Origin of the sequence: Haloplanus salinarum (genome assembly GCF_009762275.1) — an archaeon.
Taxonomy (GTDB): domain Archaea; phylum Halobacteriota; class Halobacteria; order Halobacteriales; family Haloferacaceae; genus Haloplanus; species Haloplanus salinarum.
The window spans coordinates 2116341-2229034 of sequence record NZ_CP034345.1; the positions used below are offsets into that span (position 1 = coordinate 2116341).

General features: G+C 69.1%; 110 protein-coding genes and 2 pseudogenes (2 of these 112 cut by a window edge). 49 read left to right on the top strand and 63 right to left on the bottom strand.

Annotated features, from left to right (window positions below; translation table 11 throughout):
* Together EI982_RS12240 and EI982_RS12245 are read left to right on the top strand one after the other, a co-directional pair.
* Window positions 1-1244 carry the 3' portion of a formate--tetrahydrofolate ligase gene (locus EI982_RS12240; protein WP_157689967.1) on the top strand. It extends 472 nt beyond the left edge of the window, so the window shows 1244 of its 1716 coding nt (coding positions 473-1716); its start codon lies off the left edge, out of view; the stop codon is at window positions 1242-1244.
* 159 nt (window positions 1245-1403) lie between these two features.
* Window positions 1404-1727, top strand: coding sequence for a DUF8062 family protein (locus EI982_RS12245; protein ID WP_157689968.1), 324 nt, complete (start codon window positions 1404-1406; stop codon window positions 1725-1727).
* 307 nt (window positions 1728-2034) lie between these two features.
* On the opposite strand, the gene EI982_RS12250 is transcribed toward EI982_RS12245, so the two are convergent.
* Window positions 2035-2397, bottom strand: a complete 363-nt coding sequence (locus EI982_RS12250) for a hypothetical protein (protein ID WP_157689969.1) — start codon at window positions 2395-2397, stop codon at window positions 2035-2037.
* Between the two features lie 79 nt (window positions 2398-2476).
* Here EI982_RS12250 and EI982_RS12255 point away from each other — a divergent pair, with 79 nt between their 5' ends.
* Complete coding sequence (locus EI982_RS12255; RefSeq protein ID WP_157689970.1) at window positions 2477-3118, top strand: precorrin-2 dehydrogenase/sirohydrochlorin ferrochelatase family protein; 642 nt, start codon at window positions 2477-2479, stop codon at window positions 3116-3118.
* Between the two features lies 1 nt (window position 3119).
* On the opposite strand, the gene EI982_RS12260 is transcribed toward EI982_RS12255, so the two are convergent.
* The 6 genes from EI982_RS12260 to EI982_RS12285 form a co-directional block, all read right to left on the bottom strand.
* Window positions 3120-3464 (bottom strand): ferredoxin, encoded by a 345-nt coding sequence (locus EI982_RS12260; RefSeq protein WP_157689971.1) that lies wholly within the window; start codon window positions 3462-3464, stop codon window positions 3120-3122.
* Between the two features lie 34 nt (window positions 3465-3498).
* Window positions 3499-4515: an anthranilate phosphoribosyltransferase gene (locus EI982_RS12265; RefSeq protein WP_157691182.1), complete on the bottom strand. Its 1017-nt coding sequence runs from the start codon at window positions 4513-4515 to the stop codon at window positions 3499-3501.
* A 31-nt stretch (window positions 4516-4546) separates the two neighbouring features.
* Window positions 4547-5386, bottom strand: coding sequence for a uroporphyrinogen-III C-methyltransferase (gene cobA / locus EI982_RS12270; protein ID WP_157689972.1), 840 nt, complete (start codon window positions 5384-5386; stop codon window positions 4547-4549).
* Window positions 5387-5450: 64 nt separating this feature from the next.
* The gene (locus EI982_RS12275; RefSeq protein WP_157689973.1) at window positions 5451-5735 is read right to left on the bottom strand and encodes a DUF6360 family protein; all 285 of its coding nucleotides are present in this window, start codon (window positions 5733-5735) and stop codon (window positions 5451-5453) included.
* Between the two features lies 1 nt (window position 5736).
* Entirely contained in the window at window positions 5737-7515 is a 1779-nt protein-coding gene (locus EI982_RS12280) for a nitrite/sulfite reductase (RefSeq protein WP_157689974.1), read from the bottom strand.
* A 115-nt stretch (window positions 7516-7630) separates the two neighbouring features.
* Window positions 7631-7966 (bottom strand): DUF8134 family protein, encoded by a 336-nt coding sequence (locus EI982_RS12285; protein WP_157689975.1) that lies wholly within the window; start codon window positions 7964-7966, stop codon window positions 7631-7633.
* A 217-nt stretch (window positions 7967-8183) separates the two neighbouring features.
* Here EI982_RS12285 and EI982_RS18430 point away from each other — a divergent pair, with 217 nt between their 5' ends.
* Complete coding sequence (locus EI982_RS18430) at window positions 8184-8348, top strand: DUF8595 family protein (protein WP_199243612.1); 165 nt, start codon at window positions 8184-8186, stop codon at window positions 8346-8348.
* A 97-nt stretch (window positions 8349-8445) separates the two neighbouring features.
* Here the strand turns inward: EI982_RS18430 and EI982_RS12290 are convergent, their stop codons facing one another.
* Window positions 8446-9552 carry a glycosyltransferase gene (locus tag EI982_RS12290; RefSeq protein WP_157689976.1) on the bottom strand — a complete coding sequence of 369 codons (1107 nt, stop codon included), beginning with the start codon at window positions 9550-9552 and terminating at the stop codon, window positions 8446-8448.
* Between the two features lie 71 nt (window positions 9553-9623).
* Here EI982_RS12290 and EI982_RS12295 point away from each other — a divergent pair, with 71 nt between their 5' ends.
* Genes EI982_RS12295 through EI982_RS12315 form a run of 5 tightly spaced genes read left to right on the top strand, consistent with a single transcriptional unit; the run spans window position 9624 to window position 14743 of the window.
* A complete protein-coding gene (locus EI982_RS12295) occupies window positions 9624-11615 on the top strand; it encodes an aldo/keto reductase (RefSeq protein WP_157689977.1) in 1992 nt (663 codons plus the stop codon).
* Window positions 11612-12397 (top strand): CDP-alcohol phosphatidyltransferase family protein, encoded by a 786-nt coding sequence (locus EI982_RS12300; protein ID WP_157689978.1) that lies wholly within the window; start codon window positions 11612-11614, stop codon window positions 12395-12397. The genes EI982_RS12295 and EI982_RS12300 overlap by 4 nt, the downstream gene beginning before the upstream one ends.
* Before the next feature lie 60 nt (window positions 12398-12457).
* Window positions 12458-13513 (top strand): zinc-dependent alcohol dehydrogenase, encoded by a 1056-nt coding sequence (locus EI982_RS12305; RefSeq protein ID WP_157689979.1) that lies wholly within the window; start codon window positions 12458-12460, stop codon window positions 13511-13513.
* A 37-nt stretch (window positions 13514-13550) separates the two neighbouring features.
* Window positions 13551-13928: a 6-pyruvoyl trahydropterin synthase family protein gene (locus tag EI982_RS12310; RefSeq protein ID WP_157689980.1), complete on the top strand. Its 378-nt coding sequence runs from the start codon at window positions 13551-13553 to the stop codon at window positions 13926-13928.
* Window positions 13928-14743: a class I SAM-dependent methyltransferase gene (locus tag EI982_RS12315; protein ID WP_157689981.1), complete on the top strand. Its 816-nt coding sequence runs from the start codon at window positions 13928-13930 to the stop codon at window positions 14741-14743. The genes EI982_RS12310 and EI982_RS12315 overlap by 1 nt, the downstream gene beginning before the upstream one ends.
* Here EI982_RS12315 and EI982_RS12320 read toward each other — a convergent pair.
* Both EI982_RS12320 and EI982_RS12325 read right to left on the bottom strand, forming a co-directional pair.
* Window positions 14740-14991, bottom strand: coding sequence for a hypothetical protein (locus EI982_RS12320; RefSeq protein WP_157689982.1), 252 nt, complete (start codon window positions 14989-14991; stop codon window positions 14740-14742). The genes EI982_RS12315 and EI982_RS12320 overlap by 4 nt on opposite strands.
* 128 nt (window positions 14992-15119) lie before the next feature.
* On the bottom strand, window positions 15120-15329 hold the full coding sequence (locus tag EI982_RS12325; RefSeq protein WP_157689983.1) for a hypothetical protein: 210 nt from the start codon (window positions 15327-15329) through the stop codon (window positions 15120-15122).
* Window positions 15330-15448: 119 nt separating this feature from the next.
* Here EI982_RS12325 and EI982_RS12330 point away from each other — a divergent pair, with 119 nt between their 5' ends.
* Together EI982_RS12330 and EI982_RS12335 are read left to right on the top strand one after the other, a co-directional pair.
* Window positions 15449-16441: a type II glyceraldehyde-3-phosphate dehydrogenase gene (locus EI982_RS12330; protein ID WP_157689984.1), complete on the top strand. Its 993-nt coding sequence runs from the start codon at window positions 15449-15451 to the stop codon at window positions 16439-16441.
* Window positions 16442-16486: 45 nt separating this feature from the next.
* Window positions 16487-17812 (top strand): annotated as a pseudogene (locus EI982_RS12335) (putative PEP-binding protein); the annotation flags it as partial.
* A 5-nt stretch (window positions 17813-17817) separates the two neighbouring features.
* Here the strand turns inward: EI982_RS12335 and EI982_RS12340 are convergent.
* Together EI982_RS12340 and EI982_RS12345 are read right to left on the bottom strand one after the other, a co-directional pair.
* Window positions 17818-18864 (bottom strand): DUF2891 domain-containing protein, encoded by a 1047-nt coding sequence (locus tag EI982_RS12340; protein WP_157689986.1) that lies wholly within the window; start codon window positions 18862-18864, stop codon window positions 17818-17820.
* A 40-nt stretch (window positions 18865-18904) separates the two neighbouring features.
* Complete coding sequence (locus tag EI982_RS12345; protein WP_157689987.1) at window positions 18905-20296, bottom strand: Nramp family divalent metal transporter; 1392 nt, start codon at window positions 20294-20296, stop codon at window positions 18905-18907.
* A 383-nt stretch (window positions 20297-20679) separates the two neighbouring features.
* On the opposite strand from EI982_RS12345, the gene EI982_RS12350 reads away from it, so the two are divergent.
* The gene (locus EI982_RS12350) at window positions 20680-21099 is read left to right on the top strand and encodes a universal stress protein (protein ID WP_157689988.1); all 420 of its coding nucleotides are present in this window, start codon (window positions 20680-20682) and stop codon (window positions 21097-21099) included.
* Here the strand turns inward: EI982_RS12350 and EI982_RS12355 are convergent, their stop codons facing one another.
* Complete coding sequence (locus tag EI982_RS12355; RefSeq protein ID WP_233255228.1) at window positions 21100-22305, bottom strand: MFS transporter; 1206 nt, start codon at window positions 22303-22305, stop codon at window positions 21100-21102. It lies immediately after the preceding gene.
* Window positions 22306-22447: 142 nt separating this feature from the next.
* Window positions 22448-22837 carry a DUF8048 family protein gene (locus tag EI982_RS12360; protein WP_157689990.1) on the bottom strand — a complete coding sequence of 130 codons (390 nt, stop codon included), beginning with the start codon at window positions 22835-22837 and terminating at the stop codon, window positions 22448-22450.
* A 105-nt stretch (window positions 22838-22942) separates the two neighbouring features.
* On the opposite strand from EI982_RS12360, the gene EI982_RS12365 reads away from it, so the two are divergent.
* Complete coding sequence (locus EI982_RS12365; RefSeq protein WP_157689991.1) at window positions 22943-23611, top strand: ABC transporter ATP-binding protein; 669 nt, start codon at window positions 22943-22945, stop codon at window positions 23609-23611.
* A complete protein-coding gene (locus tag EI982_RS12370; RefSeq protein WP_199243614.1) occupies window positions 23608-24447 on the top strand; it encodes an ABC transporter permease in 840 nt (279 codons plus the stop codon). Before EI982_RS12365 ends, EI982_RS12370 begins: the two co-directional genes overlap by 4 nt.
* Before the next feature lie 170 nt (window positions 24448-24617).
* Here the strand turns inward: EI982_RS12370 and EI982_RS12375 are convergent, their stop codons facing one another.
* Window positions 24618-25091 carry a redoxin domain-containing protein gene (locus EI982_RS12375; protein WP_157689992.1) on the bottom strand — a complete coding sequence of 158 codons (474 nt, stop codon included), beginning with the start codon at window positions 25089-25091 and terminating at the stop codon, window positions 24618-24620.
* Window positions 25092-25195: 104 nt separating this feature from the next.
* Between EI982_RS12375 and EI982_RS12380 the strand changes: the two genes are divergently transcribed.
* Window positions 25196-26800, top strand: a complete 1605-nt coding sequence (locus EI982_RS12380) for a Na+/H+ antiporter NhaC family protein (RefSeq protein WP_157689993.1) — start codon at window positions 25196-25198, stop codon at window positions 26798-26800.
* An 84-nt stretch (window positions 26801-26884) separates the two neighbouring features.
* Here EI982_RS12380 and EI982_RS12385 read toward each other — a convergent pair whose 3' ends face one another.
* Genes EI982_RS12385 through EI982_RS12395 form a run of 3 tightly spaced genes read right to left on the bottom strand, consistent with a single transcriptional unit; the run spans window position 26885 to window position 29452 of the window.
* Complete coding sequence (locus EI982_RS12385; RefSeq protein ID WP_157689994.1) at window positions 26885-27352, bottom strand: Zn-ribbon domain-containing OB-fold protein; 468 nt, start codon at window positions 27350-27352, stop codon at window positions 26885-26887.
* Entirely contained in the window at window positions 27349-28509 is a 1161-nt protein-coding gene (locus EI982_RS12390) for a thiolase C-terminal domain-containing protein (RefSeq protein WP_157689995.1), read from the bottom strand. Before EI982_RS12390 ends, EI982_RS12385 begins: the two co-directional genes overlap by 4 nt.
* A gap of 31 nt (window positions 28510-28540) precedes the next feature.
* Window positions 28541-29452, bottom strand: coding sequence for a DUF5995 family protein (locus EI982_RS12395; protein ID WP_157689996.1), 912 nt, complete (start codon window positions 29450-29452; stop codon window positions 28541-28543).
* A gap of 110 nt (window positions 29453-29562) precedes the next feature.
* Between EI982_RS12395 and EI982_RS12400 the strand changes: the two genes are divergently transcribed.
* Window positions 29563-31698 carry a PAS domain S-box protein gene (locus EI982_RS12400; RefSeq protein ID WP_157689997.1) on the top strand — a complete coding sequence of 712 codons (2136 nt, stop codon included), beginning with the start codon at window positions 29563-29565 and terminating at the stop codon, window positions 31696-31698.
* Window positions 31699-31705: 7 nt separating this feature from the next.
* Here EI982_RS12400 and EI982_RS12405 read toward each other — a convergent pair whose 3' ends face one another.
* From EI982_RS12405 to EI982_RS12430, 6 genes are all read right to left on the bottom strand, one after another.
* Entirely contained in the window at window positions 31706-32851 is a 1146-nt protein-coding gene (locus EI982_RS12405) for a pyridoxal phosphate-dependent aminotransferase (RefSeq protein WP_157689998.1), read from the bottom strand.
* Window positions 32852-32991: 140 nt separating this feature from the next.
* Window positions 32992-35217 carry a catalase/peroxidase HPI gene (gene katG, locus EI982_RS12410; RefSeq protein ID WP_157689999.1) on the bottom strand — a complete coding sequence of 742 codons (2226 nt, stop codon included), beginning with the start codon at window positions 35215-35217 and terminating at the stop codon, window positions 32992-32994.
* 129 nt (window positions 35218-35346) lie between these two features.
* Window positions 35347-36447: a DR2241 family protein gene (locus EI982_RS12415; protein ID WP_157691186.1), complete on the bottom strand. Its 1101-nt coding sequence runs from the start codon at window positions 36445-36447 to the stop codon at window positions 35347-35349.
* 1 nt (window position 36448) lies between these two features.
* Window positions 36449-37312 carry a CbiX/SirB N-terminal domain-containing protein gene (locus EI982_RS12420; protein WP_157690000.1) on the bottom strand — a complete coding sequence of 288 codons (864 nt, stop codon included), beginning with the start codon at window positions 37310-37312 and terminating at the stop codon, window positions 36449-36451.
* Window positions 37313-37480: 168 nt separating this feature from the next.
* Entirely contained in the window at window positions 37481-38734 is a 1254-nt protein-coding gene (locus tag EI982_RS12425) for a BamB-related PQQ repeat family beta-propellar protein (RefSeq protein WP_157690001.1), read from the bottom strand.
* 322 nt (window positions 38735-39056) lie between these two features.
* Window positions 39057-39533, bottom strand: coding sequence for a FlaD/FlaE family flagellar protein (locus tag EI982_RS12430; RefSeq protein ID WP_157690002.1), 477 nt, complete (start codon window positions 39531-39533; stop codon window positions 39057-39059).
* A 224-nt stretch (window positions 39534-39757) separates the two neighbouring features.
* On the opposite strand from EI982_RS12430, the gene EI982_RS12435 reads away from it, so the two are divergent.
* From EI982_RS12435 to EI982_RS12445, 3 genes are read left to right on the top strand one after another with little or no spacing between them, the layout of a single operon-like run.
* On the top strand, window positions 39758-40759 hold the full coding sequence (locus tag EI982_RS12435) for an ABC transporter substrate-binding protein (protein ID WP_157690003.1): 1002 nt from the start codon (window positions 39758-39760) through the stop codon (window positions 40757-40759).
* 22 nt (window positions 40760-40781) lie between these two features.
* Window positions 40782-41588, top strand: coding sequence for an ABC transporter permease (locus EI982_RS12440; RefSeq protein ID WP_157690004.1), 807 nt, complete (start codon window positions 40782-40784; stop codon window positions 41586-41588).
* A complete protein-coding gene (locus tag EI982_RS12445; protein WP_157690005.1) occupies window positions 41579-42340 on the top strand; it encodes an ABC transporter ATP-binding protein in 762 nt (253 codons plus the stop codon). The genes EI982_RS12440 and EI982_RS12445 overlap by 10 nt, the downstream gene beginning before the upstream one ends.
* Here EI982_RS12445 and EI982_RS12450 read toward each other — a convergent pair.
* Both EI982_RS12450 and EI982_RS12455 read right to left on the bottom strand, forming a co-directional pair.
* The gene (locus tag EI982_RS12450; protein ID WP_157690006.1) at window positions 42327-44060 is read right to left on the bottom strand and encodes a sensor histidine kinase; all 1734 of its coding nucleotides are present in this window, start codon (window positions 44058-44060) and stop codon (window positions 42327-42329) included. The two genes, EI982_RS12445 and EI982_RS12450, sit on opposite strands and share 14 nt — an antisense overlap.
* Window positions 44061-44135: 75 nt before the next feature.
* The gene (locus EI982_RS12455; protein WP_157690007.1) at window positions 44136-44585 is read right to left on the bottom strand and encodes a pyridoxamine 5'-phosphate oxidase family protein; all 450 of its coding nucleotides are present in this window, start codon (window positions 44583-44585) and stop codon (window positions 44136-44138) included.
* A gap of 145 nt (window positions 44586-44730) precedes the next feature.
* Between EI982_RS12455 and EI982_RS12460 the strand changes: the two genes are divergently transcribed.
* Together EI982_RS12460 and EI982_RS12465 are read left to right on the top strand one after the other, a co-directional pair.
* A complete protein-coding gene (locus tag EI982_RS12460; protein WP_157690008.1) occupies window positions 44731-45303 on the top strand; it encodes an IMP cyclohydrolase in 573 nt (190 codons plus the stop codon).
* 85 nt (window positions 45304-45388) lie between these two features.
* Window positions 45389-46066, top strand: coding sequence for a metallophosphoesterase family protein (locus EI982_RS12465; protein WP_157690009.1), 678 nt, complete (start codon window positions 45389-45391; stop codon window positions 46064-46066).
* Between the two features lie 16 nt (window positions 46067-46082).
* On the opposite strand, the gene EI982_RS12470 is transcribed toward EI982_RS12465, so the two are convergent.
* The gene (locus EI982_RS12470) at window positions 46083-47264 is read right to left on the bottom strand and encodes an aspartate kinase (RefSeq protein WP_157690010.1); all 1182 of its coding nucleotides are present in this window, start codon (window positions 47262-47264) and stop codon (window positions 46083-46085) included.
* A 164-nt stretch (window positions 47265-47428) separates the two neighbouring features.
* On the opposite strand from EI982_RS12470, the gene EI982_RS12475 reads away from it, so the two are divergent.
* From EI982_RS12475 to EI982_RS12485, 3 genes and pseudogenes are all read left to right on the top strand, one after another.
* Window positions 47429-47737, top strand: a complete 309-nt coding sequence (locus EI982_RS12475) for a molybdopterin-dependent oxidoreductase (protein WP_157690011.1) — start codon at window positions 47429-47431, stop codon at window positions 47735-47737.
* A pseudogene (locus EI982_RS12480) lies at window positions 47731-48080 on the top strand (molybdopterin dinucleotide binding domain-containing protein); the annotation flags it as partial. The gene EI982_RS12475 and the pseudogene EI982_RS12480, both read left to right, overlap by 7 nt.
* A gap of 74 nt (window positions 48081-48154) precedes the next feature.
* Window positions 48155-48586 (top strand): hypothetical protein, encoded by a 432-nt coding sequence (locus EI982_RS12485; protein WP_157690012.1) that lies wholly within the window; start codon window positions 48155-48157, stop codon window positions 48584-48586.
* Between the two features lie 8 nt (window positions 48587-48594).
* On the opposite strand, the gene EI982_RS12490 is transcribed toward EI982_RS12485, so the two are convergent.
* The gene (locus EI982_RS12490; protein WP_157690013.1) at window positions 48595-50211 is read right to left on the bottom strand and encodes a DNA-directed DNA polymerase II small subunit; all 1617 of its coding nucleotides are present in this window, start codon (window positions 50209-50211) and stop codon (window positions 48595-48597) included.
* A gap of 88 nt (window positions 50212-50299) precedes the next feature.
* Here EI982_RS12490 and EI982_RS12495 point away from each other — a divergent pair, with 88 nt between their 5' ends.
* Window positions 50300-51226: a S26 family signal peptidase gene (locus EI982_RS12495; RefSeq protein WP_157690014.1), complete on the top strand. Its 927-nt coding sequence runs from the start codon at window positions 50300-50302 to the stop codon at window positions 51224-51226.
* Between the two features lie 58 nt (window positions 51227-51284).
* On the opposite strand, the gene EI982_RS12500 is transcribed toward EI982_RS12495, so the two are convergent.
* Window positions 51285-52814 carry a Cdc6/Cdc18 family protein gene (locus EI982_RS12500; protein ID WP_157690015.1) on the bottom strand — a complete coding sequence of 510 codons (1530 nt, stop codon included), beginning with the start codon at window positions 52812-52814 and terminating at the stop codon, window positions 51285-51287.
* 728 nt (window positions 52815-53542) lie between these two features.
* Here EI982_RS12500 and EI982_RS12505 point away from each other — a divergent pair.
* From EI982_RS12505 to EI982_RS12520, 5 genes are all read left to right on the top strand, one after another.
* Window positions 53543-54184 carry a divisome-positioning GTPase DipA gene (locus EI982_RS12505; protein ID WP_157690016.1) on the top strand — a complete coding sequence of 214 codons (642 nt, stop codon included), beginning with the start codon at window positions 53543-53545 and terminating at the stop codon, window positions 54182-54184.
* A 6-nt stretch (window positions 54185-54190) separates the two neighbouring features.
* Window positions 54191-54577, top strand: a complete 387-nt coding sequence (locus tag EI982_RS12510; RefSeq protein WP_157690017.1) for a divisome-positioning protein B — start codon at window positions 54191-54193, stop codon at window positions 54575-54577.
* The gene (locus EI982_RS12515) at window positions 54577-55254 is read left to right on the top strand and encodes a divisome-positioning protein C (protein WP_157690018.1); all 678 of its coding nucleotides are present in this window, start codon (window positions 54577-54579) and stop codon (window positions 55252-55254) included. The genes EI982_RS12510 and EI982_RS12515 overlap by 1 nt, the downstream gene beginning before the upstream one ends.
* Window positions 55255-55541: 287 nt before the next feature.
* Window positions 55542-55631: a hypothetical protein gene (locus EI982_RS19245; RefSeq protein WP_420191796.1), complete on the top strand. Its 90-nt coding sequence runs from the start codon at window positions 55542-55544 to the stop codon at window positions 55629-55631.
* The gene (locus EI982_RS12520; protein WP_157690019.1) at window positions 55631-56425 is read left to right on the top strand and encodes a DUF7089 family protein; all 795 of its coding nucleotides are present in this window, start codon (window positions 55631-55633) and stop codon (window positions 56423-56425) included. Before EI982_RS19245 ends, EI982_RS12520 begins: the two co-directional genes overlap by 1 nt.
* A gap of 85 nt (window positions 56426-56510) precedes the next feature.
* On the opposite strand, the gene EI982_RS12525 is transcribed toward EI982_RS12520, so the two are convergent.
* Together EI982_RS12525 and EI982_RS12530 are read right to left on the bottom strand one after the other, a co-directional pair.
* On the bottom strand, window positions 56511-57095 hold the full coding sequence (locus tag EI982_RS12525) for a DUF7090 family protein (RefSeq protein WP_157690020.1): 585 nt from the start codon (window positions 57093-57095) through the stop codon (window positions 56511-56513).
* 53 nt (window positions 57096-57148) lie between these two features.
* The gene (locus EI982_RS12530) at window positions 57149-57604 is read right to left on the bottom strand and encodes a DUF2391 family protein (RefSeq protein ID WP_157690021.1); all 456 of its coding nucleotides are present in this window, start codon (window positions 57602-57604) and stop codon (window positions 57149-57151) included.
* Between the two features lie 142 nt (window positions 57605-57746).
* On the opposite strand from EI982_RS12530, the gene EI982_RS12535 reads away from it, so the two are divergent.
* Complete coding sequence (locus tag EI982_RS12535; RefSeq protein WP_157690022.1) at window positions 57747-58748, top strand: AI-2E family transporter; 1002 nt, start codon at window positions 57747-57749, stop codon at window positions 58746-58748.
* A 108-nt stretch (window positions 58749-58856) separates the two neighbouring features.
* Here EI982_RS12535 and EI982_RS12540 read toward each other — a convergent pair whose 3' ends face one another.
* Window positions 58857-59639 (bottom strand): sulfurtransferase, encoded by a 783-nt coding sequence (locus EI982_RS12540; RefSeq protein WP_157690023.1) that lies wholly within the window; start codon window positions 59637-59639, stop codon window positions 58857-58859.
* Window positions 59640-59870: 231 nt separating this feature from the next.
* Between EI982_RS12540 and EI982_RS12545 the strand changes: the two genes are divergently transcribed.
* Complete coding sequence (locus EI982_RS12545; protein ID WP_157690024.1) at window positions 59871-60740, top strand: sulfurtransferase; 870 nt, start codon at window positions 59871-59873, stop codon at window positions 60738-60740.
* 180 nt (window positions 60741-60920) lie between these two features.
* Window positions 60921-61526 carry a transcription antitermination protein gene (locus EI982_RS12550; RefSeq protein ID WP_157690025.1) on the top strand — a complete coding sequence of 202 codons (606 nt, stop codon included), beginning with the start codon at window positions 60921-60923 and terminating at the stop codon, window positions 61524-61526.
* Between the two features lie 58 nt (window positions 61527-61584).
* Here the strand turns inward: EI982_RS12550 and EI982_RS12555 are convergent, their stop codons facing one another.
* Together EI982_RS12555 and EI982_RS12560 are read right to left on the bottom strand one after the other, a co-directional pair.
* A complete protein-coding gene (locus EI982_RS12555) occupies window positions 61585-61845 on the bottom strand; it encodes a DUF7553 family protein (RefSeq protein ID WP_157690026.1) in 261 nt (86 codons plus the stop codon).
* Between the two features lie 150 nt (window positions 61846-61995).
* On the bottom strand, window positions 61996-62646 hold the full coding sequence (locus EI982_RS12560; protein ID WP_157690027.1) for a hypothetical protein: 651 nt from the start codon (window positions 62644-62646) through the stop codon (window positions 61996-61998).
* Window positions 62647-62819: 173 nt separating this feature from the next.
* Between EI982_RS12560 and uvrB the strand changes: the two genes are divergently transcribed.
* Entirely contained in the window at window positions 62820-64880 is a 2061-nt protein-coding gene (gene uvrB, locus EI982_RS12565; RefSeq protein ID WP_233255324.1) for an excinuclease ABC subunit UvrB, read from the top strand.
* A gap of 100 nt (window positions 64881-64980) precedes the next feature.
* Window positions 64981-65142 carry a hypothetical protein gene (locus EI982_RS18435; protein WP_199243616.1) on the top strand — a complete coding sequence of 54 codons (162 nt, stop codon included), beginning with the start codon at window positions 64981-64983 and terminating at the stop codon, window positions 65140-65142.
* A 42-nt stretch (window positions 65143-65184) separates the two neighbouring features.
* Here the strand turns inward: EI982_RS18435 and EI982_RS12570 are convergent, their stop codons facing one another.
* The gene (locus tag EI982_RS12570; protein ID WP_157690029.1) at window positions 65185-66261 is read right to left on the bottom strand and encodes a sulfite exporter TauE/SafE family protein; all 1077 of its coding nucleotides are present in this window, start codon (window positions 66259-66261) and stop codon (window positions 65185-65187) included.
* A gap of 328 nt (window positions 66262-66589) precedes the next feature.
* Here EI982_RS12570 and EI982_RS12575 point away from each other — a divergent pair, with 328 nt between their 5' ends.
* Together EI982_RS12575 and EI982_RS12580 are read left to right on the top strand one after the other, a co-directional pair.
* The gene (locus EI982_RS12575) at window positions 66590-66778 is read left to right on the top strand and encodes a DUF7554 family protein (RefSeq protein WP_157690030.1); all 189 of its coding nucleotides are present in this window, start codon (window positions 66590-66592) and stop codon (window positions 66776-66778) included.
* A 1-nt stretch (window position 66779) separates the two neighbouring features.
* Window positions 66780-67289, top strand: a complete 510-nt coding sequence (locus tag EI982_RS12580; RefSeq protein WP_157690031.1) for a 2'-5' RNA ligase family protein — start codon at window positions 66780-66782, stop codon at window positions 67287-67289.
* Here EI982_RS12580 and EI982_RS12585 read toward each other — a convergent pair.
* Complete coding sequence (locus EI982_RS12585) at window positions 67286-68632, bottom strand: cytochrome P450 (protein WP_157690032.1); 1347 nt, start codon at window positions 68630-68632, stop codon at window positions 67286-67288. The genes EI982_RS12580 and EI982_RS12585 overlap by 4 nt on opposite strands.
* A gap of 102 nt (window positions 68633-68734) precedes the next feature.
* On the opposite strand from EI982_RS12585, the gene EI982_RS12590 reads away from it, so the two are divergent.
* The gene (locus EI982_RS12590; protein WP_157690033.1) at window positions 68735-69370 is read left to right on the top strand and encodes an IS6 family transposase; all 636 of its coding nucleotides are present in this window, start codon (window positions 68735-68737) and stop codon (window positions 69368-69370) included.
* A 450-nt stretch (window positions 69371-69820) separates the two neighbouring features.
* Here EI982_RS12590 and EI982_RS12595 read toward each other — a convergent pair whose 3' ends face one another.
* Together EI982_RS12595 and EI982_RS12600 are read right to left on the bottom strand one after the other, a co-directional pair.
* Entirely contained in the window at window positions 69821-70456 is a 636-nt protein-coding gene (locus EI982_RS12595) for a hypothetical protein (RefSeq protein ID WP_157690034.1), read from the bottom strand.
* A gap of 43 nt (window positions 70457-70499) precedes the next feature.
* The gene (locus EI982_RS12600; protein ID WP_233255325.1) at window positions 70500-72593 is read right to left on the bottom strand and encodes an ATP-dependent DNA helicase; all 2094 of its coding nucleotides are present in this window, start codon (window positions 72591-72593) and stop codon (window positions 70500-70502) included.
* 246 nt (window positions 72594-72839) lie between these two features.
* Here EI982_RS12600 and EI982_RS12605 point away from each other — a divergent pair, with 246 nt between their 5' ends.
* Both EI982_RS12605 and EI982_RS12610 read left to right on the top strand, forming a co-directional pair.
* A complete protein-coding gene (locus EI982_RS12605) occupies window positions 72840-73847 on the top strand; it encodes an agmatinase family protein (protein ID WP_157690036.1) in 1008 nt (335 codons plus the stop codon).
* 239 nt (window positions 73848-74086) lie between these two features.
* Window positions 74087-74314: a YgaP family membrane protein gene (locus EI982_RS12610; protein WP_157690037.1), complete on the top strand. Its 228-nt coding sequence runs from the start codon at window positions 74087-74089 to the stop codon at window positions 74312-74314.
* A gap of 171 nt (window positions 74315-74485) precedes the next feature.
* Here EI982_RS12610 and EI982_RS12615 read toward each other — a convergent pair whose 3' ends face one another.
* Window positions 74486-75127 (bottom strand): type 1 glutamine amidotransferase, encoded by a 642-nt coding sequence (locus tag EI982_RS12615; RefSeq protein WP_157690038.1) that lies wholly within the window; start codon window positions 75125-75127, stop codon window positions 74486-74488.
* A 148-nt stretch (window positions 75128-75275) separates the two neighbouring features.
* Between EI982_RS12615 and EI982_RS12620 the strand changes: the two genes are divergently transcribed.
* The gene (locus tag EI982_RS12620) at window positions 75276-76589 is read left to right on the top strand and encodes a glutamine synthetase family protein (RefSeq protein ID WP_199243617.1); all 1314 of its coding nucleotides are present in this window, start codon (window positions 75276-75278) and stop codon (window positions 76587-76589) included.
* Here EI982_RS12620 and EI982_RS12625 read toward each other — a convergent pair.
* The 3 genes from EI982_RS12625 to EI982_RS12635 form a co-directional block, all read right to left on the bottom strand.
* Window positions 76586-77932: an aspartate aminotransferase family protein gene (locus EI982_RS12625; RefSeq protein ID WP_157690039.1), complete on the bottom strand. Its 1347-nt coding sequence runs from the start codon at window positions 77930-77932 to the stop codon at window positions 76586-76588. The genes EI982_RS12620 and EI982_RS12625 overlap by 4 nt on opposite strands.
* Window positions 77933-78053: 121 nt before the next feature.
* Window positions 78054-78875 carry an ABC transporter permease gene (locus tag EI982_RS12630; RefSeq protein ID WP_157690040.1) on the bottom strand — a complete coding sequence of 274 codons (822 nt, stop codon included), beginning with the start codon at window positions 78873-78875 and terminating at the stop codon, window positions 78054-78056.
* A complete protein-coding gene (locus EI982_RS12635) occupies window positions 78872-79771 on the bottom strand; it encodes an ABC transporter permease (RefSeq protein ID WP_157690041.1) in 900 nt (299 codons plus the stop codon). Before EI982_RS12635 ends, EI982_RS12630 begins: the two co-directional genes overlap by 4 nt.
* Before the next feature lie 212 nt (window positions 79772-79983).
* Here EI982_RS12635 and EI982_RS12640 point away from each other — a divergent pair, with 212 nt between their 5' ends.
* The 5 genes from EI982_RS12640 to EI982_RS12660 all read left to right on the top strand — a co-directional run bounded on the left by EI982_RS12640 (window position 79984) and on the right by EI982_RS12660 (window position 86235).
* Complete coding sequence (locus EI982_RS12640) at window positions 79984-81231, top strand: ABC transporter substrate-binding protein (protein ID WP_157690042.1); 1248 nt, start codon at window positions 79984-79986, stop codon at window positions 81229-81231.
* A gap of 54 nt (window positions 81232-81285) precedes the next feature.
* Window positions 81286-82377, top strand: coding sequence for an ABC transporter ATP-binding protein (locus EI982_RS12645; RefSeq protein WP_157690043.1), 1092 nt, complete (start codon window positions 81286-81288; stop codon window positions 82375-82377).
* A 115-nt stretch (window positions 82378-82492) separates the two neighbouring features.
* Entirely contained in the window at window positions 82493-82981 is a 489-nt protein-coding gene (locus EI982_RS12650) for an Lrp/AsnC family transcriptional regulator (RefSeq protein ID WP_157690044.1), read from the top strand.
* Window positions 82982-83133: 152 nt separating this feature from the next.
* Window positions 83134-84819, top strand: coding sequence for an aldehyde ferredoxin oxidoreductase family protein (locus EI982_RS12655; RefSeq protein WP_157690045.1), 1686 nt, complete (start codon window positions 83134-83136; stop codon window positions 84817-84819).
* Between the two features lie 99 nt (window positions 84820-84918).
* Window positions 84919-86235, top strand: a complete 1317-nt coding sequence (locus EI982_RS12660) for an aspartate aminotransferase family protein (protein ID WP_157690046.1) — start codon at window positions 84919-84921, stop codon at window positions 86233-86235.
* A gap of 4 nt (window positions 86236-86239) precedes the next feature.
* Here the strand turns inward: EI982_RS12660 and EI982_RS12665 are convergent, their stop codons facing one another.
* From EI982_RS12665 to EI982_RS12735, 15 genes are all read right to left on the bottom strand, one after another.
* A complete protein-coding gene (locus tag EI982_RS12665; RefSeq protein WP_157690047.1) occupies window positions 86240-86713 on the bottom strand; it encodes a DUF6789 family protein in 474 nt (157 codons plus the stop codon).
* Window positions 86714-86852: 139 nt separating this feature from the next.
* Window positions 86853-87752 carry an ornithine carbamoyltransferase gene (gene argF / locus EI982_RS12670; RefSeq protein ID WP_157690048.1) on the bottom strand — a complete coding sequence of 300 codons (900 nt, stop codon included), beginning with the start codon at window positions 87750-87752 and terminating at the stop codon, window positions 86853-86855.
* Window positions 87749-88813, bottom strand: a complete 1065-nt coding sequence (locus EI982_RS12675; RefSeq protein WP_157690049.1) for a [LysW]-lysine hydrolase — start codon at window positions 88811-88813, stop codon at window positions 87749-87751. Before EI982_RS12675 ends, argF begins: the two co-directional genes overlap by 4 nt.
* Window positions 88814-88815: 2 nt before the next feature.
* Window positions 88816-89937: an aspartate aminotransferase family protein gene (locus EI982_RS12680; protein ID WP_157690050.1), complete on the bottom strand. Its 1122-nt coding sequence runs from the start codon at window positions 89935-89937 to the stop codon at window positions 88816-88818.
* Window positions 89934-90758 (bottom strand): acetylglutamate/acetylaminoadipate kinase, encoded by an 825-nt coding sequence (locus tag EI982_RS12685; protein ID WP_157690051.1) that lies wholly within the window; start codon window positions 90756-90758, stop codon window positions 89934-89936. Before EI982_RS12685 ends, EI982_RS12680 begins: the two co-directional genes overlap by 4 nt.
* A 100-nt stretch (window positions 90759-90858) precedes the next feature.
* Window positions 90859-91896 (bottom strand): N-acetyl-gamma-glutamyl-phosphate reductase, encoded by a 1038-nt coding sequence (gene argC / locus EI982_RS12690; protein WP_157690052.1) that lies wholly within the window; start codon window positions 91894-91896, stop codon window positions 90859-90861.
* Window positions 91893-92753, bottom strand: coding sequence for a lysine biosynthesis protein LysX (gene lysX, locus EI982_RS12695; RefSeq protein ID WP_157690053.1), 861 nt, complete (start codon window positions 92751-92753; stop codon window positions 91893-91895). Before lysX ends, argC begins: the two co-directional genes overlap by 4 nt.
* A complete protein-coding gene (locus EI982_RS12700; protein WP_157690054.1) occupies window positions 92753-93985 on the bottom strand; it encodes an argininosuccinate synthase in 1233 nt (410 codons plus the stop codon). Before EI982_RS12700 ends, lysX begins: the two co-directional genes overlap by 1 nt.
* A 261-nt stretch (window positions 93986-94246) precedes the next feature.
* Window positions 94247-95092 carry a uroporphyrinogen-III C-methyltransferase gene (gene cobA / locus EI982_RS12705; protein ID WP_199243619.1) on the bottom strand — a complete coding sequence of 282 codons (846 nt, stop codon included), beginning with the start codon at window positions 95090-95092 and terminating at the stop codon, window positions 94247-94249.
* Window positions 95089-95391: a DUF6360 family protein gene (locus tag EI982_RS12710; protein WP_157690056.1), complete on the bottom strand. Its 303-nt coding sequence runs from the start codon at window positions 95389-95391 to the stop codon at window positions 95089-95091. Before EI982_RS12710 ends, cobA (EI982_RS12705) begins: the two co-directional genes overlap by 4 nt.
* Window positions 95392-95394: 3 nt before the next feature.
* Window positions 95395-97161 carry a nitrite/sulfite reductase gene (locus EI982_RS12715; RefSeq protein WP_157690057.1) on the bottom strand — a complete coding sequence of 589 codons (1767 nt, stop codon included), beginning with the start codon at window positions 97159-97161 and terminating at the stop codon, window positions 95395-95397.
* A gap of 303 nt (window positions 97162-97464) precedes the next feature.
* Entirely contained in the window at window positions 97465-98292 is an 828-nt protein-coding gene (locus tag EI982_RS12720) for a formate/nitrite transporter family protein (RefSeq protein ID WP_157690058.1), read from the bottom strand.
* A gap of 234 nt (window positions 98293-98526) precedes the next feature.
* On the bottom strand, window positions 98527-99117 hold the full coding sequence (locus EI982_RS12725; protein WP_157690059.1) for a diacylglycerol/polyprenol kinase family protein: 591 nt from the start codon (window positions 99115-99117) through the stop codon (window positions 98527-98529).
* 2 nt (window positions 99118-99119) lie between these two features.
* The gene (gene glyS, locus EI982_RS12730) at window positions 99120-100937 is read right to left on the bottom strand and encodes a glycine--tRNA ligase (RefSeq protein ID WP_157690060.1); all 1818 of its coding nucleotides are present in this window, start codon (window positions 100935-100937) and stop codon (window positions 99120-99122) included.
* On the bottom strand, window positions 100934-101779 hold the full coding sequence (locus tag EI982_RS12735; protein WP_157690061.1) for a CBS domain-containing protein: 846 nt from the start codon (window positions 101777-101779) through the stop codon (window positions 100934-100936). The genes glyS and EI982_RS12735 overlap by 4 nt, the downstream gene beginning before the upstream one ends.
* A 127-nt stretch (window positions 101780-101906) precedes the next feature.
* Between EI982_RS12735 and EI982_RS18440 the strand changes: the two genes are divergently transcribed.
* The 3 genes from EI982_RS18440 to EI982_RS12745 all read left to right on the top strand — a co-directional run bounded on the left by EI982_RS18440 (window position 101907) and on the right by EI982_RS12745 (window position 103952).
* Window positions 101907-102071 carry a DUF7556 family protein gene (locus EI982_RS18440; protein WP_199243620.1) on the top strand — a complete coding sequence of 55 codons (165 nt, stop codon included), beginning with the start codon at window positions 101907-101909 and terminating at the stop codon, window positions 102069-102071.
* 63 nt (window positions 102072-102134) lie between these two features.
* Window positions 102135-103688 (top strand): sulfatase, encoded by a 1554-nt coding sequence (locus EI982_RS12740; RefSeq protein ID WP_157690062.1) that lies wholly within the window; start codon window positions 102135-102137, stop codon window positions 103686-103688.
* Between the two features lie 36 nt (window positions 103689-103724).
* The gene (locus tag EI982_RS12745; protein WP_157690063.1) at window positions 103725-103952 is read left to right on the top strand and encodes a YgaP family membrane protein; all 228 of its coding nucleotides are present in this window, start codon (window positions 103725-103727) and stop codon (window positions 103950-103952) included.
* Here the strand turns inward: EI982_RS12745 and EI982_RS12750 are convergent, their stop codons facing one another.
* The 6 genes from EI982_RS12750 to EI982_RS12775 all read right to left on the bottom strand — a co-directional run.
* Window positions 103953-106085, bottom strand: coding sequence for a hypothetical protein (locus EI982_RS12750; protein ID WP_157690064.1), 2133 nt, complete (start codon window positions 106083-106085; stop codon window positions 103953-103955).
* A 79-nt stretch (window positions 106086-106164) separates the two neighbouring features.
* Window positions 106165-109725, bottom strand: coding sequence for a DNA polymerase II large subunit (locus tag EI982_RS12755; protein ID WP_157690065.1), 3561 nt, complete (start codon window positions 109723-109725; stop codon window positions 106165-106167).
* The gene (locus EI982_RS12760) at window positions 109722-110123 is read right to left on the bottom strand and encodes a PPC domain-containing DNA-binding protein (RefSeq protein ID WP_157690066.1); all 402 of its coding nucleotides are present in this window, start codon (window positions 110121-110123) and stop codon (window positions 109722-109724) included. The genes EI982_RS12755 and EI982_RS12760 overlap by 4 nt, the downstream gene beginning before the upstream one ends.
* Window positions 110124-110233: 110 nt before the next feature.
* Window positions 110234-110620, bottom strand: a complete 387-nt coding sequence (locus EI982_RS12765) for a NifU family protein (protein WP_157690067.1) — start codon at window positions 110618-110620, stop codon at window positions 110234-110236.
* Window positions 110621-110645: 25 nt separating this feature from the next.
* Entirely contained in the window at window positions 110646-110981 is a 336-nt protein-coding gene (locus EI982_RS12770; RefSeq protein WP_157690068.1) for a DUF5783 family protein, read from the bottom strand.
* Window positions 110982-111018: 37 nt separating this feature from the next.
* Window positions 111019-112694, bottom strand: partial view of a DUF7289 family protein gene (locus tag EI982_RS12775; RefSeq protein WP_157690069.1) — the 3' portion only. The gene runs 280 nt beyond the window's last position; the window shows 1676 of its 1956 coding nt (coding positions 281-1956); its start codon lies off the right edge, out of view — the gene reads right to left on this strand; it ends in the stop codon at window positions 111019-111021.

Below are 112694 nucleotides of genomic sequence, written 5' to 3' on the forward strand. Positions count from 1 at the left end.
AGATCCACTACGGCAACGACCTCGACGTGGACGTCGACGAGGTGAGTTGGAAGCGCGCGCTGGACATGAACGACCGCGCGCTCCGCGAGGTGGTGGTCGGCCTCGGTGGGTCGACCAACGGCCCGCCCCGCGAGGAGGGGTTCCAGATCACGGCCGCCTCCGAGGTGATGGCGGTGCTCTGTCTGGCCGACTCGCTGGCCGATCTGAAAGAGCGTCTCGCACGGACCATCGTCGCCTACGACTCGGAGAACGAACCCGTCACCGTCGACGACCTGGGCATCCAGGGCGCGATGGCCATGCTGTTGAAGGACGCCCTGCGCCCGAACCTCGTCCAGACCATCGAGGGCACGCCCGCCTTCGTCCACGGCGGCCCCTTCGCCAACATCGCCCACGGGACGAACTCGCTCGTGGCGGACAAACTCGGCCTCGCCTTGGGGGATTACCTCGTCACCGAGGCGGGATTCGCCGCCGACCTCGGCTTCGAGAAGTTCGGCAACATCGTCTCGCGGCGGGGCGTCGCGCCCGACGCCGCCGTCCTGACGACCGCCGTCCGGTCGATGAAGTATCACGGACTCGATATGTGGCCGGTCGACTACGATCGCCTGAAGGAACCCGACCCCGAGGCGGTGCAGGCCGGGATGACGAACCTCGATCACCACGCGGGCATCATCGAGCAGTTCGGCGTCCCCTTCGTCGTCGCCATCAACCGCTTTCCGACGGACACCGACGCGGAGATCCAGGCGATCATCGACCACTGCGAACGGGAGGGCTACCCGGTCGTCGTCTCGAACGCCTTCGCCGACGGCGGCGAGGGCGCCGCGGAGTTGGCCGAGACGGCGAAGGACCTCGCGGACAGCGACCAGGGCGAGTTCGCCCCGCTCTACGACGTCGAGGCGGACCTGGCGGAGAAGATCCGGACGGTCGCCACCGAGGTGTACGGCGCCGCCGACGTCCACTTCACGGAGGACGCGCTCGACGACCTCGAACGCCTCGACGAACAGGGGTACGGCGACATGCCCGTCTGCCTCTCGAAGACCCAGCATTCGACCACCGACGATCCGAGTCGGAAGGGCGCGCCGGCCCTCGACTGGACGCTCACGGTGCGCGAGTGTTACCCCGACGCCGGCGCCGGCTTCGTCGTCGTCCTCACCGGTGACGTGCTGACGATGCCCGGTCTGCCCGCCGAACCCGCCGCCGAGGGGATGGACGTCGACGCCGACGGGAACGTCAGCGGCCTGTTCTAGGCCCCATCGGACGGAAGTATTACCTCGGTCCCCCCACGATAATACCACGTCCGTCGTCCGGGCGAGCGGGACCGCTCCCCGTGCCGGCGGACGGCGGCGGCCCCCCCCTACCGCCGCCCCGTCCAATCGTTCAAGAGCGTCGGCGACGTACACGGGCCCGTGTCAGACCGGATCGACGACCTCCCGACGGTCACCTGTGAACGCTGTGGACGGGAGTGGGACCTCTCGTACGAACTCGACGAACTGATGGCGGGGAACCGCGCCGTCGAACAGTTCGCGCTCGACCACGAACGCCACACCGGCCATTACCCCGACGACGTGGCGACGTGGCGGGCGACCTGCCGGCACTGTCCCGACGGCGTCGAACGGCTCTCGGAGTCGGCCGCGCGTCGCTGGGCGCGGACCCACGCCCGCCACACCCGCCACGAGGTGACGCTGCGGGGTGCGGACGGCGGGACGGAGACAGTGTGCGAGGCCGAGTGACCGCAGGGAACGAGGCCTCGAACGGAGCGGCGACGGGCGGGAGCCGCGGAGGAGATGCGAGGCCGAGTGACCGCAGGGAACGAGGCCTCGAACGGAGCGGCGACGGGCGGGAGCCGCGGAGGAGATGCGAGGCCGAGTGACCGCAGGGAACGAGGCCTCGAACGGAGCGGCGACGGGCGGGAGCCGCGGAGGAGATGCGAGGCCGAGTGACCGCAGGGAACGAGGCCTCGAACGGAGCGGCGACGGGCGGGAGCCGCGGAGGAGATGCGAGGCCGAGTGACCGCAGGGAACGAGGCCCCGCAAACCGTCACCGTGGGTCGCTCTCCCAGCGGTATCCACAGGCCCCGCAGTCGGCGAACTCGGTGTCGCGGCGCGTCTCCGGGTAGAACTCGGCGTCGTCGATCCGCGACTCGCAGTCCGGGCAGACGGCGTGGTCGGGGACGAGGACACCCTTGAACACCGTCCCGCAGTCGGGGCAGGTGACCTGCCGGTCGGGACCGAACCCCTCGATGGTGGTGTCGCACTCGGCGCAGGTGTACCGCCGACGCGGTCCGTCCCCGCCGTACTCGATGTCCGGATCGGCCCAGTCGAGGTCGGCATCGGCGGCGTCGGCGTCGGCGGCGGTGTCGCCGTCACCCAGTCCGAGCCACCCCAGCACCCGTCCGAGCATGGATCGGGATAGGGGTGGGAGACCAAAACGGTTCGGGCCGCGGGGGACGACTTTTCACCGACGACCGCCAGGTGTCACCGTGATCCCGCTCGTCCACGACTTCCACGGCGAGGTAGTGCTGGTGTTCGGCGGCGGCCCGGTCGGCGCCCGGAAGGCGCGCCGCTTCGCACGCGAGGCGCGGGTCGTCGTCGTCAGCCCCACCTTCACGGACGCCGACTTCGGCGCGAGCGAGTTCGTCCGCGCGGCGCCCACGCCGGCCGACGTGCCCGCGTGGCTCGACGCCGCCGACCCCGCCTTGGTCGTCGCGGCGACGGACGACGGCGCGCTCAACGCAGCGATCGAGCGCCACGCCCGCGAGGCGGGCGTCCTCGTCAACCGCGCCGACCGGAGCGGGGAGCGCGACCCGGGGAGCGTCGTCGTCCCGGCGACGGTCGGGGACGGCCCCGTCACCGTCGCGGTCACGACCGGCGGCACCAGTCCGGCGGTGAGTCGGCACCTGCGCCGGGAACTGGAGTCGACCGTGGCGGGCGCGGGAACGGTGGCGACGGTCGTCGCCGACCTCCGGACGGAGCTCCGGTCGACCGAACCGGACGCCCGCCGGGCGACAGTCCGAGCAGTCGCCGAGTCGGCGGCCGTGTGGGAGGCCGCACGCGAGGGGGAGGAGAGCGAGGTTCGGGCCGCGGCCGAGCGGGTGGTCGAGGCGACGCTCGACGACGAGTGACCTACCAGTCGACGCTCAGCGTACCGTCGCCCGCGGGGTCGGGGGCGACCTCCTCGTCGGTGCGGCGGTCGATCACGTGGATGACGCCGCGTCCCTTCTTCGCCGGGCAGACCTCCGCGGCCCGGACGTTGTGCGCGAGGTCGGCCTCGTCGACGTAGTAGGTTTTCGGGCGCGCCAGCCCGGTGTCGAGGTCGAGATCCCAGTTGGCCGACACCTCGGCGCATTTCCCGGTGCCGATGCATTTGTTCGCCTCGAAGATGATCTTGTAGGGCTTGGCCTCGACCGGGGGGGCGTCGGTGTCGCCCACGTCGCTCGGACGGCGGACGTCGTCGGTGTCGTCGCTCATGGTCGTGGATGGTGGGGCGGGGAGTTAAACCCCCTCAGACGGCCTGCAGGTCGTCGAGGACGGCCGCGGCCGAGCCGTCGTCGATGGCGTCGCGGGCGGCGTCGAGGCCGTCCGCGAGCGAGTCGGCGTCGTCGCCGGCGTAGATCCGAAACGCGGCGTTGAGCGCGACGGCGTCGTACCAGTGGTCGGTACGCTCGCCGTCGACCACCTCCCGGGTGAGGCGGGCGCTGTCGGCGGCTACGTTCGCCACCTCCAGGTCCTCGGTCTCGAAGTCCATGCCGTACTCCGCGGTCTCGATCTCGTAGTCGTCGAACGTGCCGTCGGCCCGCCAGTCCGCGACCTTCGTGTAGCCCGGGCGGATGTCGTCGTACCCCTCCATGCCCTGGAACATGACGACGCGGTCGAGGTCGTGGAACTCGCTACCCTGGAACGTCTCGACCACCTTCTTCGCGAAGGCGAGGTGATAGAAGGAGCCGAGGTGGACGCTCGCGCCGGCGGGGTTGGCGAGCGTCTCGACGGTGTTGACGAACGTGCGGACGCCCATTCGGTCCCGGCGGTCGAACAGGTCGACGACGGCGGGGTTGAACGACGGCTGGTAGTAGAAGCCGAAGCCGACGTCGTCGACCATGGCCGCGGAGTCCGCGGGCGCGAGTTCGGTCGCGACGCCCAGTTCGTCGAGGACGTGCTTGTAGGCGTCCTGTTTCTGCGTGGGGACGCGGTCGCCGGAGTGAGCGACGACGGGCGTCCCGGCGGCGGCGGCGACGACGCCGGCGGCGACGCCGAGGACGGCCGACCGTCCCTTGCCGTCGTAGTTGGCGCCGCAGTCGACGGGGTCCGCGTCCGGCGCCGCGTAGTCGACACGGTCGCACATCTCGTCGGTGAACGCCGCGAGTTCGGTCGCGGTGTTGTGCTTCCAGCGGTTGGCGAGCCAGAAGGCACCGAGCGTCGTCGGGTCGGGGTCGCCGTCGAAGATCCGGCGCATGGCCTCGGCGGCCTGCGCGTGGGTCATGTCCTCGGCGGACTTGGTGCCGGAGCCGACCACCTCGGTCATGAGGCGCTTGAGCGGCCAGTCGCCGCCGGCGTCAGTCACTGTCGGTCACCCCCACGACCCGTTCGGGGACGGCAAGGGTGGGCCCCTCGACGGCCGCGTCGGTGCCGCCGAGGCAGTGAGCGACCGTCTCGCGGACCCCGACCACCTCGCCGACGACGGTGACCGCGGGGGGTTCGACGGCCGCCTCGTCGGCCCGGTCGACGACGGTGTCGAGCGTGCCGGCGACGACCCGTTCGTCGTCGAGGGTGGCGCGTTCGACCATGGCGACGGGCGTGTCGGGGGCGACGCCGTTGGCCCGGAGCGCCGCCACGTTGTCGGGGAGGCGGCCGACGCCCATGAGAATCACCAGCGTCCCGCCGGCGTCGACGAGCGCCGACAGGGCGCCCCAGTCGAGGGCGCTGTCGGCCTTGGTCGGGTCCTCGTGACCCGTCACGACCGCGAGCGCCGAGGCGTGCTCCCGGTGGGTCGCCGGGACGCCGGCGACGCCCGGGGCGGCGATGGCGCTCGTGACCCCCGGGACCACCTCGAAGGGGACGCCGTGGCGCGCGAGGTGTTCGGCCTCCTCGCCGCCGCGGGCGAAGATGGTCGGATCCCCGCCCTTCAGGCGGACCACGTCCCGGCCCGCCTCGGCCTCGCGGATCAGACGGTCGTTGATCTCGGCCTGGGGGGTCCGCTCGCCGCCGGCGCGCTTGCCGACGTTCTCGACCCGCGTTGGGTCGGGGATCGATTCGATCACGCCGTCGCCCACGAGCGAGTCGTGGAGGACGACGTCCGCCTCGTCGAGGAGCCGGCGGGCCTTCACCGTCATGAGTTCGGGGTCGCCCGGGCCGCCCCCGACGAGATACACCGTGCCGGTGGTCGTCGTACTCATCGTTGGAGTGTGTGGTGGTTCGATCGTGCCGCCGTCGCGAGGGTCGGCGGACGGGACCGACGGATCATGCGTCCTCGGCCCCGTCGACGCGCTCCGCTGCCTGCTGCAGTTCGGCCGCGAGGGTCCGGGCCTCCTCGGCCGAGAGGCTGACCCGGTCGGCGTGGGCGGGCACGCTGTCGAGCTGGGTGTTGTCGAGTTCGAGGTCGAGCGATACCTCCTCGGGCTCCTTCCGGGCCGTCCGGACGTTCAGCGTGGCGAAGGCCTCCTCCTCGAACCCGTGGCCCTCGACGCGGGCGTCGAGGAGGTCGAACGTCGTGAAGGCGTTGACCTTCAGCACGCGGTCGGCCATCTCAGTCGTCCGAGGGGAGCGGCTGGTCGTTGGGGTCGGTCGGTGCGGGCGAGGCGTCCATGTCGGTGTCCTCGGCGTAGGGGTACCACGTCATCTTCGTGTTGCCGAGGTACGGGTCCTCGTAGCTCGTCTCCTCGCCGTCGGCGAGGGCGGCGAGTTCGTCCTCGTCGCGTTCGGCGACGAAGTCCCGGAAGGACTGCTCGGGGCTCTCGCGCTCCGCTTCGAAGGCTTCGAGGAGGTTGGCGATGTAGCCCGGCACCTCGTCGGCGGGGACACGCATCTTCACCCAGTCGGCGAAGGTCGGATTCTCGCCGAGGCCGCCACCCAGGCCGACGTCGAACGCCTCGACGGCGTCGCCGTCCTTGCGCGTCTTCATGCCGCGGAGGCTGATGTCGGCGATCTGTGGCTGGGCACACGAGGCGGTACAGCCCGAGAGGTGGATGTGGAAGTCGTCGACGCCCTCGGGGAGGGAAACGTTGTCCCGGAGCCAGCGCCCGTACCGGACCATCCGGTTTTTCGTCTCGACGATGGAAAGCGAGCAGTACTCGGTGCCCGTACAGGCGATGGAGCCGCGCATGAACGGGTGGGGGTCCGGCGAGTGCTCGTCGAGCAGGTCCTCGTCGAGGAAGTCGTCCAGGTCCCCGTCGGCGATGTCGCCGACGATGACGTTCTGGCGCTGGGTGAGGCCGATCATCTCGGAGCCGTACTCCTCGGCGAGGTCGGCGAGTTCGATCACGTCGTCGGCACCCATCCGACCGACGGTGACGTAGAGGCCGACGAAGTTCTGGCCGTCGCTCTGGTCGTGGACGCCGACGTAGTCGCCGTGGGAGTCGGAGTGACCGGCGTTGTAGTCGTACTCGTCGCGGAGGCCCTGGCCCGCAGTCGGGAGTTCGTAGTCGACGTACTCCTCCTGCAGGACCGAGCGGACCTTCTCGGGCCCCCACTCGTCGACGAGGAACTTGATACGGGCGTTGAAGCGGTCCTCGCGGTCGCCGTAGTCACGGAAGAGCGCGGACATCCCGGCGGCCACGTCGGCGGCGTTCTCGGGGCGACAGAAGACGTCGATGTCGCGGGCGAAGCGAGGCTCCTTCCGTGAGAGACCGCCACCGACGTTGACGTTGAACCCCTCGACCGCCTCGCCATCGATCTCCTTGACTGCGGGTTCGAAGGCGAGGTCGTTGATGTCGCCCTGGCCGGAGCCACGGCGGTCGCCGGTCATGGCGACCTTCCACTTCCGGGGCAGGTTCGAGTAGAGGTCGTTGCCCTTGAACGTCTCGTGGAGTTCCTGGACGATGGGCCAGACGTCGATCAGTTCGTCGGCGTCACGTCCCGCGACGGGGGAGCCGACGATGTTGCGCCACGAGTCGCCACAGGCCTGGATCGTCGAGAGCCCGACGGATTCGAGTTCGTCCCAGATGTCGGGGATGTCCTCGATTTTGATCCAGTGGAGCTGGATCGACTGCCGAGTCGTGAAGTCGGCGTAGGCGTCGCCGAACTCGGGGTTCTCGACCGGGCCGGTGGCGTACTCCTTGGCCACCTCGCCGACGGTCCGGAGCTGTTCGGGGTTCATCCGTCCCATCGGCGTCCCGATCCGCATCATGAAGTAGCTCTCCTGGCCCTTCCGCTGGTGGTACAGTCCCCACCACTTGAACCGCTCGAACCAGGCGTCGTGTTCGTCGTCAGGAATGGCGTCCCAGCCCTCCTCGGCGAATCGGAGGAGGTGATCCCGGATCTCCATCCCGTAAGTTTCGTCTTTCCAGCGCTCGACCTTTGACGGCATTATGCCGGGCTAGAATGTACCCAAACGTATATACCGTCGGTCCGCCCGCCAACCTTCCCGCCTCTCCGGAAACGCGACAACATTTGCCTCTATGTGTGAGCCGACCGGCGATGGGTCAGGGGGACAGTGGAGGGCGACGGCGGCAACCGGGAACGTGGACGCTACCGGGGACGACGGGGCGGAACTCGCCGGTGGCCGGATCGACGCGGCCGAGCGTCAGCCAGTCGGTGACCCCCTCGGTACCACACTGGATACAGCGGCCGGCGATCCGTCCCTCGACGTTCGCACCGTCGGCGCCCACCTCGACGAACCCCTCGGCGAGGAAATCGGCGAGCCGACACGAACAGAAATCGTGGTTCGTGAGCCGCCAGAGGTCGCTCACGTTCACCTCGCGGGAGTCGTTGACACTGACCCAGGCACCGTCGTCGAGCTGGTGAACGTCCGTCGTCATGACCGCGACTTGCGCCCCGACGGCGGTAAGCCCGTCGGCATCCGTGACGATTGCCGGTCGTCACAGGCGGGAGTTCCCCCCGAATCGACCGCCTGCAGTCGATTCCCGCCACGATCCTCCGTCACGGATACCGGAAAGGAACGCCTCCATGCGGGAGAACGGGTAGTGATTACGCGGTAACACGGCCTTATGCGTACGTACTGCCTACCGTGTATCGATGACCGAGAAAAGCGAGACCGTGACGGGCTCGGCGGAGGGCGACGCCGAGCGAAACGAAGACGCCGAAGAGCGAAACCATCTCTCCGACGTCGAAGCCGGCGCGGGCTGTACGGAAATCTGGGAGCATCTGAGCGAGACGCGCGACGGCGCCGGGCAGGACTGACCTCTTCTGCGGTCCGGGCCGGGTAGCGGAGTCCGGTGACACACCACGCCGACGGCGCCAGTTCCCGGCAACGCTCGTGGAGGCCCGCCAGCGACGGCTACAGGGTCGACGCGACGTGGGCCCGGACGGCGGCGTGGAACCGATCGCTCGCGTACCGATCACGGGGGAGCGTCGGCCGGTCGTCGGCCGCGACGGCGGCGACGACGGTGTCGACGGCGTCGGCCGTCGAGTCGAACAGGCGGTCGGACCGGCCGTCCAACACCTCGCGTTGCCCGCCCGCGTCGGGCGCGAAGGCCACCATCCCGGCGGCGACGTACTCCGCGACCGCCATCCCGAAGTGTTCCTCGGGTTTGCAGTTGAGCCCGTAGCGGTGCGTCTCGAGGAGCGTATCGAGGCGCTCCCGGGACGCGTCCCGGTCGAGGTGGACGTACGGGCGGGCGGCCGCCGCGGCGGCGACGCGGTCGGCGTAGTCGGCGTAGATCGGCGACGACGACCCGACCAGGTGGAGGTGGAGGTCGTGGCCCCGGTCGCGGACGCCGTCGACGATCCGGATCGCCCGGAGCGGCCGCTTGTCGGGCGCCAGTCGCCCCAGGACCACGACCCCGTCCTCGCGCTCGTCCCAGGGACGCGGGTCGGACGGCGGGTCGACCGGCGGGTGACGGACCGTCGGCCGGCGGCCGTAGACGTCCTCGACGACGTCGGCCGTCCACGCCGAGTTGGCGAGGAGGCAGGCGTCGGCCGGGAGTCGCCGGTCGGCGAGGCCGGCCAGCCGACTCCAGAGCGGATCGAGGCGGCCCGCCCCGCCGGTCGGCGCGCACCGCCTGTTGAACTGTGGGAAGTGGACGTACTGGACCGACGGAAGGGGGAGCGCGAACTCGTTCGCGGTGCTGACGGCCGCGTCGAACCGGGGCGCGTGGCGGGCGAACGCGCGGGCGAGGAGGACGCTGCGCGGGGCCAGCGCCGGGCCGACCCGCTCGGGCAGGGCGTCGAACGCCCGGGAGACCAGGGCGGTGCCCGGCGGGCGGTGGACGGACACGGCCGCGCCGGTGTCGAACAGGCGGTTCAGGGTCGACAGCGACGACCGCGAGAGGGTAAACAGCGTCACGTCGTGGGCGTCCTGCAGCGCCTCGCAGACGTGGAGGCAGACGGCGTCGGCGCCGCCGCGTCCGTCGAGGGTGTTGTGGAGGACCGCGATCCGGGCCATCGTCGTCCCTGGGGGCGGGAGGGACATAAGCCGGGCGGGAGGCTTTTCACCGCCGCCGCCTGCCGACGGGTATGGAGTGTGCGTTCGTGGGGTGTGGGGCGGTGGCGGGGAAGTACGCCGCCGCCCTCGACTCGTCGCCGCTCTCGCCGGTCGCGGCCTGTGACCTCGACGCCGACCGGGCGGCGTCGTTCGCGGCCGACACGGGGGCGGCGGCGTACACCGACCTCGACGCCCTGCTCGACGCCACGGACGCGCCGCTCGTCGTGAACCTGACCGGACACGGCGCCCACGCGGCGGTGACCGAGCGGGCGCTTCGGGCGGGGCGACACGTCTGGAGCGAGAAGCCCCTCGCGCTGGAGGCCGAGCGGGCGCGGGACCTCGTCGCGTACGCGACCCGACACGACCTCGCGCTCGGGTGTGCGCCGATCAACCCGGACTGCGAGGGGCAGCGACTCGCCCGCCGGGCGCTCGACGACGGCCGCCTCGGCCCGGTGCGCCTGGCGTACGCCCACGCCCACGTCGGCCGCGTGACCGAGTGGCACGACGACCCCGACTCGTTCCTCCGGGTGGGCCCGCTGTACGACGGCGCGGTGTATCCGCTGACCCTCCTCGTGGCGTGGTTCGGCCCCGCGAGCCGGGTGCGGGTCGCCGACGCCACCGATCCCTGGCCCGACCGCGAGTCCCGCACCCCGGAGCGTCCGAGCCACGTCGAGGCGACGGTCGAGTTCGCGGACGGCCCGCTCGTGCGCCTCACCGCAAGCTTCTACGCCCCCCACCGGAGCCGGGAGTTCACGAGCCTCGAGTGTCACGGCGACGACGGCTCGCTGTACCTCGCCGACGCGGGGGGCCTCGGGGCCGACGACCGCACCCCCGTCTCGGTCGGCCGGGCGGGCCGGGCGTACACCCCGAACCCGCTCACGGCGCCGCCACGGCGGACGCCGTATCTCGCCGGGCCGGAACGGCTCGCGGCGAGCGTTCGCCGGGAACGCCCGGACCGCTCGACCGCCCGGCGGGGCGCCCACGTCGTCGCCATCTGTAACGCCATCGAGCGGGCGGCCGACCTCGGCGAGCCGGTCGCGGTCGACGCGAGCGTCGTCGAGCGACCCGCCCGACGGTCGGTGGTGTGGGGCGTCGAAGGCGGCAGTGACGACGGCGGGAACGTGGCCCCACCCGGTCCGCCGGACGCCGCGCTCCATCTGCCGCCCGTCGGGTTCGGCTGTTCGCGCTACCGCGACGGCACCTACGTCGACCGTCGGGAGTCCATCGAACGGGCGCTCGATGCGGGGTATCGTCTCCTCGACTCCGCGGAGCTCTACGGCAACGAGGCGCGGATCGGCGAGATCATCGCCGATCCGGGGAGTCCCGACCGCGAGGCCCTCTTCGTCGCGAGCAAGGTGTGGAACACCAACCACGGCCACGTCGCGGAGGCCTGCGAGACGACGCTCGCCGACCTCGGCCTCGATTCCCTCGATTGCTACATGGTCCACTGGCCGGAGTCGTGGGCGTACACCGGGCCGCTGCGACGACTCGCGGAACTGCCGGTCGAGACACAGGAGGCGCTCACGTTCCCCGAGACGCCGGACGGCGAGCGGGACCGGGTGGACGTGAACCTCGAAGCGACCTGGCGTCGGATGGAGGCGGTCCACGACCGGGGACTGACGGCGACGCTCGGGATCTGTAACGTCGACCTGTCGACCCTCGCCGACCTCGTCGAATTCGCGCGGATTCCCCCGTCGGTGGTCCAGATCCCCCGGCACCCGTATCGGCCTCGCGACGACCTGGTGGCGTGGTGTCACGAGCGCGGCATCCGGGTGGTCGCCCACTCGCCGCTCTCGGTGCCGGGCCTCCTCGAGGAACCGGTAGTGACCGAGGTGGCCGCCGAGATGGGCGTCTCGCCGGCGACGGCCGTCCTGTCCTGGCACGTCGGCGACGGCGTCGTCCCCATCCCGTCCAGCGTCGACCCCGACCACGTGGTCGAGAACCTCGCCGCGGCGGGGTACCGCCTCCCGCCGGACGGCACCGAGCGGTTCGCGTCGCTCGTTGACTCCGAGTTCGAGCGATGAGCGGGGGGACCGTCCGGGAGCGACGGCTGGGCGCCGCGGCGGTGACGGGGACTGCAGTCGCCGCCGCGGGCGTCGCCGTCGGCGGCTGGACGTTCGTGGCCGACGCAACCACGCGCGCCGCCGCGAACCGCTGGGCGTTGGTGACCGGAGCGACGCTGTGTTACGTGGTCGGGTTCCTCGCCTACCACGTCGACGCCGACCGACCGGCCGCGGCCGCCGCGCCGCCGAACCTCGTGACGATCACCCGAGGGTTGCTGTACGCCGCGGCGGCGGGGTTTCTGGTCGTCCCGCCGTCGTCGGTCGCCGGACCGGTCGGGACCGGCGCGTCGCCCCCGGCGGTTCGCTGGGCACCCGCGCTCTGTTACGGCGCCGGGGTCACCCTCGACTTCGCCGACGGCCGCCTCGCGCGGCGGACCGAGCGGACGACGCCGCTCGGGACGAAACTCGATCACGCCTTCGACACGCTCGGCTTTCTTGTCGCGCCGCTGGTCGGCGTCGCCTGGGGACGACTTCCCTCCGCCTACCTGTCGCTGTCGGCCGCTCGTTACGTGTACCGCGCGGGGACGGCGTGGCGCCGCCGGCGGGGGCGACCCGTCGGCGACCTGCCCGAGAGTCGGGTTCGGCGGCCGCTGGCGGCGCTCCAGATGGCGTTCATCACGGTGGCGCTGACGCCGCTGCTGCCCGCAGCGGTCGTCCACCCGGCGGCGCTCGTCGTGGTCGTCCCGTCGCTCGCGACGTTCGTTCGGGACTACCTCGCCGTCACCGGGCGGCTGGACGGGTAGTCGGGGGCGCGCCGTCCGGACGGGCGGTAGTATGAAGTGAGCAGCGTGGCTAGTGGGGGCGTGACAGAGCGTGTCGAGGACGCGGACGACCCGGAGCGGCCCGTCCCGGGGACCGGCCGATCGCTGTACTTCACCGACCCCCGGACGGTCAGCGTCGAGGACGAGTCGGTGCCGACCCCGGACCCCGACGAGGTGCTCGTCGCGGCCCGCGTCTCGGCGGTGAGTTCGGGGACCGAACTCCTGATCTACCGGGGCGAGATGCCGCGGGATCTGGCCGCCGACGCGACCATCGACGCGCTGGGCGGCGACCTCTCCTACCCGCTGAAGTACGGCTACGCCACCGTCGGCGACGTGGTGGCGCTGGGGGACGACGTCGACGAGTCGTGGCACGGCCGACGCGTCTTCGCGTTCAACCCCCACGAGAGTCACTTCGCCGCGTCGCCCGCCGACCTCGTGCCCGTTCCGGAGGACGTCGCGACGGAGACGGCGGCGCTCCTGCCGACGGCCGAGACGGCGACGACGCTAGTCATGGACGGCCGCCCGCGGGTGGGCGAACGGGTCGTCGTCTTCGGCTCCGGCATGGTCGGCCTCGTCACGACGCACGTCCTCTCGGCGTTCCCGCTGGAACGGCTGACGGTGGTCGAACCCGTCGCGGAGCGGCGGGAGATGGCCGCCAGCCTGGGCGCCGACGAGACGCTCCGGCCCGCGGTGGCGGCGCGGGTCGGCGAACGGGGCGACCCCGCAGGCGCCGACCTGGCGTACGAACTCTCGGGGTCGCCCGAGACGCTCGACGACGCCGTCGACGTCGTGGGCTACGACGGACGGATCGTCGTCGGCTCGTGGTACGGGCGCAAGCGCGCCGAGACGGACCTCGGGGGCTTTTTCCACCGCAACCGGATCGACGTGTCGTCGAGCCAGGTGAGCACGCTCGCGCCCGAAGTCCGCGGCCGGTGGACGAAAGAACGGCGGATGGACACGGCGTGGGACCGTCTCCGCGAACTCCCGACGGAGCGTCTCGTCACCCACCGGATCGGGTTCGAGAACGCCGCGGAGGCGTACCGGCTGCTCGACAGCGGCCCCGAGAACGCGCTCCAGGTGTTGCTCACCTTCGAATAGGCCGAGCGTATAAGGCGCTCGCGGCCCACCGCCGGATATGTATCGGCTCTCCGTGTCGCGGGACTTCGTGGCCCAACATTTCCTCACGGTCCCCGACCCCGGCCCCGAGGGCGAGATTCACAGTCACCACTTCGAAGTGGCGGTTCGGTTCGCCGGCCCCGACCTGAACGAGTACGGCTACCTCGTCGACATCGACGCCGTCGACGCCGCGCTCGACGAACTCGAAGCCCGCTACCGCGATACGCTGTTGAACGACCTGCCGGAGTTCGCGGACGCGAACCCGAGCGTCGAGCGCTTCGCGCGGGTCTTCGGCGACCGGTTCGTCGAGGCGGTGCCGACGAACACGCCCACGCGCCTGACGATCCGGATGTGGGAGGACGAGGACGCGTGGGCCAGCCACGAGCGGGCGCTGTGATGGAGCACGCCGAGGAGCGGTATCTGGAGGCGAAACGGACGGTCGACGAACGGGCGCTCGACCGGCGGGTCCGTGACCGTCTCCGGGCGGCGCTCCCGTCGGCACCCCGGGTGCTGGAGGCGGGGGCCGGCACCGGCGTCACCGTCCCCCGGCTCCTGGACTGGGGAGTGACCGCCGGGTCGTACCGCGGCGTCGACCGGGATCCGGCGGTCGTCGAGCGCGCGCGGGACCTGCGGGCGACGGAACTGGACGCCGAGCGCACCGACGCGGGGTTCCGCGTCGGCGACCTGACGGTACGGTTCGAGACGGGCGACGCGCTGGAGGCGTTCGACGACGAGCGGGCGGACCTGGTGGTCGCGGGATCGTTCATGGATCTGGTGCCGATCGACTCGGCGCTGGACGCCTTCGCGGCGGCGCTCGGCCCCGACGGGCTGGTGTACGCGCCGATCACGTTCGACGGCGAGACGCTCTTCCAGCCCGACCACCCCGACGACGACGCCGTCCTCGAGGCGTACCACCGGGCCATCGACGACGAACCGGGACGGGACGTCCGGGCCGGTCGGCACCTGCTCGACCGCTGTCGGGCGCGCGGCGGGGACCTGCTGGCGGCCGGGGCGTCGGACTGGGTGGTCCACCCCCGGGACGGCGACTACCCGGCCGACGAGCGGTATTTCCTCGAACGGATCCTGTCGTTCGTCGCGGACGCGGTGGCGGTGCCGGCGGTGGAGTCGTGGCTGTCGAGCCGTCGTCGACAGCTAGAAGCGGGAACGCTGACGTACGTCGCCCACGGGTACGACGTTCTCTATCGACCCTAGCGGCGTCGGGAGAGGGAGACGTACGCCGAGTGGTCGGCGAGGGAGGTGCGGAGGGACGCGGCGACGAGGAGGGGAAGCATCACCACGGCCGTCCGGGCCGCGGCGCCCGAGCCGAGGACGTATCCGGCGGCGGCGACGGCGAGAACCGTCGCGAGCATTACGGCCCCGAGGGCGACCTGTGCGTCGGGCGTCCGCTTCCCGGATGCGGGCCCGAATCGGTCGTCGTGAGTATCTGAGACGGCGGCCATCGTTCTCCTAGCAAATTATGGCTGGACCCAAATATATTTACCGAGGTAATTATCGATCGTGATTAAAACGGTCGATAATGAGATATTCTGCCGGAAACGTAAACGATCGTTCGTGATAGTACTCGGGGCTACGGCTCGAAGTCGGCCATGAAGTTCGTGTGGAGGCGGTAGAACAGGAGCATCCCGCCGACCCAGCTGAGGATGCCGTAGGCGACGTACGCGAGCGTCGGGAGGTCCAGATAGAAGTACATGTACGAGCCGACCAGCAGGTACGCGAGGACGAAGACCCCGAGCACGCGGATACCGCGACTGGAGACCTGTTGTTTCGGGTTGACCATGGTGGGGTGGCGTCGAGCGCCGACATCGGGGATGAGACGGCCCCCGAGTTAAGCACGAAAGTTAATGCAAAACCTGCGAAATACGTCGACACTATATGCGGGAGCGGTCAACGGAGCGTATGATTCGCGTAGGCGTCAACGGCTACGGTACCATCGGCAAGCGGGTTGCCGACGCAGTGGATTCGATGCCCGACATGGAGTTGGTCGGCATCGGCAAGGCGAGTCCGAACCACACGGCGGACGCGGCCGCCGACCGCGGGTACGACATCTACGTACCCGAGGGTCGACACGACCGGTGGGCCGAGGTGGGGATGGACGTCGCGGGCGACGTCCACGACCTCATCGAGGCGAGCGACATCGTCGCCGACGCGACGCCGGCGGGGATGGGCGCCGAGTACCGCCCCATCTACGAGGAGTACGACACGCCCGCGCTGTTCCAAGGCGGCGAGGGGGCGGACGTGGCCGAGGCGAGTTTCACCGCCCGCGCCAACTACTCCGAGGCGACCGACAAGGACTACGTCCGGATCGTCTCCTGTAACACGACGGGGCTGAACCGGATGTTCGCGCCGCTCCACGAGGAGTACGGCGTCGAACGCGCGAGCATCACGCTGGTCCGCTGTCGGGGCGAGCACGCGGTCATCTCGGCGGACCCCGTGACGATGCCGTCCCACCACGGCCCGGACGCGCTCGAGGTCATCCCCGATATGGGCCCGATCACGACGATGGGGATGAAGGTGCCGACGGTACGCCACCACTTCCACGGCGTCAACGTGGAACTCGGCGGGGAGCCGAGCGCGGCGGAGGTCCGCGACCTGCTGGCCTCGCAGTCCCGCATCCACGTCGTCGACGGCGACCTCGGCATCGACTCGGGGTGGGAACTACAGGAGTTCGCCCTCGACCGCGGCCGCGACCGGATGAACCTCTACGAGAACCAGATCTTCGAGGACTCCATCACGATGGAGGGGCCACAGCTCCACCTGTTCCAGTCGATCCACCGCGAGAGCGACGTGGTGCCGGAGAACGTGGACGCCATCCGCGCGATGATGGGCGAGGCCGACGCGGCGGAGAGCATCGAACTGACGAACGACGTGATGGGGATCGGCGACATCTAAATGACGGCGAACGAGACCGAAGCGATCGACGAGGTGCAGGAACCGGGCGAGGAACTGGTCAGCGGCTACGGATCGAGTCCGGGAGTCGCGACGGGACCCGTGCGGATCGTCGAGGATATCGACGAGGCCGACCGGATCGACGAGGGCGACGTGATCGTCACCGAGATGACCGCCCCCGACATGGTGCCCGCGATGAAGCGCTCGGCGGGCATCATCACCGACGAGGGCGGGATGACCTCCCACGCGGCCATCGTCTCCCGCGAACTCGGCGTGCCGGCCATCGTGGGCTGTGGCGAGGCGACGGCGGTCCTGTCCGACGACCAGCGGATCACGCTCGACGGCCAGAAGGGGACGGTCGTCGTCGCGGAGCCGGAGACGGAGTCGTCGACGGCCGCGGACGCGGAGGCCGACCCGGCCGGGGAGCGTGCCGACCCGTCGACCGGGGGCGCCCCCACGACGGCGACGGAGGTGAAGGTGAACGTCTCCATCCCCGACGCCGCCCAGCGGGCGGCCGACACGGGCGCCGACGGCGTCGGCCTGCTCCGCCTCGAACACATCCTGCTCTCGACGAGCAAGACCCCCGAGAAGTACGTGGCCGACCACGGCGAGGACGCCTTCGTCGAGGAGATATCCGAGGAGATCCGGAAGGTCGCGGACGCCTTCTACCCGCGACCGGTCCGCGCCCGGACGCTGGACGCGCCGACGGACGAACTCGCGGAACTGGAGGGCGGCGAGAACGAACCCCACGAGCACAACCCGATGCTCGGCTACCGGGGCATCCGGCGGAGCCTCAAGGAACCCGAGATGGTCAAACTCGAACTGCGGGCGTTCAAGCGCCTGCACGACATGGGCTACGACAACGTCGAGGTCATGTTCCCGCTGCCCAACGACGCCGAGGACGTGCGGCGGGCGCGGGAGCTGATGGACGAGGTGGGCATCGATCGCGAGACACACGACTGGGGGGCGATGATCGAGACGCCGGCCAGCATCCGTGCTATCGACGAGATCATCGACGAGGGCATCGACTTCGTCGCGCTCGGTACCAACGACATCGTCCAGTTCATGCTCGCGGTGGACCGCAACAACGCGATGGTCGCGGACCGCTTCGACGACTTCCATCCCACGATCCTGGAGGCGATGGCGGAGGTCATCGAGGCGTGTAACGAACACGACGTCGACACCACCATCACGGGCCAATCCGGATCACACCCGGACATGGCGAAGTTCCTCGTCGAGAAGGGAATCAGCTCGCTGTCCTCGAACATCGACGCGGTCGACGAGGTGCGCCGGGTCGTCGCCCGCGCCGAGCGGAAACTCCTGCTCGACGCCGCCCGCGAGGACCTCGACGACGTCGAACCGCGGCTCGACTGACCCTTCTATCCGATCCCGCCCTCGTTTCGCGTCAGGAGGTACAGCGCGAACGACGGGAGCCAGTGGGCGCCGGCGTAGTCGTCGGTGAACGCTCGCGCCAACCCGCGTTCCGCGTGGCGTTCGGCACACCGCGACAGCCCGGCGGCCCGGCGGCCGTCGAGGGCGTCCGCGAGGCCGGCGAGACACCACGCCCGGGAGAGGTTCAGGCCGACGAGGTGGAGCGCGACGCCGCCGTCGGCCCCGGCGTCCACGGGGTCGAGATCCGTTCCGTCGAAGTCGGGGAGGAAGCGATCGAACCAGGCGTGGAACCGCGGCGGGTCGGACACCCGACGCAGGAGGTCGGCCTCGATCAGGGCCGGCGAGAGGAAGTCCCAGCCGAGGGGTTCGTACTCGATCGGGTAGTCCCGGTCGTCGGCGAAGCAGTCGCGGGCCGTCTCGGCGGCCGCGGCGGCCAGGTCGTCGCGCCCGACGGTCCGCGCGTAGTCGAGGACACACCCCAGGGCGAACGCGGAGTTGTGGTGGGTGCCGACCCTGAACGGCCGGGACCGGGCGAGGAGGTCGTCCGCGACGCGGGTCCGGATCGTCCGTTCGAGCGGGGCGAGCGTCGACCGCCACGCGTCGGCCCGGTCGTCGTCCCAGCGGGCGAGTTCGGCGGCGAGACGCAGGAACCACCCCCAGCCGTACGGCCGCTCGAAGGACGGGTCGGCCTCGAAGCGGTCGACCTCCCGGCGGACGTTCGCGGGGGTGAGCCGCGCGTCGAGACTGCGGCCGATGGCGTCCGCGTCGGGGTGGTCGTCGACCAGGCGGAGGCCGCGGACGAGCGTCCAGTGACAGTGGACCGCGGAGTGCCAGTCGAAACAGCCGTAGAACACGGGGTGGCGCTCGCGTGGGCGCTCGGGCCCGTCGGGCGAGTCGACCGCGCCGACGTGGTGTGGGAACTCGGTGTCGACGGCCTCCAGCGGTCGGTCGGCGAGCGTCGCCGCCGCCTCCCGGTCGATCCAGTCGCTCCGGCCGGCGAGCAGCGTCTCGGTGGCGACGGCCTCGAAGGGCATGCACGCGGCGTGCGGCCGCGGAGAGGAAAAAGTACGGGGGCTACAGCCCGAGGAGCGTCTGGATGGAGCCGCGGGCCTCCCAGAGTCCGGAGACGATCATGACGACGCCCGCGAAGACGGCCAGCGCGACGGCCCACCGTCGCGTCGGCGAGAGCGAATCGATGTCGATGTCGAACGACATGTACATCACGGAGAGGTACATGAGGCCGATGACCGGGGCGAACAGGGCGCCCGAGAGGGCAAAGAGGATGAGCGGCGCCTCGAACACCAGGTTGAGCGAGAGCGGGATGGCCGCGAACAGCAGGACCGTCCCGCGGAAGACGGTGTCACGGGTGACGTCGAAGTTCTCGAAGACGCCGTGGAGCGCGAATGCGTCCTCCCAGAGCCGCGACATGCCGTAGAGCGGACCGATGAGCGTCGAGAACAGGGCGGCGACGGTCGTCAGCAGGAACAGGGTCGCCGACCACTGGCCGAACTGGGTGGTGAAGATGGCCGCCATCTCGGGGATGACGGTGAAGCCGCTGGGCTGGATGCCCTGGGTGTGCAGCGTCGCGGCGGCGGCCGTCCACATGAAAAAGGAGAAGACGGCCAGGATGGTCGAGGAGAGCAGGTTCTGCCAGAGGACGATGTCGCCCCAACCCTTGAGACGGTCGATCTCCTCGTCAGAGAGGTCGTACTTGTCGATGTCGTGGCCGTCGTCGAGTGGTTCGAACATCCCCATCACCTTGTCCTTCGCGAACCAGACGTAGGAGACGGTCGGGCCGAACCCGGCGCCGATCCAGCCGAACATCGTGAGGACGAAGGCCATGCCGCCGACGCCCAGGCCGGAGACCTGGCCGGGGACCGACGGGACGAGGCCGCCCGCGAGGCCGCCGATCCACTGGTCCGCGGTGCTGAGCGAGACGAACGCGATCAGGACGAGGAAGATCCACAGCAACGAGGTGGCGATCTTCTCGATCAGGTCGTAGGACCGCGTCATGACGATGCCGAGCCCGGCCAGCACCGTCAGCACCATCCACAGGTTCGTCGAGATGCCCGGATACAGCTCGAAGAAGGCACCCGCGGTCTCGCCGAGGTGGCCCGAGAGCCCGATGGCGTAGATCAGGCCGCCGAGGAACACGTAGTAGAAGATCCACTTCAGCGCCCAGCTCTTCTCGTAGAGGGCGTCGAGGAACGTGTCGCCGGTCATGACGCCGTAGCGGACGAGGTAGTACTGACCGAAGATCTTCGTGAACGTGATGAGGGGGATGAGCCAGATGCCCTCCATGCCGAGGTAGGCGCCGCCGAGCGGAACACTCAGCACCTCGCCGCCGCCGATCTGCGACGCGGTGAACACCCACGCCGGCCCCATGTAGCTCAGGAACTCCTTCAGCGTGGCCGGCGGTTCGGAGATCCGCGACTCCGTCGCCGCGTCCACGGACCCGGTGCTCACCGCCACACACCCCCCGTCGGGGTGTCCGCCTCGGGACGGGGACGTGGTCGGGACCGCTGACGGTCGATGCCTCCGGGTGCGTCGACGCGCGTCGACGCGATGGTGACTCGATGGGGGCTGTGCCGCATGTTCGATCCGATGAAAGACAGTGAACATGGTATAAACGCGGAATGGCGCACTTTTTGCATGATTTATCATGAAGGGTATATTCCTTAAGGGAATATAACCATCCGAACGCGGGCGGCGTCGCCGTCGAAATCGCCCGACGTGGCGCCGTCGCCGGCGGACAACCGACGGCCACACCGGACCGGCGCCGGTCGGCGGCGTAGTAACGAATGACGCGTTCGAAAGTCATTTAATTATTGTGAGGAATTGCTGTTGGTATGGTGATACTGGCAGCGATCGACAGGGATCCGGGCTGTAAGGGCGTCGTCGAGACGGCAGACGACCTGGCGACGAGCATGGACATGGAGCTGGTGATCCTCCACGTGGTCCCGGAGGAGGGGGACGAGGAGGGGGCCCGGGAGGAGGTGACCGAAATCGTGCGGTCGGCGATCGGCGATCTGGAGGGAGTCGACCTTCGGATCATGCCCGAGCAGACGCGCCGCGACCTGCCCACGGGGCGGACGGCGAACCACATCCTGCAGGTGGCCGAGGACATCGACCCGGACTACATCGTCATCGGGTCGCGCAAGCGCACGGGGTTGGGGAAGATCCTGCTCGGGAGCGTCTCGAAGCTGATCCTCTCGAACGCGGAGGTGCCGGTCGTGACCGTCGAGCAGAAGCGACGGGCCGAGGCCTGATCAGCGCCGCAGGGAGAGGTAGACCACGGCGCCGGCGAGGGCCGCGGCGACCCCGGCGACCACGAGCAGGACGCGATAGCCGTCGAGGGGCGAGGCGAAGACGAGCCCCGCGGTGCCGGTGAAGCCGACGGGGCCGAGCGTCTGTCCGAGGCGCAACACGCTGGTCCGCATCCCCATGACGCCGGCGCGGAGGTCGTCGTCGACGAGCGTGACGACGGCGGTGTCGACGGACGGCATGACGACGCCGAAGCCGACGCCGAAGACGAGCAGCGACGCGCCGACGGCGAGGGGCGAAGGGGCGAGACGGACGGCGAGCAGTCCCACGCCGTAGGCGACGAAGCCGAGGGCGACGAGTTCGGGCGCAGACCGCCACTCGGCGAGCCGCCCGTACTGCGAGGAGACGGCGGCGCTCGCGGCCGCGACGGCCGACAGCGTGGCACCGATGCGACCGGCTCCGAGGCCGAAGGCGTCGCTCAGGAGGAGCGGCAGGACGGTGAGGACGGCGCCGTAGAAGATGAAGAACGCGGCGAAGAGCGCGACGAAGATGGCCAGCGCCCGCGGCAGGACGGCGACGGTCCGCAGGCGGGCGAGGTAGGTGCGCACGTCGGTCGAACGTGTCCCCGTCGGCTCGGTCAGCGCCACGAGGGCGAAGAGGCCGACGAGGGCGCCGACGCCGAAAAAGAGGAAGGGTGCGCTCCAGCGGATCCCCGCGAGCGCCCCGCCGAGAAGCGGGTAGAACGCGGCGCCGGTGCCGACGGTGCTCCCGTTCAGGCCCATGACGGCGTCGCGCCGTCGGCCGTCGTAGACGTCGCCGATCAGCGTCACGGCGAGCGTGATCAGCGCGCTCGCGCCGACGCCCTGGAGCAGGCGGAGGGCGACCACCTCGGCGAAGGTGCGGGCGAAGGCGACGCCCGTGCCCGCAGCGGCGAAGAGAAAGAGGAGGGGAACCATCACGCGACGGCGGCCGAACCGGTCGGCGACGAGGCCGACGAAGGGCGTGACGACGACACCCGGGAGGGTGTAGGCGGTGATGACCAGTCCGATGCGGGTGTCCGAGACGCCGAAGACCGACCGCAGGTCGGGGAGGACCGGGCTGACGAGCGAGACGCCCATCACCCCCATCAGCGAACAGGCGAGGACGACGTAGAGCGTGCTCGACCGCCACGGAACGATCGCCAGCCCGCGGTCCCCGTCGAGGTTCAACACGGTGTCGGTCCCGTGGCCCCTCTGGCTTGTTATCGTTCCGTTCCCGGCAGGCGACGGGCTCATACGGATTGTTGTAACTGGTTACCGGTGGTTCGCCGGACCGTCTCGGCGAACCACCGGTGATGACTTACGATAAACAGTATCAGAACTGCTCGGCGGTGTCGACCCCGATCACGACGCCCACCTCGTCGGGGGCGAAGTGGTCGTCGACGCCGACGGCCGACGCGAAGCGGAGCCGCGCTCCCTCGGTGTGGACCGCCCGGACGGCCCGCTCGACCGGCGCCTCGAAGTCGAAGTCGGCGAGCAGATCCCGCCACCCTTCCTCGTCGATCCGGTAGGCACGTGTCCCGTCCACGGTGACGTACTCCGCCGACCGCTCGAACGCCGAGTGGCGCCCGAGCAACTCCGCGTTGAGCGCGAGGAGGGCGTCGACGATCCGCCCCGGATCGACGTCCCCGCGTTCGGCCACCCGCTCGACGACCGCACCGCCGATCGGAACTTCGCCGGTGTCGAGGTCGGTGTCGGAAGTCATGCGGTACCAATTCACACGGAAGGGACTTCGTTCTTGGGGGGCGAACGTTCATGCGAGACGGCGCCGTACGACCGGTACGCCCCCGATACGGCGGGCAATCCACCAATGACGAAACTGCGCGCCGACGAACTACGGTACGCGGTCGACGGCGAGACCATCCTCGACGGCGTCTCCCTCGCCGTCGACGCCGGGGAGACGGTAGCCGTCGTGGGGCCCTCGGGAGCCGGGAAGTCCTCGTTTCTCCGTCTGCTCGACCGCCTGGACGAACCGACCGGCGGGACGGTGTACCTCGACGGCACCGACTACCGGAGCCTCGATCCGGAGACGCTACGGAAGCGGGTTGGGCTGGTCCCCCAGCAGCCGGCGCTCCGTGAGGGCACCGTCGTCGAGAACGTCACCATCGGGCCGCGGCTCCGCGGCGAGTCCGTCGGCGACGAGCGGGTCGCCGAGCTGCTCGTCGACGTGGGGCTGGCCGGCTACGCCGACCGCGACGTGTCCGACCTCTCCGGTGGCGAGGCCCAGCGGGTCGCCATCGCGCGGACCGTCGTCAACGATCCGGACGTCCTCCTGCTCGACGAACCGACCGCGAGCCTCGACAGCGAGGCCGAGGCGGCGATCGAACGGTTGCTGACCGACCTGCTCGCGACGGGCGAGCGGACGGCCATCCTCGTGACCCACGACGAGCGACAGGCCGCACGGCTGGCCGACCGCGTGGCCCGCTTCGCCGACGGACGGATCGTCGACGTGGGCGTCCCACGGGAGGTGATCGCGTGATCGCCGTCCCCGACCGGCTGACCGACCCGGTGGTCGTCCGCGGGCTCGTGCAGGTCGCCGCCGCGACGGCGCTCGCGGCCGTCGTCGTCGGCATCTCCTCGCTCCGGAACCTGGACCTGGAGCGGGAACTCGGCGGCTCGTTCGTCCGCGGGTTCGTCCAGGTGCTCGCGATGGGCGCGCTCATCGGCGCGCTCTTCTCCGTCCCGCTGTCGTACTCCGCGCTCCTGCTCGGGGCGATGGTCTGTTACGCCGCCTGGGAGTCGCGCAAGCGCGGCGACGGCGTCCCGAACGCCTTCCGCATCTCCGTACTCTCGCTCGCGCTCGGCTCGACGGTCGTCATCGTGACGATGGTCGCCGCGGGCGCCATCGAACGGACGGTGCGCAACCTCGTGCCCGTGGGTGGGATGATCATCGCCAACGCCATGAAGACCAACTCGCTGACGCTGGATCGGTTCCAGGGCGAGGTGGCGTCGAACCGCGAGGAGATCGAGGCCGTCCTCGCGCTCGGCGTCCCCCCCGAGCGGGCCATCTCGGAGTTCGTCACCGAGTCGGTACGGGCCTCCCTCATCCCCGTCGTCGACGCGATGCGGACGCTCGGGCTGGTGTACATTCCGGGGATGATGTCGGGGATGATCCTCGGGGGCGCCAACCCGATCTACGCCGCCGAATACCAGTTCGTCATCATGGGCATGATCTTCGCCGCGGGCGGGCTGACCAGCATGACGACGAGCCTCCTGCTCGCCCGGGCGGCGTTCACCGACGCCGCCCAGCTCCGGCGGTTCGAACCCGCCGAGACGACGCTGCTCGGGACGCTCCGCGCGGCCGTGAATCGATAGGTTCCGCCGCGATCAGTTCGGTCGAAGACGGATTGCGTCGACTCGCTCCGGAGGGGTGGACCGTTCGATGCGTATCACGACCGCGATTCGGGTGGGACACGTCGACGGCGGCCTGGCGATAACATCGCAGGTGGCCGAGCGGCCGATCGGGTGCGGCCGCGGGTGCCCGGTCAGGCCGACTGGACCGCGTCGAGGACGGCGTCGTAGTCGGGTTCGTTCGTCGGGTCGTCGGCCACCCAACTGTAGGTGACGACGCCGTCGTCGTCGAGGACGAACACGGCGCGGTTGGCGATGCCGTGCAGGCCGAGGTCCGGAATGTCCATCTCCAAGTCGTACGCCCGGATCGTGTCGCCGCCCATGTCGCTCACGAGGTCGAACTCGAGGCCGTGTTCCTCGCGGAACGCCCCCTGGGAGAACGGCGAATCGGCGCTCACGCCGAGGACGGTGGCCCCGGCGTCGTGGAAGTCGTCGAGGTGCTCCTGGAGGGCAAGCATCTCGTTGCGACAGGGCGGGGTGAAGGCCCCCGGGAAAAAGGCGAGGGCCACGGGTCCGTCGCCGAGGTGGTCCGCGAGGTCGAACGATTCGTGTTCGGCGGTGCCGAGCGTGGCCGTGAACGTGGGTGCGGTGTCACCGGTAGAAACCATACGACGCGATACGGGCGCCGCGGACATAAATCCAGGCACGAACGGGAGCGGGCGGCGATCCGGATCCGGGTACTACTAATTGGGGCCCCGCCGTAGCGAGGCCCATGGCCGAGTTCGGCGCCCTCTCGCTCGTACCGCCGCTGTTCGCCATCGGGCTCGCCATCGTCACGCGGAAGGCGGTGTTGTCGCTCTTCCTCGGGGTGTGGTCCGGCGGCGTCATCTTCACCGGCGGCGTGGGCCTGGGGCAGACCTTCGACTGGATCGCAGCCGCCGTCGGCGAGAGTACCTTCCACGCCCAGATCCTCATCTTCACGCTGTTGCTCGGGTCGGCGGTGGCGATGATCTGGCGCCTCGGCGGCTCCCACGCGGTGCGCGACTGGGCCATCGCCCGCCTCGACAGCCGGCGGAAGGTCGGGCTCGTGACCTGGCTGCTCGGGATGCTCCTCTTTTTCGACGACTACGCCAACACGGCGGTCGTCGGGAGCACGATGCGTGACGTCTCGGACCACCTGCACATCTCCCGGGAGAAGCTCTCCTATCTCGTCGACTCGACGGCGGCGCCGGTGGCGACGCTCGCCATCTCCTCGTGGGTCGCCTTCCAGCTCTCGATGATCGAGTCGGGCTACGAGGCGACCGACCTCGCGGCGAGCGAGATCCCCGACGCCTTCGCCGTCTTCCTGCGGTCGATCCCCTACAACACCTACGCCATCCTCGCGGTGGCCATGGTCGGCATCGTCGTCCTGACCGGGCGGGACTACGGCGAGATGCTCACCGCGGAGCGCCGCGCGGCGACGACGGGTGAGGTGACCCGCGAGGATGCCCGGCCGATGCAGGACGTGGCGGCCGAACTCGGCGAGCCGAACGTCGAGGACCCGAAGCTGCTTGCCTTCTTTCTCCCTATCGGGGTCTTGATCGCCATCACCCTGGGATCGGCGCTCTACACCGGGTACAGCCCCGGCGCGTCGCTCTACGATACGATCGTCGACGCGGACTACGCGGTGGCGCTCATCTTCGGATCCTTCGGGATGGTCGCCTCGACGTACGCCATCGGCGTCGTCACCGGGGAGCTCTCGCTCGGCGAGAGCGTCGACACCACCATCGACGGGTTCGGCATCATGCTCACCGCAGTGACCATCCTCGTGCTCGCGTGGGCCATCGGCAACGTCGTCGAGGCGCTCGGCACCGGGGAGTACGTCGGCCGGATCGCAGGGCAGGTGCTCGACCCCGCGCTCCTGCCGGTCGTCGTCCTCTTCACCGCCGCGTTCATCGCCTTCTCGACCGGGAGTTCCTGGGGGACGATGGGTATCGTGACGCCCATCGCCGTCCCGGTCGCCTGGGACCTGACCGGCGGTCACGCCATGGTGGCGGCCGTCGTCGGCAGCGTCTTCTCCGGCGCCATCTTCGGCGATCACGCCTCGCCCATCTCGGATACGACCGTCCTCTCGGCGACCTTCACCGGTGCCGACCTCGTGGATCACGTCCGCACGCAACTGTACTACGCCGTCACCGTCGTCGCCGTCGCGGCCACCCTGCTCGTGATCTGGGGGTACACCCGCGTGAACCCGTGGCTCTTGCTCCCGGTCGGGGTCGTCGCGCTCGTCGGCCTCGTGTACGGCCTCTCGTCGGTCGCCGCGCGGCGACGGGGGATCGACCCGACGGACGTGGCGGGCGCCGAGAGGCGGGCGCCGGTGGAGGACGGCGACGACTGACTCATACGGATTATTGTAACTGGTTGCCGGTGGTTCGCCGGACCGTCTCGGCGAACCACCGGTAATGACTTACAATAAACAGTATCAGACCGGCTCGAACTCGTGGATCGGCCACTCGCGCTCGTGGTCGCGGGCCATGGCCAGCTCGTCGTCGTCGGGCGGGCGGGTCGTGAGCCGAACGCGCGTCCCGATGTCGAGCACGTCGTAGGGGGCGGTGACCCGGCCGGTCAGCCGTGCGCCGGAGTCGAGTTCGACGACGGCGACGGTGTACGGCGCCCGGTCGGCGAGCGCCGGCGGCGGGGTGCGGACCTCGGTGTAGGTCGCCACCTCGCCGGTCCGGGGCTGGGGTTCGGTCCGGAGGTTCCGGCTCCCGCAGGCGTAACACGCCGGCCGCGGCGGGAGCAGACGCGTCCCGCAGTCCGCACAGACCGCGGCGAGCAGGTCGCCCTCGGCGAGCGCGGCGAAGAACCCGGGGAGGGTGAAGGGGCTGTCGGCGGTGAACGCGTCGGCGGTGCGCGGCGGGGTCGTGGGATCGGACGGGTCGTCGGTCATGTGGCGAGGACGTGTGCGACGGTGACGGCGTCGGCGACGCCGCCTTCGTTGATCAGCAGGCCGGTCGTCGCGTCGTCGACCTGTCGCTCGGGCGTCGCGGTGCCCGTGAGTTGTTCGTACACTTCGACCGCCTGGGCGAGGCCGGTGGCGCCGATGGGGTGGCCGCGGGCCTTGAGCCCGCCGCTCGTGCTCAGACGCGTGTCGGTCCAGCCAGCCGAGCGCTCGGCGGGGGGGAGCGCGCTCTCGAAACCCCGGCCGCGTGGCGCCAGCCCCGCGGCCTCGGCGAGCAGCGCCTCCGAAACCGTGAACGCGTCGTGGACTTCGGCCACGTCGACGTCCGCGGGGTCGATTCCGGCGTCCGCGTAGGCGCGGGTCGTCACCTCGTGGGCTCCCTCGACGAAGGAGAGGTTCCGCTCCGCGACGGCGATGTTGTTCGCGCCGGCGGCGACGCCCGCAACCCGGACCGTCCCGCCGGGCAGCGTCGACGCCACGTCGTCGCTCACGACGAGGACGGCGGCCCCACCGTCGGTGAGCGGGGCGCAGTCGTACAGCTTCAGCGGCGGCGCCACGTAGTCCGAGTCGAGGACCGTCTCGACGTCGACCTCGCGGCGGAACTGCGCGCGGGGGTTGGCGACCGCGTTGGCGTGGTTCTTGACCGCGATCCGAGCCAGGTCCCGCTCGGTCGCCTCGGTCTCGTGGAGGTATCGTCGGGCGAGGAGGGCGTACTGGCTCGGCGCCGTGACGCCCGACCGCGCTTCGAGCGCGCGGTCGAACGCGGACGCCAGCGCGGTGGTGGCACCGCCGGTGCCCCCGGCGGTCATCTTCTCGACGCCACAGGCGAGCACCGCGTCCCGCCGGCCGGTTCGCACGTCCTCGACGGCGTGACGGAGCGCCATCGCGCCCGCGGCCGCACAACCCTCGACGCGTTCGGCGGGCACGTGACGCAGACCCGCCCACTCCGCGAGGAGCGTCCCGTACATGATCTGTCCCTCGTAGGATTCGGACTGGTTGCCGACGTACACGGCATCGACGACGTCGGCGGGGTCGGGCAATCCCTCGAACGCCTCGGTGAGGGCGGCCGCGAAGAGGTCCCGGCCCGTGAGGTCGGTGCGGCCGAGCGGGGAGGTCCCCGCGGCCGCGACGTGTGGTTCGGTCACACTCCACACGTCGTTCGCGGGCGAGTTAATCCTAGGCGAGGTGTTCGTCGAAGGACGCCGCGAGGACGTCGATGGCGCCGCCCCCGCGGTCGCGTTCGACCCGGCGGAGTGCCGTCACGACGGCCGGATCGACCGGCGGCGAGCGGACGAAGCGGGCGCTCCCCGTCGCGGTCGCCTCGAGGAACCGGTGGACGGCCGCGCGGGCCGGGGCGGCGGGGACGTCGGTCAGGACGGTCGCCACCAGCCACGCCCACGCCCGGCCCTCGGTCATCGAGAACAGGGAGAGCGCCTCGTCGAACCGGCCGAGGGTGTCGTCGATCCTCGACAGACCCGGCGCGTAGAGGTCGACGAGGGCGGCCTGCTGGGCGTCGACGAGGCGCGCGAGCACGCCGTCGATCCGGTCGTGGTCGGCGCGTTTCGTCGCACGGTCGGGGTCGATCCCGACGTCCCGGAGCGCCAACGCGAGGTCGTAGGTGATGTGCGCGTTGATGCCGAGGAAGGCGTCCTGTGCCACGAGCGCCGAGCCGGCCACGGCCGTCCGGAACGCGACGCGCCACGGGCCCGGGACGACGTCGTGATCGCCGCGCTCGAACGACAGGAGGGCCCGCCGGTAGTGGTCGGCGAAGGTGACGGTGTACCGGCGCAGCCACGCGGGGTCGGCGAAGCGGCCGTCCGCGATGGCCGCCCGGACGGCGGCGGTCATGCGGGTGTAGATCGTGAGAAAGACCGCGCGGCGGTCGCCGGCGGCCCGCAATCGGGATTCGAGGTCGTTCAGGCGCGTGTAGACGTCGTCGACGCCCTCGAACGGCCGCTCTAACCGGTCGACGAGCGCCGGGTCGGTCGCGTGATCGGGGGCGTCCGGCGGCGCCGCCCGGATCCCGCGGACCGCCGCCCGCAGGTGACGGGAATCGAGACGTCGAGCCATCGCGGCGTAGCCGGCCATCGCGTGTCGCAGACGGGCGAGATGCGCAAATAGCTGGCGGCGAAACGGCCGGACACGTCCTGCAGGCGCCGGAATCACTTTGGTGACCGGGTCCCGACCAACCGGTGAAGATGGAGCCATCCATCCGGGTGTTGCACGTCGACGACGATCCGGAGTTCGCCGAGTTGGCTGGCGAGTTTCTGGAACGGGAAGACGAGCGGTTCGACGTCGAGACGGCGACGAGCGCCGCCGCGGGGCTGGACCGTCTCGACGCGGGCGGGATCGACTGTGTCGTCTCCGACTACGACATGCCGGGGCGGAACGGCATCGAGTTCCTGGCCGCCGTCCGCGAGCGACACGGCGACCTCCCCTTCGTCCTCTTCACCGGCAAGGGCAGCGAGGAGATCGCCAGCGAGGCCATCTCGGCCGGCGTCACCGACTACCTGGAGAAAAGCAGCGGGACGAGCCAGTACACCGTCCTCGCGAACCGGATCGCGAACGCGGTCGAGCAGTATCGCTCGCGACGGGAACTCGAAGCCAGCCGCGAGCGCCTCTCGCTGTTCTTCGAGCAGTCGCCGCTCGGGGTGATCGAGTGGAACGACGACTTCGAGGTCGCACGCGTCAACGACGCGGCCCTCGAGATCCTCGGCTACGACGCCGAGGAGCTGCTGGGGAAGTCCTGGGAGTGGATCGTCCCCGAGTCCGAGACCGAACGGGTCGGCGAGGTCGTCGAGTCACTCCTGTCGGACCGCGGCGGCTACCGGAGCGTCAACGAGAACGTCCGCCCGGACGGCGAGCGGATCGTCTGTGAGTGGTACAACCGGGTCGTGACCGACGACGACGGCGACGCCGTCGCCGTCTTCTCGCAGTTCCAGGACGTGACCGAGCGGGAGCGGCGGGCGACACAACTGCGGCGGAGCAGGGCCCGGCTGGAGGCCCTCTTCGAGAACTCGCCCGACATGATCAACGTCCACGACACCGAGGGGAACATCGTCGATCCGAACCCCCGGCTGTGCGAGGAGACGGGGTACGACGCCGACGAACTCACGGGCATGAAGGTGTGGGAGCTGGACGAGTCGGTCGAAGCCGACGAGGTGCGGGCGGTCTGGGAGCGGATGGACGTCGGCGACCGTCGGCGGTTCGAGGGCGTCTATCGTCGTCGCGACGGCTCGACGTTCCCGGTCGCGATCCACCTCAGACGCCTCGATCTGGAGGGTGACGAGCGGTTCGTCGTCATCAGCCGCGACATCTCCGCCCGGAAGGAGTACGAACGCGACCTCCGGGAGACCAAAGAGCGGCTGGATACGGTCGTCTCGAACGTGCCGGTGGTGCTGTTCGCGCTCGACGCCGACGGCACGTTCACGCTGTCGGAGGGTCGCGGCCTGGAGACGCTCGGCCTCGAACCGGGCGAGGTGGTTGGCGAGTCGGCGCTCGATCGCTACGCGGACCAGCCCGACGTGATCGACGCGATCGAACGGGCCCTCGACGGCGAGGTGGTCACCATGGTCCAGAAGATCGGTGAACGGTTCTTCGAGACGGCCTACCAGCCGATCGTCGACGACGGCGCCGTCTCGGAGGTGATCGGCATCGCGGTGGACATCACCGAACGCCGGCGCCGGGAGGCGGAGCTCCGCCGGCAGAACGAGCGCTTGGAGGAGTTCGTCGGCGTCGTCTCCCACGACCTCCAGAACCCGCTGAACGTGGCCGAAGGGCGACTCGAACTGGCGCGCGAGGAGTCCGACAGCGACCACCTCGACGACGCGGCACGCGCGCTCGGCCGGATGGACGAGCTGATCACGGACCTGCTCAGGCTGGCTCGGGAGGGGAAACGGGTGAACGAGATCGAGTCGGTCGCGCTCGCGGACCTCGTCGCGGACTGCTGGCACCACGTCGAGACGCCGGCCGCGGACCTCGTCGTCGAGACGGAACTGACGCTGCGGGGCGATCCGGGGCGCCTCCGACACCTGCTGACGAACCTCCTCCGGAACGCGGTCGAACACGGGTCGACGGACGATGACGTGACCGTCACCGTCGGCACGCTCGACGACGGGCAGGGGTTTTTCGTCGCGGACGACGGGCCGGGGATCCCCGAGGCGAAACACGAGCGGGTCTTCGAGAGCGGCTACTCGACGGACGAGGACGGCACCGGCTTCGGCCTCGCCATCGCCAAGGAAGTCGCCGAGGCCCACGGGTGGTCGATCCGCGTGACCGAGGGGGCGGCCGGCGGGGCGCGTTTCGAGATCACCGACGTCGACGTCGTCGAGTGAGCCGGCGTCAGCGCTCGACGGTCGCCAGCAGGTCGTCGAGCCGGTCGATCGCTTCGCGGATGGCGTCGGCGTCGGTCGCGTAGGAGAATCGGAGGTAGTCGGCCGCCGCGTCGCCGAAGTCCACGCCGGGGGTGACCGCGACGCCGGCCTCCTCCAGGAACAGGTCCGCGACGTCGAGGGCGTCGCCGGGCAGGTCGCTCACGTCCGCCAGCAAGTAGTAGGCGCCCTGCGGGGTGTATCCGAGGTCGAGCCCCCAGTCGGCGACGGCGTCGACGAGCAGGTCGCGGCGCTCGCGGTAGGTCTCGCGGACGGCGTCGAGTCGTTCCGGCGGGGTCTCCAGGGCGGCGACCCCCGCGTCCTGCACGAAGTTGGGGGCACAGATGAGCAGGTTCTGCGCGAGGCGGTTCACCGCGTCGACGAGCGCCGGCGGGACGACCATCCACCCCAGCCGCCAACCGGTCATCGCGAAGCGCTTCGAGACGCCGTCGAGGACGACGGCGTCGTCGGTGTACTCGAGCATCGTGTGGGTCTCGGCGTCGTACGCGAGGCCGTGGTACACCTCGTCGACGACGGGCGTGGCGTCGTGTTCGGCCGCGAGGGTGGCGAGATCCGCGAGCGTCCCGCCGGACATGACGACCCCGGTCGGGTTGGCCGGGGAGTTGAGCAACAGGGCCCGCGTCTCCGACCCCATCGCCCGTTCGAACGCCGACACGCGCGGCCGGAAGCCCTCGGCCGGGCGCAGGGGGACCGTCTCGACGCGTCCGCCGACCGTCCGCACGAAGTTCGGATAGCAGGCGTAGTGCGGGTCGGTGAGGACCACCTCGTCCCCGGGGTCGACGAGCGCCGCCATGGCGAGCAGGAGCGCCGGCGACGATCCGGGGGTGACGACGATCCGGTCGGGGTCGACGTCGACGCCGTACGTCCGGTCGTAGTGGGCGGCGATGGCCCGGCGAAGCGCCGGCTTGCCGCGCGCCGCGGTGTAGTTCGTGTTGCCGGCCCGCAGCGACGCCACGGCCGTCTCGGTCACCCGCTCGGGCGGATCGAAGTCCGGTTCGCCCACCTCCAGATGGATCACGTCGTCGGTGTCGTTCGCTCGCTCCAGCACGTCCATCGCCAGGAACGGGGTCACGTCGCCCGCGCGCTCGGAGACCATCGAGGGACCGTAGGCGGGGGACCGACGAATACGCTCCGGTGTGGGGACGATTGCTCGGCACGCGGGACGGCGGGGAGAAGGGGTCGTCGGGTCGCCGCCCGACTACGTCGGGAGCGAGAGTCGGGACGTCGGGGCCCCGATCACTCGAGGTCGAAGCGGTCGTTGCTCATCACCTTGTGCCACGCGTCGACGAAGTCGTGGACGAACTGCTCCTCGCCGTCGTCGCCGCCGTAGACTTCAGCGATGGCGCGAAGCCGGGCGTTCGACCCGAAGACGAGGTCGAAGCGGGTGGCCTCCCACTCGAGTTCGCCGGTCTCGCGGTCGCGGACCTCGTACAGGTGTTCGCCGTCGGCTTCCTCCCACTCGTAGCCCATGTCGAGCAGGTTCACGAAGAAGTCGTTGGTCAGCGTCTCCGACCCGTCGGTGAAGGCGACGTCGCCGTCGCCGTAGGTCGCGCCCAGTTCGCGCATGCCGGCGACCAGCACCGTCATCTCGGCGGGGGTCAGCCCCAGCAGCTCCGCCTTGTCGACCAGCAGTTCCTCCGGGCTGTCTCCGTAGCCGTCGCCGAGGTAGTTGCGGAACCCGTCGGCCATCGGTTCGAGCGCCTCGAAGGACTCGACGTCGGTCCGTTCCTGCGTGGCGTCGGTGCGGCCCGGTTCGAAGGGGACGTCGACGTCGTAGCCGGCGTTCCGCGCCGCCCGCTCGACGGCCGCGCTGCCGCCCAGGACGATCAGGTCGGCGAGGGAGACACGCACGTCGTCGGACCGCGAGTCGTTGAACTCGGCCTGGATATCCTCCAGCACCTCCAGCACGGTCGCCAGCTGCTCCGGCTCGTTCGCCTCCCAGCTCCGCTGGGGTTCGAGGCGGATGCGGGCGCCGTTGGCGCCGCCGCGTTTGTCGCTGTCACGGTACGTCGACGCCGACGCCCAGGCGGTCTTGACGAGCTGTGCGGTGGACAGCTCCGAGGCGAGGAGCCGCTCCTTGAGCTCGTCGATTTCGGCCTCGCCGATGTGTTCGTAGTCGGCGTCGGGGATCGGGTCCTGCCAGATCATCGTCTCCTCGGGGACTTCCGGGCCGAGGAACCGCTCGGGCGGCCCCATGTCGCGGTGGATCAGCTTGTACCACGCCTTGGCGAACGCCATCCGGAACTCGTTGGGGTTGTCCCGGAACTCCTCCAGAACCTCGCGGTAATCGGGGTCGCGCTTCAGGGCGACGTCGGTCGTCAGCATCATCACGTCCTCCTTGTCCCCGGGGTCCTGAACGCCGGGGGCGGCCCCGTCGAGTTCGTCGTTCTTCGTGGTCCACTGCCACGCGCCGCCGGGACCCTTCTCGGGCTCCCACTCGTAGGTGAGCAGATTGGTGACGTAGCTCAGGTCCCACTGGGTCGGCGTGGCGTTCCACGGACCTTCGATGCCGCTGGTGATCGTATCGGGGCCCTTGCCCTCGCCGAAGTCGTTCTCCCAGCCGAAGCCCTGGTCCTCGATGGGGGCGTCCGTGGGGTCGGGGCCGACGTGTTCCTCGGGGTCGTCCGCGCCGTGAACCTTCCCGAACGTGTGTCCGCCGGCGATGAGCGCGACGGTCTCCTTGTCGTTCATCGCCATGCGGCCGAACGACTCGCGGATGTTCTTGGCCGAGCCCTCGAGGTCCGGCTCGCCGTTCGGCCCCTCGGGGTTCACGTAGATGAGGCCCATCACGGTGTTGCCGAGCGGCGCCTTGAGGCTCCCGTCCTCGTCGAACCGCTCGTCTGCGGACATCTCCCACTCGTCCTCGGGCCCCCAGTCGACGGCATCGTCGGGCTCGAAGTCGTCCTCGCGCCCGCCGGCGAAGCCGAACGTCTCGAAGCCCATCGACTCTAGGGCGACGTTGCCGGCGAGGACGATCAGGTCCGCCCACGAGAGCTTCTTGCCGTACTTCTGCTTGACGGGCCAGAGCAGTCTGCGCGCCTTGTCGAGGTTCACGTTGTCCGGCCAACTGTCGACGGGGGGCAGGCGCTGGTGCCCGCCGGAGGCGCCGCCGCGGCCGTCCGTGGTCCGGTAGGTGCCGGCGCTGTGCCACGCCATCCGGATGAACAGCGGCCCGTAGGTGCCGTAGTCGGCGGGCCACCAGTCCTTCGAGTCCGTTAGCACGTCCTCGATGTCCGCTTTCACCTGCTCGAAGTCGAGTTCCTCGAACGCTTCGGCGTAGTCGAAGTCCGCCCCCTGCGGGTCGACGGTCCGCGCGTTCCGGTCGAGAATCGATAGATCCAGCGCGTCCGGCCACCAGTCCCGTGGGGACCGCCGCCCGCTCCGAATCGCTTGGCCGCCGTCGGCCACGAACGCGTCGTCGTCGGCATCTCCCGTACCGTGAGAGGGTGTGTCGTCCGTCATTACTGTGTCTACCGGAACGTGGACACGGGCGTACTAATCGTTGTTGTTGGCAGATGATGAACGGCGGCGAGGAGTGGGCCGTCGTGGGCTCCGCGGCGGTGGCGACCGGCGGGGGGCGAGGGCGGCGCCTCAGCCGTCGGCGTCCGTCGGCACGCCACCGAGGTTGCCCTCGTCGTCGAACAGTTTGGCGCGGAGGTACCGCGCCCGGTACCGGTTCGCGCCGTCGCTCGTGTCGGCGTCGCGGACCTCGCCCGCCCGGCCGTCGGCGACGGCGTCGATGAGCGTCTCGATCTGTTCTTTCTCGCTCGGCGTCAACTCGAACTCGTAGGTGCGGGACCGCTCGGCCTCCAGTCGCGTCCACTTCCGCGCCGCGGCGATCACCAGCGAACACGGCTCCCGACAGGGGAAGACGCCCGACCCGCCGTCGGGGGTGAGCGCCGTCCCGTCGTCGTACTCCCACTCGCGGCGCTTGAGACACTGGGAGTCGTCACAGCAGGCCTCGGCGACCCAGTTCACGTGCTCGTGGCCCTCGCCCCGGTCCCACGTCTCCACGACGCCGTAGATGCCGGTCTGGCGCGCGACGGCCTCGTGCCAGTGAGTGACGTCGAGTTCCCCCTCGCGCTCGCGGTGCCAGTTGGCGAGCGTCGCCGGGTAGAGGCCGTCGACGGCCCGCACCGCCGCCGCGGGGTCGAGGTCGGCGAAGACCCACCCGTGGGGGAGCGTCGGCGCCGTCGACAGCGGCCGGTAGTCGCCGTCGTCGTCGGTCTTCCGGAGCCGGCGCGCCTCGTGGGGGTCGGTGTGGACGGTCAGCGCCTCGCGGTCGGCGTCGACGTCGTCGACGTGCCGGAGTTCGTAGCGGCGCCGGCCCCCCTCGGTCAGGCGGGCGGTGACGGCGACCTGTCCCCACTCGCGGGTGACGCCGTCGCCCCCGAGTCGCGCGTGACGCTCCGGGGCCGACAGGTCGTCCGCCCGCTCGACCCACCGCAGGAACGCCCAGTCGGGGTCATGCTGGGGGGCGTGCTGGTGCCAGAACAGCCAGTTCTCGACGTGCGCGCGGTGCCGGTCGACGACGTCGTCCAGCGCGGCCGCCGAGAGGCCGTCGTAGCTGGCGTCGGGCACGGCGACGCGAAAGCCGTCGGGCCCGCGTGTGACTTCGAGGCCGTCGAAGTCGACGCCGTCGGCGGCGGCCACCCGGACGGCGTCGGCCGGCGTGGGGTCGGCGTCCGCCATCTCAGTCACCGTCGGCGACGGCCGTCGTCGGAGGCGTGATCCGGACGTCGACGTCGACGTCGGCGCCCGCGTCGGCCGCCCGTTCGAGGACCACGTCGGCCATGAGCGGCTCCGTCCCGATGGCGCCGGCGTACCAGACGTCGTGTCCGTCGAGGCGGGCCGGAACCGGGTAGCCGCCGTCGTCGGCGATGCCCATGTCCTCGGGGATGTCCTCCTGGGTGTGGTAGCCGTCGGCGATGAAGAGGGGGACGACGACGATATCCTCGCTCTCGAAGTGGTCGGTCACGTCGTCGACTTCGGGCTCCTCGTCCATGAACAGCGCTCGGACCTCGGCGAACCGGCCGCCGTCGCGGATGCGGCCGGCGTGGTACTCGATGGCCTTCGCCGAGTTCTCGTTGCGCTTGGTGCCGTGACCGACGACGGCCAGGCCGACCCCGTCGCCGACGTCCGGGTCGCCGGTGACCGTCTCGGCCCGGCGGACGATCACGTCGGTCATCGCGTCGTGTGTCCCGACCGGCCCACAGTAGTGGACGGTCTTGTCCACGTCCGCGGGGCGGAGGGTGACCGAGTCGGCGCTCGTGCCGTCGGACTCCCAGTCCGTGACGTCGAAGTCGAGTCGGAGTTCCCGCGGGATCACCTCCTCGGTGAAGTAGCCCTCGCTGACGAACAGCGGGACGACGTACACCTCGTCGGCGGCCACCGTCCGGAGGGCGTTGCGGAACGAGGGCTCCTCCTTCCAGTAGGCCTCCCGGACCTCGTCGAACGCGCCCGACGCCCGGATGGCGTCGGCGTGGTCCTGTGCCGGCGTGCTCGACCGGGGATTGAGGTGGGAGCCGTGCGCGACGACCAGTAATGCCTCACTCATTACGAGGTCGTACGCTCGTGAGGCTATTAGGCCCTCTGGATGCCGTCGCGTCACGCGAAGACCGTCAGTCGTCGGACATCGTCAACGGATCGGCCGCGGGGGGTCGCCGATCCTCGAACTGCCGAACGGGCCGGCGCCGAACCGGTAGGGAGGGGCCGCTCACGGACGTCACCCGCCGCCGACCTTGTACACCCCACCGGGTCGTCCCTCGGCGTCGCCGTCGAGGTACGCCTCGGCGGCGCGGTCGGCGAAGTAGACGGCGCCGTCGACGACTACCGGCGTGCTCGTCACCTCGCCGACGCCGTCGACCGCCCACGCCCGGTCGCCGGTCCCTTTCTCCAGGGTGTAACAGGAGCCGTCGTAGGAGCCGACGAGGACGTGGTCGCCGGCGACGGTCGGACAGCCGGTGATCCGGCCGCCGGTGTCGAACGTCCACCGCACGGCGCCGGTCGCGGCGTCGAGGGCGTAACACCGCGAGTCGTGGCTCCCGACGTAGACGGTGTCGGTCGCCGCCTCGACGGCCGGCCCGGACATCACGCGGCCGTCGGTCTCGACGGCCCACTCCCGACTGCCGTCGGCGAGGTCGACCCGGTAGACGCGGCGGTCCCAGGAGCCGAAGAAGGCGCTGCCGTCGTGGGTGGCGACGGGGCCCTTGATCGCGTCGCCCGTCTCGAAGGCCCACGCGAACGACCGGTCCGGATAGGTCCAGGCGTACAGGTGACCGTCGTTGGCGCCGACCACCAGCCGTCCGGCCTCGCGGTCGACCGCGGCCGTCGAGTGGGGGTGGTCCGTCGGCCGCCGGTCCTCCCACACCACCTCGCCGGTGACGGCGTCGACGCCGAACATCGCGCCGCTCGGCTCGTAATACTCGACGGCGATGTAGACGACGCCGTCGTGATAGCCCGGACTCGACCCGATGGCGTCGCCGAGCTTCCGGCGCCAGAACCGCTCGCCCGTCTCCAGGTCGAAGGCGTAGAGCGCGCCGTCGTACGCGCCGACGTAGACCGTCCCGTTCGCGAGGGCGGGGGTGCCGTGGATCCCCCGGGCCGTCTCCTCGACGGCGGCGGTCCAGACGACGTCGCCGTCCGGGGTGAACCGCCGAACCTCGCCGGTGTCGCCGGGGACGACGACGTCGCCGTCCGGGGTGGGGACGGGACTGGCCTTCGCGGCCGTGTGATCGCCCGTGTTCACGCCACGGTGGACCCACTCGACGGTCGGATCGGTGGGCACCGTCGCGTCGGGAAAGATCCCCTGGCGCCGGGGGCCGCCCCGGAACTGGGCTGTCGCGCCCGTCGAGGGCGGGCGGCCGTCGTCGTCGATCGGCTCGGGGTCGGTCCGCGGGGCGGCGAGACACCCGGTCACGGCGCCGGTCAGGGCGAACGCCGCGGTGCCGAGGACGGCGCGTCGGGAACGAGGTGGCATACGTATCGGGTGTACGACGGAGGGACATACGCTTTGTCCGCACGAGCCGCGAGTCCCCGACGTGGAGCGAGCTGTCGGGTGGTGTCGGGAGAATAGTCCCACCAGGATTCGAACCTGGGTCGAAGCCCCCAGAAGGCTTCAGGATTGGCCGCTACCCCATGGGACTGACCGATCCGGAGTCGGCGTCCGGTGACACCCGTCAGTACCCACGAAACGCATATGAGTGTTGCGAAGTCGCTCGGCGACCGACGGGGCCGACGCCTCGGGGTCGTCGGGTCCGGCGTTCCGTGGCGTCGACGGGACGGCCGCGACGGGACGGCGCTCAGTCGTCGATCCCGAGCAACCGGATCACGTGCGCGAAGCTCAGCAGGTGGTCCGCACGGTCGAGTTCGCCGTCGCCCGGATCGAGGGCGGCGACGGCGTCGGCGACGCGGTCGGCGAGGGTCGCCGCGGCGTCCTCGCCGAGCCAGCCCAGCGCGCGGTAGCGGCCGATGGCGTCCCGGGTCGGCGCCTCGCCCGCGGTCCGGACGAGGTAGGCGATCCAGTCGCGCCCGACGCGGCGGGCCGCGGGCGCGTCCGGGAACGCAGGGAGGTAGGGTCGCTCCCCGAGGGCGGCGGGGTCGACGCCGCCGATGGCGACCAGCCGTTCGCACTGTGCGCGGGAGGGCTCGTCCGGCGCGGCCGGCCGGTAGCCCGATCCCTCGACCGGCGGGAGGCTGACCCCCGTACCCGCGTCGGCGTCGTCGACGCCGGCGAGCGAGCGGAGTTCGTTCGCGTCGTACTCCGACGGATCGAACACGGGGGTAGTTCGGTCGGGACCGTCCAAGGCTCTTTGGGCGGGGACGCCCGACGACGATAGCAGATACAATTGCCGCTATCTCGGAGAGAGGGGAACGGATAGAACCAGCGATCGTCGGATAGAAGAGACGAAGCCAGCGATTTCGACAGTTTGGATCGATACGGAGTACGGACCAGCCTTGCCAGTTCCCGGCGGGTTATACAGACGTATCCACTACCACGGACATGACGCAGATTTCACGCCGAACCTATCTCGCGGGGGCCGGTGCCGCGGTGACGGCCGGGTTCGCCGGCTGTACGGGCGGCGATGGCGGTGTCGACTCGGTGTCGGTGGCGTACATGCCGATCTTTCCCGATCTCCAGTACTTCGTGATGGAATCGGAGGGTTACTTCGAGAACGTCGACGCGAGCATCGAGAGCCGGGAGTTCACCGACGGGCCCGCCATCGTGCAGGCGTACGGCGGGGGCGAACTCGACGTGGCGATGTTCGGCATCGTCCCGTCGATGATCGTCATCGACCGCGGCATCCCGGCGAAAGTGACCGCCGCGAACATCAAGGAACCCATGGCGATCATGGCCCACGAGGACCTCGGAGGGCTGTGGGACGAACACGGGGCCGACGCCTTCGCCGCGTGGCGCGAGGAGCGGGGGCGGAAGTTTCGGTTCGGGACCTTCCCGCAGGGGTCGGTCCCGGACGTTCTCCTCCGCTACTGGCTCCAGCAGGAGGGGGTCGACGAGTCGGCGGTCGACATCATCGAGATCAACGGCGCGAACGCCGTCTGGCAGGCCATCGCCAACGGCGAGGTCGACGGCGCGTCGATCATGGAACCGGTGCCGACGCGGGCCGCTCAGGAGGACGTGCCGATCGGAACGTTCCGAACCGCCGCCGAGATCATGCCCGGACAGCCCGCGGCGGTGACGCTGATGAGCGACGGGATTCGGGGAACGCCGATCGCCCGGCAGTTCCTCGAACAGCACGTCCGCGCGACTGAGTTCATCCGGGAAGAACCCGAGGCGACGGCCGAAATCGTCGAGTCGAGCATCGGTATGGCGGCGGAGCAGGCGCGTTCGGCGCTCCAGGGACCGCTCTCGAATTTCGTCACCGATCCCCGGGAGATCGAAAACGGGACGGAGATCTTCGCCCGGTTCGCGAACGAGAACGGACAGATCGACCAGGAACTGTCGCTCGAACGGATCTTCGATTACAGCGTCTACGAGGAGCTATGAACGGCCGCGTACGGGGTGAGCGATGGCGATCGACGTGACCGAGGAGGTCGACGTCGAGGACGGGACGGCGGGCGACGGTCTCGCAGTCCTCGACTGGCGGCGGGCACTCCGGGGGCTCGGCGGCGTCGGCGTCTTCCTCGCGCTCTGGACCGCCGCCTCCCTCACCCAGCCCGCGTACGTCCTCCCGAGCCCGTTCGTCGTCGCGGGGACGTTCTACGAACAGACGGCGAGCGGGGAGGTGTTCGTCGCGCTCGGCAACAGCGTCCTCCACTGGATTCCCGGAGCGGTGACGGGGACCGGTCTCGGGATCGCGGCCGGGATCGCGCTGGCGTGGAGCCCGTACGTCGACGACGTCTCCTCGCCGATCGTGCGGATGCTCCGTCCCGTGCCCCCGCTCGCGCTGATCGGCTTCGCCATCGCCTGGTTCGGCATCAACCACGCCGGTGCGGCCTTCATCATCGCGGTCGGCGCATTCTGGATCAACTTCTACGCCACCTACGGGGGCGTCGAAGGCGTCTCCGAGGATCTGCTGGACGTTGCCCGTAGCCTCGGCGTCCAGGGGGACCTCGAACTCATCCGGACCGTCGTGGTCCCGGCGTCGCTCCCCGAGATCACGACCGGGATCCGGACGGGGATCGGCCGCTGCTGGATGCTCGTCGTCGCCTCCGAGATCTTCGGCGTCGCCGGCATCGGCCGGCGTATCCTCCGGGCGTCGAACAACCTCCAAGTCGACGTCGTCATCACCTACATCCTCGTGTTGAGCCTGATGTATCTGCTCGTGGACGTCGCCTTTCGGGCGCTCCAACGGAGGGCGCTGGCGTGGCGGTGAACGACGCCGACGCACGCGTCCGCATCGACGGCGTCGGCAAGCGGTTCGAGGGCGGGGATGGACCCGTGCAGGCGCTCGATGACGTCTCCTTTGCCGTGGCCGAAGGGGAGTTCGTCTGTCTCGTCGGCCCCTCGGGATGCGGAAAGACGACCCTGTTTCGCATCATCGCCGGCCTCGAACCGCCGACGACGGGGAGCGTCTCACTCGACGGCGAACGGGTCGACGGCCCCAGCACGGACCTCGGTCTGGTTTTTCAGGAGTATCACCTGTTCCCGTGGCGCACCGTCGCTGGCAACGTCGGGTTCGGACTGGAGCGCGGGGACGTCCCGGCCGAGACGCGCGAGCGACGCGTCCGTGACCTGCTCGACCTGGTCGGCCTGGACGGGTTCGCGGACAGCTATCCGCGCGACCTCTCCGGCGGCATGAAACAGCGGGTCGCGCTAGCCCGTGCACTCGCGGTCGATCCGAGCCTCCTCCTGATGGACGAGCCGTTCGGCGCCGTGGACGCACAGACGAAGAAGATGCTCCAGGACGAACTGCTCGACATCTGGGCGGAGACCGGAAAGACCGTCCTCTTCGTCACCCACGACGTCGAGGAGGCGGTCAAACTCGCCGACCGTGTGGTCGTCATGGCGAAGGATCCGGGGCGGATCCGGGAGATCGTCGAGGTGGACATCGAGCGCCCGCGGAGTCGGTCCGACGAGGCGTTCGGGGACGTCTACCGGCGTATCCTCGACCTCATCGAGACGTGAGTCGGCTGCCGTCGGTCGGAACCCGGAGCGTCGCGACGGTCCCCCGTGGCTCCCGGTCGGCGTACGTCGGATCGGCGCCGAGCGCCCCGGCCGCCCAGTGGACGATCCACAGGCCGAGGCCGGAGCCGTGGCTGAGGTCCGTCTCCTCGCCGGCTTCGACCGCCTCGAGTTCGGCGTCGGGGATGCCGGGGCCGTCGTCGAGGACGCGCACGAGCAGCGTCCCGTCGGCCCGCTCGACGACGACGCGGGCCCACGCACCCCCGTCCGCCCGCTCGACGCCGTCGCCGTCGTGGTGCCGGACCGCGTTCTCGAGGAGGTTCTCGACGACCGCGACGAGCGCGCGCTTCGACAGGGACGCGGTGACGGCGGCACGGGTGTCGAGGGCGACGTCGGCGTCGGGATAGCGCTCGCGGACGTCGGCGACGACGGGGTCGAGACACGCGGTGACGTCGACGTCTTGGGGACGCTCGCCGTCGATCAACCGCTCGACCGTCCGTGCCTTGTCGCCGAGGGCGGCGAGGGCGGCGGCACGGCGCTCGATGGCGTCGGCCATATCGCGGGTCGCGTCGTCGTTCACCCGATCGACCAAGATATCGGCGTAGCCGTGGACGACGCCGGCGTCGTTCCGGAGGTTGTGTCGGAGGACGCGGTTGAGGACTTCGAGTTGCTGGCGGCGGCGTTCCCGCTCGGTCACGTCCGAACAGACGACAGTCCAGCCGACGTGGGTGCCGCTCGGATCCCGGAGCGTGGACGTCGACACCGCGTACGTCCGACGCTCGCCGCCGACGGTCGACTCGATGGTCGCCGGCTCCGGATCGCCGTCGTCGCCGACGGCGACGCCGAGTAGCTCGGTAAGTGGGGCGTCGAGGGGGTCGGTGCCGACGTCGGCGACGAACGCCGCCCCGGCGGCCGCGTTGTACCTGACGACCCGGCGCTCCCGGTCGACGACGACGATCGGGTCGGCGAGGTCGTCGATGGCGGTCCGCTCGGCCGCGCGGACGGTCGTCGGATCCCGCTCGAACAGTTCGGCGCGGCCGAAGGCGTAGGCGTCGAGGGCGACGTGCGGGACGAACATGATCGGCGCGAGGTTCAGCTGGGGGATCGGGCCGACGCCGCCGGCCCAGGCGAGCAGGGCGAAGCCCGGTGGGAGCGCGCTGACGGCGACGGCGGCCGTCTCGCGGCGGTAGAGCGGCCCGTAGTTGAGGAAGGTGTCGACGAGGAGAACGACCCCGACGGTGACCGCGAGCGTCGCGCCCCCGATGGTCAGGTACGCGGCGGGTTCGAGGACGTACGTCGCCGTCGCGACGCCGAAGACCGGATCGAGGCGGAAGCCGGTCCACATCGCGCCGTGGAGCGGGTTCGTGACGACCAGTGCCGTCGCGACGACGCCGAGAGCGGCCACGGTTCCGAACGCCGGGCCGGAGACGACGTCGCCCCGACCCGTGTATTCGAGCGCGAACGCTAGGAAGGCGAGACCGGTCCAGACGGTGCCGATCCAGACGACCTGTTCGAGCGCCACCCGGACCGTTGGGTCGGAGGTCAGCAGGGCGGTGCCGTAGGCGCCACACCACACCGACTGCGCGAGGAGGACGCCGAGGAACCACGTCGCACCCGGCCGGTCGCGGTAGTCGAGGACGTACCGCGCGAGCACGAGGGTCCCGGCGACGGCCGCGAACGAGCCGACCGCGGGCCAGGCGGTGACCGTACCGGCGAGTGCCATACGCGGGGTGGTCGAAGCCGGACGGCAAAGAGGTCGTGGGTCGAGTGAGGGTGTCGCGAGCGGGGACGGCGAAACTCACTCGGAGCCGACGACCCGCCCCGACCGTTCCTCGACGTCGAGTGCCCACACGTTGGGATGCTCCTGGAGGTCGTGTGCCGAGAGGAGGTCCGACTCGAACGCGTTGTCGGCCAACGCCGCCCGCGCGGCGTCCCACTCGCCGGGAGTGATCCGGTCGATCGGTCCCGCGACGATGACGCTCCGCCAGTTCCCGTCGGCGTCGACGTCGAAGGCGACGAAACTCGCCTCCTCGGACCGCTCGGCGTAGGTCTCCTTTCTGAGCTCCGCGGACCGGCCGACGAACAGGAAATAGAGGTGCTCCCCGTCGTAGCCGAACGACAACGGGACGCCGTAGGGGACGCCGTCGGCGCTCATCGAGAGCACCCCCACGCCGGTTCGTCTGAGGAACTCGTCGATGCCCGATTCGTCCATCTCCGACCCGAGCAGGGTTTCGTACGACGAACTCATGCCAAAAACGGTCAACGAGACGAAAGGAAAAGCTGGGGTGTCGTTTTCAGTCGGTGGGAACGGCACGGTCGAGGGTACGCGGGACGCCACACTCGGCGGCCCCGGAAGAGAAAGACCCAGGTAGCCGGTGGCGAAAGGGTCGGGTATGTACGTCGGCCGCTTCGTCGTCGTCGGACCGGGAATCGGCGCCTACCGCATCTCCTCCCGGTCGTTCCCGAACCGTCGGATCGTCGAACGCGACGGCACGCTCACCGTCGCGCCGACGCCCAAGGCCCCCGAGACGGACAACCCCTACGTCTCCTACAACTGCGTGCGGGAGAGCGAGGGCCGGGCGGTGCTCGGCAACGGCTCCCACGTCGATCCGGTGACGGAGAAACTCGACCTGGGCTACCCGGCGCGGGACGCGCTGGCGACGGCTCTCCTCTCGCTCGACTACGAGAAGGACGACTACGACACCCCGCGGATCGCGGGGGTCGTCGCGGACGACGCCGCGACGGTGGGTATCGTCCGCCGGGACGCGCTGGTGGTCGAACGGGTCGACGAACCGACCCTCGTCGCCACGTACGAGGAGGACCGGCCCCGACCGTTCGAGTTCGCGGCGGCGGACGCGGCGGCCGCGGCCCGCGAGGCGTACGACCTGGACTTCGAACACGCCGTCTGTGCGGCGGGGGTCGCCGTCGATGGCGGCGTCGAGACGGCCGTCGTCAACGGGGATTGAGTTCGCTGGCGTCGGCGACGGGCCGCGAGGTCGTACCTGTCGGGGGACGGCAACGCCTAACCGACCGGGACCGCAAGCGACGCCCATGCGTCTGGGCGTCGTCTCCGACATCCACGGGAACCGGATCGCGCTCGAAGCCGTCCTCGACGACATGCCGAGCGTCGACGGCCTCGTGTGTGCGGGCGACGTGGTCGGGTACAATCCCTGGCCGGCCGACTGCGTGGCGACCGTCCGGGAGCGGGGGGTGCCGACGGTGATGGGGAACCACGACCGCGCGGTCGCCCGGGACACCGCGTTCCGGTTCAACGCGATGGCGAAGGCGGGCGTCGATCACGCCCGCGCGGCCCTCGACGACGACGCCCTGTCGTGGCTGGCCGACCTGCCGCCCGAGCGGGTCGTCGCCGACGGGCGGGTGAAACTCGTCCACGGTCACCCCGAGGACCCCGACCGGTACACCTACCCCAAGGAGTTCTCGCCGCGGATGCTCGGCGACGAGGACCTGCTGGTGACGGGCCACACCCACGTCCAGGGCCACCGCGTCTTCGCGGACGGCGTCGTGATGAACCCCGGAAGCGTCGGCCAACCGCGGGACGGCGACCGGCGGGCGGGGTACGCGGTGGTCGAACTGACCGACGGGGCGGGTGGCGGGGCGGTGGCGGTCGAGGAACGGCGCGTCGAGTACGACGTCGACGCCGTCGTCGACGCGGTGCGGGAGGCGGGGTTGCCCGAGCGGATCGGGACGCGGCTGTACGAGGGGCGGTGAGGGGGGCGCTGGCCGGTCAGATCGTCTGTTCCTGGACGATTTTGAGCGTCTCCTCGCGGTCGTCCCAGTCGACGAAGATGGCGACCGAGGTGGCCGAGGTGATGAGGTCGTGGATGTTGATACCGGCCTTGGAGACGGGTTGGACGATATCGAGGATGATCCCGGGGCGGTTCGGGAGTTCGCCGCCCGTGACCCGGATGACGGCGAAGTGGCTCTCGACGGTCACCGAGGAGAGGGTCTCGTCCTCGACGACCCGTTCGTGGAGGACGTACTCGGCGTCCTCGGAGATATCCTCGTCGACGTAGAAGGTGACCGAGTCCATGCCGCTGGCGACGGCGTCGATGTTGATGTTCTCGTCGCGAAGCGACTGCGTGAGGTCGGCGAGGATGCCCGGCCGGTTCCGCAGGGCGCGGCCGGCGACGGTGATGCAGGCGAGGGGTTCGTCCTGCATGTCGATGAGGTTCTGGAACTGGCCCTCGATCTTCGTGCCGCCGGTCAGCAGGTCGCCGTGCTGGTAGTGGACGACCCTGACCGTCAGGTCCTCGTCCTTGTAGGAGAGGGCGCTGGGGGCGACAACCTCGGCGCCCCGGAAGGAGAGGTTCCGGAGTTCGTCGACGGTGATGTTGCCGACGTTGCGTGCGCCCTCGACGACCCGGGGGTCGCCGGTCATGACGCCCTCGACGTCGGTGACGATGACCACCTCGTCGGCGTCCATGAACTTGCCGAGCATCACGGCCGTGGTGTCGCTGCCGCCGCGCCCGAGCGTGGTCACCTTACCGTCGAGGGTCTGGGCCAGAAAGCCCGTGATGACGGGGACGACGTTGTCGAGGTCGTCGGCGAGGTCCTGGGCGCGTTGCAGCGTCTCCTCGGCGTCGACCTCGCCGTACTCGTCGGTGATGATCGGCCACGCCGCCGATCCGGGTTCGACGAAGGTTGCGTCGACGCCGCGGGAGGCCAGCGCCGCCTTCAGCATCCGGACGCTCGTCCGCTCGCCCATGCTGACGATCTCCGCGCGGTCGGGATCCTCGGCCTCGAAGGTGATCTCCTCTAAGAGTTCGTCGGTCGTCGATCCCATGGCGCTCGCGACGATGGCGACCTCGTGGCCCTCCGCGACGGCCTTCGCGACGGTGTCGGCCGCGCGTTCGATTCGGTCACCGCTGCCCAGCGAGGTGCCGCCGAACTTCGCCACTACGCGCATCGTGGAGCCTCCGCGGGTGCCGACCGGTACGCAATCATGGCAGGGGGTAGCGAGGTGGACGGTAATAACTGTGTTCACTCGCTCCGGGGCGTGATCCGGGCTTGGCCGGCGAGCCCGGTGTTTTTGTGCGTATGATTAGTATTATGACACTCTGGAACTCGACCATGGACGACCGACAAGAGACGACGAAGACCATCCGTCCGTACTGTGGCGTCGGCTGTGGCATCGCCGTGACCGACGACATGCGGTTCGTGCCGTGGGGGGACGCGCCGGTCAACGACGGTCGGATCTGCATCGAGGGGGGTGCGGCGACGGAGGTGGTCGAGCACGAGGACCGGCTGACCGAGCCGATGGTCCGGGACGGCGGCGACCTCCGCGAGGCGACGTGGGAGGAGGCCTACGGGCGGATCGTCGACGGGATGGAGCGCATCCGCGACGAACACGGGGCGGACGCCATGGGCTTTTACGGCTGATCGAACATTACAACACGGGGGCGATGACCAGGCGGTCGCCGACGCTCGACCGTCAGCATCCCGAGAACTTCGTCGACGTCCATCCCACCGACGCGGAGCGATACGGGGTCGGCGACGGCGACGTCGTGACACCCCGGTCGCGGCGCGGCGAGATCGACGTCGCGGCGCAGGTGACCGACGACATCAAGGAGGGTACCGTCTGGACGACGATCCACTTCGCGGCGTCGTCGGCCAACCGCCTCACCAACGACGTCCTCGACGAGCGTGCGAAGATCCCCGAGTACGAGGCGTCGGCCGTGGAGACGTCGGCGTCGAACCGGCGGAGGCGCCCGGCGACGACTGAGCGCCGCCGCCAACGATCCGCGAAGCGGCGGAACGACGGCGAGCGTTTAAGCGCCTCCCGCCGCTAGTGAGGGTATGGAAGTGCGCGACGCGGTCGAGGCCGACGCCGACGCGCTCTCGGCCATCGCGGACGTGCCGGCCGACGTGATCCGGAACCTGATCCACGACCGGACGGTCCGGGTCGCGGTGCGCGAACCGACGGCCGCGGGGCCGAACGCCGACGCCGACGACGGCGACGCCCGCGACGTGGACGGATTCGTCAGCTTCGACGTCCGGGAGGGGACCGTCCACGTGACACAGTTGGCGGGGACCGAGACGGCCTGCGAGCGGCTGCTCGGCGAACCCGTCCGCTTCGCCACGAACGAGGGGATGACCGTCGAACTGCTGGCGATCAGCGGCGACGACGGCGTCCAGGCGGCCGCCGAGGCGACGGGCTTCGAACGCGACGGCCACGGTCCGACCTTCGACGGGAAACCGACGGTTCGCTACCGGCTCGATCCGTCCTAGGGCCGCCGTCAGGCGAACTTCCGGACCGTCAGGTTCAGCGTGTCGAGGTCGACGATGGGGGCGAAGCCGGCGTCGGGGTCGATGTTGACGCTCTTCTGGAAGGCGGTCTGGGCCTGCCAGCAGCCGCTGTTGACCGCGAGGACGTTGTGGTACTTCCCGTAGCCGAGCTTGTGGACGTGTCCGGTGTGGAAGATATCGGGGACGTCCTCGATCACGAGGTAATCCCGCTCCTCGGGAGCCAGGCGCATGTGGCCGCCGTACTTCGGGGCGACGTGCCGTTTCTTCAGCAGGTGGTACATCGCACGGTGGGGGTCGTCGTAGCTCGCCTTCCCCTCGGGGAGTTCGGCGATCACCTCGTCGAGCGAGACGCCGTGGTACATCAGAACCGAGACGCCCTCGACGGTCACGGTCGAGGGGTTGCCGACGATCCGCGCGTCGTGGGCGCTCATGATGTCCCGGAGCTCCTCGTCGAAGGCCGGCTGGGGCTCCGCGAGCCGAACGGCGTCGTGGTTCCCCGGGATCATCACGATCTCCATGTCGCCGGGGACCGCCTTGAGATGCTCCGAGAACCGCTCGTACTGGTCGTAGATGTCGACGATATCGAGTTCCTCGTCCTGGTCGGGGTAGACGCCGACCCCCTCGACCATGTCGCCGGCGAGCAACAGGTACTCGACGGCCGCGGCCTCATCGGTGTGGAGCCAGTCGGCGAACCGCTCCCAGGCGTCGGCCATGAACTCCTGGCTGCCGACGTGGACGTCCGAGACGAGCGCCGCCTGCACGTGCCGGTCGGCCGTGTTCGGTCGGTGCGTCCGGGGTACGTCGGGGAAGTGGAGCGCGTCGACGAAGACGATGCCCGCGTCGTCGGAGAGGGTGCCCTCGACGGCGACACACTCGTCGAGGAGGAGTTCGTCCACCAGGTCGGCGATGTCCCGGTCCTTCGTGATCAGACAGGGGAAGGTCCCGGTCGTGTCCTCGAGTTCGACGATCCAGTGGCCGTTCGCCGAGGAGCGGACGTCGTTCACCAGTCCGATCATGGCCACGTCGCTCCCGCCGGGCATGTCGTCGATGGCCGACGCCGGACGGTGGTTCACCCGCCCCCGTAGCTGTTCCGAGAGCTTCTCGTACCGGTCACGGAACACGGAGACGAAGTCCCCGTACTCGCCGGTGCCGGTACTCCGGCCGGTGATGTCGCCGGCGACGTCCGGTTGCTGGGGTTGGCGGGTTGCCGTCCCCGACTCCGACCCCGTATCCAGCTCCGAAGACCCCTTTGTTTCGACTGGAGAACTACTTTCTGTCGCGGAATTTTTTGGTTTTTCCGGTGGAGTCGAAACGGCGGTGTTGTCGGCGGCGGCGTCCGGACGTTCGGGGTCGATGGCGTCGGCGGACGGAGGGGCGGCGGCCGCGTCGTCGCCGCCGGTCCCGGAAGCGGCGTCGGCCGACGACAGCGCCGACCGGACGTGGTCGGTCGTGAGTCGGAGCGCGTCGTCGGGGGCCGACTCGACGGCGGCGTCGAGGGCCGTCGCAGGGTCGGCGGCGCCCGCCAGGAGCGTCACCGCTTCCCGTTCGGCGTTGTAGCCACGGCGGGCGAGTTCCCGGACGATCCGGGCGGGCGTCTCGAGGGGCACAGGGGAGGCACGGGAAGCGCCGGCAAAAGGATGCTGGAAGCCCCCGGAGTCCAGAAGCTTCAACTCCGGTGACGGTAAACGGCAACCGATGAGTGCCGACGACGGTCCGCGGCCGTCCGACCGGGAGGCGGACCACGACGCCGAGGGACCGGGTCCGGCGGGACTGGCCGATCGGGCGGCGGACCACGACGCCGAGGGACCGGATCCTGCGGGACTGGCCGATCGGGCGGCGGACCAGGACACAGAGAGGTCGGACCCGGCGGGGCCGCTCGACCGGGTGGCCGGGAACGAGGGCCTCCGACTCGTCGTCCGCGAGACCGCGCTGAGCGTCGGTGCCGTGGTCGCCATCGGACTGTTGCTCTTTGCGATCAGCGGCGTGTGGCCGCCGATGGTCGCCGTCGAGAGCGGGAGCATGGAGCCACACATGCAGAAAGGCGACCTGGTCTTCATCACCGACACCAGCCGGTTCGCACCCGACGCCGCCCACGAAGGGACGGGCGTCGTCACCCGTGAGACGGGTCGCGAGGTCGGCTACTGGAAGTTCGGGGCCCACGGGTCGGTGATCGTCTACGACGAACCCGCCGACGCCGGACCACCCGTGATCCACCGCGCACAGTTCTGGGTCGAGGAGGGGGAGAACTGGTACGACCGCGCGAACCCCGACTACGTCACCGGGAGCGACTGCGGCGAGGTGCCGAACTGTCCGGCACCGAACGCCGGGTTCGTAACCAAAGGCGACCACAACGGGGCGTACGACCAGGTGAACGGGATCAGCAAGCCCGTCAAGCCGGAGTGGATCGTCGGGGTCGCCCGCGTCCGGATCCCGTATCTCGGCTGGGTGCGTCTCGGCGTCTCCGGGACCGTCCTCGGGACGACGACCCACACGGCGACGGGACCGACCGCCGCAGCCGTGACCGTCGACACCCCGACCGTCGGAGGCCCACCGGGGGTCGACCGAACGACGCCACGCCGGGTGTCGACGCCGTCGCCGGCGGCGCAGGCACCCACGCCGTAGCGCTGCCGCTCGGATCGGGTAGCGCGTTCGACGACGCAGTGCCCGTCGGCGACGACGCTCAGTTGTCGAACCGGGCCTGCACGAACGGCTGGGCGTTCTCGATGTCGCCGAGCCGGGAGTCGGAGAGCAGGACGGCCTCGGTCTCCTCGACGGGAACCGAGAGGCTGATCTCCTTGGTCCGCCCGTAGCGTCCCTTGCTCACCACGACGGCGTTGACGATGCCGAGCATGTCGAGTTCGGAGATGAGGTCGGTGACGCGCCGCTGGGTGAGGACGTCGGCGTCGATTTCCTCGCACAACCGCTTGTAGATGTTGTACACCTCGCCCGTGTTGATGTTGTGAACGCCGTTTTTCTCCAGGAGGATGATCGCGAAGAGGACGATCTTCGACTGGGTAGGGAGGGTGCGTACTACCTCGATGACCCGGTCGAGTTCGATCTTGTCTTGGGCCTGCCGGACGTGTCGCTCCTCGACGGTGTTGGCCTGTCCGCGTTCGGCGAGTTCGCCGGCGGTCCGGAGTAGATCGAGGGCGCGGCGGGCGTCGCCGTGTTCCTGGGCCGCGAAGGCGGCACAGAGGGGGATGACGTCCTCGGTGAGGGCGCCGTTCTCGAAGGCAACGTCGGCACGGTGCTGGAGGATGTCCCGCAACTGGTTGGCGTCGTAGGGGGGGAAGACGATTTCCTCCTCCCCGAGGCTCGACTTGACACGAGGGTCGAGGAAGTCGGTGAACTTCAGATCGTTCGAGATGCCCATGATCGAGATACGGGAGTTGTCGAGTTCGGAGTTCATCCGCGAGAGGTTATAGAGCGTGTCGTCGCCGGACTTCTCGACCAGTTTGTCGATTTCGTCGAGCATGATGACGACGACGCGTTCGTGATAGTCGACCGCCTCGAAGAAGGAACTGTAGACGCGGTCGGTGGGCCAGCCCGTCATGGGGACGGACTCCATATCCTCCCGGTCGGCTTCGAGCGTGTCGATTCGTTCGTCGATGGCGTCGAGGGAGTCGAAACGCGTGTCCGCGAGCGTGCGATCACCCTCCGTGACCGACGACCGGAGGGCCGCGAGGTCGTCGAGCCGTCCGTCGATGACGTCCCGGTTCTTCTCGATGAACTTGTTGGCGAGCTGTGCCAGGACGCGATACTGGGTGTCGGTCACCTCGCAGTTGATATACTCGACCTCGCAGGGAACGTCGTACTTCTGGGACGTCGATTCGAGTTCCTTGCTGACGAACTTCGCGCTCGCGGTCTTGCCCGTCCCGGTCTTCCCGTAGATGAGGATGTTCGAGGGTGTATCCCCCCGCAGCGCCGAGACGAGGATCGTCGCCATCTGATTGATCTGCTCGTTCCGGTGTGGCAGTTCGTGTGGCGTGTAGGAGGGGCGGAGCACCTCCTTGTTCTCGAAGATCGGCTCGCCGGAGAGGAGGTCGTCGAACAGTCCCTGGTTGTCGTCCTCGTCCTCGTCCTCGAGGACGTCGTCGATGTCGACGTCGCCGGAGATGTCGCTCGTCCGGTCGCGAGCGGGCGCGTCCAGATCGTGCTCCTCGGCGTCGACCTCGGAGCGATCGTCGGAAGGTGAGTCGTTCGCGTCCATTCGGTGAAACCCCGCCGTTTCCACTGGAAGACGCGCCGAGACGGGACGGTTCGGGTCGTTTTTCCCACCGCCGAACCCCTCGGCGCGTCCAGATGATCCAGGGGAAACAGAGGAGCAGGCGGTAGAAAAACCTTCCCCCTCGTCGGTCCTCGCGACCGGGAAGTCGCGAGAGCGTGTCTGCAGCCCGATGCATGGCGATTCGGGCGAAACCGGTCGTCGCCTATCACTCGTCCGACGGACGCAACCCGGGCCCGGGCCGGACCCCCCCACCCCTTCGTTTCGGGTGGAACGGTGAAAGAGGGGGTGGGGGTGAGAAGGGATTACTAGTACAGCAAGATATAAAAACAAGGCGATTAAACCATACCCGTACTCCATCTACAACTCTATTTTCACTAGGAGTGTGTGTGGATTCTAGGGATCGACCCGGCTTCGTGTCATCGAACCGCCATCGTCACCCGGTCCGTCGACCACGGGGCTGTCCGTCTCCACCCGAAACGAAGGGGTGGGGGGCGGCCAGTATCGTCGTCTCGGTCCCGTGATGCCGGTCGTTCCCGTCACCCGGGTTTCGTCGGCGGGCGGTCCGCCGTAGCCCGCGCGTTTCGCCGTCCGACGTCGCCCGCTACTGACAGGTCGGTTATGGTTGTCTGACGCACACTTAAGTGAACGCGGAGACCTTCATCCCGCATACGCCCTCTCGCGGCGGTAGACGGGAGGTGCGGGAGGATAGGATGGGACTGCTCACAGGACTCAGAGACAGCATCACACGAGTTACGGATCGACTGTTCTCGGCCAGTGATCCCAAGCGCATCGGGATCTACGGACCGCCGAACGCCGGGAAGACAACACTCGCGAACCGGATCGCACGCGACTGGACGGGGGACGCCGTCGGCCCGGAGAGTCACGTCCCCCACGAGACCCGTCGCGCCCGCCGGAAGGAGAACGTCGAGATCGAGCGCAACGGGAGTACGGTCACCATCGACATCGTCGACACTCCCGGGGTCACGACGAAGGTCGATTACAAGGAGTTCCTCGAACACGACATCGAGGAGGAGGACGCGGTTCGTCGCTCCCGCGAGGCGACCGAGGGGGTCGCGGAGGCGATGCACTGGCTCCGCGAGGACGTCGACGGCGTCATCTACGTCCTCGACAGTACCGAGGACCCGTTCACGCAGGTGAACACGATGCTTATCGGGATCATCGAGAGCCAGGACCTCCCGGTGCTCATCCTCGCGAACAAGACGGACCTCGAGGACTCGAACATCAAGCAGATCGAGAACGCCTTCCCGCAACACGAGACGATCCCGCTCTCGGCGCTGGAAGGCGACAACATGGACGAAGTGTACGACAAGATCGCGGAGTACTTCGGGTGATGAATCATGCCTGAAGCAACTCCGCCAGACGTCGACGGCGTCCAGATCGACCTCATCAGCGGGGCGCGGATGGAGGACCTCACGGGTATGGAGAAGATCCGCCTCATCCTCGACGGCGTCCGCGAGGGGAACATCGTCATCCTCGAGGAGGGGCTCTCCCCCGACGAGGAGTCGAAACTCATCGAGGTGACGATGACCGAGATCAGCCCCGACGAGTTCAACGGGATCGAGATCGAGACCTACCCCCGCTCCGAGACCGCGGACCGGAGCTTCCTCGACCGGCTGATGGGACGGGAGTCGACGAAGAAACTCACCGTCATCGGGCCGGCGAACCAGATCCAGACGCTCCACAAGGACGAGAACCTCATCAGCGCCCTCGTCTCACGCAAGTAATGCCCCACCAGTGTACGAACTGTGAACGCGTCTTCGCCGACGGGTCCAAGGAGATGCTCTCCGGGTGTCCCGACTGCGGGGGGAACAAGTTCCAGTTCAAACCGGACTCCGCGACCGAGACGCCGACGCTCGGCGACGAACCGGGGGGTGGCGGCGCCGACGCCGGAACGTCCACGGGAACGACTGCCGACACGTCACCCGCTCCCTCGCCGTCGCCCTCGGCCGGGGAGTCGACATCCGGGGGGACGGTATCGGCCGACGCCGATCCCGGCGCGGCCTCGGACTCGACGCCGGCCTCGGCGGACGACACGGCCGCCGGCACCGACGACGACCTCATCGAGGCCGAGTCCGACCCGAGCGCCCTCGAGGAGGACACCGCGCAGGCGGACGCCCGGAGCGACGTGGTCTCGCCCGACGAGCTCGACGACGCCGCGTCCCCGCCCCAGTCGGTCGACGACGCCGCCCACGCCGTCCCGCCGACGTCGGACGAGTCGCCGGGGATCGAGGACCTCCGAGCGGAGCTCAACGACCAGTTCGAGAGCATCAAGATCCTCGAACCCGGGCAGTACGAACTCAACCTGATGGAACTGTACGACCGCCAGGAGTGCATCATCTCCCTGCAGGAGGACGGCCACTACGTCATCGAGGTGGCCGACACCTGGCGCGACGACGCGTAACCCTTCCGCCGGATTCATCACTATCCGTCCCGTCCACCCCTCAGCGACGCTCGTTCCGACCGTCCCGTCGTGCCACCATCTCTTCCCGTTCTGTGCCACCGATCCACACCCCTTTGTTTCAACTGTAGTATACCCTCAGAGCCCCTTCGAAGCGATTTAATAGCGAGAACCGTGTGGACGGGAAACGAAGGTGTTTCGCCGGTCGGGCGTCGAAATCGCTCCCCGAGGTCGCAGTGCGTGGCGACAGAGACTACAACGTTTATGCGGGACCGCACCGATCCTCCGGTATGAGTCAGGCGACCAAGGTCGTGGTAGCGACGGTCGGCGTATCGGCGGTCCTCGCGGCTATCCTCGTCGTGGGTGCCCTGCTCGGGTGATGTTCGAGCGCCGGGCGCTCCCCGACCACCTGGAGGCCGTCCGTGAGCGACACGCTCCGGACTCGATCGTCCTCGACGCCGACACCGACTTCGAGACGCTGCCGCCGGCGACGGCCGAGGACCTCGGGTTGCTGGTCGACGCCCTCGATCCAGCGACCTACCCCGAATCGTGGGTGCCCGAGGATGCCCCTCGGCCGCTTCACCGGTACGCGGGTTCGGACTTTACCGTCGGCCTCCCGGGCGACGGGACGGTGATGTGGACCCGCCAGACCGTCCCCCCGACCGTCCTCGTGAAGGCCCGTGCGGCGGGTACGCCGGACGCCTTCCTCGAGTTTCTCCTCGCGGAGGCGTTCGTCCGGATCGGTCTCGACGTGCCCGAGTCGTTTCTCCCCTTCTTCGGGGACGCGTACCCCGACCTCGACGCGGCGATCCCGCTCGGACCCGCGGCGGTCTACCAGATCGCGGCGGCGCTCTACGAGGGGTGGCTCGGCCGCCGGACCCGACCGATCTTCGCCGACTGGGACGACGACCAGCCCCGCCTCCACGACGCGTGGGCCGACGCCGGCGACAGCCTCCGGGGCCGCGTCGCGGACCTCCCCGGCGCGGTCGCCCGCGGGGAGACGGAGTTCGCCGACGCGACCGAACTGGCCTGCTCGGCGATCAAGCACGGACTGGACCTGCCCGCCCCCTTCGCGGCCCTGGATACGACCGCCTACGTGGACTACGGCCCCGAGTACGCCGTCCGGTGGGCGGCGACGACCTTCGAGAAACTGAGCGAGGGGCCCGTCGACTGATACGGATTATTGTAACTGTTCACCGGTGGTTCGCCAGGAGTCCGGCGAACCACCGGCACTGACTTACAATGAACAGTATGACCCGTCAGGTGTCGAACGTCGCGGTGACGTCGCCGTCGACCCCCAGATCGAGGACGCCGTCGAACAGTTCGCGAAAGCGGGTCAGCGTCGCCTCGTCGTGGACCTCCTTCGAGAGGTGGAACAGGCCGACTGCGTCGTACTCCGCCAGCAGATCGAGGAGCTGTTTCGTCGCCTCGTACACCCGGTCCTCGTCCGCGTAGTACGCCATCTCGGTGAGCGAGTCGACGCTCACCCGCCGTTTCCCCTCGTGGCTCCCCAGGAAGGCCTCCGTCTTGGCGACGATGCCGTCGAGGTCGTCCGGCGAGGCGACGTAGTGGACGCGGTCCGAGGGGCGTCGGGAGTAGCCCCGTTCGACGGAGAGCGTATCCAGGATGTCCGCCCGGGACTCGTCGACGTCGTAGTGTTCGAGCTTCTGTTCGACCTCGCGAGCGGTGGTCCGGGTCGAAACGACGAGGAAGTTGTCCGTGTCGGTCTTCAGAAAGTCGGTGTCGATGCGGTCGGTCTCGCCGATGCTCGGGTGCAACAGGAGGATACCCGTCCCGCCGGGAATCGTCTCCGGCGCGCCGTCGATGGCGAGCGTGTAATCCATACCCGTCTCTCCGACCGAACGGACTTAAGACTGCGGGTGGCCGCCACGGACGATCAGAACAGCGAATCGGCCGTCGCGGCGCCGATGACGCTGAACACCGCGCCGACGCTGACGGCCTTGAGCGTCACTTCGACGGTACCGACCGCGACGGTGAGGCCGCCGACTCCGACCGTCCGCCCCGCCTCCCCGTCGAGGAACGTCCCGGGCGCCCCGAACGACAGGGCGAGGACGAGCACCGAGCAGTAGGAGACGAGGATCAGGGAGACGAACCGGAGCGGCACGCCACCGACCTCGGACTCGCTGTCGGGGTCCCGGTCGTCGGCCTTGTAGAGCGTCCCGTACCCGATCGCGAGGACGATCCCGACGGTCGCCAGCGCCTGTATCCACGTCATGTCGGCGGCCAGCGTCCACACCTCCTCCGTGACGACGAACGGGCCCGCTAGGAGGAACCCCCCGACGATCTGCTGGGCGGTGTCGGCCAACCTGAACCGCCGCGTCGCGCCGACCATACCCCCACCTCGCTCTCCCGCGGTAAAGGAGCGGTGTTTCCGCGTGTCCGTCCGCTCTTCGATGGCTCGCCGACGCGGTTCCGGGACCGCCCCGGTCGGCGGCTGGGAAACGACTTTCATTGCGCCCGCCGCAGGTGACGGCGTGACCCTCCAACGTCGATACGTCCTGGGTGCGCTCCTCGCCCTCCTGGCGCTCGTCGCCGGCGCCCTCCTCGCTGACGTGCTCGCGACGGTCTTTTTCGCCATCACCGTCGCCTACCTCCTCTTTCCCCTCCGCGAGGAGCTGACCCGCCGAGGGTTCTCGCTGTGGCGGGCCAGCTTCGTCACGACGCTCGTGGCCGCCCTCGCCGTCGTCGTCCTCGCCGCGCCGCCGGTGTTGGTGGTCGTCACCCGCATCGACGCCATCGTCGCCTTCCTCGCGGCGCTCCCACCGACTCTCTCGGTGGAACTCTACGGGCTCTCGGCGAGCGTCACCCTCTCACAGGCCCGGACCGTCGCCGTCTCCTTCGGCCGTCAGCTCGCCCGGTCCTTCGCCGTCGTCGCCCCCGTCCTCGCGCTCAAGCTGACGGTGTTCGGAATGGTGCTGTTCGCCCTCCTCTCCCGCCCGGCCGACACGCACCGGGCGACCCTCGCGGTCGTTCCGGCCGGCTACCGCGACGTGGTCCAGGCGCTGAGTCGACGGACCCGCGCCACCCTCTTCGGTATCTACGTCCTGCAGGCGGCGACGGCCGTCGGCACCTTCGCCGTCGCGCTCGTGCTCTTTTTCCTGCTCGGCTACCCCTACTTCCTCACCCTCGCCGTCCTCGCCGCAATCCTGCAGTTTCTGCCGGTGATCGGGCCGTCGATCCTGATCGCCGTCCTCGCCATCGCCCACCTGGCGGCCGGCGACCCCACCCGGGCCATCCTGGTGTTCGTCGCCGGATCGCTCCTCGTGGCCTGGCTTCCCGACGTGGTGATCCGACCCCGACTGTCCCGGGAGACCGCCGACCTGCCCGGGAGCCTCTATTTCGTCGGCTTCGTCGGCGGCCTCCTGACGGTCGGTGCCGTCGGGGTCATCGCCGGCCCGCTCGTCGTCGGCCTCGTCGTCGAGACGGCGGAACTCCTCTCCGCGGAACTCAACGACGTCCACGTCGGGGAGGAGTAGCACGTGCCGGATCGATTCGAGGGCTCGTTCGCTCCCGCTCACTCGGCCTCGCCTTTCTCCGCGGTTCGCTCCCGCTCACCGCTCGAATCGAGGCCTCGTTCCCTACGGTCACTCGACCTCGCTTCCCTCCAGCGGTCCGCCCCGCTCGTTCCACTCGGTGAGACTGCCCTCGTAGAAGTCGACCCGTTCGTATCCCAGGTGTCTGAGGACGACGTACGTGTGGCTGATGCGCCGGGCCGTGTTGCAGTAGAGGACGATCCGTCGGTCGCTCGTGATCCCCCGGTCGGCCAGTAGCGACTCCAGTTCCCCGCAGGATTTCAGCCCCCGGCTCTCCTCGTCGACGAGTTCCCGCCAGTCGAGCTGTACCGCGCCCGGGAGGTGTCCCTCCTCGTACTCCCACTCCTCCCGCGTGTCGACGATGACGGCCTCGGTGTCGAGTGCCGCCCGCACCGTCTCGAAATCCACCAGCGGCGAGGACTCCGGCTCCCGCACCTCGTAACTCGACGGCGCCACCTCTGTCGCTTCCGTCGTCGTCTCGTATTCCCGGTTCCACGCACTGAAGTCGCCATCGAGCAGGTGCCAGTCGCGGTGGCCGTACAGCAACGCCGTCACCAGGAACCGGGCCGCGAAGACGCCGTGTTCGTCGTCGTAGGCGACCAGCCGGTCGTCCGCGTCGATTCCCGCCGCCTCCATCAGCTCCGTCCAGTGTGCCGCTCCGGGGAGCATCCCTTCGTCGCCCGCCTCGCTCCGGAACCGGTCGAAAGGGACGTTGACCGCGCCGGGCACGTGACCGATGCCGTCGAACTCCCAGGCGTCGCGCACGTCGACCACCCGCACCTCGTCGCGGTTGGCGGCGAGCCACTCCGGGGTGACGACGATGTCCTCGTTCATACCCGCCGCTACAGGCCCGTCGGATTTAGTGACGGCGCTTCGGCGCCCGTCCCATACCGAGACAATATTTGCCGGTTCACCGCTCGCCCGACGCCCGTCAGTCGGGGTAGTCCCCGCATTGAACCGCTCGGTCCCGGTAGATGCTGCAATATTTTCCGCTTCGGTGGAGGAATGGCCGCCTCTGCCGTCAGTGTGGGGATTATAGGGGAGGGTGTCGTAACGACTGTTGCTATGTCAGACTCAGCGTACGCGAAAGACGTTCTGGTGTCGGCGGACTGGGTGGACGACCACCTGGACGCCTTCCAGAGCGACGATCCGGACCACCGGCTCGTGGAGGTCGACGTCGACACCGAGGCCTACGACGATGGTCACGCGCCCGGCGCCATCGGCTTCAACTGGGAGACTCAGCTGCAGGACCAGACGACGCGCGACATCCTCTCGAAGGAGGACTTCGAGGACCTCCTGGGGAGCCACGGCATCTCCGAGGACTCCACCGTCGTCCTGTACGGGGACAACTCCAACTGGTTCGCGGCCTACACCTACTGGCAGTTCAAGTACTACGGCCACGACGACGTCCGCCTGATGGACGGCGGCCGCGACTACTGGCTCGAGAACGACTATCCGCTCACCGAGGAGGTCCCCGAGTTCTCCGCGGTCGACTACGAGGCGTCCGGCCCCCGCGAGAGCATCCGCGCCTACCGCGAGGACGTCGAGAACGCCATCGAGCGCGGCCTTCCGCTCGTGGACGTCCGAAGCCCCGAGGAGTTCTCCGGCGAGATCCTCGCGCCCCCGGGACTGCAGGAGACCGCCCAGCGCGGCGGCCACATCCCCGGCGCGAAGAACATCTCGTGGGCCGCCGTCACCAACGACGACGGCACGTTCAAGACCCGCGAGGAGATCCAGGACCTCTACGCCGAGGAAGGCATCGACGGCGAGGGGACGACCGTCGCCTACTGCCGGATCGGCGAACGATCCTCGGTCGCCTGGTTCGCGCTCCACGAACTCCTCGGCTACGAGGACACCATCAACTACGACGGCTCCTGGACCGAGTGGGGCAACCTCGTCGGTGCCCCGGTCGAGAAAGGCGAGGCCGACGACTAGTCGGCCTCGCAGCGGAGCGGCGAGCGGTAGCGAGCCGCGGAGAAGGGCAGCGGCGACTAGCCGCTCACGGCCACACCGTCCTCACGTTCTTTCGACCGTCCACCGGGTAGCGACGGGAGCGGTACGGGACGGCGAGCCGCTGGCGATGCATACAAACGGGCCCCCCTCGTACCGCGGTCCATGGACGGCACGACGCTCGTCGAGACGCTGACAGACGACTTGGAGACGGAGCTCTCGCGGCTCGGCTCCTCGAAGTGGCTCTACGCGCTGACGGAGGGGGAGATGACCGGTTCGACGGTCCGCGCCGCGGCGGCGGCGGACGCGTCGGCGGCCGCCGAACGGTTCGAGGCCTGGGCGGCCGACGGCGGGACCGCGGACCTCTTCGCCGACCTCGCGGACACGGCCACGGACCGGGCCGACACCGTCGACGCCGACGCCGACCCCGCCGACCGCCGGACCTACGGGACGCCCGCCGGGTTCGACGACCCCGTCGCGCGCCTCGGGGGCGCCCTCGGCCACTCGCTCGTCCTCGACCGGACGGTCGGCCAGATGGTCGGTTTCTTCGTCGGCGACGCCGACCCCTCGACGGCCGGCACCTTCCGTGACCTCCGGGACGAGGCCGACGCCGACCGGGATCGAATCGTCGCCGCGCTCGACGACCGCTGTGACTCGGACGCGGACTGGGACCGCGCCCGGAGCGCCGCGACGGCCGTCGTCGAGGCGACCTACGAGGACTACGTCGAGACGCTCGAATCCATGGGCATCAAACCGAAGAACGTCTGTTGAGCCGGCGGGTCGATCTCCACTCGAAGCGGAGGGGTTCGGGAACGACCCGCACGGTGACTCACACCCCGTCGAGGGTCTTCCGGTGTTCGGTGATGGCGTCCATCGCCGCCTGGATGTGTTCGCCGACCTCGTCGCCGGTCGCCGCTTCGACCTCCCGGAGCGCGTTCTCGTGGCGCGCCAGGCGGCCGTGGTCCGCCCCCGTCTCCACCAAGTCGGCCAGGCTGTCGGCCTGTGTTTCCAGTCGGTCCTGTTCGTCGCCGTCGGCCAAGTCGGCCGCGGCGCGCAGTTCTTCGCTCGCCAGTTCGAGTTGCTGGGCCATACGCGACGCTACGCCGTCGGGGATGAAGTTTTTTCGGAGCACTCCCGACGTCCGGCGGCGATCCGCCACGCTCCGGCGTCAGCCACCGACCGAAAGGGAACGGTCGACCGTGTCCACGATCCGCCGTCGCCCCGGTCGCCGCGTCCCCGATCACTGCAGCGAGAGTCCCGCGAACAGTCCCACGACGCCCCCGACGACCGCCGTCAGCAGCAGGAACACGGCCAGTCCCCCCGACTCGAACCCTCCCGCTCGAGGCCACGACGACAGGATCACCGCGCCGCCGATGAGGAACACGAGCAGTAGCCCGAGGGGGGTCCCGGCGGGTCGCGACTCCCCATCCACGTTTCGCTCCGTGACTGGGCTGTCCGCCGATCCAGTCCCGACGTCCGTGCCCATCCCACCGACGCCGGAGTCGCTCACGGCCGTCGCCGTCTCGCCCAGGAGGAGCCGCCAGAGTATCGACCCTGCATCGGAGCGCTCGGCGCCCCACGCCAGCGCCACGAGGACGAGGACCCCGACCGCCGCGAGGGCGGAGCCGTCGCCGTCCTCGTCGTCGGTCGCCGTCCCGAGCGCCTCGCCCACCGACCACGCGGAGACGCCGGTCAACAGCGAGAGCAGGCGTATCGCCGTGACCAGCAGCGACAGGTCCCCGCGAGACGGCACCAGGGTCAAGCCGAGGAAGACGACTCCCGCCCCGATCGCGATCCGCTTGACCCGCTTTCGGATCGCGTCGATCCGGCCCAGTCGTCGCCAGCGATCCACCGGGACGTACTCGGCGGCGTCGACCGTCGTTCCGCTCATCCTCCCTCCCGTCGTTCGTCGTGTTCGTTCCCGGCGAGTCCACGCCGGCCGCCCGGGCACGCGCCGTCCATAACGGTCCGTTAGTCCCGAATTCGAATATGCGTTCGGACCGCGTCGGCCTCGACCGGCGGAGCGAATCCGTCAAGTCCGTCCAGTACCCACGTACACCCATCGTGAGCGACGAGAACTCCGGGCCGCTCCAGCCCGACCGCCCCGACGCCGACCGCGCCTTCCGGGTCGACGCTCCCTTCGAGCCCGCGGGCGACCAGCCCGACGCCATCGAGGAACTCGTCGCCGGCTACGAGGCCGGGATGGCCGAGCAGACGCTCCTCGGGGTGACCGGTTCCGGCAAGACGAACACGGTGTCGTGGGTGATCGAGGAACTCCAGCAGCCGACGCTCGTCATCGCCCACAACAAGACCCTCGCCGCACAGCTCTACGAGGAGTTCCGGAACCTCTTCCCCGACAACGCCGTCGAGTATTTCGTCTCCTACTACGACTACTACCAGCCCGAGGCGTACGTCGAACAGACGGACACCTTCATCGACAAGGACGCCTCGATCAACGACGAGATCGACCGTCTGCGCCACTCGGCCACCCGCTCGCTGTTGACCCGCGAGGACGTGATCGTCGTCGCCTCGGTGTCGGCCATCTACGGCCTCGGCGACCCTGCGAACTACGTCGACATGGCCCTCCGCCTCGAAGCGGGCCAGGCGATCGACCGCGACGAACTGCTGGCCCGCCTGGTCGACCTCAACTACGAGCGCAACGACGTCGACTTCACCCAGGGCACCTTCCGGGTGCGGGGCGACACCGTCGAGGTGTTCCCGATGTACGGCCGCTACGCCCTCCGGGTGGAGTTCTGGGGCGACGAGATCGACCGCCTGACGAAACTCGATCCGCTGGAAGGCGAGGTGAAGAGCCGCGAACCCGCCGCCCTGATCCACCCGGCGGAACACTACTCCATCCCCGAGGAGCGCCTCGAAAACGCCATCGAAGAGATCGAGGCCCTGATGGAGGATCGGGTCGCCTACTTCGAGCGCCAGGGTGACCTCGTCGCCGCCCAGCGGATCGAGGAGCGCACCACCTTCGACATCGAGATGCTCCGCGAGACGGGCTACTGCTCGGGCATCGAGAACTACTCCGTCCACCTCTCGGACCGGGACTCCGGCGAGGCGCCCTACACCCTCCTCGATTACTTCCCCGACGACTTCCTCACCGTCATCGACGAGTCCCACCAGACCCTCCCCCAGATCAAAGGGCAGTACGAGGGCGACAAGTCCCGCAAGGACTCGCTGGTCGAGAACGGCTTTCGCCTCCCGACCGCCTACGACAACCGCCCGCTCACCTTCGACGAGTTCGTCGAGAAGACGAACCGCACCCTCTACGTCTCGGCCACCCCGGGCGACTACGAACGGGAGCACTCCGACCAGGTGGTCGAACAGATCGTTCGGCCCACGTATCTGGTCGACCCCGCGGTCGAAGTCGCCGACGCCACCGGCCAGGTGGAGGACCTCATGGACCGCATCGACGAGCGGATCGAACGCGACGAACGCGTCCTCGTCACGACGCTCACCAAGCGCATGGCCGAGGACCTCACCGAGTACCTCTCGGAGGCCGGCGTGGCGGTGGAGTACATGCACGACGAGACGGACACCTTGGAGCGTCACGAACTGATTCGGGGGCTTCGCCTCGGGGAGTTCGACGTCCTCGTCGGCATCAACCTCCTCCGCGAGGGGCTCGACATCCCCGAGGTGTCGCTGGTGGCCATCCTCGACGCCGACCAGGAGGGCTTCCTCCGCTCGGAGACGACGCTCGTCCAGACGATGGGACGGGCGGCCCGCAACGTCAACGGCGAGGTCGTGTTGTACGCCGACGAGGTCACCGACGCCATGCAGTCGGCCATCGACGAGACCCGCCGTCGCCGCCGCATCCAGCGCGAGTTCAACGAGGAACACGGTCACGACCCGACGACCATCGAGAAGGCGGTCGGCGAGACCAACCTTCCGGGGAGCGAGACGGACACCTCCGGGGTGACGGGCGACGCCCCCGAGACCGACGAGGAGGCCCGCGCCCGGATCGAGGCGCTCGAAGACCGGATGGAGACCGCCGCCGACAACCTGGAGTTCGAACTCGCGGCCGACATCCGCGACCGCATCCGCGAACTCCGCGCCGAGTTCGAGTTCGAGGACGCCGACGACGGCGTCGCCCCCGAACTCGACTCCGAGTTCTGAGCGTGGGTCGTCCCTCGCCGCCGGTGGCTAGCCCTCCGCGACGGGACCGTGGGATCCGTCACCAATTTTTATTACCCGCGACACACGACCGTCTCAATCGATGAGCCACGAAACCGACTCACCGGGCCTGCGTAGTGAGGGACGATCGACTCCCGAAGACCCCGCGCAGCAGGGTCTCTTCGGCCGTCTCACGGCGCATCTCGCCGAGTGGCCACGACGCTACGTCGAGATGCGTGTCGACGCGCTCGATCCGGATCGCTGATTCACCTTCTCCCCCGTGGCGCGGTGGCGATACCGAGTCCGGCTACCCGAGGCCGACGGCCATCAGGAACAGCGCCGTCGCGATGATGCCGAAAAGCATCGCGACGAACCGCTTGATCGTTCGGGTGCTGAGGGCGTTCGACACGTAGGGGGCGACCTGTCCGCCCGTCACCGTCGCCGGCACCGTGAACACGACCATATTCCAGGGTGTCGAGGCGAGACTGAGCGAGTGACCGCCGACGACCCCGCCGCCGAAGACGTGGACGAGGGAGGCCAGCACCGCCGTCAGGGCGACGACGATGTGGTTCGTCCCGATGGCCACGCGCACCGGAATCCGCGTCCCGAGCATCGAGATGAGCCCCAGTTCGCCGATGCCGAAGCCCGCGAGCCCCTGGAAGGTGCCGCCGACGCTGTAGTTCGCGGCCCGGCGCAGGTAGCCCGCACGGGTGTAGGTGTAGTCGTCGCCTTCGCGGTCGACGCGTGTCACCGTCCCGTCGGTGGCCGTCTCGACGCCCGCTGGCCCGAGTTTGCCGCTGTCGTCGGGGAGTTCGCCGCCGACCGCCGCGCCCCCGTCCGTGGCGGTGCTATCGGTCCCGCCGCCGTGATCGAGATTGGTTTTGAACAGGAGGTAAGCGGCCGCCAGCAGAGCGAGACCGAGCAGCGCGTGAAACAACGGCTCCGGGATGACGAAGGAGAGCAACGCGCCGCCGACGACGAAGGGGAGCGACCCGCCGACGAGCGTCAGTGCCAGCCGTCGGTCGACGAGTCCGTACTGGACGAACGCCACCGACGAACTCGAGAGTCCGAACGCCTCGCTGATGAGCCCGACTTTCACGATGGTTTCCGGTTCGAGCGGCTGGGCGAAGAGGGGGAACAGGAAGATGAGAAACGGCACGAAGAGGGCGGACCCGCTGATCCCGACGGTGTTCACGATGGTCGCACCGAGCAGGAAGACGGGGAACAGCCACCAGAATTCGAGCCAGTAGGTTACGTCCGTGGTCCCCGTCGTGGGCGCCGAGGTGAGGACTGCGACGACGAAGACGAGCGGCGCCGTGAAGACGAACACGTGTTGGTACTTCAGGAACCACTTCTGCGCACGGCTGTATGCGGACGCAGTCATCGATGGCGGGCGCAGTGAGCGGCCGTCGCCGCGGGGGTTCGTTGTCGGAGCCGAGCGGACGCGGCCTCTCCGACCGTCCCGTCCGACCGATCGGACGGACACACGGTCGTTCCCGACCCCGCCGTTCCGGCCGTCCGCCCGTCTTCGAGTGAACCGTACCGGTCACCGCGCGACGTACCGTCGACCGCGTCACGACCCATTGTCGGACTGTCGGTAGCTCGGTTCGCACAAAAAGGCTTGAGGTTCGAACACTCCGTGTGAGCGGTTCCCGTATCGGAACGGGGGGACCGCCACTACCCTTTTGCATGTCCCCTGCCCACATCCGGGCATGAACCGTGCGCTACTCGACGTGGAAGACCTGCTCAAGCTGGTGCTCCTCCTCGTCCTCGTCTGGCTCGTCCTCAGGGTGGTCGGCGAGGTGTTCGACATCTTCTTCGGCTTGCTTGGGTTCCTCCCGGACCTCCTCGGTCTCCTCGTCGTCGTGTTGATCGTCCTCTGGCTTCTCGACCGCATCTGACGTGTACAGCCTCAACGTCCCCATCCCCGGCGCAGTCGAGCGTCTGGCGAACGACCTCCACCCGAAACTGACGGGGTTCGACCGGCTCCGCGACCGCCACGCCGTCGTCTGCAAGCGGTTCGCGGCCGACGAGGACGACTACCACCGCCTGCGCGAACGCCTCCGCACGGCGCTCTCGCCGACGCCCGCGTTCGAGGCGACGGTGACCGGCGTCGACGCCTTCGAGACGCCCACCCACGGTCACGGACCCGTGGTCTACCTCGCCGTCGAGAGCCCGGGACTCCAGGACCTGCACCGGCGGCTGGTCGAGACGTTCGGCGTCGTCCACGACGACCTGGAGGGCGCGGCCTACGTGCCCCACGTCACCCTCGCCCGCGACGGCCCGCCCGAGGCGGTCGACCGACTGCTGGCGACGGATATCGAGCCCGTCAGTTGGACGGTGTCGGAACTCCACCTCTGGAGTCGCGCCCGGCGGGAGACGGCGTGGCGCGTGTCCCTGCCCCGACCCTAGCGCTCCCGAACCCGCATCGGCATCCCGTCTTCGGGATGCATCGTCAGCGACCCCCGGAGGTCGAAGGGCTCGTCGCGGGCGTATTCGAGGCGGTACTCGCGACCGACGACCGCGAGGATGATCTTCGCCTCCAGGAGCGAGAAGTGTTTGCCGATGCAGTGGCGTGGCCCGCCGCCGAACGGGAAGTGTGCGAACCGCGGGCGGTCGGCACGCCGCTCCCGGGTCCAGCGGTCGGGGTCGAACCGCTCCGGCTCCGTCCACCACCGCGGCGAGCGGTGGACCGCCCACTGGGGGAGCATGATCGCCGCCCCCTCGGGTATCCGATAGCCCCCGAGTTTCACGTCCACCACGGGTTCCCGGAACATCACGTAGACGGGCGGATAGAGCCGCATCGTCTCCTGGAGCACCCGATCCAGATAGGTCAGCTCCCGGGCGTCCGCGAACGTCGGCGGGCCGTTGAGGACGTCGTCGAGTTCCGCGTGGACCCGCTGCTCGGCGTCGGGATGCTCCGAGAGCAGGTAGAACGCGTAGGTGAGCGTCAGCGCCGTCGTGTCGTGGCCCGCGAGCAGCATCGTCACCACCTCGTCGCGGAGCTGTTCGTCCGTCTGTTCGTTCCGGTTTTGCGCCCGCAGCAGGATCGAGAGCAGGTCCATCGGCGGGTCCTCGTCGTCGGCGCTGCCCTCGGTGCCGCGGCGCTCGTCGATCACGTCCGCCACCACGTCCTCCAGTCGCTGGACTGCGGCCTCGTACGCCCGGTTCTCGGGCGTGGGGAGCCAGTCCGGCGTGACGAACCGGATCGGGTCGGGTTCGAACCGCGCCCCCAGGGGTTCGAGGTTCTCCTGAATCGTCCGCACCCGCTCTTCGCCGAGGTCGACCCCCAGCATGGCGTCGGCGATGATCCGCACCGTCAGCCGTGCCATCTCCAGTTCCAGGTCCAGGTCGTCGCCCGCCGCCCACGTTTCGACGGCCTCGGTCGCGTGTCGGGCCATCACGTCGGCGATGTCGGCGATCCGCGACATGTCGAACGCGGGGTTGGCCAGGTCGCGTTGCTTCCGCCACCGGTCGCCCTCGCTCAGGAGCAGGCCGTCGCCGAGGAGGCGGCCGAGCGCGTCGTCCTGGAACGCCGGCTTCCGGTACTTCGCGTGGTCGCCGACCAGGATCCGCTCGATGTCGGCGGGGTTCGTCGCGATGTAGGTCTCCATCGGACCGAGGTCGGCCGCCACCACGTCCCCGTAGGCCGACTCACACGCCGTCAGGAACGAGAAGGGGTCCCGGGCGTACTGTCTGCTGTTGCCGAAGACTGGCTCTCCACGGGGACCGGGAGGCCGTGACTGCTGGCGCATCGCCCGGGGTTAGGCGGGGAGCGACATAAGCGCGTGGCCTCCCCTCACCCTCGTGTTCAGATAAGGATTGAAAGGTGAGGCGTAGCGTTTTCTAAGTTGTTCATGCCCGAAAACGCTAGCCTCAACGGGTGTATCGACCGAATCGAGTTAGGTTTTGTGGAACGAGAGGCAACACCGCGGCTGTTGATGAAGCTCAGTATTCAGCTCCATCTTGCTGGACTATCACTTTCGAATACTGTTTCCATACTTGAGATATTCGGTGTTGAACGCGCACGATCCACCGTTCATAACTGGGTTCACAAGGCCGATCTACAGCCCGAAGAGGGTCGATGCCCGGATCACGTTGCGGTTGATGAAACGGTGATCCGACTCAACGACGAGCAGTATTGGCTGTACGCCGCGGTCGATCCGGAGACGAACGAATTACTCCATACAAAGCTCGAACCGGCAAGAACGAACGTTATCGCTTACTCGTTCTTTCGCGAATTACGCGAGAAACACGACGTTGACGACGCGGTGTTTCTCGTCGACGGTGCGAAACCTCTGAACGACGCCTGCCGTCGCCACGGCCTCGATTTCAGATACGAACGTCATGGAAATCGGAACAGCGTCGAACGTGTTTTTCGTGAAGTAAAACGCAGAACTACCAGTTTCTCGAACTGTTTTAGCAACGCCGAAGCAGAAACTGCAAACGAGTGGCTCAGATCGTTCGCCTTCGCATGGAATCAGCTAATCTGAACAGCACCCCCCTCACCGGTAGTGTTGAGATACGCATTCGAAACTGAGACCACCTCGAAAGCCCCCGGCGTCTCGGCTCCCGGGACTCGCTGCGCTCCTCACTGCGTTGCGGTGCTTGCGTCGTCCGGGTTCGCCGAGACGCCGGCCCCTTTCAGTCCCACCCAGCGGCGGCCGGTCGGCCAACCGATGCGGGTGGGACTGAAAGGGGCGCCTCGTAATCGGGCGGCGAAGCCGCCCGATTGCCCGAGGGAGCTTCGCTCCCTCGCTGCTGGAGGAAGGCGGCCGACGCAAGGACCGCAGGCCGAAGGCCGAGGACCGCAGCGAGGTTCGCGCACGGCTCTGCCGTGCGCGTGTCCGAGGCGGCTTTGCCGCCTCGCTACCCCCGACTCCAGCGAGGCGGGGCTTTCGAGGTGTCTCCAATCCAATCGCGCTAATCGCAACAGTACCCCCTCACCCGCTCTCGGGACCCTCCCCGACGAACCAGAAGTCGTACGGCCGGTCCTCGTCCCGGTAGGATTCGAGCGAGAGGGTCACGCGGTACGGGCCCGCGGGTTCGCCCGCCACCACGGCGGCGCGCTCGTCGACCCGGACCCCCTCCACCGCGGTGCCGTTCCCGTAGGTCGCCGTCACGTTCGTGACCACGAGGGCGTGGCCCGCGTCGAACCGGCCGGGCGCGGTGATCCGCGCGAGCGACCGGTCGCCGTCGAGTTCGGTCAGGTCGACGGTCACCGTCGCCGACCGGTGGCACTCGCCCTCCGGCGGCGCGATGGGCGTCACCGTCGGCTTGTACGGGCCGGCGAACGTCTCCCGCCAGCACGGTCCCACGTCCGCGCTCCGCTCGACGAAGACCACCTGGAGCGTCGCGGTCACCGATTCGACGTCGTCGGGGATCGTTCCGGCCCGGACGACGTACTCGACGCCGACCGGTTCCGGCGCCGCAGTCGTCGCGGTCGGTTCGGCTGTCGGTGCCGTCGTGGTCGTCGCGTCGGTCGTCTCCGTCGCCGTCGGTGACGCCTCCGGCGCCACCCCCGAACAGCCGGCGAGGAGGAGCGAGCACGCGACGAGTAGGGGGACCAGTCGTCGCATATTCGACGCGAGCGGATTCGGTCGTGAAATGCTTTCGGGACGGTCACGGCGCCGGCGGGTCGCCGTCGTAGGCGTCGAGGTCGGCGAAGAAGTTCAGGATCGCGAACTCGACTTTCTCGGTCGCCACGTCGATGAGTTCGTCGCGCTCCTCCGGCGGGAACGAGTCGCGGACGCCGTATTTCCCCATATCCCGGCCGGCGCGCGTGTAGCGCTTATCGAGGAGGACCCGCACCCCGTAGTCGTCGGGCGAGCGGATGACCCGCCCGAGCGCCTGTCTGGTCTTGCGGATCGTCGGGATCTCGACGGCGTAGCGCCACCCCGCGTCGAGGCGGTCGTCGTAGACCCGGTCGTACGCGTCCTGTACCGCCTCCAGTCGCTTCGAGAGGTTCGGATACGGCACGCCGACGACGACGACGGCTCGGGCGTCGTCGCCGTCGAAGCTCACCCCCTCGCCGAGGGTGCCCCACAGCGACGTGAACAGGGCCGCGCCGTCCTCGGCGACGAACCGTCGGCGGAGGTCCTCCGTGGGCGTCCCCGCTTCGTCGAGGTAAGCGTCCGACGCGCCGAGCAGGTCGTGATACCGCTCGGCCTCGGCGTAGGAGGGAAAAAAGCAGAGCGTGTTCCCGGGCGTCATCCGGATCACGTTGGCGAGCGTCTCCGCGACGGTCGCCTGGGTCTCGGGGTCCTCCCGATCGCTGGCGAACAGCGCCGGCCCCTCGACGGCGAACGTCCGCCGGCGCTCCTCGGGGTACGCCAGCCCGTAGGTGAGCGTTGCGGGGTCCGACAGGCCGAGGACGTCCGCGAGCACGTCGAACGGGCGGAGCGTCGCGCTCATCAGCACGCTCGCGGCCACCTCGTCGAACAGGTCCTCGGTCACTCGCCGCGGGATCGCGGTGTAGAGCTCCGCTCGGCCGTACACCTCGTCGGTGCCCGCGTCGCGCCGCACCGCGGCCATCGGGTGGCGGCCGAGGTCGGTCCCCTCGGCCATCCAGTCGGCGACGAAGCCGGCCGCCTGGAGCGTCGGCGACTCCTGTCGGGTCGTCGTCTCGCCGCGCCGGTAGGCCTCCTCGTAGGCCTCGTCGAGCGCCTCCCCGACCTGCAACGCGAGGTCGATCTCGGTGTCGATTCCGCCCCCCTCGTAGGCGTCGAGGAAGGCGAGCGTGAGATCGTCGCGGCGGTCGTCGTTGGCGACGTCCAGGTCGTGCCAGTTCTCCCCGACCTGTTCGCGCTCGCCGAACCCCAGCGCGTCGTCGACGGCCGACTCCAGCCCCGTCAGGAACGCCTCGATCACGTTGCGAGCGCGTCCCGCCCGCGAGTCGTCGGCCTCGTCGAGTTCAGCCAGCGCGCCCTCCAGGGTCCGGGCCGAGAGCGTCCGCGTCGCGTGATCGCGGGCCGCCGACTCGACGTTGTGTGCCTCGTCGAAGACGGTGACGACCTCCGAGGGATCGCGGCCCAGCCACCGGAAGAAGTGTTCGCGGATGGTCGGATCGAGGAGGTGGTGGTAGTTACAGACCGCGAGGTCGACCCCCTCCATCCCCTCCTTGAGGAGTTCGTAGCCACAGAGCCCCCGCTCGTCGGCGTAGGCGTAGATCTCCTCCGGGGTGCGGACGTCTTCGAACAGCCAGTCTTCGAAGGCCTCCGTGTCCCGGGTCAGGTTCGCGCGGTAGTGCTCACAGACGTTCGCGGACTCCAACTCCTCGATCTCCTCCTCGATCGCTTCGAGTTCGTCGACGACGGCCGCCCGGGCCTCGGCGGCCGCCTCCTCGCCCGCGCGCACGTCGTCGAGGAGCGCCTCGCTCCGCTCGGCGAGTTCCCGGCGGTCCGCCTCGGCCTCGACCAGCGAACGCGTGGTCTCCTTGAGGCTCCGGCACTCCTCGTACCCGACGTCGAGGTGACACATCGAGCCCTTGCCCTTGAAGACGACCGCCCGGATCGGCTCCTCGCTCGCGATGGCGCGGGCGTCCTCCACGAACTGGCGCATCTGCTGGTGGACGTTCGTCGTGATGACGACCGTCCGGTCCTCGTCGCGGGCGTGTGCGAGCGCGGGCACCAGGGCCGACAGCGTCTTGCCGGTGCCGGGGGCGCCCTCCAGCAACACGTCCTGGCCGCGGGCGAGCGAGTTGGCGATGCGGTCCATCGCCTCGCGCTGGTTCGGGTACGGCGACTCGTACGGAAAGAACCGCTCGTGTCCCGCCGTGTCTGCCACGGATCGGGCTTACGCGTGCCCGGATTAAAACCCTCGGGCGGGTGCGGGGACCGCTCCGGGGCACGCGGTCGGCACGCTTTACATCGCCGACACGGTAGCCTCCGCCATGCGACCGCTCACTACCACCGGCCGTCGCGTGCGACAGCGAGACGTCGACTGGCGCCGACGGAGGGCTCGATGACCGACCCTCGTCGGACGCCGGCCGCCGCGTTCCGTGACGCTCACGACGGGGCGGGCGTCGAGATGGCCTACGCCGGGCACAACACGTTCCTCAAGGGCGATCCGTGCGACGTCGACGACGTCGCCGCCGACGTGGGTGTCCTCGGTGCCCCCTACGACGGCGCCCTGAGCAACCGCCCGGGCGCCCGCTACGGTCCCGAGGCGCTCCGGCGGGCGAGCGCGTGGTGGGCCTACCTCTCGAACTACAAGGGCGGGCTCACGAACGTCAACACCGGGGCGCAGGTCGACTTCTCCGACCTCTCGGTCGCCGACTGCGGCGACGTCCCCGTCTTCCCGATGGATCGCGAGCGGACGGCGGAGAGCATCGAGGCCCACGTCGCGACGGTCGCCGAGCGGGCGTTTCCGGTGCTGCTCGGCGGCGACCACTACTGCACCTACCCCGCCGTCCGCGGGTTCGCCGAGGGTGCCGGCCACGACACCGTCGGCCTCGTTCAGATCGACGCCCACAGCGATACGGTGACCGAGAGCCCCGTCTTCGGGGGCCACTACCACGGGTCGAGTACGCGCCTCGTCGCCGAGAGCCCGTGGAGCGACTACGAACACGTCAGCCAGGTGGGCATCCGCGGCTACGAGGGCCCCGACTTCGCCGAGTTCGTCGCCGAATCGGGGATCGACTGCTACACGATGCGGGACGTCCACGAACGCGGGATCACGGACGTCGTCACGAGCGCCGTCCAGGCCGCCGCCGCCGGGACCGACGCGGTCTACGTCACCTTCGACATCGACGCCGTGGATCCGGGCGTCGCGCCGGGCACCGGGACGCCGGAGCCCGACGGGCTCAGTTCCCACCAGGCGCTCCGGGCGATGGAGGTCCTGGGCACCCACGACGCCGTCGGCGCCGCCGACCTGATGGAGGTCTCGCCGACCCACGATCCGACCGACTCGACCGACATCCTCGGGGCCTTCCTCCTCGTGACGCTGCTCGAACGGCTGTTCGCCGAGTGAGTCATACTGGGTATCGTAAGTCAGTACCGGTGGTTCGCCGGACTGTCCTGGCGACCCACCGGTACACCGTTACAATAATCCGTCTCTGTTGAAACGCTCAACGGCTGATAGGAACTGTGTGCTGAATAGGGAGCGCGTATCCGTCACGTAGGCCGACGGTGGTTACGCACCCGAACGGGTCTTGCAAGAATAGTGCACAACCGAGGCATTGTTAACATACAGTAGCGCGACTCCATAATATGGACGTCAATGTCGGAGCCACCGATAAATCAGTGCGGACAATAGTCGGTGCAGTCGCCGGAGTGCTTTCCCTTGCGATTCTCGTCGGGCAGCTCGCCGCGCCAGCTCTTGCCTCACCGGCGCTCGGTGTCGTTGCGCTCATCATGCTTGGAACGGCAGCGACTCGCTCCTGTCCAGTCTACTCCGTCCTGGGCATGAGTACGTGCCCGCGAAACGCTGGGCCGTAGGGCGTCGAATCGAGAACGCTGTTGTCCTTCCGACCACGTAGGGAAACGACGAACCCGACTAGCCTAGGTAGAGATAGCGTCAACGGGACGTGCTGCATACAGCCTCTGTATTCAGCACACCAACTGAGACCGATCACTGCCTGAGGGTTTCAACAAGGCCAATAATCCGTATCAGTCGGCCCGCCGCTCACAGACCGCGGCGAAGTTGGTGATCGTCGCCGTCGCGTTCGAGTCAGCGAAGTCGTACCCGCCCCGCGACCAGTCGCTCGGGTTGTCCTCGACGCGCTCGGTGAACTCGGGGTGGTACTGCACCGTCCAGATCGGCGCCGACTCGTGTCGGGTACAGAAGTAGTCGTTGTAGTCGGTCGTCGCGATGGTTTCCATCCCCCGACCGGGCTCGACGACGAGGTCGGCGTGCAGGACGGGCACCACGTCGCCGACGCCGTCGAGGACCGGGTCGTCCGGCGCCGTCACGTCCATCCCGACGAACGTCGCCCGGCGTCGGTCCTCCACGACCCGTCCGCCGAGGGCGTCGTTGACGAGTTGGTGACCGAAACAGATCCCCAACAGCGGCACTCCGCTGTCGAGACACGACGCCACCAGGTCGCGCTGCCGGTCGATAAACGCGTGGTCCTCCTCGTAGACGCTGGCGGTGCTCCCGCTGATGATCACGCCGTCGTAGACGTCCAGATCGGGGGTCTCCGGATCGTCCGCGTACACGTGATACTCGCCGTCCGGCGTGAGACGTTCGATCTCCGGCCCGAGATACCGGTAGTCCGGCTGTACTTCGTCGTCGAGGACGAGTATCGTCATTGTCGGATGGAGGCTCTCCGATACAATAAAGCGTTCCGTGATCGGTTCGTGTCCGAATCGAGCGTGCTACGTTGGACGCCCTCCACGACTGAGGAAAATACAAATACTCCGCGTCGCACACGGAGGACGATGCATCACCGAGGGACCCATGACCAGTGACGACGGCACGGAGATGGAGCGGCGCATCGAGTCGGCGGACGTCGACCACGTGTTCGTCGAGTTCGGGGACATCAACGGCATCTCCCGCTCGAAACAGGTGCGGGCGGACTACTTCCTCGACAACTGGCGGGACGGCTTCCCGATGAACCTGCTCCTGCTGGTCCAGACGCCGCGCAGCGAGGTGCCCACGGGAAGCGGTTTCGGCGCGGAGATCGATTACGGCGACGGCACCGTCCACCCCGACCCCTCGACGTTCCGACGCCTGCCCTGGCGGGACGACGCCGCCCGCGTCATCTGTGACCTGCACTACGACGGCGAGCCCGTCGCGGCGGCGCCGCGGACCGTCCTCCGCTCCGTGCTCTCGCGGCTGGAGGCGGCGTTCGACTACCGGTGGTATCTCGGGAGCGAACTGGAGTTCTACCTGCTGGATCCGGTCGACGGCGGCTACGAACCCGCGACCGACCACAAACACGAGTGTATCACTTGGGCCACCGAGGCGGTCGCCCCCTTCTACGACCGACTCACCGACTACGCCGACGACTACGGCGTCGACCTGACCTCCCTCCAGCACGAACACGGCCCCGGCCAGCTGGAGGTACTCTTCGACTACGGCCGTCCCCTGTCCCAGGCGGACACGACCTTCGACTTCAAGCGACTGGTGAAACGGACCGCACGCCTCGTCGACCAGCGGGCGACGTTCATGGCGAAACCCTTCGGCGACCGCGAAGGGAGCGGCTACCACCTCCACGTCTCCGCCTTCGACGGCGACGAGAACGTCTTCGCCCCCGCGGACGACGGCGCCCTTTCGACGTTCGGCCGGCACTTCGTCGGCGGCGTCCTGGCGCATGCCGACGCCCTCACCGCGGTCGGGGCGCCGACGCTCAACGCGTTCAAGCGGTTCGACCCGGACGGGTTCGCACCGTACACGGCGTCCTGGGGGGCGGACAACCGCATGACCGGGATCCGGGTGCCGAGGGGGACCCCGCGGATCGAGAACCGGATGCCGAGCGCCGGCGCGAACCCGTATCTCGTCGCCGCGGCGACGCTCGCGGCCGGCTACGACGGCCTGCGCCGCGAACTCGATCCGGGTGATCCGATCGAAGGCGACCCAACGGGCGCGGCGCCGCGACTGCCCGGGTCCCCCGAGGCGGCGCTGCGTGCGCTGGAGGCGGATTCGAAGCTCACGGACCTGCTCGGCGAGGACCTCGTCCGGGCCTACACCGCGAGCAAGCGGCGGGAACTGGAGTCGTTCCGCGAGACCGTGACCGACTGGGAGCGGACCCAGTACGTCGAGACGCTCTAGCCCTGTTCCTCGGCGAGCCGCGGCGCGATCTCCTTGAACGCCTCCAGATGTTCGTCGATGTGGCGTTTCTCGTGTTGGACCGAGATGGTCCACTGCTGTGACGCGTCGTGGGGGTGGGGGACGACCCCCTGGTTGAGCATCCCGAACCAGAAGTTCTCGTGGAACTCCACGTCGACGTGATCGAGATAGTCGCGGTAGTCCTCGATCCGGCGGTCGGTGAACGAGACGATTCCCTGGGAGTTGACGCTCTCGACGTGGCCGGTGATGCCGGCGTCGGCCATGATCTCCTCGTAGCCCGCGGCGAGTCGCTCCCCGAGGTCGTTGACGTGTCGGTAGGCGTCCTCGGTGAGGACGTCTTGGAGGACCGTCTTGACGACGCGGGCGACCAGCGGGTTCCCGTTGTAGGTGCCGTAGTGGGCGGTGTGATCCTCGATGACGGACATGACCTCCTCGCGGCCGCCGAAAGCACCCACGGGGAAGTTGCCGCCGATGCTCTTTGCCATCGTCACGAGGTCGGGTTCGACGTCGTAATACTCCGCCGCACCGCCCGGAGCGATCTTCACGCCGGTCTTGACCTCGTCGAAGATGTAGACGACGCCGTACTCGTCACAGAGTTCCCGGAGCCCCTGCAGGAACCCGTCGTACGGTTGCGTGACGCCCTTGGCGAGGACGACCGGCTCGACGATCAGCGCGCCGATCTCGTTGACGTGTTCGTCGAGGATGTCCTCGACGGCGTCGAGGTCGTTGAACGGGGCGACCTCGACGGTCTCGGCCACCTCGTCCGGAATCCCGTCGCTCTCGACGACCTTGTTCGGGCGCTTCGGGTGGCCGACCTGTCCCGCCGGGGTCGACTTGCTGATGAGGGCGTAGTCGTGGACGCCGTGGTAGGACCCCTCGATCTTCAGGAGCTTGTCCCGCCCGGAGTAGGCGCGGGCGACCCGGATGGCGTGCATGGTGCTCTCGGTGCCGCTGTTCGTGAACCGCACCTTGTCGACCATCGACCACCGCTTTTTCAGCTCCGCCGCGGCCTCCCCGAGCAGTTCGTGGGGGTGGGTGTACAGCGTTCCATCCGAGAGCTGATCGGCCGCGGCCTCGGTCACCGCGGGGTGTGCGTGGCCGACCATGCCGGCTCCGTTGTTCATGTCGAAGTCGACGTAGGCGTTGCCGTCGACGTCGTGGAGGTGGACGCCTTCGGCCCGGTCGACGACGAAGGGATACGGGTCCCAGGCGCGGTAGGTGCTCGCGACGCCGGCGGGAACGTCCTCCGTGAGACGTTCGTAGGCCCGCTCGCTCTCGGCGGTCCGCTCGCGATACCGCGCCTCGTAGTCGCTCCAGAGATCCATAGGTGCGGCTAGACCGCTCGAAATTTAAAATTTTGTATCGTATACCACATTCGAGAATATTATAGAACTCAGTACATCTTTACGAGCCATCGTCGTACGGAATTGCATCCGACTGCCGGCGTCAGTCGGTGAAGTAGTAGCTGATGAGGACCAGCGAGATGCTGAACAGGAGCACGAGGGTGCTGATGGCGTTGATGACCGGGCTCGTACCGTGTTGGATCTTCGACCAGATGTAGATGGGGAGGGTGTTTTTCACGCCGCTGGTAAAAAACGCGATGAGGAAGTCGTCGAAGGAGAGCGTGAAGGCAAAGAGCGCGCCGCTGACGATGCCGGGCATGAGGATCGGCAGGGTGACGCGGCGGTAGGCCTGCCACCGGCTCGCGCCGAGGTCACGTGCCGCCTCCTCCATGGCCGGGTCGAACCCTCGGAGCCGCGAGGTGACGGTGATGAGGACGAACGGCGTGACGAACACCAGCTGTCCGATCATGACCGTCTTCAGCGACGTCGAGATGCCGATGTAGTTGAACCAGTTGAGCAGCGCCACCCCGAGGATGAGGCCGGGAATGGTCATCGGCGCGACCACGAGCAGGCGATAGAGGCTCTTGAGTTTGAAGTCGTACCGGACGAGGGTGACGGCCCCGAGGGTACCGAGCACCGTCGCGACCGTCGTGACGACGGCGCCGACGTAGAGGCTGTTCACCGCGGCGTCGATCAGCCGGCTGTTGGCCGCGAGTTGCCGGTACCACCGGAACGTGAAGCCGTCCCAGGGGACCGTCGAGAAGGTCCCCCGCTCGAAGGAGAAGACGATGAGGACGATGATGGGCGCATAGAGGAACAGGAAGACCAGCGCCGACCAGGCGCGGATCCAGTTGCGTTCGACGAATCGGACGACCGACGCCACGGAGAACTCGGTTCCCCGCTCGTGTTGCGACTGCGTGCTCATTGGAACATCTCCTCCAGGTTGACGTAGCCGAGCAGCGACCACAGCACCCCGACGACGACGATCATCAGGACGCTCCCGAGCGCGGCGCCCATCGGCCAGTCACCGCCGATGCCGAACTCGTAGGCGATCCGGGTCCCCATGAACAGTTCGCCGCCGCCGAGCATCGCGGGGACGATGTACGCCCCCATGCTGAAGATGAACACGAAGATGAACCCCCCGACGAGCCCCGACAGCGACAGCGGGAGGACGATCCGGCGGAACACGGCGTACCGCGAGGCGCCCAGGTCGTAGGCGGCCTCGATGATCTCGCCGTCGATCTTTTCGAGACTCGAGTACAGCGGGAGGATCATGAACGGCAACCACAGATACGTCAGCCCGAGCCAGATGGAGAACTGGGTGTTGATGATCCACTCGAGGGGCTGGTTCAGGATACCGACCGCGATGAGCGCGGAGTTGAGGACGCCCTGAGAACCCAGGATGATCTTCCACCCGTAGACGCGGACGATGAAGTTCGTCCAGAAGGGGATCATCACCAGCACCGCGAGTTGGTTCTTGTACCGCCCGCCGAACCGGGCGATGTAGTACGCGAGCGGGTACGCGACGACGGCCGCCGTCACCGTCGTCAACACCGCGAGCGTCGTCGTGTTCACGAACGCGGTCCGGTTGACGAACTCCGTGAACACCGCCAAGAAGTTCCGGATCCCGTAGTCCGGGATCAGCACCAGGTCCTCCATGCGCATCGACGCGATGTAGAACATGATGAGCACCGGGCCGATGAAGAACAGCAGCTCCAGCAACACCAGCGGCCCCGCGGTCACGAGGAGGTCCCGGGAGATGGGTGGTGATTCGAACAGAGACCAACCTCCCTTCGATTCTTGAGACGCTTGTTCTGCCATGGCTCAGATTAGTAATACTATGTCCAATATATGTTGTGGTGGCCACCGATCGTCCCGATCGACGGGACCACGGCCGGGCGGCGCCGGCGAAAGTAGACACGTGGTACGGTGTGACGATTAATACATGGACTTCATTCATAAATAGAGTACATAATCAGATCTTGTCCGAAACAAGGAGTAAGTATAAGTCGTTAGATTTTGCATTGGTGTGTATGACGGATTCGAGGTCGAACGCGGGCGAGGGTGGCGTATCGAACGGATCGGGCCGTCGTGCCTTCCTGGTGGCGGCGGGCAGCGTCGGGGCCGCGGGGCTCGCGGGCTGTGCCGGCCGTCGTGAGGTCGGCGGCGGCGGCGACGGCGGCGACGGCGGCGACGGCAGCGATGGCGGCGACGGTGGTTCCGACGGGACGACCACCGGAAGCGCCTCCGGTGACGGGAACACGTTGAACATCCTGACCTGGGAGGGGTACGGCACCGACGAAATCGTCAGCGAGTTCGAGAGCGAACACGACGCGACGGTCAACATCAAACTCCTCTCGAGCGACCCGGAAGGGTTCAACACGCTCCAGAGCGGCGGGACGGAGACCTTCGATCTCCTGACGCTGAACAACACGTGGGCACAGCGTCACGCCCAGGCGGGCACGATCGAACCGCTCGACCCCGCGGACTACCCCGAGCGGGAGAACTTCTTGGAGCGGTTCCAGGAGCCGTTCAGTTCGTTCCGCCACGACGACGAGATGTACGCCCTCCCGACGCGGTGGGGCTGGGACACGCTCACCGTGAACACGGATCAGGTCCCCGAGGAGCATTACCAGTCGTACGAGACCCTCTGGACCGGCGGGCCGAACGGCGAGTACGAGGGGAAGATCGGCATCATGGACTGGCCGACGTGGAACATCCCGAAGATCGCGCTCTCGCTCGGCTACCCGCCCTTCGAGCAGACGGAGTCACAGCTCGAGGACATCCGCTCGAAGCTCGTCGACATGTTCTCGAACATGAACGCCGTCTACTCCGGGACCAGCGCGATCCGGCAGGCGTTCCTGCAGGAGGACATCGTGATGGCGCCCGTCGGCAACTTCGCGATGAGCCAGCTCCGCGCCGAGGGCAACGACTGGGTCGACGTCGTCATCCCGGAGCAGGGCGGGATGCAGTGGACCGAGGGGCTCTGCATCGTGAAGAACCCGACCAATCGGGAGCTCGCCGTCGAGTTCCAGCGGAAGATCATCTCCGCACAGGGGCAGTACAACGTCGCCTGGAAGCCCTCCGCGAAGAGCCCGCCGGTCAACACCGAGTCCTTCGACATGTTCGACGACAGCCAACAGCAGGCGCTCATGTTCAACGAGGACGGGTTCGACGCCGCGGCGGAGATCTCCCAGAACACGACGCCCTACGAGTTCTCGCCGATCACCGACACCTGGACCGACCTCTGGACCGAGGCGAAAGCCCGGGCCGGGATCTGAGCGGTCGGAACCGAACGATCCATGAGTTCACCACGACTATCCCCCGACAGTGAGATGACCGACGGGACTGTCCAAGAGACCGGGCGGATACAGCTAGAGGCGCTCCGGAAGGAGTACGGCGACCTCGTCGCGGTCGAGGGCGTCGACCTCGAGATCAGGGCCGGGGAGTTCCTGACCCTGCTGGGGCCGTCGGGGTGTGGCAAATCGACGACGCTCCGCATGATCGCGGGCCTGGAGACGCCCTCCGACGGCGACGTGTTCATCAGCGGAAACCGCGTGACTCCGCTCTCCGCGAACGAGCGCGACACCAGCATGGTGTTCCAGGAGTGGGCGCTGTTCCCCCACATGACCGTCAAGGAGAACGTCGCGTTCGGCCTCGAGATGGACGGCGTCCCGGCCGACGAGCGGGACCGCCGCATCGACGACATCCTCGAACTCGTCGAACTCCCGGACTACCACGACCGGCGGGCGACGGAGCTGTCCGGCGGACAGAAACAGCGCGTGGCCATGGCCCGGGCGCTCGTCCGCGAACCCGACGTCCTCCTGCTCGACGAGCCGTTGGCGAGTCTCGACCGGAAGCTCCGCCAGCACATGGAGGTCGAACTGAAGAAGATCCAGGAGGAACTCGGCATCACCTTCCTCTACGTGACTCACGACCAGGAGGAGGCGCTGACGATGAGCGACCGGATCGCGGTCATGAACGACGGGCGGATCGAACAGGTGGGCGAGGCCAGCGAGGTGTACGAACACCCCGAGACGACCTTCGTGGCGAACTTCCTCGGCGAGACGAACCTCTTCGAGGGGACCTACGAGGCCGGCGACGGCGTCGGCACCATCAGGACCGACGGCCTCGACGTCACGGTCGAGTCCGTCGACGACGCGGACGGCCGGAACGCGGCAGCCGCCGTCCGTCCCGAGCGGGTCCAGCTAGTCGACGGCGGCGAGACGCTGAACACGACCAACGAGTGGACGGGCACCGTCGAGGACGCCATCTACAAGGGATCGATCCAGCAGTACCACGTCGACGTGGGTCCCGTCGAACTCCACGTCGAACGGCAGATCAACGAGACGACCCGCGCGTTCGACGAGGGCGCCGAAGTCTCCGTCGGGTTCCCCGCCACCTCGGGCGAACTCATCTTCGAGTGAACGTCGTCTCACTCGATCGGCGAACGATGAACCTCGTCCAAGACTTGGAAAGTTTGATACCGGGAGGAGTCGACATCGGTTCCAGACTGGTCGCGGGGAACGCGACGAGGACACTATGGACGAGAAAGACATCCGCATTCTGAAGACGGTCGCGTCGGAGGGCATCACGAGTCCGGATCGCATTCAGGAACACACCGGCATCCCGAAATCGACGGTCCACTACCGGCTCGACCAGCTCCGCGAGCGGGGCGTCCTGGAAAACGACCTCGGCGACATGGACCTCTCGAAGCTCGGCCTCGACATCACGGTCATCAGCGAGGTGTACGCCGAGTTCGACGAGGGGTACCACACGACCGTCGGCGAGAAACTCTCCGACATCGAAGGGGTAAATCAGGTGTATTTCACGATGGGTGACACCGACTTCATCGTCGTCGCCCACGTCACGAGCCGGCAGATGGTCGAGTCGCTGATCGAGGATTACGAGGCCATCGACGAGATCAGACGCACGAGTTCGCGGTTCGTCATCACGACGGTCAAACGCGAGCCGTACCCCATCAACGACTTCGGGACGGAGGCGCTGGTCGACTCGGTCGTCGAGGACTGAGACGCGCCCGCCGCCCCGACCCACACTCCTGCGCGCGCCGAGTGGTTGTATCACGTCCCAACATCGTGGCGTAACCTGTATTGTCTCCGCATCGAATAGGTTCGGGAGGACACACAACAACATTTATTGAGAGCACAGGACAGTATTCGAATATGATACACGACACCGGACCGCTACTGGCGCTCGACGTCGGGGAGCGCGAGGCGACGACGGCCGACATCGACACGATCCAGGAACGGTACATCGGCGGCCGCGGCGTGGCGACGCGTCTGGCCCACGAGCGCATCCCCTTCGACGCCGATCCGCTCGGTCCGGAGAACCGGCTCGTGTTCACGACGGGGCCCATGCAGGCCTCGACGATGAGCTTCACCGGGCGGATGAACTGTACGGGCATCTCGCCACTGACCGACGGTCTGCTGTCGAGCAACGCCGGCGGGTTCATGTCGCGGAACTTCGTGGACACGGGGTACGGGGCGGTCGAGATTGCCGGCCAGAGCGACGAACTGCTGGCGATCCACGTCCGCGACGACGGCGTCGAGTTCGAACCCGTCCCGGACCTCGCGGGGGCGACCGTCCCGGAGACGGTCGACTACCTCGAAGCCGAACACGGCATCGGCAGCGATCGGACGGCGGTGATCGGCCCGGCCGGCGAAAACGAGGTCCGGTTCGCGTCCATCATGACCTCCGAGGAGCGCGCCTTCGGCCGCGGCGGTCTCGGGGCGGTCATGGGCGCGAAGAACGTCAAGGCGATCACCGTCGGCGGCGACGCCGACCGCGGGATCGAGATCGACGCGACCCAGAACGAGGTCCACCGCGAGGCGGCGACGGCCGACGACATCATGAAACGGCAGGGGACCGTCGCGGTGATGGAGTTGGCGAACGAGGTCGAGGGACTCCCCTCCTACTACTTCTCCGAGCGACAGTTCGAGGGCGTCGACGGGATCGACGGCGCGGCAGTGGAGGAGAAGAAGTACAAGAAAGGCACCTGTTCGGCCTGTGCCTTCGCCTGCAAACTGCCGACGAAGGACGAGGCGGCGGGCGTCGAGACGGAGGGCCCGGAGTTCGAGGTAGCGATGGCCTTCGGCTCGAACTCCGGCGTCGACGACATCGTCGAGGTGATGAAGTCGAACGAGCTCTGTGACCGCTACGGGCTGGACGCCATCTCCGCGGGCAACACGGTCGCGGCCTACCTCGCCGCGAACGACGCGTTCGGCGACACCGACCTGATCCACGAGACCGTCGAGAAGATCGCCCGCCGAGAGGGCGTCGGCGACATCCTCGCGGAGGGTATCGACCGCGTCCACGACGACCTGGGCGTCGAGAACTGGTCGGTCAAGGGGATGGACTTCGCCGCCCACGAGGGCCGCGTCCTCCACGGCCAGGGGCTCTCGTACGCCGTCGCCAACCGCGGCGCCGACCACATGTACGCGACCTTCTACTCCGTCGAGTATCCGCTCGTCGACGAGGAGCAGGCCCTGGAGCCCTCGGGGACGCTCGGCAAGGCCGACACCCTCGTCCACCGCGAGAACCTGATGGCGCTCAACGACAGCGGCGTCGTCTGTAAGTTCTCCCGGTCGTACATGAACCCGGACCGCTACGAGCGACTGTTCGACGCCGACATGGCGGACCTGCTCGCGGTCGGCGACCGCGTCGTGACCCTCGAACGCCACTTCAACAACCAGCGCGGGTTCGACCGCGCGGACGACCGCCTCCCCTACGACCTCCCCGACCTCGACCGGGCGCTCGACGAGTATTACGACCGCCGCGGCTGGGAGGACGGCGTCGTCCCCGACGAGGCGCTCCCCGACGACTACGGCGCGACGGCCGTCGAGGGCTGACCTCGTTCGTATACGAACCTATTTTCACCCCGAATATTGGAGCATTATTCGAGAATGCTTAATTTAATGGGAAAGCGTCCACATAGCCACGGGTAACGGATGTCACAGGAGCACACATCGAGGACGACCAACGCGACGGTCGAAGCGCAGTACGAGGAGTACCTGATGCCGATCTGGAAGGAGCTGAACGTCCCGGTGCGGCGGGCCGACGGGTGGACCGTCGAGGACTTCGACGGCAACGAGTATCTGGACGTCTTCTCGGGCATCTCCGTGACGAACGTCGGCCACGGCAACGAGGCGGTCGTCGAGGCCGCCAAGGAGCAACTCGACGAGTTCGTCCACGGCTGTACGTACGTCCACCCCCACCAGCCCGCGGCGGAACTGGGCGAGAAACTCGCCGAGGTGACGCCGGGGGACCTGCAGAAATCCTTCTTCTGTAACTCGGGGACCGAGGCCGTCGAGGGCGCGATCAAACTCGCCCGCAAGTACACCGGCAACAAGGAAGTGCTGGCCCTGGAGATGTCGTTCCACGGCCGGACCCTCGGCAGCCTCGCGCTGACCGGCAACAAGGCCTACAAATCCGACATGGCGCCGACGATCAACGACGTCGCCCACGTCGCGCCGCCCTACGCCTACCGGTGTCAGCTGTGCGACGGCGGTCCCTGTTCGTGTGCCTGTGCCGAGGACGTCGAACGTGTCATCGACACGCACACCGCCGACGACCTCGCGGCGGTGGTCGTCGAACCGGTGATGGGCGAGGGCGGCATCATCGTCCCGCCGGAGGGGTGGCTCTCCCGGGTGCAGGAGATCGCCCACGACCACGGCGCCCTGTTGATCGTCGACGAGGTTCAGTCCGGCTACGGCCGCACCGGCGAGCTGTGGGCGTCGGACCACTTCGACGTCGTGCCCGACATCATGCCCCAGGCGAAGGGGATCGCCAACGGCCTCCCGCTGGGGGCCTTCACCGCTCGCCCGGAGATCGCCGACGCCTTCGAGTCCGGCGATCACCTCTCGACGTTCGGCGGCAACCCCGTCGCCTGTGCGGCGGCCCTCGCGACCATCGAGGAGCTACAGGGCGGTATCGTCGACGACGCCCGCGAACGGGGGGCGTGGCTGAGCGACCGCCTCGCCGACCTGGAGGCGTACGACGTCGTCGGCGAGACCCGCGGCCTCGGGCTGATGCAGGGGGTCGAACTCGTCGACCCCTCGGACACCGGCCCGATGGACGTCGCGCCCGCGCCCGATCCGAAACTCGCGAAACACGTCGGTCACCACCTCCGCGAGGCGGGCATCGTGATCGGCGTCGGTGGCTTCCACTCGAACGTCCTCCGGTTCCAGCCGCCGCTGGCCATCCCCCGCGACGAACTCGAACGGACCGTCGCCGCTATCGAGGACGCCCTCGACGACTGGGACTGACAGTCTACACCGCGTCCTCGGTCGCCACGTAGACGGCGCCGAGGACGGCCCCGTAGACGGCGTGCCACAGGAGCGACGGCGGCGCGAAGTTGGGGAACGGTGGCGACGCGGGGGAGCCGACCGCGCTCAACCAGAGCGGCATGACTAGGGCCGCGAGACCGATCCACGTCGCGACGCCCCACGCGATGCCGAGGCCGACCCGCTTCGTCGGTGTCCGCACGCCGCTCATGTCGACCAGCGCCGCGAAGACCACACCCAGCACCGCCCCGTGGGAGACGTGGACCACCATGCCGAGTCCCGGACTCGGCGGCGGCGCCAGCGCGTACAGCGACGGTATCGCGACCGCCAGCGTCGGGGCGTTCATCGCGAGGACGAGCGCCCCCATGACCAGCGCCCCGGCGACCCCGCCGATGACGCCCGCCCGCCAGTTACCGTCCAGTTCGCCGGTTCCGGTCGCGGTTTCGGTCTGTGTTGCCATGTCACACTACAGGACGAGCGGGAACAACCCCGTTCGGGGATCGGACGCGGGAGATACACGTCGCCGCCGGAGTTATGTCGACGGGGTACACAGGACAAGGGTTGGACAGTTGACTATTCGTCGTGTCCGCGGGGAGCGGCTAGTCGAGCAGTTCGACCAACAGGCCGGCTTGTGCGTGCAGGCGGTTCTCCGCCTGCTGCCAGATCAACTCGCGGTCGCTCTCGATGACGTCGTCGGTGATCTCCTCCCCGCGGTGGGCGGGCAGGCAGTGCATCACCTTGGCGTCGTGTCCGGCGAGCAGGTCCGCGTTCACCTGGTAGCCCTCGAAGGCCGACAGTTTCTCCTCGCGGACGTCCTCCTCGCCCATCGACACCCACACGTCGGTGTAGACGACGTCGGCGTCGGCGACGGCCGTCTCGGGGTCGTCGACGACCGTCGGCGCGGTCCCGAGTTCGGCCGCGCGGTCCATCACGCCCGCGTCGACGCCGTAGGACGGCGGGGTCGTGACGGTACACTCCAAGTCGGCGAGTGCCGCCCCGAGGACGAAGGACTGGGCGACGTTGTTGCCGTCGCCGATCCAGGCGACGGTCACGTCGTCGAACCCGCCGAACGCCTCGCGGATCGTCAGCAGGTCCGCGAGCGTCTGACAGGGGTGGGCGTCGTCGGTCAACCCGTTGACGACGGGCACGTCGGCGTACGCCGCCAGTTCCGCCGCGTCCGCGTGATCGAACAGCCGCGCCATGATGGCGTCGGCGTAGCCCGCGAGCGCGCGGGCGGTGTCTTTCACCGGCTCCCCCCGCCCGAGGTGGATGTCGTCCGGGCCGAGGAAGATGGCGTGGCCGCCGAGCCGCGTCATCGCCGTCTCGAAGGAGGTGCGGGTGCGTGTGCTCGGCTTCTCGAACACCATCGCGAGCGTCCGCCGGGAGAGGTCGGTGTCGTCCTCGCCGGCCTTGATCGCCGCCGCGCGGTCGAGCACCGTCTCCAGTTCCGCGGCCGTGAGGTCGTCCACGTCCAGCAGGTCGGTCGTCTCGACACTCATGCCTCTCCCTCCGTGAGCCGCTCGCAGACGTCGAGCAACACGTCGACCGACCGGTCGTACTCGGAGAGCGGAAGGTGTTCGTCGGGCGCGTGATCGAGGTCCGAGTCGCCGGGACCGTAGGTGACCATGGGGCAGTCCCACGCCGACGCGAAGACGTTCATGTCGGCCGTCCCGGTCTTGCGCAGGAGCCGCGGATCGCCGCCGGCCTCACGGATGGCCGCCCGGAACGCCCGCGCCACGGGCGTCCGCGGGCTCTCCATCACCGGCGGGACCCGGTCGTACCAGTGGACGGTGCCCGCGTCGAGTTGGCCGTCGGCCATCTCGCGGACGTCGTCGACGGTGTACTTCGGTGGAACCCGGAGCTGGATCTCCATCGTCGCCTCGACTGAGAGGCCGTCGACGCTGGCGCCCCCCTCGAACGACGTGGGCTTGCAGGTGACCCGCTCGAAGACGGGCAGATACTCGTCGGGGTCGAACTCCGCCTCGACCCGCGACCACCAGTCCATCGCGTCCTGGATCGCGTTGTTCTCCGGGCGCGAGGTGTGGCCCGACTCGCTGGTGGCGACGTACGTCCCCGCCAGCAGGCCGCGGTAGCCGAGGGTGATGCCCGTCCAGCCGCTCGGCTCGCCGTTGACGACCGCGCCGGGTTCCGGCCGGTCGCTCTCGATCACGTGTCGGGCGCCCCGGGAGTCGACCTCCTCGCCGACGACGCCGAGGAAGCTCACGCCCGTCTCGACGGCCGCGACGGCCATCGCCGCCAGCGACCCGGTCGCGTCGACGCTCCCGCGCCCCCACAGCGCCGGCTCGCCGTCCGTCGACGTGACCTCGACCGGGATGTCACCCGGCACCGTGTCGATGTGGGAGGTCAGGAGGACGGCGTCGTCCCCCGGGGCGTGGACGTTGCCCACCTCGTCGATCCGAACCTCGCGGCCGTGGGCCTCGAAGAAGTCGACGAGGCGCCGGGCCGCGGCCTCCTCCTCGCCCGAGGGCGACGGGATCTCGACTAGGTCGACGAGGAGCCGCTGGGCCGCGGTCAGTTCGGTCCCGTCGGTCTCGCTCACGGTCACAGTACCGCCTCCAGGGCCTCGACCATCCGGTCGGCGTGGTCCTCCTCGACGATCAGCGGCGGCAACAGCCGGAGGACGGTCCGCCCGGCCGGGAGCGCGAGGATCCCCTCCTCCAGCGCCAGGTCCCGCAGGAGGCGGTTCGACCCCCGCTTCACCTCGACGCCGATCATCAGCCCCTCGCCCCTGACGTCACGGACCGGGAGGTCCGCTGCCTCGATCGACTCCATCAGGTAGCTCCCCACGTCCGCGGCGTGGGTCGGGAGGTCCTCCTCGACGACGACGTCGAGGGTGGCGTTGGCGGCCGCACAGACGACGGGGCCGCCGCTGAACGTCGACCCGTGTTCGGGGTCGGCGTCGGCGATCCAGTCCGCACAGACCGTCGCGCCGAGCGGCAGGCCGCTGGCGACCCCCTTCGCGGTCGTGAGGATGTCGGGAGCGACGTCCGCGCGGTCGCAGGCCCACAGCGTTCCGGTGCGGCCGACGCCGGTCTGGATCTCGTCGAAGACGAGGGCGGCGCCGGCCTTCCGCGTAACCGAGCGTGCCCGCTTCAGGTACGACGGGGGGGCCGGGTGGATGCCGCCCTCGCCCTGGATGGGCTCCAGGAAGACCGCCGCCGTCTCCTCGTCGACCGCCTCGGCGAGTTCCTCGCCGTCGCCGTAGGTGACGAACTCGATCCCGCCCGCGAGCGGTTCGAACGGCTTCTTGTACTTGTCCTTCCAGGTCATCGCGAGGGCGCCGAGCGTCCGGCCGTGGAAGCCACGGCGGGTGGCGACGATCTTTTCCCGCCCGGTGGCGTTGCGGGCGAACTTCATCGCCGCCTCGTTGGCCTCGGTGCCCGAGTTGCACAGCCAGACGTTGTCGAGGCCGGGCGGCGACACCGTCGCCAGCTTCTCGTACAGCGTCGTCCGGGCCTCGACCGGATACGATGCCTGGACGTACAGCAGGTCCTCGGCCTGCGATTTCACGGCGTCGACGACCCGCGGGTGACAGTGACCCACGGCCGCGACGGCGTAACTCGCGCCGAAGTCGAGGTATTCGGTCCCGTCGTCGGCGTAGAGGGTCGCCCCCTCGCCGCGTTCGATCCCGATCGGCTTCTCCGAAAAGACGAATCCGCTCATGTATTCTCCAGTGCGCTCGCGTGGATATGTGTCCCGCCGTCGCCGAGCGCGTCCGTCACGGGCGCGTCGGCGTTGGCGTCGGCGACGACCACCTCGGACGCCCCCGATTCGAGGGCCTCCGTCGCGGCCATCACCTTCTTGGTCATGAACCCCTCCGCGGCGTCGGTCAGCGCGTCGTACTCCGCGGGGGTGGTCACCGAGTCGATCAGCGTCGACGGGTCGTCGGGGTCGGCGTACACGCCCGCGACGTCCGTGAGGACGACCAGCCGGGCGCCGAGCGCGCCCGCGACGGCCGCGGCCGCCCGGTCGGCGTCCGTGTTCACCGCCACGCCGTCGTCGGCGAGCATCGGCGGGCCCGCGACGGGCGTGTATCCCTCGCCAAGCAGCGACTCCAGCAGGCCGGCGTTCACCGACTCGATCCGCCCCGAGTGGTCGCCGCGCTTGATCTTCTTCTTGCCGTCCTCCACCACCCGCACTGCGGACTTCCGGGCGCCCGTGAGCAGGCCGCCGTCGACCCCCGAGAGGCCGACGGCGTCGACGCCCGCCGCGCGGAACGCCGCGACGAGGTCGGTGTTGACTTTGCCCATCGCCATCGTGAACGCCTCCATGGTCGCCTCGTCGGTGAAGCGGCCGACCACGCCGTCCGGCGTCTCGACGTACGTCGGGTCGATGTCGAGGCGATCCAGCAGGTCGTCGACCGCCGTGGAGCCGCCGTGGACGACGGCGACGGGTTCGCCCGTCTCGACCAGGTCGGCCACGTCGGCGACGGCGCCGGCCGGATCGACCGCCTTCGCACCCCCGATCTTGACGACGACGGTCACGCGAGGCACCTCCGGTGGCTCGCGTGACGCTGGAAGGCGCAGCCCGCGGAGCGGCGAACGGCGGCGCCGTGAGCCCGCGAGCAGGAACGTCTTTCTGAAGTCATGGCGCGCCCACGGGGTGGAGTCCCTGGAACGCTAGCCCTGCGGTCTCCTCGATTCCGAGGGCGACGTTCGCGGCGTGAACCGCCTGTCCGGCCGAGCCCTTCATCATGTTGTCGATGGCGGAGAACACCACCACCCGTTCGTTCCCGGGGTCGATCTCGAACCCGACCTCGCCGTAGTTGGTACCGGCGACCGCCTTCGGTTCGGGGTAGCGGTAGACGCCGCCACCGCCGGCGACGGTGCGCATGAACGGCTCGTCGCCGTAGCTCTCGCGGTAGGCGCTCCACATGTCCTTCTTCCCCACCGGCCCGTCCGGGAAGACGTGACAGGTCGCGGCCGCGCCGCGGGTCATGTCGACCGCGTGGACGGTAAAGGACACGGAGAGTCCGAGGAACTCCTCGATTTCGGCCTCGTGACGGTGGCTCGTCGGGGCGTACGGGCGGACGATGCCGGACCGCTCGGGGTGCGAGGAGGCCGCGCCGCCGCCCGCACCGCCCTCCGAGGAGCCGACCTTCACGTCGACGACGACGTCCTCGTCGCCCGAGAGGACGCCCGCGTCGAAGAGGGGCTTCAGTCCCAGGATGGTCGCCGTCGCGTTACAGCCACCGGAGGCGATCAGGTCGGCGCCGGGGAGGTTCTCGCGGTTGAGCTCCGGCAGGGCGTACTCGGCGTCGGCCAGTAGCTCCGGCCGGTCGTGGCCGTCGTACCACTCGTCGTACTGCGTCTCGCTCCCCAGCCGGAAGTCCGCGCTCAGGTCCACCACGGTGTCGGCGGCGTCCCGGAAAGCGTCGATGCGCTCCATCGAGACGCCGTGGGGCGTCGCCGCGAAGAGCACGTCGACGGGTTCGAGTTCCGACGGGTCGGTAAACCGGAGGTCCATCCCCCGGAGGTTGGGGTGCTGGTGGCCCACCGTCTTGCGCTCGTAGCTCCGGCTGGTCGCCTGGACAACCTCGAACTCCGGGTGGCCGTCGAGCAGGCGGAGGAGTTCGCCGCCAGTGAAGCCGCTGCCGCCGACGACGCTCGCGGTGTAGCTCATGCCGTCGCCTCCTGCCGGGCCTTCCCCTCCAGCCAGTCGACGATGGCCGCGGGCACGTCGAAGTCGACACAGGAGTCGAGCGCCTTGAACTCCACCGTGTGGTTCACCTCGTGGACGGTGTAGGAGTCGCCCGTCTCCATGAGGTCGACGCCCAGCAACCCGCCGCCGACGGCGTCGGAGGCCCGCTTCACGAGGTCGGCCACCTCGTCGTCGATTTCGAACTCGTTGACCTCGCCGCCCTTCGCGGCGTTGGTCAGCCAGTGGTCGGAGCTGCGGGTCATCGCCGCGACGGGCTCGCCGTCGGTGGCGACGACGCGGATGTCCCGCCCCGGCTTCTCGACGAACTCCTGGATGTAGAACACCTTGTGTTCGTAGTGGCCGAGGGTGGCCTTGTGTTCGAGGATGGCCTCGGCGGCGCTCCGGGAGTCCACCTTGGCCATCAGGCGGCCCCACGACCCGATCACCGGCTTGAGCACGCAGGGGTAGCCGAAGTCCTCGATGGATTCGAGGGCGCTGTCGGTGGTGAAGGCGACGTCGGTGTTGGGCGTCGGCACGCCCGCGGCCTCCAGGACGAGGCTGTTTTTCACCTTGTCGGCACACAGCTCCGCGGTGTCGGCCGCGTTGACCACGGGCACGCCGTAGGCGTCCAGGAAGCGCGTCACGTAGCGGCTCCGGCTCGTCGCCAGACACCGGTCGACCGCGATGTCGATGTCGTCGAACGTCTCGGGCGCGTCGCCGATGTTGAACCGCTCCTTCCGGACGTCGATTTTCGTCACCTCGTGGTCGCGGTCCCGAAGCTCCGAGAGCAGGAGCTTCTCGTCCCGCCTGATCCGCGAGTACAGCAGGCCGACGTGCATCACTCCTCGCTCCAGTCCGCGCCGTCGGTCACCGCTTCGGTTCCCTCGCCTTTGACCTTCGCCAGTACCTTCGCCGCCATGCGCTCCTGGAAGCCGTGGTACTTCGCCACGCCCGTCGCGTCGTTCTGCGTGATGTCGCCCACGTCCTCCGTGTTGAAGGAGGCGAAGGACTCGTCGTAGACGGCGTACTCGCTGTCCCGGCCGACCGGGCGGGCCTGCCCGCCCTCGAACCGGATCGTCACCGTGCCGGTGACGCGGGTCTGGGTCTCGTCGATGAAGCCCTCGAGTGCCCCCATCAGGGGCGCGTCGACCAGCCCCTCGTAGCCCTTCTGGGACCACTCGTCGTCGACGAGTTTCTTGAAGTCGCGCTCCTCTTTCGTGAGCACCAGGCTCTCCAGGGTCTCGTGGGCGTTCAGGAGCGTCGTCGCCGCCGGATGCTCGTAGTTCTCGCGCACCTTCAGCCCGAGCATCCGATCCTCCATCATGTCGGTGCGGCCGACGCCGTACTCGCCGGCCACCTCGTTGAGGTGGTCGATGAGCGCGACGGGGTCCATCTCCTCGCCGTCGACGGCGACGGGGTAGCCGTCCTCGAAGGTGATCTCGACTTCCTCGCTGTCGCCCGCGGGCGAGCGCGTCCAGTCGTAAATCTCCTCGCCCGGGACGTGACCGGGCTGTTCGAGGTCGCCGCCCTCGATCGACCGGCTCCAGAGGTTCGTGTCGATGCTCCAGACGCCCTCGTTGCCGGCCTCGACCGGCAGGTCCTTCTCGTCGGCGTACTCGATCTCCCACTCGCGGGTCAGGCCGAGTTCGCGCACGGGCGCGATGACGTCGAGGTCGGAGGCGCGCCACACGGCCTCGAACCGCAACTGGTCGTTGCCCTTCCCCGTACAGCCGTGGGCCACGGCGTCACAGTCGTGTTCCTGGGCCACGTCGAGGATGGCCTCGGCGATGACCGGCCGCGCGAGTGCCGTCCCGAGCGGGTAGCCCTGGTAGGTGGCGTTCGCCCGGACGGAGTCGAGACACACCGACGCGAACTCCGCCTTGGCGTCCACGACGTACTGTTCCAGGCCGAGCGCCTCGGCCGTCTCCTCGGCCTCGGCGAACTCCGCTTCGGGCTGGCCGACGTCGACCGTGACGCCGACGACTTCGTCGTACCCCCACTCCTCCTCCAGGAGCGGGACGCATACTGTCGTGTCGAGTCCGCCGGAGAACGCGAGTGCCACACGTGTCATTACCGGCGACTTCGCCCTTGTCGGACTTATATTCTGCGTTTTTATTATCGAAATTAAATGAGAAACGGGGCGCTCACGGACACGATGTCTGGAAATCGGAACGCGGGACTGGAGAAATGTAGTAGGTGGGCCTAACGGCCCAGTCGTCGCGGTCGGCGGACTGCGGACGTGGGGCAGACGGGTTCGGACGTACGGGACTCCGTCCGGTCCATTGTCGGAATACAGCCCGTCTCGGTACTAATACCTTGCGAACCGCCGGCGTCACTCCGTCGGAACCGCTGGGTCGTCGACGGCGTCGGCGGAACGGACGGTTCCGGCCGCCCGCAGGGCGTCGGCCACCCGGTCGCGGACCGACACCACGTCGCCGACGACGGTGACGGCCGGGGGATCGATCCCCACCTCCCGGGCGCGGTCGGTGATGGTGTCGAGCGTTCCGGTGACGGCGAACTCGTCGGGTCTGGAGGCGCGTTCGACCATGGCGACGGGCGTGTCGGGGGCGACGCCGCCCGCGCGGAGCGCCGCCACGTTGTCGGGGAGGCGGCCGACGCCCATGAGGATCACCAGCGTCCCGCCGGCGGACACCGACCGGGCGAGGGCGTCCCAGTCGAGGGCGCCCTCCTCTTTGGTCGGGTCCTCGTGACCCGTCACGACCGTCAGGCTGGACGCGTGGTCGCGGTGGGTCGCCGGGACGCCGATCAGGCTCGGCCCGGCGACGGCGCTGGTGATCCCCGGCACCACCTCGAACGGAATCCCCGCCGCCGCGAGGTGTTCGGCCTCCTCGCCGCCCCGACCGAACACGTAGGGGTCGCCGCTTTTGAGCCGCACCAGGTCGTCGCCGGCGGCCGCCCGCCGGACCAGCAGGTCGTTGATCGCAGCCTGTGTCGTCCGCTCGCCGTCGCCCCGCTTCCCGACGTCGATCCGCTCGACCGACGCCGGCGGCAGGTCGCGGATCGCCTCGCTCACGAGCGAGTCGTAGAGCACCGCGTCGGCGTCCTCGAGGAGCCGCCTTGCCTTCACCGTCAGGAGGTCCGGATCGCCCGGCCCTGCGCCGACGAGGGACACCGTTCCGGGCTGCATCCTTCGCCCCCCGCCGACGGCGTCGGTCATCGGCCGCGCCCTCCCGGGACGTCCTCGCCGGCCTCGGCGTTCGCCGCCTTGCGTTCCAGTTCGGCCGCGAGGCCCCGGGCCTGCTCCGGCGACAACGACAGGTGGTCCGCGTGGGGGGCGACGTGTTCCAGATCCGACCCGTCGAACTCCATCCGGAGCCTGACGGTCCCCGGCGCCTCGTCGGGGCGGTCCACGTCGACGACGGCCGCGGACGCGTCGCTCCAGTCCGGGCCGACGGCCTTTCCCGACACGAAGTCGAACGTCGTGTACGCGGTCACGTCGAGCAGTCTGATGGGCATCGGTCAGTCCGAGGTGATCGGCACGTCCTCGACGGTGGTCGGTGCCGGACTCTCCCCCTCCGCGAACGGGTACCACGTCTGCTTGGCGTCGTGCATGTACGGATCCTCGTAGGTGGTCTCGGTCGGCTCACAGAGGTCGACGACCGACTCGGTGCCGAACGACTCCACCCACTCGCGGAAGGTCTGCCCCTCCTCGCGGTGGGCCGCGAACGCACCGATCAGACTCCGGATGGCGCCCGGCACCTCGTCGGCGGGCACCCGCTGGCTGACCCACTCGACGAAGCCGGGATGGGGACCGAGGCCGCCACCGACGCCGATGTCGAGCGCCTCGACGATGTCGCCGTCCTTCTGGGCGCGCATCCCCTGCAACCCGATGTCGGCGGTGTAGGCGTGCCCGCAGTCGGCGGTACAGCCGGAGTAGTGGATCTTGATCGTCTCCACGTCGTCCGGCACCTCGACGTTCGCGTTGAGCCAGCGGAGGATCCGCGTCAGGCGCAGTTTCGTCTCCGTCAGCGCGATGTCACAGAACTCCGTACCCGTACAGGCCATCCCGCCGCGGTCGAACGGCGTCGGGTTCGGCTGGTGGGTCTCGAGGAGCGGTTCGGCCAGCAGGTCCTCGAGGGCTTCCTCCTCGACGTCCATGATGAGCGGGTTCTGCCGACGGGTGAGCCGGATCTTCCCGGAGCCGTACGCCTCGGCCACGTCGGCGAGCGCGATGGTCTCCCGGGCGGTCATCCGCCCGACGGGGACGCTCAGGCCGACGTACTTCCGCCCGTCGGGCTGGTCGTGGACGCCCACGTGGTCGGATTTCCCCGCCTCGGGGGGCCGCCCCGCGTTGTAGGTGTACTCCTCGCGGACGTTCCGCCCCGCCCGCCGGAGGTCGACGTCGACGTACTCCTCCTGCAGGCGTTCCCGGATGGCCGCCGTCCCCTCGTCGTCGACGAAAAACCGGCTCCGGTTTTTCTGTCTGTTGTCACGGCGCCCGTGCTCGTAGTACAGTTCCACGAACCCGCGGATCACGTGGTAGGCGTTCTCCCGCGTGACGAACACGTCGAGGTCCCGGGCCTTGCGGGGTTCGCGCCCGCCGAGGCCGCCGCCGATCCGGACGTTGAACCCCGTCACGACCTCGCCCGCTATCTCCTTCTCGGCGGGTTCGAGGCCGATACCGTTGATCGCGTCCTGGGCACACCCCTCGCGACAGCCCGTGACGCTGATGTTGAACTTCCGGGGCATGTTCGCGAGCTCGTCGTCGCCACGGAGGTCCTCCTGGAGGCGCTCCAGCAGCGACTGCGTCTCGATCACCTGCTCCTCGTCTTTCCCCGCGACCGGACAGCCGACGATGTTGCGCATCGTGTCGCCGCCCGAGGACCGCGTCGTCACGCCCACGGACTCCAGCTTCTCCCAGATGGCCGGGACGTCCTCCAGGTTGATCCAGTGCAGTTGGATCGACTGTCTGGTCGTCAGATCGATCCAGGCGTCGCCGAACTCGGGGTTCTCGACCGGGCCGGTGGCGTAGTCCCGAGCCACCTCGCCGATAGCCCGGAGCTGTTCGGCGTTCAGCTGTCCGTTCGCGTTCGTCAGCCGCAGCATGAAGTAGCTCTCCTGCCCGCTCCGCTGGTGGAAGATCCCCCAGAACTTGAACCGGGAGAACCACAGGTCGCGTTCGTCCTCGGGGATGGACTCCCACCCTCTCTCGGCGAACTCCAGGAGCTTCTCGCGGACCTCGTCGCCGTACATCCCCTCCTTCCACGTCTCCTTCTTGCTACTCATCGCGACCACCGAAGTTCGGCGTTCGTCCAAATTCACGTGTGTTACGGCCTGAAGGTTCAATATTTCGCACAGGAGAGTATCTGTTGATGGCGATGTATAAGCATAACCGTTTATATTCTTGTATTAGAGGCCATCTCGACGGATGGATGTCCGGTTTATTATGGAATACCCGGGATATAAGGTTGTATTCTGTCCAGAAAAACCGACTCAGTTCGACGTACGTTCATCGTATTTGCGATCCGAACGCGGTTCGCCCGCCGGTTCGGGACCGGCGATGCGTGCGCGGTGCGCGCCGAAGACGGATCAGTCGTCGTCGGCGCTACTGAACGTCGACACCGACGTCGAACCGCTCGGCAGTTCGAGCTTGTAGGACTCGCTGATGTACCAGTAGGCACCGCCCATCATGACGACGCCGGCGAAGGCGTTGCCGGCGGTGACGATGGAGATGTTGTAGAGCCACCCGCTCCAAGACACCGCCGCCGTGGAGTGCGGCAGGAGGTTCGCGAGCGTCAGGACGGTCATGTTGGCGACGCTGTGTTCGAACCCCGCCCCGATGAACGCCAACAGACACCACCAGACCATCACGAGTTTCGCGACGGCGTTCTCCAGCCGGAAGTTACACCAGACGGCCAACACGACGAGCCAGTTGCAGAACACCGCCTGGATGAACAGCTCCAGCGGCGACAGTGTCATCTTGTTCGCCGCAACGTCGACGACGAGCGACGAGTCGGCGAACACCCCACCGTAGACGGCCATCGCCGCCACGAGGACGGAGCCGAAGAGGTTGCCGACCCACGAGTACGTCCACACCCTGCCGAGGTCGCCCCAGTCGGTCCGCCCCGACAGCGCGCCGACGCCCATGATCATCGCGTTCCCGGTGAACAGCTCGGAGCCGGCGATGAGCACGAGACTGAGGGCGAGCCCGAAGGTCGCGGCCATCAGGATGCCGCTGAGCGGTTCGAAGACCGTCCCCAGCAGCCCCGTCCCCAGCACGAAGACCAGAACGATGGCGATGCCGATGTACGCCCCCGCCATCGCCGCGTGGACGAGATACGCCGGAAGACGCTTCTCGATCAACTCGATCTGTGCCGCCGCCGCGTCGCCGATGTCCGCCATCTCCTCGTCGTACATCGCGGCTCACCGCCCCCTCGGCGACACGCCGACCGCGCGTTTCGACCGGTTCGCCTCGGAACCGTCGCTGTCTCCAAACGAACGGGCACCGGAAGGCCAAGAGAAGTTCACGTTCTCCATCTGTATCCGTACTCGAAATTCGAACGTCCACATATAACTCTATCTATTCGTCATATTATCTTTTCTAAGGTGTATAATGGTGTGCGTGCAGGGCGGCGGCCCACGGTGGGGGCCCTACGCGCCGAACCGCAGGACGAGCCAGATCCCCAGGCAGGCGGTCGGGGGGATGGTGATGTTGTCGTCGACGACGTAGCCGGCGACAACGGGGGTGTAGCCGTCGGCGACGGTGGCGCCCGCCGCGCCGACGGCCGCGGCCAGGGCCGCCGTCGGGGGCGCCACCGTCCGGACCAACACGAGCGTCCCGAGCGCGAAGCAGACGGCGAACATGGCGGCGACGACCCCGGCGCGTTTGGCCCGCCCCGCCTCGTTCGAGCCGAGGAGGCCGCTCACCGGATCGCCGAGCGCGAGCATGAGCATCCCGGGGACCGCGACCGGCGGGTCGAAGACCCACGCGACGGCGGTCATGCTGAACATGTAGAGGGCGTAGCCGGCGACGTTGTCCCGTTCGTACTCCCGGGTGAGCGTCTCGTAGACGGCCCAGTCCAGGCCGATCAGGAGCCGCACCGCCTCCAGTATCGCGGCGACGGCGGAGCCGACGACGAGGAGGTAGCCGACGGTCCGCCACGCCGCGAGGTCCAGCAGGTACAGCGCCGGGAAGCCGACGCCGCTGGCGTGGACGGCGCGCCGCCGGAGTTCCCCGCCCATCCTCAGGTGCGCGTGACGTCCGTCTCGACCCGGTCGTAGTCCGCGAGCAGGGCGTCGAAGCTCCCGCCGCTCTCGAGGACCCGCTCCAGTTCCGTCGCGAGTTCGTCGACCGGGACCCGCACCTGTGCGGTTGTGTCCCGGTCGCGGACCGTCACCGTGGCGGGCGTCTCCTCGACGCTCTCGTGGTCGACGGTCACCGACAGCGGCGTGCCGACCTCGTCCTGCCGGCGGTAGCGCCGTCCGATGTTGCCGGAGTCGTCGTGGGCGACCGACAGCCCCGCCGCCCGCAGGTCGGCCACGACGTCCGCGGCGAGGGTTTCGAGCGCCCCGTCGCTCACGAGTGGGAAGACGGCCACGTCCGTCGGCGCCACCTCCGGCGACAGCGAGAGGTAGGTGCGCTCCTCGCCGTCGATCAGGTCGTGGTCGTAGCCGTGGGCGATCAGGGTGTAGACCGTCCGGTCGACGCCGAAGGAGGGTTCGACCACGTGGGGCGTGACGTGTTCACCCGCCTCCGTCCGCTCCTCGATCCGGAAGTTCGCCACCGCGCTGTCGACGGTCACGGCCTCGCCGTCGACCTCGACGGTCACCTCGTCGCCGTCGAAGGCCGACGGATCGCGCTCGGCGAGGGCACGGAGTGCGTCCGCGACGTCGCCGGCCCGCCCGCCGAACTCGGGGCCGAGGACGCTCATGTCGGGGTCGGCGACCGCCCGCTCGACGGTCCGGGGCTCGTCGTACTGCTCGAAGACCGTGAAGTCGTCGTCGGCGTGTTCGGCGTGTTTCGAGAGGTCGTAGTCGCCGCGGTAGGCGAAGCCGGCGATCTCGATCCAGTCGCCCGCAGTCGGGTCGGCGAGGTCGCCCGCCGCCCCGCTCACTTCGCTCTCGGCGTCCCAGCAGTCCGCGGCGTAGTGGGCGCGCTCGCCGGGCAGGTGCTGACGGAAGCGAAACCGGTCGCCGTCGACGCCGATCCGGTCGTACCACTCCCGCGCGACGCCCAGGTAGTACGCCACCCAGTCGCTCGCGACGATTCCCTCCTCGACGGCCTCGGCGACCGTCGCCTCGACGTACTCGCCATCGGGGTCCTCCTGTTCGTCGGCGGGGTAGAGCCGCAGCGACACGTCCGCGACGCGGTCGAGGGGCGGCTCGTCGTCGTCGGGATCGACGAACTGCTCCAACTCCGCCTGCGTGAACTCGCGGGTTCGGACGATGCCCTTGCGGGGGCTGATCTCGTTGCGGTAGGCCCGGCCGATCTGGGTGACGCCGAACGGGAGTTTGTTGCGCGCGTACTCCTTCAGGCGGGGGAACTCGACGAAGATGCCCTGGGCCGTCTCGGGGCGGAGGTAGCCGGGCTGGCCGCTCCCGGGGCCGATGGCCGTCGCGAACATGAGGTTGAACTCCTCGATCGAGCGCCCGGCCAGCGCCGCACCGCATGACGGGCAGGCGATCTCGTACTCGGCGACGAGCTCCTCGACCTCGGGAATCGGCAGGCTCTCGGCCTCCTCGACGTCGCTCGCGTCCTCGACCAGGTGGTCGGCGCGGTGGCTCTCGCCGCACTCGCCACACTCGACGAGCATGTCGTCGAAGCCGTCGAGGTGGCCCGAGGCCTCGAAGACCGGTTCGGGCATGATCGTCGGCGCCTCGATCTCGTCGTTGCCCTCGCGGACGGTGAAGCGATCCCGCCACGCCGCCTCGACGTTGCGCTTGAGGGCGGCCCCCTCGGGGCCGAAGGTGTAGAACCCGGCGACGCCGCCGTACGACTCGTTCGCCCCGAAGAAGAAGCCGCGGCGCTTCGCGAGTTCGGTGATGGCTCGCGCGTCGCTCATACGCCCTCCAGCAGGTCGACGTCCCGGACGATGCCGACGAGCGCGCCGCCGTCGACCAGCGGCACCTGTTCGACGTCGTTCGAGAGCAGGACGCGGGCCACCTCCTTGGCCGTCCGGTGTCCCGACACCGTCACCAGGTCGTCGGTCATGAAGGTGCTGACGGGCTCGCGCGGGATCTCGACGTTCCGGGTGGGGTAGTAGCGGTTGCCGACGGCCTTGATCCCCTCCCACATCCACTCGTCGTCCTGGTTGGCGATGCTCTCGCCGGTGTCGTCCTCGCCCTCGACGACGCGGGCCACCTCGATGATGTCCACCTCGGTCAGCATGCCCGTCATCTCGCCGTCGTCGTCGAGGACGACCGCGTAGGGGACGTTCGCGTAGTTGATCTCCCGTTCGGCGACCGGCAGCGGCGTCGCGTGGTAGACGGCGTTCACGTCCCGGGACGCCAGCGCATCGACGTTCGTCCCGCCGTCCACGTCCCCCCGGGCGATGGCCCGGACCACGTCGGTCACGGTGAGGATCCCTTCGAGCTCCCCGTCGACGACGGGGATCCGCCGGGCGTCCTCGGCGACCATCATGCGGGCCACCTCGACGAGGTCGGCGTCCGCCGTCGTCGTCGGTACCTCCCGCATCAACAGCGCGAGCTGGTCCTCGTCCGGGTTCTCGATGAGGTCGTCCCGCGAGACCAGGCCGCGGTACGCTTCGCCGTCGTCCGTCGGCTTGACGACGGGAATCGACGAGAAGCCCCGCTCCTGCAGATATTCGAGGGCGTCGTCCCGGGTCCCCGGGAGTTCGACCGTCACGACGTCCGCGCGGGGCGTCATCGCGTCGGCTACGTGCATGCTCCCCGTTCCGCCGCCCACCCTCTAATACTCTGCGAACGCCTTTCGACGCCCCGTCCACCCGTCTCGGCGCCGTGACCGCCGTCGTATCGACGTGTTTATATGAGGGTGTGACCATGTGTCACACATGGCGCCCGACGTGACGGCAGCAGGCGGGCAGGGTTCGGATGTCATGGCCGCGGTGGACGAGGGGCCGGGACTCCCGGAGTTCGTCATCGCCGACGTCTCCCGTGACGACGCCTGGGTGTCCGTCCAACTCGACGACGCGACCGGACTCGACGACTGGCGATAGCCGGCCCGCAGTCCGACAGCCGGGACCGCGGCCTTTATTCGCTCTACCGACCCACGGGGAGACATGTCGCGCGACGCCCCCGGGAACGTCCTCTTCGTCGTCATGGACACCGTTCGGGCCGACCACCTGACGCCGTACGGCTACGACCGGCCGACGACGCCCGGTCTCGCCGACTTCGCGTCCGAGGCGACCGTCTTCGAGGAGGCCGTCGCCCCCGCCCCTTGGACCCTCCCCGTTCACGCCTCCCTCTTCACCGGCCTCTACCCCAGTCAGCACGGCGCCGACCAGGAGAACCCCTATCTGGAGGGCGCCACCACGCTCGCCGAGACGCTCTCCGCCGCCGGCTACGACACCGCCTGTTACTCATCGAACGCCTGGATCACCCCCTACACTCACCTCACCGACGGTTTCGACGCCCAGGACAACTTCTTCGAGGTGATGCCCGGCGACCTGCTCTCCGGCCCGCTCGCCCGGGCCTGGAAGACGATGAACGACAGCGACCGACTCCGGACCATCGCCGACAAACTCGTCTCGCTCGGCAACGTCGCCCACGAGTACCTCGCGGGCGGCGAGGGCGCCGACTCCAAGACCCCCGCCGTGATCGATCGGACGATGGAGTTCGTCGACGACTCCGAGGACTGGTTCGCGTTCGTCAACCTGATGGACGCCCACCTGCCGTACCACCCGCCCGACGAGTTCGCCGCGGAGTTCGCCCCCGGCGTCGACGACACGGCGGTCTGTCAGAACTCGAAGGAGTACAACTCGGGTGCCCGCGACATCGACGACGACGAGTGGGACGATATCCGCGGCCTCTACGACGCCGAAATCGCCCACATCGACGCCCAGCTCACCCGCTTGTTCGACTGGCTCAAGGAGCGAGGGGAGTGGGACGACACGACGGTCGTGGTCTGTGCGGACCACGGCGAACTCCACGGCGAACACGACCTCTACGGCCACGAGTTCTGCCTCTACGACCCGCTGGTGAACGTCCCCCTCATGGTGAAACATCCCGACCTGACCGCCGACCGGCGGACCGACACCATCGAACTCGTCGACCTGTACCACACCGTCCTCGACGCCCTCGACGTCGCGGGCGGCGACCCCGCCGCCCCCGGCGAGACGGCCGTCGCCCGCGACCCGACCCGCTCCCTGCTCGCCGACGACTACCGCGCCTTCGACGCCGTCGACGACCCCGACCCCGGGCAGGCGGCCGCGCCCGACGGCGCCGTCGGCTTCGTCGAGTACTCCCGACCGGTGGTCGAACTCAAGCAACTGGAGGAGAAGGCCGCGGGCGCCGGCATCGACATTCCCGAGGACTCCCGGTTCTACGCCCGGATGCGCGCCGCGCGCCGCCCGGACGCGAAGTACGTCCGGATCGACCGCATCCCCGACGAGGCCTACCGCCTCGACGAGGACCCCGGGGAGACGGAGGACCGTGCCGCCGCCGTCGGCGACGACCCGGCCGTCCGTGCCGTCGAGCGCGCCCTCGCGGACTTCGAACCGGCCGTCGGCGGCGCGTGGACCGGCGCCGCCGACGCCGACGTGACCGACGACGCCGTCGCCGACATGGACGAGGAAGCACAGGAACGCCTGCGCGACCTGGGCTATCTGGAGTAACCGACGGCTTTTGCCGCCGCGCAGCGTACGTCCCCCATGGAACCGAACGTCGGCGGCACCGACCGCGCGGTTCGGATCGGCCTCGGCGTCCTCGCCACCCTGTCGGCGACGGCCCTCGTCGCCTACGGTGGCGGCCTGACCGCTCGCGTTCGGACGGTCACCGTCGGAGCGATCCTCGTGTTCGCGGTCGTCATGTTCGTCACCGCGGCCCTCCGCCGCTGTCCCGTCAACGCCGCCCTCGGGTGGAACACTCGCCGACTGTGATCACTCGTCGGTCAGCCGGCGGACGGCCGTACTCGCCGCCTCGCTCACCGCCGGATCCGGGTCGAGACGCAGGTCACGGAGCCGGGACTCGGCCTCGGTGCCCGCGACCAGTCCCGGCCGCTCCTCGGCCAGTGCCGCCAGCACGCGGGCGGCGGTCGCCACCGTCTCCGTCTCGTCCGCGTCGAGTTCCGTCGCCAGGCTGGCCACCTCGTCGGCGCCGACGTCGGCCATCGATCCGACGCCGAGGTGGTCGGTCACGTCGACGGCGGGTTCCGGTTCGGGTTCCGGTTCCGGCGCCGCCCCCCCGCTTCCCCCCGTCTCGCCCGTGGCGGACGGGTCGTTCGCCGGCTCGCCGGCGGGCCGTCCCGTCTCCGGGCTGGCTCCGTTATCGCCCGGTGGCGGAGCCGTCTCGCCGCCCCTGGCGTCGGAACGCGGCGTCGACGTCGCCCCGCCGGGACGCTCCCGGTCCCGTGGTTCGGTCCCACCGCCCGCCGTCGACGCGGCGTCCCGGCGGTCCGCCGACTCGCCGGTCCCGGCGGCCGGTTCGTCGGTCGCGGCCGGTCCGGCACCGGGTTCGACGCCCGCTTCCCCGACGGCGCTGACGGCCATCGCCAGGCCGACTACCACCACCGCCACGACGGTCCCGGCGAAGGGGATCGGCAGCGGGATCGAGAGCGGGAACGGGAGCGGGAGCGGCACCGGCATCCGGCTCGTCGTCCCCCCGAGCGCCAGCTGCGGCGCGTCGTCGACGGCGGGTGCCGCCGTCGTCGCCGGCGTCGAGGGTGCGTCGGTGGCTGCCGGCGTCGAGGGTGCGTCGGTGGCCGCCGGCGTCACCGTCTCGGCGCTCGTCGCCGTCTCGGATCCCCCCGCATCCAGCGTCAGCGTCTCCTCGTGTTCCTCCCCGTCGACGTCGACGGCCCGGATCACGACGGTCGTCTCCCCGTCGGCGCGACCGAGCCGCGCCCGCACGTCGACCTGGTCGGTCGTGTCGCCGTCGTAGGCGGTGGCCGTCGAGACGACGTTCCCGTCGGCGTCGACCGTCTCGACGACGACCCGCCCGAACTGTCCGTCGGTGACCGTCCCGGTGACGGCGACGCTGTCGCCTTCGATCCGCGTCGCCTCGTCGTCGATGTCGATGGTCGGCACGATGTGTCCCCGGTAGTCGATCGGGACCGTCCACTCCCGGGTGTTGCCGGCAACGTCCGTCGCGATGAGCGTGACCTCTTGGACGTCGCCCGTAAGCTGGACGGTGCTCTCGAACTCCGCCGAGAGCCGTTCGCGGGTCGGCTCCTTCGACGTCTCGGTCAACACCGACTTGCGGTTCCGTCCGACCCGCACGTCGAGCGACCGCACCTTCACGTTGTCCTCGGCGACGCCGGCGATCTCGAGCGTGTTCCCGCTCCGCTCGAACCGGTCGAGGTCGATCGACGGCCGCTCGGCGTCCTCGACCCTGACGGTGATCTCGTGGGTGGTCCGTTGCCCGTGGACGTCCCGGGCCTCGACGCGCAGGGAGTTCTCCCCAAGGCCGAACAGCATGGGCCGGGAGAAGTTCTCCCCGGGATCCGAGATCCGGTAGGTCTCGCGGTCACGCTGTGACTGGCCGCCGAACGTCCACTCGTAGTTCCGCTCGATCCGGACCAACTGGACGCCGCTCCGGTCCGAAAGGTCGGCGGCGAGTGTCGCGTCCGAGTGCTCGATCACCACCGTCCCCGTCGGTTGTCCCGGCCCGCTGAACGGCGACGTGTAACTCACCCGCGGCCCGTCCGAGTCCTTCCGGATCGTCGCCGTCCACTCGGTCGTCCCCGAGCCCTCGGCGACGATCCGCACCTCGTGTTCGCCGTCGTCGATGTCGAGTTCCACCAGTTCCGAGAACGACTCGGAATCCGGCTGGAAGGAGTGGCGCGTCTCCCCGCCGACCATCACTTCGATCGATTCGACCGACGACTCGCCGCTCGCCTCGATGCGGAGTTGCGGGTCGTCGGTGACGGTGATCGACTCCCCGTCGCCGACGCCCGATCCATCGACCGTGACGTCCAGGGTGGGTGCGGCCGCCACCGTCGCCGTCATCCCCGAGACGACGAGCAACACGATCACTCCCGTCGCTACGACGCGTCCCCGTGTACCTCTCCCCATGCCATACCGATGTAGAACCGACTACACTAAGTGTTCCGGACGAGGCGAACCCGACGACGCCGCGACGACGCCGCCGGCCTCACATGAAGTCGTCGAGACGCGAGGGCTTGTTCCGGTCGTTCTGGAAGACGCTCTCCAAGCTCTTCTGGAGCACCTCCAGGCGCTGTTTCGTGTACGGCCGACAGCCGAACTCCTCGGCCACCTCCGTCGCGGTGTCCATGTACTTGTTCACCGACCCCTCGTGGACGGTGAGGTTCACGCGCCCGCCACACTCCCGGCAGTCGCCCGACAGCGGCATCCGGCGGTAGGACTCCCCGCAGTCCAGACACCGGGTCTCCTGGCGCGAGAACGCCCGGAGGTTGCCGATCAGGTCCGGGAGGAAGTGATACTCGATGACCCGCTCGGCCACGTCCGTCTCGTCGACCGCGCGGAGTTTCCGCGCCAGGTTCAACTGCGCGTCCATCTTCTCCATCATCGACCCCAGCGTCTTGTACGCCGAGAGGTCCGGCCCGAGTGCGATGTCCGAGGTGTCGTGGGTGTGATCGAAGCCGTGGTACTCCCCGTCGGTCCCCAGCGACGCCTCCGCGATCTCGACGTCGACGTCCTCCGGGTCGGCCATCTCCCGGGTCGCCTCGTAGAACTCCCTCGGGTACTGCCGCACCACGTCCATGTTGTGGGCCTCGTCGTCGATCTCGGTGGGGTCGATCCGCGAGGACATGACGAGGGGGGCGTCCATTCTGCCCCCCCTTTGGTTGGGAAGGTACTCTCGACTGAAGTTGATCAGGCCGTCCATCAGGAGCATGACGCAGTCCTCGTCGCCGTCACAGTTCCGCCGCTTCGCCGCGTGGAAGTACGGGTGCGCGTATCCGACCGCCGCGGAGGTGAACCCGACGACCCGCCCGACAACCGCCGCCGAGGTGTGTGGCGCCATCCCGAAGACGAGTTCGCCGACCAGGTCTTTCCGCTGTTCGACCTCGTAGAAGGCCGGCAGGTCGTAGAACTCCGTCAACAGGTCGTCGACGAAGTCCGCAGTCCGGATGAGATGCTGGGCGGCGCCGTCCGAGAGGACGATGTCCTGGACCTTGAGTTCGACCAACTGGTCGTCGAACCGGAGCGGGTCGCCCTCGATGTCGGTCTCGTACCCGAGTTCCCGGAAGTCGTCGGCGGTCACGTCGAGTTCCTCGGGTCGGACCGCCGTCACCGGCAGGTCCGTCATGTCGTAGCGGACCGTCCCGTCCTTGAACGCGCTCACGTCGTGTTTGGCGCGTAACACGCCTTTCTCCATCGGTTCCGGCGTCTTGTTCGCGGAGGTGAGCCCCTTGACCCCCTTCAGGATGTCGAAAGCGGCCTCCCGCTCCCCGACCGTCTCCAGGGCCTCGCGGTAGCGCTCGCCGACGTTCAGGCGGCGCCGTTCGACGCTCGTCACGTCCCGCTCGCACCGCTCGCAGTGGACGCGCCCCGACTCGTCCGGGTCGACGAACTGCCCACAGGAGCCACACTCGTAGACCGGTTCGGTGTGGGTCCGACAGTCCGGACACAGGGTCCGGTGGGTGTCGGTCCCGCAGTCCGGGCACGCCCGCCGGCCCACCTCGACGTCCACGACGCCGCGCCCCGCGTCGGTGCGGGCGGTGGCCGCCGCGCCGACGTCGCGCTGACTGCCGCCGGATTCGCCGATGGGATAGAGCGTGTGGACCGCCGGCGAGAGGTCGCGGCGCTCCGATTTCTCCGGGCGGCCCATCCGGTTGCCGATCCGGGTCGGCGCCCGCTCCCGGATCGTGAACGGCGCCACCTCGTTGACCGCGCGGATGGCGTTGTCGCCGCCGTCGTACTCCCGGGCCGCGGCCGACAGGTCCGCCGCCGTCCACGCCCGTTCGCGCTCCGACGGGATCCCGAGCGACCGGGCCAGCGGCCGCCAGTCCGGAATCCGGATTCCCTCCTCGCTCGCGACGTGTTCGACGAGGAGGGTCTCCAGCGTCCGCCGAAGCCGTTCGGTCCGCTCGATCACGAGGACGTCGGCGTCGCCCTCGTCGTCCCGCGGGCGGATCGCCCCGTAGCCCCCGTCGCTCTCGGCGACGCGGGGTTCGCCGTCGGCCACCGCCGCCGCCAGCGTCTCGACGGCGTCGACGCTCACGTCGTGCCACATGTAGGTGTAGACGGGGTGCAGCGGGCAGTCGAACTCGGTGGCCCACTCGATGGCTTCCGCGGCCGTCGGGTCCGCCAGGTCGACGCGCGGGTCGTCCCGCAACGCTTGGACGTCCGCCGCCGTCGCCTCGAACTCCCGTTCCCACCACTCGACGGTGTAGGAGGCCGGCGCGAGCGGGTGGTTGTTCTCGACGAACTCGCCGTAGTTGACGAGGTACTCGCCCAGATCCAGGATCGCCTCGACGCCGTTGCGTACCTCCAGGGCCTCCGCGGGGTCGTCGATGCGGCGGACCTCGCCGTTCGCGAGGCGGACCGTCGGCCCCTCGATGGTGTCGACCGGCACCACGCCCGCGGCCTTCCCCGGGCGCTCGGTCTTGATCTGTGTCCCCGTCGCCAGGAAGTCGTCGACGAGGTGCATCGTCGCCGGGTGGACGCCCGCCGTCGCGAACCCGTGGTTCCGGGCGCGGCCGTATCGGAGCCGAAAGCCCCCCGACTCCGAGGGGTGACCGAACACCGGCCGCCCCGCGATCAGGTCCCGGAGGTACTTCGCGGAGGGCTCGACCCGGGGCGGTCCCGCCTCGGCCTCGCTCGCGTCGTCGTCCCCGTCGCCGTCTGCGTCGTCCTCGTCGCCGTCGGCGTCGTCGGCACCGTCGTCGGCCCCGATGGTACCGTCGATGAGGTCCTGGAGCCACGGCCACGATACCTCCTCCAGGTCGCGGGTGTAGCGCTGGATCTTCGGCGCCTTCAACGCGATGCCCTCCGCGAGGACGAGACACATGCCGCCGCGGGCGGCGTTGGTGTCGACCCGCTCCAAGTCCCGGAAGCCGGACACCTCCTCGTCGCCCGTCGCCTCGCCGTCCAGCATGATCGGCATGTGCTCGGCGATGAACTTCGTCTCCTTGTCCTTGGGCGTGTACTGGAGCCCCGTCTCGGCGTCGTAGAGGCCGATCTCCTCGGCGTAGCGTTCGATCTCGTCGTCCCGCGGGCGGAACTCCTCGATCCCCAGCAGCGAGCGGGCGTAGTCCGCGACCAGCACCGAGAGCGCCTGGGCGGTCCCGCCGGCCGAGCGGATCGGCCCCGCGTAGTAGACGTTGACGAAGCGGCTCCCGTCGTCGTTCTCCAGCAACTCGACGCGGTCGATCCCCTCGATGGGCGCCGCGACGACCCCCTCGGTCAGCAGGGCGACGGCCGTCCGCACCGCTCCCTCGATCTTGCCGGCGTCGCTCTCGTAGTCGCCGACGGTCCCCTCGACGAAGTCGGTGACGAGCGCCAGCGCCGCCTCCTCGCGGCTCATCCGCCCGTCGAGTTCGCGCACCCGCTCGGCGACCCCGTCGATGCCGAGGATGTTCTCCACGCGGTCGGCCATGTCGCGGGCGACCGGGATCTCGACCTCGGGCTTCGGGTCCGCACCTCGGGATTTCGCCCGCTTCGCGTGGTCGAACGCCTCGTCGAGGCGGTCCTCGATCCGCTCGAAGTATCGCTCGTCCGCCGGTCTCACGGCTCCGTCCACCCGTCGTCGAACGCCGTCTCGAAGGCTCGGAGGTACAGCCGTCCCGTGACCGCCTCGGCGGCGTTGAGATAGCCGCCGACGGCCTGTCCGGTCGGCCGCGTCAGGACGGCGTAGGGACGGGCCGACGGCTCCCCGTCCTCGCCCGTCGACACCCCGCCCGTGCAGGCCGCGACCGTCAGCGGCTCGTCGAACCGGACCGCACGATGCTCCTCGGCGTCGGGGTCGTAATACCACACGTCGGCGTCGCGGACCGTCCCGACGCCGGTGAACCACGCCGCCGCGACGCCCTCGTCGGCGGCGACGGCTTCGATCGCTCCCCGCCAGTCGTCGCCCGCCTCGACGGCGACGCGGTACTCCGCGCTCACGGCGAGTTCACGAACGTCCATGGACGCGAGACGGACCGCCGCCGATTAAACCTTACTCGGTCCGCCGACGGCCCCGGTCGGGATACGGCGGTCGCTCGGAATCGGTGAAAAACGCCGCGGCGAACGGAGCGTTAGAACGGAGCCTGCGGGCCTTCGTCGCTCGACTCGCCGTCGTCGGTCGTCTCGCCGGGGAACGAGGGTTCCATGCCGCCGTCGCCGCCGCCGTGGCCGCCCTCGCCGCCCATGCCCTCCATACCGGTGTCGGCGTGGACCTTCGTGATCTCGGGGATCTCCTTGACCATCCGGCTCTTGATCGCCTGGATCGTCATCGGGGAGATGCCACAGCCGGAACAGGCGCCGCCCAGCTGGATGCTCACCTCGCCCGTCTCGAGGTCGATGTGCTGGATCGCGGCGCTCCCGCCGTGCATCTGGATCTGCGGGAAGTTCCGCCGCAGGAAGTTGGTCACGCGCTCCCGCAGGTCGTCCTCGCCGTCGGCGTCCTGAGCGTCAGTACTCATGCGCGAACCAAGGACACCGACGGGCTTAGGCCTTTGGTTCGTCACGTTCGTCGAGGCCGAACACGGACCGGAGTTCGGTCCTGATCTCCTCGACGTACCGCTCCAGCGTCGTCTCCAACTTCTCCTCGTCGACGACCACGGCCGTCACGCGGTCGGTCGGGTTCTCCGGGAGCTCGATCCGGAACTCGCCGTCCTCGTAGAACGGCTCGGACTCGTTGAGCACCTGCTGGTCGATGGCGTGGATGAGTTCGGAGTCGAACCGATCGTTCATCGTCTCGAAGGCGTTCTTGTACGCCCGCTGGAGTTCGGTGAAGTAGTTTGCGTACTTGTCCTCGAACTTCTCGGGGTCGAAGTCGGCCATGGCCAACCTTTCGCGGGCGCGGGCAAAAGTCGGACGGTTAGCCGTCCTCGACTCGGATCTCGTTGACCGTGACGTGCAGGTAGGTCACCGGCGCGCCGCCCCCGCCCGTGAGGACGGGTCGCTGGTCCGCGAGCACCGTGTCGTAGTGGACGGCCGTCCCGCCCTGCACGTCGCTCACGGCGCCGACGATGGCGCCGTACACCGCGGCCCCGCCGCGGACGGTCACGTCCTGGTTCCCCGGCGCGTAGACGACGCCGTAGAAGTTCGCCCCGCCCTGGACGGTCACGGTCGACGCGCTCGATCCGTAGAGCCAGATCTGGTCGCCGCGGTCGCCGACGCTCGTCCAGTCGGTCTTGATCGTGTAGTCGCCGGTCGCGTAGACGTGGACCTCGTTCGAGCCGACCACGTTCACCGGCGACCCGCCCGAGGTGGACACGTCGCCGTCGACGGCGACGTACACCGGCCCGCCGGTGGTGTCGAAGGTGAGGCTGCTCCCGCCGGACAGATCGAGGGAGTCGAGGTGGTACGTCCCGTTGGTCAGCGTACACCCGCTCCCGCAGTTCCCCGCCTCGATCCGGCCGGCGTCGCTCCCGTCGTTGTCGTTCGTCGCCGCCGCGGCGTCGACTTTCGTGTCGATGGTGGTGTCGACGGGCCGCAGATCCGGCGGCCGGAGATCGCGCGCCGCCGAGACGGCCCCGAGGTTCGGCGCCGGGCCGTTCTCGACGACGACCCCGTTCACGTTCGGGCTGACGCTCGGCCCGTTCTCGAACGTGCCCGCGGCCGTCACGTTGCCGTCGATGTTCTGCCCGTTCGCCGGGTAGAAATCGCCGCCCACGTGGACGTCGGCCCCGGATTCGATGGTTCCGGACCCGCTCAGATAATCCCCACCGGCGACGACCGGCGCGGCGACGGTGACGCCGCCGCCCGTCTCGACCACCTGCCCGCTGACGGTCGCCGGGCTGTCCAGTCGCCCGCCGCCGCCGAGGCGGAGGTCGCCGTCGGCCACGATTTCGTCGTCGACGGTGACGCCGCCCCCCGTCAGGTCGGCGTCCCCGTCGGCGATCAGTCGGCCCTTCACCTCGATTCCCCCGCCGGCCTCGAAGTCGCCGTCGACGCGCATGTCGCCGTAGATGGTCCCTCCCCCCGCGTTGACGAGGTCCTCGCCGACGTAGACGCTCCCGTTCTCCCCCCGCGTCGCCGCGTAGCTCCCCTGCGAGGAGTTGTAGCTGTCGACCGTCGCGCCGCCCTGGACGGTGACCGTCGGCGAGGAGGCCGCGATCGAATCCCCGACCTCGCGACCCCGCGACGGCACGCTGAGCACCGCCACGACCGACCGGTTGGCGTCGTCGACTCTGACCGTGTCCGCGTCGGTCCGCGTCTCGAAGTAGTCGGCCCACCCCCGGTAGTACTCGCCGGAGATGGTGATCCGGACGGTCCCCGACGATAGCGGGTTCTCCAGCCCCGCGCTGGCGTTCGGGAACGCCGCCCGCGTCGGGCCGTCCGCGAACCGGAGCGCCTCGGCCGAGGAGCCCGACCCCCGGAGCACCACGATAGGGAAGGTCAGCGTCGGATCGTTCCCGGATCCGACCCCCCAGCGGTAGTGGAACTCCGGGGGCGAGATCATCCGTGCGCGCCCCGCCTCGGACCGCCAGACGCCGCCGCCCTGGTAGGCGACGGTCGTCCCGCCCGCTCGGTACTCGACCGCACCCAGCG

Coding starts and splice junctions, on each gene's coding strand:
- cobA (WP_157689972.1), bottom strand. CDS start 5,386: ATGAGTACGACGACCACCGGCACGGTGTATCTCGTCGGGGGCGGCCCG.
- EI982_RS12340 (WP_157689986.1), bottom strand. CDS start 18,864: ATGCCCTTCGAGGCCGTCGCCACCGAGACGCTGCTCGCCGGCCGGAGC.
- EI982_RS12750 (WP_157690064.1), bottom strand. CDS start 106,085: ATGGGGAGAGGTACACGGGGACGCGTCGTAGCGACGGGAGTGATCGTG.
- EI982_RS12435 (WP_157690003.1), top strand. CDS start 39,758: ATGACGCAGATTTCACGCCGAACCTATCTCGCGGGGGCCGGTGCCGCG.
- EI982_RS12365 (WP_157689991.1), top strand. CDS start 22,943: ATGACGAAACTGCGCGCCGACGAACTACGGTACGCGGTCGACGGCGAG.
- EI982_RS12455 (WP_157690007.1), bottom strand. CDS start 44,585: ATGAGTTCGTCGTACGAAACCCTGCTCGGGTCGGAGATGGACGAATCG.
- EI982_RS12600 (WP_233255325.1), bottom strand. CDS start 72,593: ATGGACCGCATCGCCAACTCGCTCGCCCGCGGCCAGGACGTGTTGCTG.
- EI982_RS12645 (WP_157690043.1), top strand. CDS start 81,286: ATGACCGACGGGACTGTCCAAGAGACCGGGCGGATACAGCTAGAGGCG.
- EI982_RS12570 (WP_157690029.1), bottom strand. CDS start 66,261: ATGACTGCGTCCGCATACAGCCGTGCGCAGAAGTGGTTCCTGAAGTAC.
- EI982_RS12530 (WP_157690021.1), bottom strand. CDS start 57,604: ATGGTCGGCGCGACGCGGCGGTTCAGGTTGGCCGACACCGCCCAGCAG.
- EI982_RS12415 (WP_157691186.1), bottom strand. CDS start 36,447: ATGGCGGACGCCGACCCCACGCCGGCCGACGCCGTCCGGGTGGCCGCC.
- cobA (WP_199243619.1), bottom strand. CDS start 95,092: ATGACCGACGCCGTCGGCGGGGGGCGAAGGATGCAGCCCGGAACGGTG.
- EI982_RS12285 (WP_157689975.1), bottom strand. CDS start 7,966: ATGACGACGGACGTTCACCAGCTCGACGACGGTGCCTGGGTCAGTGTC.
- argF (WP_157690048.1), bottom strand. CDS start 87,752: ATGAGTGTCGAGACGACCGACCTGCTGGACGTGGACGACCTCACGGCC.
- EI982_RS12540 (WP_157690023.1), bottom strand. CDS start 59,639: ATGAACGAGGACATCGTCGTCACCCCGGAGTGGCTCGCCGCCAACCGC.
- EI982_RS12520 (WP_157690019.1), top strand. CDS start 55,631: ATGTTCGAGCGCCGGGCGCTCCCCGACCACCTGGAGGCCGTCCGTGAG.
- EI982_RS12640 (WP_157690042.1), top strand. CDS start 79,984: ATGACGGATTCGAGGTCGAACGCGGGCGAGGGTGGCGTATCGAACGGA.
- EI982_RS12265 (WP_157691182.1), bottom strand. CDS start 4,515: ATGACCGAGGTGGTCGGCTCCGGCACCAAGTCCGCCGAGGACATGACC.
- EI982_RS12510 (WP_157690017.1), top strand. CDS start 54,191: ATGCCTGAAGCAACTCCGCCAGACGTCGACGGCGTCCAGATCGACCTC.
- EI982_RS12605 (WP_157690036.1), top strand. CDS start 72,840: ATGACCGACCCTCGTCGGACGCCGGCCGCCGCGTTCCGTGACGCTCAC.
- EI982_RS12460 (WP_157690008.1), top strand. CDS start 44,731: ATGTACGTCGGCCGCTTCGTCGTCGTCGGACCGGGAATCGGCGCCTAC.
- EI982_RS12440 (WP_157690004.1), top strand. CDS start 40,782: ATGGCGATCGACGTGACCGAGGAGGTCGACGTCGAGGACGGGACGGCG.
- EI982_RS12505 (WP_157690016.1), top strand. CDS start 53,543: ATGGGACTGCTCACAGGACTCAGAGACAGCATCACACGAGTTACGGAT.
- EI982_RS12590 (WP_157690033.1), top strand. CDS start 68,735: ATGCCCGAAAACGCTAGCCTCAACGGGTGTATCGACCGAATCGAGTTA.
- EI982_RS12595 (WP_157690034.1), bottom strand. CDS start 70,456: ATGCGACGACTGGTCCCCCTACTCGTCGCGTGCTCGCTCCTCCTCGCC.
- EI982_RS12380 (WP_157689993.1), top strand. CDS start 25,196: ATGGCCGAGTTCGGCGCCCTCTCGCTCGTACCGCCGCTGTTCGCCATC.
- EI982_RS12625 (WP_157690039.1), bottom strand. CDS start 77,932: ATGGATCTCTGGAGCGACTACGAGGCGCGGTATCGCGAGCGGACCGCC.
- EI982_RS12745 (WP_157690063.1), top strand. CDS start 103,725: ATGGAACCGAACGTCGGCGGCACCGACCGCGCGGTTCGGATCGGCCTC.
- EI982_RS12655 (WP_157690045.1), top strand. CDS start 83,134: ATGATACACGACACCGGACCGCTACTGGCGCTCGACGTCGGGGAGCGC.
- EI982_RS12735 (WP_157690061.1), bottom strand. CDS start 101,779: ATGCACGTAGCCGACGCGATGACGCCCCGCGCGGACGTCGTGACGGTC.
- EI982_RS12320 (WP_157689982.1), bottom strand. CDS start 14,991: ATGGCCGCCGTCTCAGATACTCACGACGACCGATTCGGGCCCGCATCC.
- EI982_RS12665 (WP_157690047.1), bottom strand. CDS start 86,713: ATGGCAACACAGACCGAAACCGCGACCGGAACCGGCGAACTGGACGGT.
- EI982_RS12525 (WP_157690020.1), bottom strand. CDS start 57,095: ATGGATTACACGCTCGCCATCGACGGCGCGCCGGAGACGATTCCCGGC.
- EI982_RS12260 (WP_157689971.1), bottom strand. CDS start 3,464: ATGAGCGACGACACCGACGACGTCCGCCGTCCGAGCGACGTGGGCGAC.
- EI982_RS12485 (WP_157690012.1), top strand. CDS start 48,155: ATGGAAGTGCGCGACGCGGTCGAGGCCGACGCCGACGCGCTCTCGGCC.
- EI982_RS12660 (WP_157690046.1), top strand. CDS start 84,919: ATGTCACAGGAGCACACATCGAGGACGACCAACGCGACGGTCGAAGCG.
- EI982_RS12515 (WP_157690018.1), top strand. CDS start 54,577: ATGCCCCACCAGTGTACGAACTGTGAACGCGTCTTCGCCGACGGGTCC.
- EI982_RS12725 (WP_157690059.1), bottom strand. CDS start 99,117: ATGGGCGGGGAACTCCGGCGGCGCGCCGTCCACGCCAGCGGCGTCGGC.
- EI982_RS12310 (WP_157689980.1), top strand. CDS start 13,551: ATGTATCGGCTCTCCGTGTCGCGGGACTTCGTGGCCCAACATTTCCTC.
- EI982_RS12280 (WP_157689974.1), bottom strand. CDS start 7,515: ATGCCGTCAAAGGTCGAGCGCTGGAAAGACGAAACTTACGGGATGGAG.
- glyS (WP_157690060.1), bottom strand. CDS start 100,937: ATGAGCGACGCGCGAGCCATCACCGAACTCGCGAAGCGCCGCGGCTTC.
- EI982_RS12765 (WP_157690067.1), bottom strand. CDS start 110,620: ATGAGTACTGACGCTCAGGACGCCGACGGCGAGGACGACCTGCGGGAG.
- EI982_RS12470 (WP_157690010.1), bottom strand. CDS start 47,264: ATGCGCGTAGTGGCGAAGTTCGGCGGCACCTCGCTGGGCAGCGGTGAC.
- EI982_RS12545 (WP_157690024.1), top strand. CDS start 59,871: ATGTCAGACTCAGCGTACGCGAAAGACGTTCTGGTGTCGGCGGACTGG.
- EI982_RS12385 (WP_157689994.1), bottom strand. CDS start 27,352: ATGACCGACGACCCGTCCGATCCCACGACCCCGCCGCGCACCGCCGAC.
- EI982_RS18435 (WP_199243616.1), top strand. CDS start 64,981: ATGAGCCACGAAACCGACTCACCGGGCCTGCGTAGTGAGGGACGATCG.
- argC (WP_157690052.1), bottom strand. CDS start 91,896: ATGAGCTACACCGCGAGCGTCGTCGGCGGCAGCGGCTTCACTGGCGGC.
- EI982_RS12635 (WP_157690041.1), bottom strand. CDS start 79,771: ATGGCAGAACAAGCGTCTCAAGAATCGAAGGGAGGTTGGTCTCTGTTC.
- EI982_RS12560 (WP_157690027.1), bottom strand. CDS start 62,646: ATGAGCGGAACGACGGTCGACGCCGCCGAGTACGTCCCGGTGGATCGC.
- EI982_RS12325 (WP_157689983.1), bottom strand. CDS start 15,329: ATGGTCAACCCGAAACAACAGGTCTCCAGTCGCGGTATCCGCGTGCTC.
- EI982_RS12330 (WP_157689984.1), top strand. CDS start 15,449: ATGATTCGCGTAGGCGTCAACGGCTACGGTACCATCGGCAAGCGGGTT.
- EI982_RS12715 (WP_157690057.1), bottom strand. CDS start 97,161: ATGAGTAGCAAGAAGGAGACGTGGAAGGAGGGGATGTACGGCGACGAG.
- EI982_RS12315 (WP_157689981.1), top strand. CDS start 13,928: ATGGAGCACGCCGAGGAGCGGTATCTGGAGGCGAAACGGACGGTCGAC.
- katG (WP_157689999.1), bottom strand. CDS start 35,217: ATGACGGACGACACACCCTCTCACGGTACGGGAGATGCCGACGACGAC.
- EI982_RS12610 (WP_157690037.1), top strand. CDS start 74,087: ATGGACGTCAATGTCGGAGCCACCGATAAATCAGTGCGGACAATAGTC.
- EI982_RS12620 (WP_199243617.1), top strand. CDS start 75,276: ATGACCAGTGACGACGGCACGGAGATGGAGCGGCGCATCGAGTCGGCG.
- EI982_RS12550 (WP_157690025.1), top strand. CDS start 60,921: ATGGACGGCACGACGCTCGTCGAGACGCTGACAGACGACTTGGAGACG.
- EI982_RS12500 (WP_157690015.1), bottom strand. CDS start 52,814: ATGGACGCGAACGACTCACCTTCCGACGATCGCTCCGAGGTCGACGCC.
- EI982_RS12420 (WP_157690000.1), bottom strand. CDS start 37,312: ATGAGTGAGGCATTACTGGTCGTCGCGCACGGCTCCCACCTCAATCCC.
- EI982_RS12475 (WP_157690011.1), top strand. CDS start 47,429: ATGGACGACCGACAAGAGACGACGAAGACCATCCGTCCGTACTGTGGC.
- EI982_RS12450 (WP_157690006.1), bottom strand. CDS start 44,060: ATGGCACTCGCCGGTACGGTCACCGCCTGGCCCGCGGTCGGCTCGTTC.
- EI982_RS12585 (WP_157690032.1), bottom strand. CDS start 68,632: ATGCGCCAGCAGTCACGGCCTCCCGGTCCCCGTGGAGAGCCAGTCTTC.
- EI982_RS12300 (WP_157689978.1), top strand. CDS start 11,612: ATGAGCGGGGGGACCGTCCGGGAGCGACGGCTGGGCGCCGCGGCGGTG.
- EI982_RS19245 (WP_420191796.1), top strand. CDS start 55,542: ATGAGTCAGGCGACCAAGGTCGTGGTAGCGACGGTCGGCGTATCGGCG.
- EI982_RS12575 (WP_157690030.1), top strand. CDS start 66,590: ATGAACCGTGCGCTACTCGACGTGGAAGACCTGCTCAAGCTGGTGCTC.
- EI982_RS12740 (WP_157690062.1), top strand. CDS start 102,135: ATGTCGCGCGACGCCCCCGGGAACGTCCTCTTCGTCGTCATGGACACC.
- EI982_RS12555 (WP_157690026.1), bottom strand. CDS start 61,845: ATGGCCCAGCAACTCGAACTGGCGAGCGAAGAACTGCGCGCCGCGGCC.
- EI982_RS12770 (WP_157690068.1), bottom strand. CDS start 110,981: ATGGCCGACTTCGACCCCGAGAAGTTCGAGGACAAGTACGCAAACTAC.
- EI982_RS12720 (WP_157690058.1), bottom strand. CDS start 98,292: ATGTACGACGAGGAGATGGCGGACATCGGCGACGCGGCGGCGGCACAG.
- EI982_RS12405 (WP_157689998.1), bottom strand. CDS start 32,851: ATGGTCTCCGAGCGCGCGGGCGACGTGACCCCGTTCCTGGCGATGGAC.
- EI982_RS12295 (WP_157689977.1), top strand. CDS start 9,624: ATGGAGTGTGCGTTCGTGGGGTGTGGGGCGGTGGCGGGGAAGTACGCC.
- EI982_RS12375 (WP_157689992.1), bottom strand. CDS start 25,091: ATGGTTTCTACCGGTGACACCGCACCCACGTTCACGGCCACGCTCGGC.
- EI982_RS12395 (WP_157689996.1), bottom strand. CDS start 29,452: ATGGCCGGCTACGCCGCGATGGCTCGACGTCTCGATTCCCGTCACCTG.
- EI982_RS12275 (WP_157689973.1), bottom strand. CDS start 5,735: ATGGCCGACCGCGTGCTGAAGGTCAACGCCTTCACGACGTTCGACCTC.
- EI982_RS12250 (WP_157689969.1), bottom strand. CDS start 2,397: ATGCTCGGACGGGTGCTGGGGTGGCTCGGACTGGGTGACGGCGACACC.
- EI982_RS12615 (WP_157690038.1), bottom strand. CDS start 75,127: ATGACGATACTCGTCCTCGACGACGAAGTACAGCCGGACTACCGGTAT.
- EI982_RS18430 (WP_199243612.1), top strand. CDS start 8,184: ATGACCGAGAAAAGCGAGACCGTGACGGGCTCGGCGGAGGGCGACGCC.
- EI982_RS12400 (WP_157689997.1), top strand. CDS start 29,563: ATGGAGCCATCCATCCGGGTGTTGCACGTCGACGACGATCCGGAGTTC.
- lysX (WP_157690053.1), bottom strand. CDS start 92,753: ATGCACGTCGGCCTGCTGTACTCGCGGATCAGGCGGGACGAGAAGCTC.
- EI982_RS12710 (WP_157690056.1), bottom strand. CDS start 95,391: ATGCCCATCAGACTGCTCGACGTGACCGCGTACACGACGTTCGACTTC.
- EI982_RS12360 (WP_157689990.1), bottom strand. CDS start 22,837: ATGACTTCCGACACCGACCTCGACACCGGCGAAGTTCCGATCGGCGGT.
- EI982_RS12760 (WP_157690066.1), bottom strand. CDS start 110,123: ATGGACGTTCGTGAACTCGCCGTGAGCGCGGAGTACCGCGTCGCCGTC.
- EI982_RS12650 (WP_157690044.1), top strand. CDS start 82,493: ATGGACGAGAAAGACATCCGCATTCTGAAGACGGTCGCGTCGGAGGGC.
- EI982_RS12630 (WP_157690040.1), bottom strand. CDS start 78,875: ATGAGCACGCAGTCGCAACACGAGCGGGGAACCGAGTTCTCCGTGGCG.
- EI982_RS12290 (WP_157689976.1), bottom strand. CDS start 9,552: ATGGCCCGGATCGCGGTCCTCCACAACACCCTCGACGGACGCGGCGGC.
- EI982_RS12495 (WP_157690014.1), top strand. CDS start 50,300: ATGAGTGCCGACGACGGTCCGCGGCCGTCCGACCGGGAGGCGGACCAC.
- EI982_RS18440 (WP_199243620.1), top strand. CDS start 101,907: ATGGCGCCCGACGTGACGGCAGCAGGCGGGCAGGGTTCGGATGTCATG.
- EI982_RS12350 (WP_157689988.1), top strand. CDS start 20,680: ATGGTGATACTGGCAGCGATCGACAGGGATCCGGGCTGTAAGGGCGTC.
- EI982_RS12465 (WP_157690009.1), top strand. CDS start 45,389: ATGCGTCTGGGCGTCGTCTCCGACATCCACGGGAACCGGATCGCGCTC.
- EI982_RS12680 (WP_157690050.1), bottom strand. CDS start 89,937: ATGAGCGGATTCGTCTTTTCGGAGAAGCCGATCGGGATCGAACGCGGC.
- EI982_RS12425 (WP_157690001.1), bottom strand. CDS start 38,734: ATGCCACCTCGTTCCCGACGCGCCGTCCTCGGCACCGCGGCGTTCGCC.
- EI982_RS12700 (WP_157690054.1), bottom strand. CDS start 93,985: ATGACACGTGTGGCACTCGCGTTCTCCGGCGGACTCGACACGACAGTA.